69 protein-coding genes (1 of these 69 running past the window's edge) are annotated in these 86691 nt (G+C 62.0%); 29 read left to right on the top strand and 40 right to left on the bottom strand.

Features of this window, described 5'->3' with window-relative positions; all coding sequences use genetic code 11:
- Window positions 1–1049: 1049 nt before the first annotated feature.
- Complete coding sequence (locus PQR67_RS23980) at window positions 1050–3011, bottom strand: YadA family autotransporter adhesin (protein ID WP_408464761.1); 1962 nt, start codon at window positions 3009–3011, stop codon at window positions 1050–1052.
- Here PQR67_RS23980 and PQR67_RS23975 point away from each other — a divergent pair.
- From PQR67_RS23975 to PQR67_RS23965, 3 genes are all read left to right on the top strand, one after another.
- Window positions 2946–3083: a hypothetical protein gene (locus tag PQR67_RS23975; protein WP_408464763.1), complete on the top strand. Its 138-nt coding sequence runs from the start codon at window positions 2946–2948 to the stop codon at window positions 3081–3083. The two genes, PQR67_RS23980 and PQR67_RS23975, sit on opposite strands and share 66 nt — an antisense overlap.
- Before the next feature lie 425 nt (window positions 3084–3508).
- The gene (locus PQR67_RS23970) at window positions 3509–4318 is read left to right on the top strand and encodes a response regulator transcription factor (protein WP_408464747.1); all 810 of its coding nucleotides are present in this window, start codon (window positions 3509–3511) and stop codon (window positions 4316–4318) included.
- Window positions 4308–6635: a sensor histidine kinase gene (locus PQR67_RS23965; RefSeq protein ID WP_408464745.1), complete on the top strand. Its 2328-nt coding sequence runs from the start codon at window positions 4308–4310 to the stop codon at window positions 6633–6635. The genes PQR67_RS23970 and PQR67_RS23965 overlap by 11 nt, the downstream gene beginning before the upstream one ends.
- A gap of 46 nt (window positions 6636–6681) precedes the next feature.
- Here PQR67_RS23965 and PQR67_RS23960 read toward each other — a convergent pair whose 3' ends face one another.
- A complete protein-coding gene (locus PQR67_RS23960) occupies window positions 6682–7608 on the bottom strand; it encodes a LysR family transcriptional regulator (protein WP_408464743.1) in 927 nt (308 codons plus the stop codon).
- Window positions 7605–8507 (bottom strand): LysR substrate-binding domain-containing protein, encoded by a 903-nt coding sequence (locus PQR67_RS23955; RefSeq protein WP_408464741.1) that lies wholly within the window; start codon window positions 8505–8507, stop codon window positions 7605–7607. The genes PQR67_RS23960 and PQR67_RS23955 overlap by 4 nt, the downstream gene beginning before the upstream one ends.
- Window positions 8508–8665: 158 nt before the next feature.
- Here PQR67_RS23955 and PQR67_RS23950 point away from each other — a divergent pair, with 158 nt between their 5' ends.
- From PQR67_RS23950 to PQR67_RS23910, 9 genes are all read left to right on the top strand, one after another.
- The gene (locus PQR67_RS23950) at window positions 8666–10948 is read left to right on the top strand and encodes a N,N-dimethylformamidase beta subunit family domain-containing protein (protein WP_408464739.1); all 2283 of its coding nucleotides are present in this window, start codon (window positions 8666–8668) and stop codon (window positions 10946–10948) included.
- Between the two features lies 1 nt (window position 10949).
- Window positions 10950–12347, top strand: coding sequence for an aminotransferase family protein (locus PQR67_RS23945; RefSeq protein ID WP_408464737.1), 1398 nt, complete (start codon window positions 10950–10952; stop codon window positions 12345–12347).
- A gap of 368 nt (window positions 12348–12715) precedes the next feature.
- Complete coding sequence (locus PQR67_RS23940) at window positions 12716–14089, top strand: MFS transporter (RefSeq protein ID WP_408464735.1); 1374 nt, start codon at window positions 12716–12718, stop codon at window positions 14087–14089.
- A 30-nt stretch (window positions 14090–14119) separates the two neighbouring features.
- Window positions 14120–15235: a porin gene (locus PQR67_RS23935; RefSeq protein WP_408464733.1), complete on the top strand. Its 1116-nt coding sequence runs from the start codon at window positions 14120–14122 to the stop codon at window positions 15233–15235.
- A 207-nt stretch (window positions 15236–15442) separates the two neighbouring features.
- Window positions 15443–16363 carry a LysR family transcriptional regulator gene (locus PQR67_RS23930; protein WP_408464731.1) on the top strand — a complete coding sequence of 307 codons (921 nt, stop codon included), beginning with the start codon at window positions 15443–15445 and terminating at the stop codon, window positions 16361–16363.
- Between the two features lie 353 nt (window positions 16364–16716).
- Window positions 16717–18108, top strand: a complete 1392-nt coding sequence (locus tag PQR67_RS23925; RefSeq protein WP_408464729.1) for an MFS transporter — start codon at window positions 16717–16719, stop codon at window positions 18106–18108.
- A gap of 12 nt (window positions 18109–18120) precedes the next feature.
- Entirely contained in the window at window positions 18121–18561 is a 441-nt protein-coding gene (locus PQR67_RS23920; RefSeq protein WP_408464727.1) for an acyl-CoA thioesterase, read from the top strand.
- Window positions 18562–18654: 93 nt separating this feature from the next.
- Entirely contained in the window at window positions 18655–19578 is a 924-nt protein-coding gene (locus PQR67_RS23915) for a beta-keto acid cleavage family enzyme (RefSeq protein WP_408464725.1), read from the top strand.
- A 47-nt stretch (window positions 19579–19625) separates the two neighbouring features.
- Entirely contained in the window at window positions 19626–20624 is a 999-nt protein-coding gene (locus tag PQR67_RS23910) for a 3-hydroxyacyl-CoA dehydrogenase NAD-binding domain-containing protein (RefSeq protein WP_408464723.1), read from the top strand.
- A 35-nt stretch (window positions 20625–20659) separates the two neighbouring features.
- On the opposite strand, the gene PQR67_RS23905 is transcribed toward PQR67_RS23910, so the two are convergent.
- The 4 genes from PQR67_RS23905 to PQR67_RS23890 all read right to left on the bottom strand — a co-directional run bounded on the left by PQR67_RS23905 (window position 20660) and on the right by PQR67_RS23890 (window position 26209).
- Window positions 20660–22195, bottom strand: coding sequence for an amidase (locus tag PQR67_RS23905; protein WP_408464721.1), 1536 nt, complete (start codon window positions 22193–22195; stop codon window positions 20660–20662).
- Window positions 22196–22235: 40 nt separating this feature from the next.
- Entirely contained in the window at window positions 22236–23615 is a 1380-nt protein-coding gene (locus PQR67_RS23900) for an aspartate aminotransferase family protein (RefSeq protein WP_408464719.1), read from the bottom strand.
- Window positions 23616–23737: 122 nt separating this feature from the next.
- Complete coding sequence (locus tag PQR67_RS23895; RefSeq protein ID WP_408464717.1) at window positions 23738–25039, bottom strand: MFS transporter; 1302 nt, start codon at window positions 25037–25039, stop codon at window positions 23738–23740.
- 84 nt (window positions 25040–25123) lie between these two features.
- Complete coding sequence (locus PQR67_RS23890; RefSeq protein ID WP_408464715.1) at window positions 25124–26209, bottom strand: porin; 1086 nt, start codon at window positions 26207–26209, stop codon at window positions 25124–25126.
- A 265-nt stretch (window positions 26210–26474) separates the two neighbouring features.
- Here PQR67_RS23890 and PQR67_RS23885 point away from each other — a divergent pair, with 265 nt between their 5' ends.
- Entirely contained in the window at window positions 26475–27284 is an 810-nt protein-coding gene (locus tag PQR67_RS23885; protein ID WP_408464713.1) for a TetR/AcrR family transcriptional regulator, read from the top strand.
- An 8-nt stretch (window positions 27285–27292) separates the two neighbouring features.
- On the opposite strand, the gene PQR67_RS23880 is transcribed toward PQR67_RS23885, so the two are convergent.
- The 5 genes from PQR67_RS23880 to PQR67_RS23860 form a co-directional block, all read right to left on the bottom strand.
- Complete coding sequence (locus PQR67_RS23880) at window positions 27293–28336, bottom strand: phosphotriesterase family protein (protein ID WP_408464711.1); 1044 nt, start codon at window positions 28334–28336, stop codon at window positions 27293–27295.
- 279 nt (window positions 28337–28615) lie between these two features.
- Entirely contained in the window at window positions 28616–29734 is a 1119-nt protein-coding gene (gene hisC / locus PQR67_RS23875) for a histidinol-phosphate transaminase (protein ID WP_408464709.1), read from the bottom strand.
- Entirely contained in the window at window positions 29727–31160 is a 1434-nt protein-coding gene (locus PQR67_RS23870; protein ID WP_408464707.1) for an aldehyde dehydrogenase family protein, read from the bottom strand. The genes hisC and PQR67_RS23870 overlap by 8 nt, the downstream gene beginning before the upstream one ends.
- Window positions 31161–31170: 10 nt before the next feature.
- Window positions 31171–32856 carry a thiamine pyrophosphate-dependent enzyme gene (locus PQR67_RS23865; RefSeq protein ID WP_408464705.1) on the bottom strand — a complete coding sequence of 562 codons (1686 nt, stop codon included), beginning with the start codon at window positions 32854–32856 and terminating at the stop codon, window positions 31171–31173.
- Between the two features lie 52 nt (window positions 32857–32908).
- Window positions 32909–34198: an MFS transporter gene (locus PQR67_RS23860; RefSeq protein ID WP_408464703.1), complete on the bottom strand. Its 1290-nt coding sequence runs from the start codon at window positions 34196–34198 to the stop codon at window positions 32909–32911.
- Window positions 34199–34366: 168 nt separating this feature from the next.
- On the opposite strand from PQR67_RS23860, the gene PQR67_RS23855 reads away from it, so the two are divergent.
- Window positions 34367–35287, top strand: a complete 921-nt coding sequence (locus PQR67_RS23855) for a LysR substrate-binding domain-containing protein (protein ID WP_408464701.1) — start codon at window positions 34367–34369, stop codon at window positions 35285–35287.
- A 181-nt stretch (window positions 35288–35468) separates the two neighbouring features.
- Here the strand turns inward: PQR67_RS23855 and PQR67_RS23850 are convergent, their stop codons facing one another.
- Window positions 35469–36761, bottom strand: coding sequence for an NRAMP family divalent metal transporter (locus tag PQR67_RS23850; RefSeq protein WP_408464699.1), 1293 nt, complete (start codon window positions 36759–36761; stop codon window positions 35469–35471).
- Between the two features lie 288 nt (window positions 36762–37049).
- On the opposite strand from PQR67_RS23850, the gene PQR67_RS23845 reads away from it, so the two are divergent.
- Window positions 37050–38258, top strand: a complete 1209-nt coding sequence (locus PQR67_RS23845) for a mechanosensitive ion channel family protein (RefSeq protein WP_408464697.1) — start codon at window positions 37050–37052, stop codon at window positions 38256–38258.
- A gap of 79 nt (window positions 38259–38337) precedes the next feature.
- A complete protein-coding gene (locus PQR67_RS23840) occupies window positions 38338–39381 on the top strand; it encodes a 2-dehydropantoate 2-reductase (protein ID WP_408464695.1) in 1044 nt (347 codons plus the stop codon).
- A 57-nt stretch (window positions 39382–39438) separates the two neighbouring features.
- Here PQR67_RS23840 and PQR67_RS23835 read toward each other — a convergent pair whose 3' ends face one another.
- Together PQR67_RS23835 and PQR67_RS23830 are read right to left on the bottom strand one after the other, a co-directional pair.
- Entirely contained in the window at window positions 39439–39774 is a 336-nt protein-coding gene (locus tag PQR67_RS23835) for a YbjQ family protein (RefSeq protein ID WP_408464693.1), read from the bottom strand.
- 24 nt (window positions 39775–39798) lie between these two features.
- A complete protein-coding gene (locus PQR67_RS23830) occupies window positions 39799–40149 on the bottom strand; it encodes a MarR family winged helix-turn-helix transcriptional regulator (protein ID WP_408464691.1) in 351 nt (116 codons plus the stop codon).
- A gap of 167 nt (window positions 40150–40316) precedes the next feature.
- On the opposite strand from PQR67_RS23830, the gene PQR67_RS23825 reads away from it, so the two are divergent.
- Complete coding sequence (locus PQR67_RS23825) at window positions 40317–41480, top strand: FAD-dependent oxidoreductase (RefSeq protein WP_408464689.1); 1164 nt, start codon at window positions 40317–40319, stop codon at window positions 41478–41480.
- A 114-nt stretch (window positions 41481–41594) separates the two neighbouring features.
- On the top strand, window positions 41595–42914 hold the full coding sequence (locus tag PQR67_RS23820; RefSeq protein WP_408464687.1) for a cation:proton antiporter: 1320 nt from the start codon (window positions 41595–41597) through the stop codon (window positions 42912–42914).
- A 54-nt stretch (window positions 42915–42968) separates the two neighbouring features.
- Here PQR67_RS23820 and PQR67_RS23815 read toward each other — a convergent pair whose 3' ends face one another.
- From PQR67_RS23815 to betC, 5 genes are all read right to left on the bottom strand, one after another.
- Window positions 42969–44642, bottom strand: a complete 1674-nt coding sequence (locus PQR67_RS23815) for a methyl-accepting chemotaxis protein (RefSeq protein WP_408464685.1) — start codon at window positions 44640–44642, stop codon at window positions 42969–42971.
- Between the two features lie 220 nt (window positions 44643–44862).
- Entirely contained in the window at window positions 44863–46260 is a 1398-nt protein-coding gene (locus PQR67_RS23810) for an MFS transporter (RefSeq protein WP_408464683.1), read from the bottom strand.
- A 280-nt stretch (window positions 46261–46540) separates the two neighbouring features.
- A complete protein-coding gene (locus tag PQR67_RS23805) occupies window positions 46541–47689 on the bottom strand; it encodes a porin (RefSeq protein WP_408464681.1) in 1149 nt (382 codons plus the stop codon).
- Window positions 47690–48015: 326 nt separating this feature from the next.
- Window positions 48016–48969 (bottom strand): choline ABC transporter substrate-binding protein, encoded by a 954-nt coding sequence (locus PQR67_RS23800; RefSeq protein WP_408464679.1) that lies wholly within the window; start codon window positions 48967–48969, stop codon window positions 48016–48018.
- 51 nt (window positions 48970–49020) lie between these two features.
- Window positions 49021–50568 carry a choline-sulfatase gene (gene betC, locus PQR67_RS23795; protein WP_408464677.1) on the bottom strand — a complete coding sequence of 516 codons (1548 nt, stop codon included), beginning with the start codon at window positions 50566–50568 and terminating at the stop codon, window positions 49021–49023.
- Between the two features lie 152 nt (window positions 50569–50720).
- Between betC and PQR67_RS23790 the strand changes: the two genes are divergently transcribed.
- From PQR67_RS23790 to purU, 4 genes are all read left to right on the top strand, one after another.
- Window positions 50721–51635, top strand: coding sequence for a choline sulfate utilization transcriptional regulator (locus PQR67_RS23790; protein WP_408464675.1), 915 nt, complete (start codon window positions 50721–50723; stop codon window positions 51633–51635).
- 79 nt (window positions 51636–51714) lie between these two features.
- Complete coding sequence (locus PQR67_RS23785) at window positions 51715–52014, top strand: type II toxin-antitoxin system RelE/ParE family toxin (RefSeq protein ID WP_408464673.1); 300 nt, start codon at window positions 51715–51717, stop codon at window positions 52012–52014.
- Between the two features lie 3 nt (window positions 52015–52017).
- Entirely contained in the window at window positions 52018–52317 is a 300-nt protein-coding gene (locus PQR67_RS23780) for an addiction module antidote protein (RefSeq protein WP_408464671.1), read from the top strand.
- 170 nt (window positions 52318–52487) lie between these two features.
- Window positions 52488–53363 carry a formyltetrahydrofolate deformylase gene (purU, locus tag PQR67_RS23775; RefSeq protein WP_408464669.1) on the top strand — a complete coding sequence of 292 codons (876 nt, stop codon included), beginning with the start codon at window positions 52488–52490 and terminating at the stop codon, window positions 53361–53363.
- A gap of 96 nt (window positions 53364–53459) precedes the next feature.
- Here purU and PQR67_RS23770 read toward each other — a convergent pair whose 3' ends face one another.
- From PQR67_RS23770 to PQR67_RS23725, 10 genes are all read right to left on the bottom strand, one after another.
- On the bottom strand, window positions 53460–54326 hold the full coding sequence (locus PQR67_RS23770; protein ID WP_408464667.1) for a glycine betaine ABC transporter substrate-binding protein: 867 nt from the start codon (window positions 54324–54326) through the stop codon (window positions 53460–53462).
- Between the two features lie 137 nt (window positions 54327–54463).
- On the bottom strand, window positions 54464–55750 hold the full coding sequence (locus tag PQR67_RS23765) for an FAD-binding oxidoreductase (RefSeq protein ID WP_408464759.1): 1287 nt from the start codon (window positions 55748–55750) through the stop codon (window positions 54464–54466).
- A 36-nt stretch (window positions 55751–55786) separates the two neighbouring features.
- The gene (locus PQR67_RS23760) at window positions 55787–57097 is read right to left on the bottom strand and encodes an aromatic ring-hydroxylating oxygenase subunit alpha (RefSeq protein WP_408464665.1); all 1311 of its coding nucleotides are present in this window, start codon (window positions 57095–57097) and stop codon (window positions 55787–55789) included.
- Between the two features lie 73 nt (window positions 57098–57170).
- Window positions 57171–57977, bottom strand: coding sequence for an electron transfer flavoprotein subunit beta/FixA family protein (locus tag PQR67_RS23755; protein WP_408464663.1), 807 nt, complete (start codon window positions 57975–57977; stop codon window positions 57171–57173).
- A complete protein-coding gene (locus tag PQR67_RS23750; RefSeq protein WP_408464661.1) occupies window positions 57974–59152 on the bottom strand; it encodes an electron transfer flavoprotein subunit alpha/FixB family protein in 1179 nt (392 codons plus the stop codon). Before PQR67_RS23750 ends, PQR67_RS23755 begins: the two co-directional genes overlap by 4 nt.
- A 4-nt stretch (window positions 59153–59156) precedes the next feature.
- The gene (locus PQR67_RS23745; RefSeq protein ID WP_408464659.1) at window positions 59157–61070 is read right to left on the bottom strand and encodes a (Fe-S)-binding protein; all 1914 of its coding nucleotides are present in this window, start codon (window positions 61068–61070) and stop codon (window positions 59157–59159) included.
- Window positions 61071–61072: 2 nt separating this feature from the next.
- Window positions 61073–63136: an oxidoreductase gene (locus PQR67_RS23740; protein WP_408464657.1), complete on the bottom strand. Its 2064-nt coding sequence runs from the start codon at window positions 63134–63136 to the stop codon at window positions 61073–61075.
- 51 nt (window positions 63137–63187) lie between these two features.
- Window positions 63188–63724: a DUF5943 domain-containing protein gene (locus PQR67_RS23735; RefSeq protein WP_408464655.1), complete on the bottom strand. Its 537-nt coding sequence runs from the start codon at window positions 63722–63724 to the stop codon at window positions 63188–63190.
- Between the two features lie 44 nt (window positions 63725–63768).
- Window positions 63769–64740 (bottom strand): dipeptidase, encoded by a 972-nt coding sequence (locus PQR67_RS23730; protein WP_408464653.1) that lies wholly within the window; start codon window positions 64738–64740, stop codon window positions 63769–63771.
- A gap of 18 nt (window positions 64741–64758) precedes the next feature.
- The gene (locus PQR67_RS23725) at window positions 64759–66033 is read right to left on the bottom strand and encodes a serine hydroxymethyltransferase (RefSeq protein ID WP_408464651.1); all 1275 of its coding nucleotides are present in this window, start codon (window positions 66031–66033) and stop codon (window positions 64759–64761) included.
- 431 nt (window positions 66034–66464) lie between these two features.
- On the opposite strand from PQR67_RS23725, the gene PQR67_RS23720 reads away from it, so the two are divergent.
- Window positions 66465–67460 carry a GlxA family transcriptional regulator gene (locus tag PQR67_RS23720; RefSeq protein WP_408464649.1) on the top strand — a complete coding sequence of 332 codons (996 nt, stop codon included), beginning with the start codon at window positions 66465–66467 and terminating at the stop codon, window positions 67458–67460.
- A 161-nt stretch (window positions 67461–67621) separates the two neighbouring features.
- Here the strand turns inward: PQR67_RS23720 and fdhA are convergent, their stop codons facing one another.
- Window positions 67622–68821, bottom strand: a complete 1200-nt coding sequence (fdhA, locus tag PQR67_RS23715; protein ID WP_408464647.1) for a formaldehyde dehydrogenase, glutathione-independent — start codon at window positions 68819–68821, stop codon at window positions 67622–67624.
- Between the two features lie 314 nt (window positions 68822–69135).
- Here fdhA and PQR67_RS23710 point away from each other — a divergent pair, with 314 nt between their 5' ends.
- The 5 genes from PQR67_RS23710 to betA all read left to right on the top strand — a co-directional run bounded on the left by PQR67_RS23710 (window position 69136) and on the right by betA (window position 75161).
- Window positions 69136–69951, top strand: a complete 816-nt coding sequence (locus PQR67_RS23710; RefSeq protein WP_408464645.1) for a creatininase family protein — start codon at window positions 69136–69138, stop codon at window positions 69949–69951.
- A 63-nt stretch (window positions 69952–70014) separates the two neighbouring features.
- Window positions 70015–71187, top strand: a complete 1173-nt coding sequence (locus PQR67_RS23705; RefSeq protein ID WP_408464643.1) for a YncE family protein — start codon at window positions 70015–70017, stop codon at window positions 71185–71187.
- A 175-nt stretch (window positions 71188–71362) separates the two neighbouring features.
- Window positions 71363–71950: a transcriptional regulator BetI gene (gene betI, locus PQR67_RS23700; RefSeq protein ID WP_408464638.1), complete on the top strand. Its 588-nt coding sequence runs from the start codon at window positions 71363–71365 to the stop codon at window positions 71948–71950.
- 43 nt (window positions 71951–71993) lie between these two features.
- Window positions 71994–73463 (top strand): betaine-aldehyde dehydrogenase, encoded by a 1470-nt coding sequence (gene betB, locus PQR67_RS23695; protein ID WP_408464636.1) that lies wholly within the window; start codon window positions 71994–71996, stop codon window positions 73461–73463.
- Window positions 73464–73475: 12 nt separating this feature from the next.
- Window positions 73476–75161: a choline dehydrogenase gene (gene betA, locus PQR67_RS23690; RefSeq protein WP_408464634.1), complete on the top strand. Its 1686-nt coding sequence runs from the start codon at window positions 73476–73478 to the stop codon at window positions 75159–75161.
- Between the two features lie 205 nt (window positions 75162–75366).
- Here betA and PQR67_RS23685 read toward each other — a convergent pair whose 3' ends face one another.
- The 7 genes from PQR67_RS23685 to PQR67_RS23655 all read right to left on the bottom strand — a co-directional run bounded on the left by PQR67_RS23685 (window position 75367) and on the right by PQR67_RS23655 (window position 83987).
- Complete coding sequence (locus tag PQR67_RS23685) at window positions 75367–76785, bottom strand: MFS transporter (protein ID WP_408464632.1); 1419 nt, start codon at window positions 76783–76785, stop codon at window positions 75367–75369.
- 184 nt (window positions 76786–76969) lie between these two features.
- Complete coding sequence (locus PQR67_RS23680; RefSeq protein WP_408464630.1) at window positions 76970–77233, bottom strand: hypothetical protein; 264 nt, start codon at window positions 77231–77233, stop codon at window positions 76970–76972.
- A 60-nt stretch (window positions 77234–77293) separates the two neighbouring features.
- A complete protein-coding gene (locus PQR67_RS23675) occupies window positions 77294–77950 on the bottom strand; it encodes a sarcosine oxidase subunit gamma (protein ID WP_408464628.1) in 657 nt (218 codons plus the stop codon).
- Complete coding sequence (locus tag PQR67_RS23670; RefSeq protein ID WP_408464626.1) at window positions 77940–80942, bottom strand: sarcosine oxidase subunit alpha family protein; 3003 nt, start codon at window positions 80940–80942, stop codon at window positions 77940–77942. Before PQR67_RS23670 ends, PQR67_RS23675 begins: the two co-directional genes overlap by 11 nt.
- Complete coding sequence (locus tag PQR67_RS23665; protein WP_408464757.1) at window positions 80939–81265, bottom strand: sarcosine oxidase subunit delta; 327 nt, start codon at window positions 81263–81265, stop codon at window positions 80939–80941. The genes PQR67_RS23670 and PQR67_RS23665 overlap by 4 nt, the downstream gene beginning before the upstream one ends.
- 22 nt (window positions 81266–81287) lie before the next feature.
- Entirely contained in the window at window positions 81288–82532 is a 1245-nt protein-coding gene (locus PQR67_RS23660) for a sarcosine oxidase subunit beta family protein (protein WP_408464624.1), read from the bottom strand.
- 60 nt (window positions 82533–82592) lie between these two features.
- Window positions 82593–83987: an L-serine ammonia-lyase gene (locus PQR67_RS23655; RefSeq protein WP_408464622.1), complete on the bottom strand. Its 1395-nt coding sequence runs from the start codon at window positions 83985–83987 to the stop codon at window positions 82593–82595.
- A 323-nt stretch (window positions 83988–84310) separates the two neighbouring features.
- On the opposite strand from PQR67_RS23655, the gene PQR67_RS23650 reads away from it, so the two are divergent.
- Window positions 84311–85393, top strand: coding sequence for a GlxA family transcriptional regulator (locus PQR67_RS23650; RefSeq protein ID WP_408464620.1), 1083 nt, complete (start codon window positions 84311–84313; stop codon window positions 85391–85393).
- Between the two features lie 103 nt (window positions 85394–85496).
- Here PQR67_RS23650 and PQR67_RS23645 read toward each other — a convergent pair whose 3' ends face one another.
- Complete coding sequence (locus PQR67_RS23645; protein ID WP_408464618.1) at window positions 85497–86432, bottom strand: choline ABC transporter substrate-binding protein; 936 nt, start codon at window positions 86430–86432, stop codon at window positions 85497–85499.
- Between the two features lie 135 nt (window positions 86433–86567).
- Window positions 86568–86691, bottom strand: partial view of a GlxA family transcriptional regulator gene (locus PQR67_RS23640; RefSeq protein ID WP_408464616.1) — the final stretch only. The gene runs 875 nt beyond the window's last position; only the last 124 of its 999 coding nucleotides appear in the window; the start codon falls outside the window, past its right edge; it ends in the stop codon at window positions 86568–86570.

The raw sequence follows: 86691 nt of genomic DNA, 5'->3' as shown, positions 1-86691 counted from the left end.
CCCCCCCCCCCCCCCCCCCCCCCCCCCCCCCCCCCCCCCCCGTTCCGGACTTCGATGAATAACGAATCTTCAGCGCGAACGAATACCCCTTCTGACGAAGGAATTCGCATGACTAATTGAAGAATTAGCGCCGGTTAGATGGCCGGCTATTCAACGAGCGGACCGTCGTGACGATCAAAGGATCCGGGTTATGAAGGTCCGAATGAGCGCGACATAGGAATGGCAATCGCGCGGCAGAGCGCCAATCGTTTGCCTGACTGATGACTTTTTTTCATCGAGCCATGACCCGGCTTTATTTTGTCTGGAATACTCATGGTTACCGATTCCTCAATAGCGCGTTACGTCCATTTCCTCGACGCATGGCCGGCAAGTAGTTCATGCCGCGCGCAGGCGCTTTTATTTTCAACGTTATGAGCACTATGTGGGATGAGGATCGATCTATTTACTTAAGATTCGCTGTCTCAACCGCCAAATCGTGTAACAAAAAGAAAGTTATGTGCTCCCGGGAACTTTCTCATAAGCCTTTTAATTTGTCTACAGAAAGACTAAGCGATATTAGGAGCATTACGATATTTGACAATTGGAATCAGGATGTTATTACCGATTTGTCTTTGGAAGACGGCATGCTCTCCAGGCAAATATTTCTGCTGCGCCAGAAACGCTCATCAACGGGCATACCGATGCTGCTGCGAAACCTGATGATATGTGGCATGCAAGAAAGGGGATCAGATTCGTCTCTTCCAGATCGTCCAAATGTCCAGAAAAATTCCTTACATTTTTGTTAGCTAATTTGTGCGCTTTTTTACGGCATTTCCCGGTTAAACCATTCCCGCCAATCAATACTTTTTTGCTCAGATTTCACAAAAATCGGATAGCAACGATTTTCTATTTACGATATGATTCGCGCCCTCTGGAGGGGGCGCGATTCGCAGTGCGACGGCATTGCCGGTTTCAGTGAAGCCTTATGGATATCGAAACGCTGCTGTTCGAGCGCAGGATCGTTCCCGCTGCAACATAAGTGCGACAGCAGCGGGATACAGACTAATAACTTACCAGCGATAGCCAACGCCCGCGCCTGCGCCGACGGAACCGTGACCCGAAACGGCCGTGGTGATCGAGCCTTTGACCATCCACTTTTGCGTCGCGACCGACAGACCCACAGCCATTGCGGACTGTCCGTCGTAGTTGCCGGCTGCGAGTGCAACGACCTTTTCACCCGGCAACACCGCTTGCGGCAAATTCGCCATGGCGATTGCGGACGCCGTGCCGGCGCTCGCGTCACGGCGATATCTCTGCAGGTCATCGCGAACGCTATTGACCGCACTATTCAACTGTCGGACGTTGACTGCATCAGTCGGAGCCGTACCGTCTGCCACGTTGGTAATCTGACGCTCAGCACCCGGCGCACCAACCGAAACCGTGTTGTCCCGGTCCGCAACTGAATTTGCACCCAGGGCAACCGAATTGTTCGCGCTGACCTGGGAATTCGTGCCGATCGCAGTTCCGTTCGTACCAGTGACGTTAGAACCATCACCGACTGCGGTTCCGTTCGTGGCGGTGACTTTGGAATTCGTGCCAATGGCGGTCGCGCGTGCAGCCGTGACAGTCGTGTTGGTGCCGATTGCTGTGCCGTCCTGGCCCGAAACATTCGAGCCGTTACCGACAGCGGTTCCGTTCAATGCTGACACCGTCGAATTTTTACCCACTGCGGTGTCGGTATTGTCAGTGACCGTGCCATTCGAGCCGCTTGTCGAAATGGTGTTGACGGTCGCGGTAACCGTATTGACTTTGCTCGACAGAGCCGAGACTTGTGAAGCAATGGAGAAAAGCTGCGAGCCGTTCACGGCGTCCGTGCTCGTTGCGCTGATCTGGCCCGCGGCTACATTTTGCAACTGATGTTCCTGACCGACCGCGCCGATACTCACGACCCCGGTCGGTGTCGCACCTGCGAAGCCACCGAAGGTGACGCCGTTCAATGTGACGCTGCTCACATTCGTTGCGGCACGGGTAACAGCGCCGGAACCGAGCGCTGTCGATTCGTTGGTCGAAGCCACAGCCGCGTTGCCAATTGCAATCGAATTTGCGCCTGTGGCCTGTGTGAGCGTGCCCAGTGCAATCGCATTGGCCGATGCGGCATTCGCATTAAATCCGACTGCGATAGAAGTGACTGACGATGCGGTTGTAGACTGACCAATTGCAATGGCCGATCCCCCGCTCGCCACACTCGAATTGCCGATCGCCGTCGAGCTGCCACCGCTTGCTGTCGCCAAGGGGCCAACTGCCGTGGCGCTGTTGCTGCTGGCGTTCGCCCCGGTACCTACGGCCACGGCAGATACGTTGCTTGCCGTTGCATTCTCACCAATAGCGATTGCGTTCTGGGCAGTTGCCTGTGCGCGGGAAACTGCAACGCTACCGATCCCGGATGCAACGGAATCCACACCAACTGCTGTAGCGTCACTCGCGTTCGCGCTCGCCTGAAAACCTAGGGCCGTGCCGCCGGCGGCCGAACTGTTAGTGCCGACCGCCGTTGAGAACTCCGCAGTCGTGTGTGCCTGAGCGCCAATCGCAGTCGAGTTAAGATTCGCCGCGCTCGACCCACCGCCGAAAGCGACTGACTGGTTGCCGGTTGCGACCGAATTCGCACCAACCGCCGTGGCATTCTGGCCGCTTGCAGTTGCCGTATCGCCCAGAGCGGTTGCGGCTCCGCCGTTAGCGACGACCTTGATCCCGACCGCCGTATTCTGACTGGTGTTGCTCGCGTCACCGGCTACAGCGGGATTGGTCCCACCTGTACTCGCGGACGGCGCCGTAGCACCCCCTATCGTTGCAGTCGTCCCGCCGACCTCGCCGCCGACTGCCAGGTTATCTGCATGTGCATATCCAGCCGAGAGCGTGAGCGCCGTGAGTACAGCGAGTGCAACTTTCGACCTCGGGGAACTACCGCCATGGCCCATTTCCGCCTGCCCTACTTCGCCCTGCACGCCGCGCTGCGTTTCGGCTGCCGCTACCAGCGCGCCAATTCGACGATTCCAAACCAACTTATATCGGCTCTTGTTCATTACGTTCCGCTCTCACTTGTCTGATAGTCAATAAAGGGATTCATATCTGGTCTCCGTCACGCTCTACCCGGGGCTTTAGCCCGCCCGTGCCGTCTGGTTTTTCCCGGCGTGCCGTTCGATGGCGCCTGTCGTTACGAGGCGTCGATCGCTGCAGTCGAACCACTGACACCTACAGCTACAAATGTAGGCAGTCGCAACTTTGTGTAAGGACGGCGGAATTATGGGCAGCGTTACCGGCACAACGGTTTTGCCCGAGGGACGGAATGCTTTGCTGGAGGGAAAAATCTTTTGCTAATCCGTAGCGAAACCGCTCGATTTAAATTGAATTAACAATCTGATGCTTTTTGCGGCTTTATGCTGGCGAGCGATCGATACCCCGCAACCCTCAAGTTGCGTAATCAGCCGCCGTTAACTGGGAACGTTAACCGCCAGTTTCTTTCGCCTATACGATGCCGCACCGAAATACCGCCCTCATGGATGCCCATCTTCTTGTGGTAGACGACCAGCCGGACCAGCTTCGATTGTTGATTGACGTCTTGCGCAATGCTGGATGCCGGATCAGCGTCGGTTTCGACGGGTCACAGGCGTATCAACGGGCACTGGCGATTTCACCCGACCTGATCCTGATGGACGTACGGATGCCGCGGATGGATGGATTTGCGGCCTGCCGCCTTCTTGCCGCGGACCCGCGCACGTGGGCGATCCCCGTCATATTTCTTACTGCGGCCGGGGAACTCCACGAGCGCCTCAACGGCCTGGAAATCGGTGGCGTGGACTACGTGCTCAAGCCATTCGAGGCGGACGAGGTGCTTGCACGGATTCGCGTCCACCTCGCCCGGACACGCGGTAATTCGCACGCCGAAGATGAGGCATCCTCTTCAGACTTCACAGGCAACAGTGTCATCGTTCGCGCGGCCGTTCGCCATTTGTCGCAGAGGCTGAACGATGCGCCTACGGTCGAACAACTCGCGCGTCTCGTGGGGACCAATGAAAAACGACTGTCGCGCGCGTTTCGGGAGAACCTTGGTCAGACGGTATTCGAGTATCTCCGGGACGAACGCTTGCGGATTGCACAAAGGTTGTTGGGCCACACGCCATTGAGTATCGCCAACATCGCCGAAGAGATTGGTTTCTCCAGTGCTGCGAATTTCGCCACGGCGTTTCGCGAGCGATTCCAGATGACGCCGTCAACCTACCGGGAGGACCATCGCGGCCAGGAACCGACGGACACTCAGGAGTGCGCCGTCGATGCAGAGTAATGCCATCTTGACAACAGCCAGGTGGCACCGCTTGTTGTTCCTCTGCCTGATCTGGTGGACAACCCAGTCATTGGCCGTCGATGTCGGCACGCCGGGTAACCAGACTCAACGGGCTCCCACCCTGAGCCAGATGCAGGCATTCGAAGATGTCTCGGGCAAGATGGGGTTGGACGACGTTCTCGCGCTGTCCGCCGGAAACCCGCGAGGCTTCCTGCCCGTGCAGCGGGATAAATTAAAGCCGGGTTTCACCCGCTCAGCATGGTGGCTGCGCGTGGTCGTGAGCAACGATAGTTCAACAGCCGCCCCGCTCGTTCTCGCGTTCCTGGACGCACGCCTTCAGAACGTAGACTTTTACACCGGGCGCAGCGGTCACTGGACCCATGAGGGCGTCGATTCCGTCGGCCTGCCATCCCGGTCATCGTCGTCCCGCTATCCCTTGGCGGATTTCACGCTTGTTCCCGGCGAACAGCTTCTTTTCCTCATCCGCGTGGCGAGCGATACCGCGCTCACGCTCGAACCGAAGCTGTATTCGGCGGCGGCATATGACGCGCTGGAAGATCGTGCGGCACTCTGGAACGGAGGATTGATTGGCGGGACGCTGGCACTGGCGTGGTGCGCGTTGCTCATCGCCTATTTTTCCCGCAGCGTCCTGTTTCTCGTCCTGGCGGCTCTATGCGCCATGACCGCGCTATTCGAAGCCGCGGAACGCGGCTATACGAAGATATATCTATGGCCGCTCGCAACCGAATGGAGTGCCAGAAGTGTGACGGTGCTTGGATGTCTTGCCGTCCTGCTGTTCATCGTCTTCGTCTTGCGCATCGCACAAAGCGAAAAGGCCAACGTGCCCGCGCGCTACGTAATGGTTGGGTTCGCGTTGCTGGAGTGCATCGCAGCTGCAGGGGCCGCATTCGGCAATCTGTTCGTTTTCGTGCAGATGGGCCTATATGTCAACGCCCTGTTTGGTGTCGTCACGGTGGTCATTGCTGCACGGCTCTCGCGTCAGTCGACACCCACCGCGCGGATCATGCTGCTCACCATGATCTTCTCGCTGTTCAACTTTGCGCTGCGCATCCTCGAAACGCTTGGGTCCTTGCCGGCGGCGCTCGCATGGTTGAAGTCCGACATTCATCCGAATCCCGTCATTGCAATCATTGGCCTGGCCACCAATCTTATTGTGCTTGCGGCATGGATAAACCACGTCGGCAAGCAGCGAATAGCGGCAAGAACCGAACTCGCAGATTGGCAAAGAACCGAACACGACCGGTTACGCGAACAGGTTGCGCAGCGCACGTTGGACCTGAATGAAGCATTGCTTTACGCCGAAGAGAAAAACCAGCAGCTCATCGAAACGTTGGGCTTCGTCAGTCATGACCTCCGTGCGCCGCTTGCTACGATTACAGGTTATGCCCGGCAGTTGCTTGCTCTGGCGGATTCGAAGCAGGTGAGCCCTATCCAGGCAATCGAGCGCAGCGTGAACTATCAACTCGGCCTGATCGACGAGCTGGTCGGCTACGCGAAAACCGAAATGCAACCGTTGGACATCGTCCCAGTCGCAACGGACTTGCCCGCACTTCTCGACGACATTGCCGAATACGCGCTCGCGCTCTGCTCTCAGTTGAACAACCAGTTCAGCTACCAGGCACTGACTTCGTTGCCCCGTCGATTGACGATCGACGGCCGTCGACTTCAACAGGTTTTGCTCAATCTGCTGTCGAACGCGTCCAAGTTCACCAGAGATGGCGTCGTCATGATGACGGTGCGAGCGCGCCTGCAGGACGATCGATGGCACATGGGTTTTGAAGTCGCGGATACCGGTAGCGGTATCGACATCGAAGATCAGTCGAAACTCGTTACGGCATTTCGCCAGATACAGTCCGTGAACAGCAGCACGGGGCTGGGTCTTTTAATTTCACAGCGTATTGTCACGACAATGGGCGGCGATCTGCGCGTTTCGAGCGCACCGCTTCGCGGTACTTCTTTTTCTTTCGAACTCGTCGTTCCTGTTGCGCAGGGTGTGGAGGCTTCGCCTTCGAACCGCGTGCGGTATTCTTCCTATGGCCCTGCGCCAAGGCACCCACGGAGCCAACACCGCTTCGCGGCAACCGCCCTTCCCGAGAGCGAGCGCCGCAAACTGGCGGTTCTTGCGCAGGACGGACGCCTGACTGACATCGAGGAATGGATCGAAAGCATGATCGGAATTCACCCTTCAGGCGCAGCGTTTCTGGCTGAGATACGGCTTTGCGTCGAAACACTGGATTTCGCGGGTATAGAGGCTCTTGCTTTTCCGCCACGCGAAACGGTCAACCTTCCGCTTTAGACGATCGTGCCAGCCGGGACAATCAAGTTCGGATCGCGTGCCTCACTTAACCCCGCTCACGATCGCCGCCAGAAATCAACTGCGTCACCTGCTCCCAGAACCATTGCGCGCCCGGGTCCCTGGCGCTGCGCCGATGCCGCACCGCACTCAGTGAAAAATTTCGCTCCAACGTGGCGACGCTGCTGGCGCGGTAACGTCCAAGCAATGCGAGCGGTGCAATCAGGCTGCGCGGCAGCCACACCGCGAGATTGCTCGTAGAGAGGATCATTGGGACTGCAAGGTAATGCGCGACCCGCAGTCGAACCTGGCCGGTCAGGCCCTGCTCGGCAATCAGTTGCTCGACGTCCGGAAAGCGGCCCACCAGCACGAACTCAAACTGCGCCAACAGTTCCCGCGTGACGGTTTGACCCGCAAGCGGATGATGCTCGCCCATGACTAGCACATAGTCCTGATCGAACAAATGCGCGCGTTCGAACTCGACGCCCATATCGGGCAATTGCCCTAGCGCGATATGCACTGCGTTGGTTTCAAGCGCGCTCGCGAGTTCACCTAGGGGGATCTTGACTGACCGAAGCCGCAGGTTGGGCGCGATCATTGCCAGATGCCGGTGCAAAGTCGGCAGGAACGAAAGTTCACCGCTGTCGCTCATGCTAATCACAAAGGTGCGATCCGATTTCTCGGGCACGAATGTGCCGGCTTCCTGCAGCGTGTCATGAATTTCGCTTAGCGAGCGATGAATGGCCGGCGCGATCAGATTCACCAGCTCGGTGGGTTCGACACCACCGGGACTGCGCCTGAACAGTTGATCCTTGAGCAGCAGACGCAGACGCGTGAGCGCGCCGCTTACGACCGGCTGCGAAACATCGAGACGCTGCGCCGCACGGCCAATGTTGCGTTCTACGTAGACAGCGTCCAGCACTTCGAGCAGCGCGAGATCGAGGCGTGCCTCGTTGGTCTGTGCGCGCCGGCTCATCGCGCCTCCCGCGAACTGTTCAGCGAAGTGCGCACAAGCTCACTCATCCACATCAACGCCGGATCGAGCGCCGCGCGCGGATGGCGAAACAGGTTGACCGCAACCGCGCGTTGCTGGATCGGCGGCGTGACGATCCTGTATTTGCCGAACGCGACGATCGCACGCGCAACACTGTGCGGCAGCCACACCGCCAGGTCGCCGCCGTGCAGCAGCGCGGGCACCGACAGATAAAACGACGTGCGCACGCTGATCTGTCTCGTCAAGCCAAGGTCCGCCATCAGTTGTTCGACGTCAGGCGATTCACCGGCCACCACGTAGCGCGTCTGCTGCAGCGCTTCGCGCGACGGGTTGCGCGGCAGCGCGTGTGAACGGGCGACGAGCAACACAAACGGGTCGTTGAACAGATGCTCACGCACGATGTCGTCTCCGAGCACACCATAGCTGCCTATCGCGAAGTCGATTTCGCCGGCTTGCAGCGCCTGCGGGATGCGCTGCGTCGGGATCTGCGTCGTTTCGAGCCGCACGCGAGGCGCCAGCGTCTCGACGCGTTGCCGCAGCGACGGCACCGCAACGATCTCGATGCTATCGCTCATATGCAGGCGGAAGGTACGCTGCGCGGCACCCGGATCAAAGCCGGAACGCTGCACGAGGCAGCCTTCGAGCAAGGTCAGCGCCTCGCGGATGCGCGGCGCCAGCACGGTCATCAGTTCAGTGGGCGCCACCCCGCTGCCGGTCCGGACGAACAGGCGGTCCTCCAGCAGCGCACGCAATGTGACCAGCGCGTTGCTGACCCGCGGCTGGGACAGATTGAGCCTGACTGCCGCCCGGCTCACGCTCCGCTCGCTGTACACCGCATCGAGGATCCGCAGCAGGTTCAGGTCGATATCGTTGATATTCATGACACGAATATACGATCAAACGTCTGCGGCGTAGTGGAAAAAATAACCCGGACCTAGACTGCACTTGAAGCCGTTTCATGACGACACGGCAGCCGCCCACTCCGCTCAATCCACCGTGCGTGCGCGTCAGCGTCGCGCCTCGAGGTAACCAGCCAAGCATGATCACGATCACCGGATACAGCGATGTTCTTTCGGCCGGACCCGGCGAAACCGTCGAATTCAAGGTCTCCAGCAAGTTGCCGCACCCTTTCACCGCCGAACTGGTGCGCGTGATTCACGCCGATCCCAATCCCGCTGGCCCCGGCATGCGCTTCGAACCGCTCGGCCGGGTGTTTGCGGGTACTTTCGCGTCGGTCGACAAGCCGTTACTGCCGGGCTCTTTCGCGCGCGTGAGCGGCGTACCGGCGGCAGGTTCCGCCGCCGGGCTCACAGCGGGCGCCCGCGTCCGGCCGACTGCGCTCGCCCGCAGCGACCAGTGCGTGATGTCGCAATGGAACGCGGCACGGCAGGCGGGTTTCTCGCTACTGGTGGGCGAGCGCGGCATCGAGCTGAGGCTCGGTGCGGGCCCGGGCGCACCGCCTGTGCGCGTGCTATGCGCGGCGCGACTCGACGTCCGATGGTACGACGTCTGGTTCGCAATTGATGTCGCATCGAACCTGATCGAGGTGGGCGTCGTCGAAGTCGACGGCAGTGCCACCGAGCCAGTGCGGTGCCGAACGCTGCAAACGCTCGACGCTGGATGGCGTGCGCCGTACCACGATGACGCCGCGGATCTGCTGATCGGTGCCCTCGAAGACGGCACCGACCGGCGCGCGTATTTCAACGGCAAGATCGAATCGCCATTCGTCGCCGACGCACTGCCGTCACTCGCCAGGCATGCAGCCACAGCCGAATACACCGCACCGCGCGCCAGCGACTTCGACGCGGATGCGCTTTACGCCGCTTGGGATTTCACGCACGGCATCGACACGCTGAAGATCACCGATACAACGCCGCATGCACGCCATGGCACGCTGCACAACCTGCCGACACGCGCGGTGCGCGGCAGCGCGTGGAACGGGCGTGAGCGCTGCTGGCGCACGGCGCCGGCCCACTATGCCGCCATCCATTTCCACGACGACGATCTGCACGATGCCGGTTGGTCGACCGATTTTGCGTTCACCGTGCCCGCGACGCTGAAAAGCGGTGCCTACGCAATGCGGCTGAGCGTGGACGGCGCCACTGACTACCTGCCCTTTTACGTTCGCCCCGAACTGGGCCGGCCGGGCGCCCCGCTCGTGTTCGTCGCGGCGACCTACACGTATCAGGCGTACGCGAATTACGCTCGCGGCAACTTCGACGCGGCATTGCGCGACAAGGTTGGACGATGGGGTGCGTATCCGCACAATCCCGACGACCATCCGGAAGTCGGTCTCGCGACCTACAACCTGCATTCGGACGGCAGCGGTGTGATGTTCTCGTCACGCCTGCGCCCGATGCTGACGATGCGCCCGGGCTTCCTGACATTCGACGACTCGCGCGGCTCCGGTTGCCGCCATTACATCGCGGACTCGCACCTGCTCGACTGGCTCGAGCACGAAGGCTTTTCATTCGACGTGGTCACGGACGACGATCTGGAACGCTTCGGCGCCGCGCTCCTCGAACCGTATGCCGCGGTGCTGACGGGCACGCACCCGGAGTACCACACGGCCGCGACCCTCGACGCGTTAGCCGGGTACAAGCGCAGCGGCGGCAACCTTGCCTATCTGGGCGGCAATGGTTTCTACTGGCGCGTCGGCCGCTCGGCTGGCGTGCCGGGCGCGCTCGAAGTGCGACGCACCGAAGGCGGCGTGCGCGCGTGGGCGGCCGAATCGGGCGAGTATTTCCACGCGCTCGATGGCGAATACGGCGGATTGTGGCGCAGCAGCGCGCGAACGCCCCAGCAACTGGTTGGCGTCGGCTTCAGTTCACAGGGGCCGTTCGAAGGATCGCATTACCGCGTGATCGACGCCGCACGCACCCAGCCGGGCGGCGCGCTGCTCAAAGACATCGCGGGTCCGCTATTCGGTGGCTATGGCTTGTCCGGCGGCGGCGCGGCCGGCTTCGAACTGGATTCGACCGAAGCCGCCGACGGCACGCCGGCGAACGTCACCATCCTCGCGCGCTCCGAAGGCCATAGTGCAGCCTTTGGACCAGCGCTCGACGCCCTGCTGTCGCACACGGCGACGCGTGCGCGGAACACGCCTGACACGCTGATTCGATCCGAGATCGTCTATTACGAAACCGGCCATGGGGGCGCAGTGTTCTCGGTCGGTTCGATCACCTTCTGCGGCGCGCTTTCGCACAACGACTACCGCAACGACGTGAGTACGCTGTTGCGAAACGTGCTTATCCGCTTTTCACGCGAGCGCGGCGCACAGGCTCATGCCGCGCCTGCCGTCGCCCACACCGAGGTCAACTGATATGTCTGAACAATTTCCCGCCCGTCTCGTTGGCGATACGCCGCACGGCGGCAGCGTAATGAGCTTCTATTTGCCGAAGGGCGCAGCGCGACCACCACGCGTCGCACGCGGCGAAGGGATCTATCTTTATGACGAGAGGGGCGAGCAGTTTCTCGACGCCACCTCCGGCGCGGTCGTCAGCAACCTCGGCCATTCGAATCCGCGCGTTGTCGCGGCGATGATTGAACAGGCACAGCGCGTCACGTTCGCCTATCCACGCTTCTTCGAAAGCGAACATAACGTGCGTCTCGCCGACCGGCTGACCGGCCTCGCGGGGGAAGGTTTCGAGCGGGCTTTTTTCGTGTCGGGCGGCTCCGAAGCAAACGAATCGGCGCTCAAGCTCGCGCGGCAGTACGCGGTAGCGCGCGGCGAAGCCACGCGCTACAAGGTCATCTCGCGCGACCCGAGTTACCACGGTTCGACGATGGGTGCGATGGCGGTGACCGGCGACTCGTTCACCGAGTCCATCTACTGCCCGATGTACAGGACGATGCCGAAAATCCCCGCGCCGATGATCTACCGGCTGCCGCCGGGCGTGAGCGCCGACGATCACGTGGCGACCTGTGCCCGGGCGCTGGAAGAGAAGATTCTCGAAGAAGGACCACAGACCGTACTGGCTTTCATCATCGAGCCGATCGGCGGCTTATCGAGCGGCGCGCTCGTGTCGCCGGCGTCGTACTACCGGGCGGTGCGGGAAATCTGCGATCGCTACGGCATCCTGCTCATTCACGATGAAATCATGAGTGGCGCGGGGCGCAGCGGCGCATTCCTTTCCTCGCAGAACTGGGAAGGTTCGCGGCCCGATATCGTCACGCTGGCCAAGGGACTCGCGGCGGGGTATACGCCGTTCGGCGCCGTGCTTGCGCCGAACCGCATGGTCGAGACCATCGCCGCGCAAGGCGGCTTCGTGCACGGCCATACGTATTTCTCGAACCCGTTCTCGTGCGCGGTCGCGGCTGCCGTACTCGACGAAGTGGTCGAGCAGCGGCTCGTCGAGCGGGCGGCGCGGATGGGCACATATCTCAATGCAAAGCTACGCGAGTTGCAGCAGCGCTGCCGGTTGATCGGTGACGTGCGCGGCAAGGGACTGTTGATGGCCCTCGAACTCGTCGCCGACCCGGTCACGAAACGGCAGTTGCCGGTGGCCATGAATGCGCCCGCCCGGCTCACGAATTACGGCCTCGCGCACGGCATTGCGCTCTACAACCGGCGCGCCAATCGTGGTCAGTTCGGCGACATCCAGCTAATCGCGCCGCCGCTGATCGTGACGGAGCCACAGATCGATGAACTGATCGAGCGGCTCGAACGCTCGCTTGCCGACTTCGAACGCGATCTCGATCGCGAAGGCCTGCTCGCGTGACATAGAAATCGGAACACCTTCAAGGTACGGTGTTCACGCGAGTCGCGCAGTCCGTATGCGGACTGCGCACTATTCTCTTCCGGCCTCGACATTGAGCCGCGCCGCCTCCGGGCGACGCGGCTTTTTTATTCGGTATGCGATCTATCGGCGGGCGTAAGCGCACGCTACACGCCCACCTCGCGTATGTCCTATCTGCCGTCAAATCCAAGCCGACCAGCGCTTTTCGCGGATATTCGTTTCGCGAATATCAACTAATCGGTAAAGCGCGTCGCGGACGCAATTTTGGCTTTCTACTGTTCGCCCTGTGCCGTGACACGTGGCCTCTTCAAGCACGGCCGGCCTTCACTCTACGACCCAGGGACTCGCCCATGAATTCTTCGCTTCAAGGCACCCATACGCCGGCGGCTCGCCGCCGGCATGCGGTGATCTCCGCCACGATCGGCAACGCACTCGAATGGTTCGACATCATTGTGTTCGGCTTTCTCGCGATCACCATTTCGAAGCTGTTTTTCCCGGCAAGGGACGAACTCACCTCGCTGTTGATGACGGTCGCGACGTTCGGCGTATCGTTCTTCGTCCGGCCGATCGGCGCGGTCGTGCTTGGCATTTATGCCGACCGCGCCGGCCGCAAGGCAGCGCTATCGCTGTCGATGCTGATGATGACGGCCGGCACCCTGGCCATCGCATTCGCGCCGACATATGCGTCGATCGGCCCATGGGCGACCTTCGTGATCGTCGTATCGCGCGTGATTCAGGGCTTCTCGGCAGGCGGCGAGTTCGGCAGCTCAACCACCTTCCTGCTCGAGCACACTCCCGAGAACGAGCGCGGCTTCTATGCGAGCTGGCAAGTCGCGAGCCAGGGTTTGACCGCGGTACTCGCGGCCCTGTTCGGCATGCTCGTCACCCTTCTGCCGGCCGACGCGCAACTGTCCTGGGGCTGGCGCGTGCCGTTCCTGTTCGGCGCGCTGATAGGACCGGTGGGCTTCTACATCCGCCGCAAGGTCGAGGAAACACCGCAGTTCGTCGCCGAGGTGCAAAAGCTTGCCGGTGCGGCGCCGAGATTCACCAGCGGTCTGGGCGGTCTTGTGCCTGCCACCGGTCTGATCGTGCTGTCGACGATCGGCTCGTACGTCCTGCTGCTGTACATGCCGACCTATGCCATTCGCCAGTTGCATCTGACACCGTCGCTCGCCTACTACTCCGTGATGGCCGCCGGGCTTGTGCAGTTCGTATTGGCGCCGTGCTTCGGCGCATTGGCGGACCGCATCGGCGCGGCGCGCGTGATGGCGCCTGGCGGGCTCCTGGTGGGACTCGGCATCTATCCGGCCCTCGTCTTCGTCGACGCCGCGCCCAGCGTAACGCGCCTTGTCGCGATGCAGTTCGTGCTCGGGATCGGTCTCGCCGCCTATTTCGCACCGGTGCCGGCGCTGATGGGGCGCCTCTTTCCAACCGCCTCCCGCACAACCGGCCTGTCCGTCAGCTACAGCCTGGCTGTGACGATCTTCGGCGGCTTCGCGCCGTTCATCGTTACCTGGCTGATCGGGAAGACCGGCGACAACCTGTCGCCTGCGTACTACGTCGCGTTTGGCGCGCTCGTCAGTCTGAGCGCGTTGCGGTACTGCCGCGCGCAGAGCGGCAGGCGTCCGCCTGGCGCAACGGCGCTATCCGCTTCGCCCCTCCTTGCGCCGAAAAGCCGCAACGATGCCGCCGACGCAACCCATGTCAACAATTGCACCCACTAAGCCTTCAATCGACATTTCCCAGGTAACGCCATGAAAATCACGACCATTGCACTGATTCCCGGCATGCTTGCTTGCGGCATTGCAAGCGCCCAATCGTCCGTCACGCTGTACGGCGCGATCGACACGGGCCTGCGCTACACCGCCAACGCCGCCACCGCGAAAAGCGCGACCAGCTGGGGACTGGGATCGGGTGCGCTGATGGGAAGCCGCTTCGGGTTAAAAGGCAGCGAAGACATCGGCGGCGGTACCGCCGTGAAGTTCGTGCTCGAGAACGGCTTCCTTCCGACTACTGGCACATTCGACCAGCAAGGACAGCTATTCGGCCGTCAGGCCTGGGTCGGCATCGATAATCCGACCTACGGCGCCTTGCAGATGGGCCGCATGTACAGCCTGCCGTTCTGGCAGCTTTCCAACTACGACACCTTCAACTTCCCCAACTATCTGCAGGAAGCCTGGGAGACGCGCTTCTTCGGCGTGCGGCTGGACAATTCCATGAAGTATTCGATTTCGCGCGACGGCTTTTCCCTGCAACTGCAGCATTCGTTCGGCGGTCAGGCGGGTGATTTTCAGGCTGGCTCGACTGACGCCGCCGCCCTCTCCTACAACGGCAATGGCTTTGCCGCCGGCGCGGTTGCGCAACGATCGAGCGACGCAGCGGACCGGCACGCGAACGTGTTCGGCGGCGGCGCGAACTATACGCTCGGACCGGTCGCGTTGTACGGCCTCTATATCTACTCCCGGCGCGACGCCGGGTTTACGGTGGGCTCTGCGACGGGGTCGCCGCTCGCCAATACGAGCATGCTGTCCAATGTCAGTACCGCGGCCGGTGCCAATACGCAGACCGCGAGCCGTCGCGATTCCTACGTGGATGTCGGCGTCAACTATCGCGTAACCCCCGCGCTGAGCGCAGGGGTCAGTCTGATGTTCGACAGCGTGGCTGGCGTCGCGGGCAACGAGGGCGGCAAGATCAAGACGCTCGTCGCACTCGTCGACTACCACCTGTCGAAACGAACCGACGTCTACGCCGAACTCGACCGCAACATCCTGAACGGCGCCTCCGTGACCGATCCCAACAATCCCGTGGGCAGCTTCGGTGGACGGGCCAACCAGACAGGCGCCACGCTCGGTCTGCGTACGCTCTTTTGAGCCGTTCGTTGCCGCCGCGCGTGTGCCAGGACGGGCTGATACCGATAGATGCATTGATGCGGTATCGTATTGGGCAGCGCGCGCCTCGGACTAAAGTGCTGGCGCCGGGCAAGCATCATCCGCTCGCTGGCCATACGGTGACGCGCGCGTTGTTCACACGGTTCGAGCGCCGGCTGGTCGGCGGCTTTCAAACGGAAAAGAGCATTGATGACCGACATCGACGTTAGGCTCCTGCAGATTTTCGCCGAGATCCATGCGACGCGGAGTGTCTCCCAGGCCGCCCTGAATCTCGGGCTCTCGCAGCCGACCGTGTCGTCCAATCTCGCGCGGCTTCGTGATCACTATCAGGACCCGCTGTTCGTGCGTGCGTCGCAGGGACTGGAGGCGACCGGTTTCGCCAATGAACTGCACCGGCAAGCAGTGGTCTTGCTCGCATCGTTCGACGCGCTCTCGAAACTGCGTCAAAGCTTCGATCCCCTGACCGCAAAGCGGGTCTTCCGGCTGGCGATGAGCGACCTCAGCCAGATCGTCTTGCTGCCGGCGCTGCTGAACCGCCTGCGCACGGTCGCGCCCGGCGTGCGCATCCGCGTGATTCATATCGACGAGGACACCGCCGGACTGCTGGAAGCCGGTGAGACCGATCTTGCAGTCGGTTTCATGCCACAGCTCGATGCCGGCTTTTACCAGCAGAAACTCTTCAATCAGCATTACGTCGGCATCGCCTCACCCGGTCATCCGCGTCTCGCGCGCGAACCGTCGATCGACGCATTCCTTGGCGAAGGGCATGTCGTCGTCACGACCTCCGGCACCGGGCATTCGGTGATCGACCGCACGTTGCGACAGAAGTCGCTGCAGCGCAACGTGGTGCTCGAAGTACCGAGCTATCTCGGCCTCGCCAACATCGTGGCCCAAACCGATCTGGTCGCTACCGTACCGCGGCATTTCGCCGACATGCTCGAACGCGACGGCACAACCCGCGCCTTCGACCTGCCATTCGACGTGCCGACTTACCAGATCAAACAGCACTGGCACGAACAGTTTCATCAGGATTCGGCGCATCGCTGGATGCGATCCACGCTGACTGAACTCTTCCTTGAATCGCCGTCGGGTACCGGCATCACGGGTTAATTCGCCCGAAAGCTCCGGCCGAGGCCTACTTCGCCCCCTCCTTCTGCGCACTCAGTGTCCGTGTATCGGTAAAACCGATACACCGGACTAAACCCGCTTTATGGACGGATCCGCATCGCCACGACAGACTGGCATGCACAACAACGCATTCCCGGAAACCTTGCGCTCCGGCCTTGCGCCCGGAAACGGCTCGCCCCGAAGCCGATCGTCCTTACGTCGCCACCGTCGCGACGAAGATAGGCAGGAGACACCATGGATCAAGATCACCCACCCGCACGCGAATGCGGCGAACGCCTGCCGCACGACGCAGAAAACGGTGCGACGCGCGCCCAACCCCGCTCGAGGGGCGCACGATGACAACCGGCAATCCCGCTTTTTCCGGCGGCGATCAATCGCGCGCCACGCCAGCGGCAAGCGCGCTCGAGGAGGATCGCGTCTATCGGAAAATCACTCGCCGGCTCGTACCGATTATTTTTGTCGCGTATCTGTTTGCTTTTCTCGACCGTATCAACATCGGCTACGCACAGCTTCAGATGAAGCAGGCGCTCGGCTTCTCCGATGCGGTTTACGGCTTCGGCGCAGGGGTTTTCTTCATCAGCTATCTGCTGCTCGAAGTGCCGAGCAACCTGTTGTTCGAAAGAATCGGCGCGCGCCTGACGTTTCTTCGCATCATGGTGCTCTGGGGGCTGGCTTCCGCAGCGACGATGTTCGTCTCGACGCCCTTGCAGTTCTACGTGCTGCGGTTTCTGCTCGGTGCTTTCGAGGCTGGTTTCTTCCCCGGCATCATTCTGTACCTCACCTGGTGGTATCCGAGCGCACGCCGCGCTCGCGTGACGGGGCAGTTCCTGTTCGCGATGCCGATCGCCGGCGTGCTGGGCGGTCCGCTCTCCGGCTGGATCATGTCGAACCTTGACGGCGTCGCATCGCTGGGCGGATGGCAGTGGTGTTTCCTGCTCGAAGGTCTGCCTACAGTCGCGCTGGGCGTGCTCTGCTATGTGATGCTCGCCAACCGGCCCGGCGAAGCCAGATGGCTGGACACACACGAAAAGAACGTCGTACTGTCGGCGATGGCCGCGGACGAGGCGCAGGATGCCGGCCATGGAAGGCTGCGCGACGCGTTCATCGATCCACGCATCTACGCGATCGCGCTGATCTACTTCAGCGCAGCATGCGGCGCTTACACGTTCAGCTTCTGGCTGCCGACCATGATCAAGGCATTGGGCGTGCAGCAGATCGGACATATCGGCTGGTACTCAATGCTCCCGTATGCGTTCGGCGCAGCCGGCATGCTGCTGTTGCCATGGAGCTCCGACCGGCGTCGCGAGCGCCGCTGGCATCTCGCGCTGGCCTATGTGCTGGGCGCGTGCGCGCTTGCTGCCACCACGCTGACCGGCGCTTCGCTGGCGATCTCGCTCGTGCTGCTGTGTGCGTCGGCGTTCTTCGTGTTCGGTGCCGGCGCCGTGTTCTGGGTCATCCCGCCGACCTATCTGTCGGGAAAGGCCCTGGCGCCGGGTATCGCTGTCGTCAGTTCACTCGGCGTTCTGGGCGGACTGGTCAGCCCGACGCTCATTGGCTTCGTCAAGACAGTGACCGGCAACCTTCATAACGGCCTGTACGTGATGAGCGCCGTGCTGGTGCTCGGTGCGGTGACGTGCGTAGCCGGGCTTTCCGCCCGAGCGGTACGCGTCGGCATGAGTCTGGACGCTGCTGCCTCGCCGCACGGCAAAAACACGACCACCCGATAACGGAGCCCCCACATGCAAACCGGACGGGAATTCGAATCCCGCAAGCTGATCCGCTTCCAGCATTGCGATCCAGCGGGAATCGTCTTCTACCCTCAATACTTTGTGCTGTTTCACGAATTGATCGAAGACTGGTTCGGCGAGGGACTAGGCGTCGATTACGGCGACTTCATCGCGAAACAGCGGCTCGGCGTGCCCACCGTGCGAATCGAATGCGACTTCATTGCATCGAGCAAGATCGGCGAGACGCTTGCGCTGCGCCTCGCCGTGCGCAAGATCGGCAGAAGCTCCATCGCACTCTCGCTTTACGCCTGTGCCGGCGAATCAGTACGCGTGCGCATCGAACAGGTGATCGTGCTGTTCTCGCTTGAAAGCCGCGAGGCGATTCCGATTCCACCCGATCTGCGCAGGCGGATCGAAAACTTCGTCATGGATGAACAGGTCGTCAATCCGTAAGCCGTTGCGGTACGTCTCTGAGTTTCATCCGGCGCGTCCAATGCATCAGGTATTGCCCCAAAGCTGAATCAAACCAATTTCTGGAGACTTCTCATGGCCACGAACAAAGTCATCGTGCTGGTTGCCCCGACGGGCGGCATGGCATTCAAGGAACAAAATCCGCATCTGCCGACACAGCCTCACGAAATCGCCCGCGATGTCTACGATTGCTACAACGCAGGCGCAAGTGTCGTCGCGGTTCATGCGCGTTTGCCAAACGAGCAGGCCACCTGCAACGCGGATATCTATCGCAGCATCAACGAGCAGATCCGTGCGAAATGCGACATCGTCATCAACAACTCGACAGGCGGCGGTGTGCACGGCGACATGATCCAGCCGATCGAAGGCGGCATGTGGGACACGGTCTGGGAAGAACGCCTCAAAGGCATGGAAGCCGGTGCCGAAATGTGCACACTCGATGCCTGCACCTTTGTCGCGAGTTTCGGCGGCAAGGAAGTTCTGCTCAACACATCACCGTCGCGCTGCCGGTTTCTCGCGGAAGAAATGAAGAAGCGCGGCATCAAGCCCGAATGGGAAGTCTTCAGCCCGACGCATATCGTGCAGGACGTGACGTCGCTCATCGAACTGGGACTGGACGAGCCGCCGTACGTGATCAACATGGTGATGAACGCGCATCGCGGGTTCCAGAACGCGATGCCATACAACCCGCGCTCGCTGCAATACATGGTCGATCTGCTTCCGAAGGACAGCATCTTCTGTGTCAGCGGCATCGGCCCGGCGCAATTGCCCGCAAGCGTGAATTCGCTGTTGCTGGGCGGCCAGATCATCCGCGTGGGCCTCGAGGACAACCTGTACTATCGCCATGGCCAACTCGCGCGAAATGTCGAACTGGTCGAGCGTACCGTGCGTATCCTGCGCGAGATGGACTACGAAATCGCCACCCCCGCGGAAGCACGGCAGATGATGGGATTGCCGCGCACCGATACATCCGTGCGCCCGCATTTCTCGGTCGCGTGACAAAGCCACCCTGAGCAACGCGTCCTTTCACGCACGAGGTGTTCCGCATGACGTCAACACACATTAAGCAGGTCGCCGTCGTCGGGACGGGCGTGATCGGTGCGAGCTGGGCCGCTTACTTTCTCGCACACGGCCTCAAGGTGTCGGCCACCGATCCGTCACCGGGCGCACGCGAGCGTCTGATGGCGGCAGTGGAGCGCCATTGGCCGACGCTCGAGCAAAGCGGCCTTGCGTCAGGCGCATCGATTTCGCACCTGACGTTCCATGACGATCTGGAAGACGCCTTGCAAGGTGCCGGATTCGTTCAGGAGAACGGCCCCGAACGCGAAGATCTGAAGCTCGAACTGTTGCGCCGCATCGATGCGGCGGTGGCTCCGGAGGTCGTGATTGCATCCAGTTCGTCCGGTCTTCTGATGAGCCGCGTGCAGGCGGCCTGCCGGCATCCCGAACGCGTCCTGCTCGGCCATCCGTTCAATCCGCCACACCTGATTCCGCTCGTCGAGGTGATCGGTGGCGAGCGAACGTCGGCTGAGTCCGTTGAACGCGCGATGGCGTTCTATCGCGCCATCGGCAAACGCCCGATCCATCCCCGCAAGGAACTGCAAGGTCATATCGCCAACCGTCTGCAGGCGGCGCTATGGCGCGAAGCTTTTCACCTCGTGTCGATTGGCGCGGCAAGCGTTGCGGACATCGACGACGCCATTGCCTTTGGTCCGGGCCTGCGCTGGGCGGTCATGGGGCCGTTCGTCAACCTGCATCTCTCAGGCGGTGAAGGCGGCATCCAGCACACGCTCGATCACCTCGGGCCGCCGATGGAGGCCTGGTGGGGCGATCTGGGTTCGCCGACCCTGACACCCGCACTGATACAACAGGTCGTCGACGGTGTGAAGGCGGAACTCGGCAGCCGTTCTGTCGCGTCCATCGAGGCCACGCGCGATCGCCTTATCCGCGATCTTCTGAACGCGCGGCGCGACGCAGCGGACACACCGCAGACGTGCGATGAGCAGACAAAGCGCACGGGCGACAGCCGGAGCCGGCGGAACTGATCAAGGCGTGTTCCGCCGCCTGATGCGCTGTTTTTCTACACGAGCGACGTTCCCGCGTTGCCAGCCCCTGCTTGAGCTGTCAGCACGGGCGGCGCCGTCACAATCGACTTCAGCGCCGGTTCGATCGCCGTATTCGCCAGTCTCGTCAGATCGGGACGCGGACGGCACAACATCGGCGATGACGCGAATGCCTCCTCCAACGCCTCTGCAATATCGAGCGTCAGGCGGTCACGGCGGAATGGCCCGATCACCTGCAGGCCGAACGGCATGCCGGTCTCATCCCGACCGCAAGGCAACGTGATGGCAGGATTCGTGCACAACGTGACGACATAGGTCAACGCCAGCCACCGGTAGTAATTGGCCTGCGGCTCTCCGCCAACCCGGTTCGCGAACAGCGTCGTCCAGGGGAACGGCGAGACCGGCGTGGTCGGTGCAACGATAACGTCGTAGCGGCTGTACAGTTGCTGGAACCGGCGCATGATCGCGGTCTGTTCGCCCTGTGCCCACGCGGCATCGGCGAGCGTCATGGCGGCGCCGAGTTCGTAGTTCGCCCTCGTATTGGGCCCAAGCGAAGCGGGATCGGATTCGTACGCCGTACGCAATCCGGCCACGAAGCTCTCGGCGCGGATAACGTCGAACGCGCGATGGGCGTCCCCGAAGTCCACCGATATCTCTTCGCATCTGCCGAACAGCGGCGCTATCGCGTCCAGTTTCCCGCGAAACGTGCGCCTGATGTCGTCGTCTACCGCGCAGACACCGAAGTCTTCGGTCCAGCCGACGCGCAAGGTGCTCAAATCGACCGCGCGGGACGCGAGAAATCCGTCGGCTCGCACCGGATAGCTGAGCGGATCGCCGCTATCGAGGCCGGCGGTCGCCGCAAGTTGCAGGCGCGTATCGGCGACGGTACGCCCCATCGGGCCGACCACCGAAATCGGCGCCCAGCCGAGCAGTTTGCGCGGACTCGGAACGAGGCCCGGCGACGGACGAAACCCGACCACGCCGCACAATGCAGCGGGAATCCGCAGCGAACCACCCGTGTCCGAGCCTGTGCAGACCGGCAGCATGTCGCACGCGAGCGCGGCGGCAGAACCTCCCGACGAACCGCCGGCATTCAGATTAGGGTTGAACGGATTGCCCGTCGCGCCCCACACAGGATTGCGCGTGTTCGCACCCGCCCCCAGTTCCGGCACGTTCGTCTTGCCAACGACGATCGCCCCTGCCGCGCGCAAGCGCGCGACAAGCAGGTTGTCGTCCTGCGGAACGGCATCGCGATAGAGCGGCGAGCCCTGTGTGGTCAAAAGCCCCGCCGTGGCCTCGAGATCCTTCACGCCGGTTGGCAAACCATGCAGCAACCCAAGTGGTTCGCCGCGCATGACCGCTTTCTCAGCGGTCCGTGCCGCTGCGCGCGCCGCGTCGAAATCGGTTGCGGCCATCGCATTGACGAACGGATCGAGTGCCTCGATGCGCGCGATACACGCGTCCAGCAGTTCGACCGGTGAAATCTGCCTACTGCCGATCAATCGCCGCAACGTTGTCGCCGGCAATTCCACGATTTCTTCAGGCTCAACCATCGCCACTCTCCAATAAAGAACGCTATCCCGATGGCGAAGTCTACGTTGCTGCGCGCGGACTGCGCGGCAGCAGATAACCATAACGGTCGATAAAGGCGGCCACTGCGGCCTCGAAACGCGCTGTCTGCGCGTCTGTCACCGGCAGGCTCAGTACGACATAGCCCCGTCGCGCGAGATAAATGCCGTTCTCGATCAGATGAAAGAAAAACAGATCCTTGAAGCCGTTCAGCGATGAATCGATGTCGCGCACGGAACGCACGGGCTTGTCCGTGATCTGCAGATTCATCAACGAGCCAATGCCGATGAACCGCAGTGCCACGCCGGCTGCACGGAAACGCGCATTCACAGCTTCACGCAGCGCTTCGCCGCGCGCCGACAGCGCGCGGGCTGCTTCGGGCGTATAGATTTCCGTGAGCCCGGTGAAGCCGGCGGCCATCGTCATCACGTTGTTGTTGAACGTGCCCGCGTGTTGCAGCGCGTGGCTCTTACGCGGATCGAAGAGCTGCATGATGTCCGCGCGACCACCGAAGGCGCCGAACGACATGCCGCCGCCAATGTATTTTCCCAACGACGTGAGATCGGGCTTGATGCCGAGCGTGGCTTGCAGCCCGCCCGGCGCGAGGCGCGACGTCATCACCTCGTCGAACAGCAGGAGCACACCTTGCGCCGTCGCCAGTTCGCGCAGACCAGTAAGAAAGTCCTGGTCGCCGACGATGCAGCCGGACGCGCCCTGCATCGGTTCAACGAGAATCGCAGCAACCTCCGAAGCGTTCTCGGCCAGCAAACGGCGGACGCTGTCGAGATCGTTGTATCCGGCGTACAGAAACTCATGCGGCACATTGACGGCGTTGTGGCCGCGTCCAAACGTCAGCACGCCGCCGTGATAACCGCCGACAAACACAATGATCTTGCTGCGCCCCGTGAACGCCTTCGCCACGGCCAGCATCATCAGATTGGCTTCGGTGCCCGAGTTGGTAAAGCGCACCGATTCGAGCGAAGCGAAGCGCTCGCACAGCGCTTTTGCGAGTCGCGATTCGAGAAGGTTATGTGCGCTCAGATTGAGCCCGCCGTCTAACGCGGTATCGATCGCGCGGCGAATCTGCGGGTGCGAGTGGCCATAGATCCCCGCGCTGAATTCAGCGATGAAATCGAGGTACTCGTGACCATCCGCATCCCACAGGCGGCAGCCTTCGCCCTTCGCCATCGCAAGCGGAAACGGCTCGTAAAACAGCACCGAACGGGTATTACCGCCGGGCATGACCTCAACTGCCTGTTCGTACTGGCGCGCGCTCAATGGATTGCGCGCCGCGAAGGCTGCGGATGCGGCGACGAGCGCATCGTTGAGTGTGGCGGCTTTGTGCTGTGTCCCGGATTGCGTTGCGGAAAAAACCTGCGCTTCGGATCTGATCGGCGTTGTCATTTCAAGGTGCCCTGCATCGTAGAACAGTAACTTTCGTACGGCAGCCCTCGTGCCGCACGGAATCATAAATCGTCAAACAATGATTTTATTGTACACCGAACAATCAATCTTCGGCGCCGGAATCAGATCGTCTGCTGCCGGGCGCGATCCTTCATCAGGATGAGCGCGGGCAACGTGAACAGCGCGCTGCCCGCCAGCAGCCAGCCGGCATTCGCGGCGGCGCCGGTCGAGGAGATCGTCCACGTCGTCAGGAACGGCGAGAAGCCGCCGAGAATGGTGGCCAGCGCGCCGCCGAACGAGACGCCTGTCGAGCGCACACGCGTCGGAAACATTTCTGCCAGCGACGCGGGACCGGCACCCGAGTACATCGTGAATACGATGTTCATCAGCAACTGGGTCCAGAAGAACGTCATGAAGCTGATGCCTGACACGATCAACCCATAGAGCGGATACGACAGCAGCAGGAAGAACACGCAACTGGTGAGCAACACGGGCTTGCGGCCGATGCGATCCGATAGCGCACCCATCAGCGGCGCCCCGATCATGACGGTCGCGAGTGATGCGGTGCTGGTCCACAATGCCTGCGTGCGAGAAATATGCGCATATTTGGTGGCAAAAGTCGGCATGTAGACCGCGACCATGTACGAACTCACCGCCCAGAAAATCACGAACGAAAACGCGTGAAAGACCGATTTCGCAAACTGGCTGCGACTGAGCGACGCCGCATGCGACGCACCGCTTTCGTATGCGGGAGACTCCTGCACGCGCCGTCGCACGTACATGCCGACCGGTCCTAGCAAGGCGCCCAGAAGAAACGGAAGGCGCCAGCCCCACGAGGAAAGCGCATCGTTGCTCAACGCGCTGCTGAGGATCGCGGCGGCAAGCGAGCCAAGCAACAGACCCGCGGAAATGCTGGATTGCTGGAACGCGCCGAAGAATCCGCGCCGGTTCGCGCCGCCCCACTCGACCAGAAACGCCGCTGCCGTACCCCACTCGCCGCCCGCGGCAAAGCCCTGAACCAGTCGTGCCAGAACCAGCAGAACGGGGGCCCAGATGCCAATCCGCTCATAAGTCGGCAGCAGGCCGATCGCGACCGTGCTGACGGCCATCAGGATCATCGTCATCGCAAGCGTGATGTGGCGGCCACGCACATCGGCGATGCGACCCAGCACGAGACTGCCGATGGGTCGCGCGACAAAGCCCACGCCGAACACGGCAAACGACGCCAGCAATGAAGTGAAGTCGTCGGTCGATGGAAAGAAATTCCTGGCAATGATCGCGGCGAGAAAGCCATAAACCCCGAAGTCGAACCACTCGAGGATATAGCCGACCATGCCCGCGCCGATCGCGCGCCGTTGTTCGGCCCTGTTCAGCGCGGGCGGAGCGGTCTCCATTGATCGTGCGTGGTATGAGGTGCTGTTCATAGTCGCTTCCGGCATGTCATGTGAGTTGAGACATGCGGGCGAAACGGGCCGGCATGTCGGTGTGTCAGTCATTGGTGGTGCGAATCAGAACTTGTGGCGCATGCCAATGCGCAGCGCGAGCTGTTTGTCGTTCCCCGAGATCGGCAGCGTGACCAGCGTGGCGCGCGCGCCACCGTTTGCCTTGTCGTAGTTCGCGCTCACGTAGACGTCGGTGCGCTTCGAGAGCAGGTAATCGAGCACGGCATTGAACTCGTTCCATTGATACGAGGACATCTTCGAATAGCCGTAACCGCCGGCCAGCACCAGGTCCGGGCGCAGATTGGCGTGTGCGACCGCGTTGAAGCTCTGCATCGTGACGGCATTCGCGCCCGATTCATAGTGCGTATTGGTGTAAAGCCCCGAGAGGCCGACCGGTCCGAAGTTGTACGAGGTACCGATGCCGGCCGTCCGGTAGCGGTCGACAACAATCGCCTTCGACGAAAAAGCCACATTGGTACCGAGGAAACTGCCCACGCCGAAACTGCTGCCAGGCGTCACGGTGTAGCTGTGAATGCTGGTAGTCGCGGCCCCAATGCTGAACGCGCCGTGCTCGTATGTCGCGCTGAGGCTGTACGCCGCGCCGTAATTGTTGGCCGGTGCGCCAAGCGAATTGAAGCTGTACTGCGCGGCAAAGTGCAGCCCGCGCAGATCCGGGCTGACGTACGTCACGGCGTTGTTCAGCCAGTTCCCGGAGATGCGGTCGTGGTCGCCGGTATCGAACGCGTAGATGCCCGACCAGTAGCCCGAGTGATAGCGGATCAGCGTCGTGGTCATCTGATCGTAGGTGCGGCCGAGCTCCACCGTTCCGTAGCGGTCGTTCTGCAGGCCGACGAATGCCTGACGCCCGAACTCGAGTCCCCCTTGACGCGATGCGCCGGTGTTTGGGTTGAAACCGCCCTCCAGGTTAAAGATCGCCTTGAAGCCGCCGCCGAGATCTTCCGTGCCCTTGAAACCGAAGCGGTCACCCTGGCTGATGCTGTCGTCCATCCGGTACGCCTGATGACCGCCCTGGTTGGACACGAACGTCAAACCATCGTCGATGAGGCCATACAGCGTGACTGTCGATTGCGCGTGTGCGGCGGCGCTCGCTGCCATCAGACCCAGCGCGCCCCCAAAAGCCTTCCATTTCATGAAGATCTCCGATACCCGTCGTGAAGGATGTGCCGGCTGGCCGGCATCAGTGAATTTCAATGTTCCATGAACATTTGTTTATTGTTCAGTGAACAAGTGGACGTTATATGGCGATCAAAATAGAAATGCAACCAGGAAATGAACGAGGGACTGGCGACGTCGCGATGAAGAGACTGTTGTGCGGTATACAATGAAAGTCTTGTGCAACTTGCCCCGTCCGTCCGCCTGCCGGCCGCCCCGGGGTTCCATCCCATACAGGTCCCACGTGACGACAAGAACGACCAGGCAGGAAGCCACCGCCAGAACCGGCAAAGCGGCAACAAAGACAGCAGCAAAGACAACGGCGAAAACGGCTGCGGGCAAGCGCGCGGGGGTCGCGGCAAAGAAAAAAGCCGCGCCGGCGGACAAGGCGTTGACCCGCGACAGGATCGTCGCGGTAGCTATCGAGCAGATCGATCAGAACGGCCTGACGGCATTTAGCCTGCGTGAAGTGGCGCGCCAGCTCGATGTTTATCCCACTGCGGTGTACTGGCACGTGCCGAACCGCGATGCCCTGCTTGCGGCAGTGGTCGAACAGACCATGGCAGGCGTCACACCCGAGTTCGGAAAGCTCAACTGGCAGGACTGGCTTCGCGAACTGTTCCGCCGCTATCGCAAGGCCGTGCAGCAGCATCCGAATGTCGCGCAACTTGTCGGCGCGCAACTTGTCTCCAACGCGAGCCTGAGCCCGTTGCTGATCGACCGGATCCTTGCGGTGCTGCTTGACGCAGGCTGCGACGAGGCGCGGCTCGTCGAGATGTATAACGTGGTGATTGCCAGCATGGTCGGCTTCGCGACGCTCGAATTCGCGCCGCTACCGACCGACGACCTGTCCACCTGGGCGAACCAGTTGCAGGAGAAAGTCCACGCAATCCGGGCGCTCGAATATCCGACGCTCGCGCGTCATCTACCCGCTCTCGCGAACCATGCGTTTATCGTGCGCTGGCAAAGCGGCAGCGACGTGCCGCTTGATTCAAGCTTCGAGGCCTTCGTCGAGGTTGCGATTGCGGGTATCGAGCGGGTGCTTGCGAATTGACCTGAGCATCAGACGAAAGTCAGAAGGCGGCGCGGATTGCACGTGAGGACCGTATCGATCTCGTCCTGCGTAAAATCGCGCCGCAGCATGCGCGGCACGATATTCGCGAAGATATGCTGATAACCGTGCCCGCCATAACGCCCAAGGCGCGTGCGGGTGCAGATGTCGTGGCTGATCAGCACCTGCTCCGCATGGCCGCGATCGAGCAGCGTGCGCACCATGCGCAGCCGCGCGCCGTCGTTAGGCATGTCGATGTCCGACATCGGATACGCGCTTTGTTCCCAGCCAAACAGGTCGAGTTCAATTACGCAGCCTGAATCGGCGAGCCGCAGGAGCCTTGTGTCGTCGAAAATCGTACGGTCGATGTGGCTGATGATGACGCGTTCGACCGGGTAACCGAGGCCCCTGATCGTATCGATCACCTCCTGCGGCTGGTCCGCATGGCGACCGGGGTGAATGTTTAGCGCCGCACCGGTTTCCTGCTGGGCGATCAACGCGCCCCGCACAACGCGCTTCTCCTGCTCCGTCCACGGCGACTGGCAACCTATCTCGCCGATGATGCCTGCGCGCACTTGCGTGCCCCACGCGCCTTCAGTGATCTGGCCGATCATCTCGCTCGCGAAATCGTCGATCGACCGGTGCGCATTGGCCGCGTCCTGATACTCGTGCACATAGTGGCCACACCCCATCACGACGTGCACGCCGGCTTCGCGTGAAATCTGTGCGAGGCCTTGTGGATCGGGCTTTAGCCCGCCGGTCGTCAAGTCGACAATCGCCCTGCCGCCCGCCGCGCGCATTTCCAGCAACTCTTCAACGGCCACGTCCTTCTGGTCAAGCCGGTAGTTCTTCAGCGACGGCACCTGACCATAGTTGATCTTCCAGCAATTGCACAGGTCGATCGAAGTTTGATCGTGGTCGGCGTCTTCGGCCAGTTTTGGCGGCACGAGATCGATCAGCAGATGCTCGTGCATCAATGCCGGCCCAAGGCCGTGCGGGTCGATCAGGCCGAGCACCGTCTGGATGCGGCCCTTCCGTGAGGTGAGCTCATTCATCTTGCAGAAATCCGTATAGGGTCGTTGGTCTACAAAAAAAGTCCCCGGACAGCAGAGCGCTTTCCGGCGCCCGGCACTTCTCCTCCCGGTGTGTGGGTGCGGGATGAAGTGGCGAGGCGCGCGTTATCTCCAGGCTACCGGATAAAATCACTGGACATTCATTTCATTGTACGACGAACAACCACTGGATGTCTTCCGATCAAAAAACGTAATCATTATCCCAACTGCAACGTCCCGCGCGGCCGTGACGATCTCCATACGGCTTCGCCGAAGCCGCGCTCAACCTTGAACCGCGTTTCGCAAAGCATCCAGACACCGCCGGTTTTCAGCTCGCGTGCCGACTGAAATCCGCAGCCACTCCGGCAAGCCATAAACCCCGACCGGTCGAACGATGACACCCTGGCGCAACAGACTGGCATTGACCGCCGCCGCGTCCCCGACCCTAACGAGAACAAAGTTGGCGCGCGATGGCAGGTAGTACAGGCCCAGGGCCTCGAAGCCCGCATAGAGTTGGGCCACCCCCTTCTGGTTTTCAGCGCAACTGCGCGCCAGAAAAATCTCGTCATCGAGCGCGGCGACCGCAGCGCGCTCCGCCAATGCCGTCACCACAAAGGCGGGTCTGATACGGTTCAGCAAGGCGGCCAACGGCGCTTGCGCAACACCGTATCCAACCCGCAGTCCGGCTAATCCATACGCCTTCGAAAACGTTCGGGTCACGATCAGATTGGGAAAGCGCCGCACCCATGCGAGGCTGTCATAGCGGTCGTCAACCGGTAAATACTCGCTATACGCTTCGTCAAGCAGTACCGGGATGTGGCTCGGCACCGCGGCGATAAAGCGCTCCAGCGCCGCGCCTGGGACGAACGAGCCGGTCGGATTGCCCGGATTGGCGAGATAGACAAGTGCGGTATCGTCGTCAAGGGCAGCGAGCATCGCCTCCAGATCGCAGCCGTAGTCAAGCGCCGGCACCACCTTGTGGGCGGCGCCGGTGCGCTGCACGGCATTGACGAAGGCCTGAAACGAGTACTGCGCATAGACCGCATTGCGGCCGGGTTCAAGAAACGCCGTTGCTGCCAGTCCAAGCACACACTCCGAACCATTGCCCGGCACCAGGCAAGCGGCAGGCACATCGAACTTGCGCGACAGCGCATCGAGCAGCGCACGGCAATCGTTGTCGGGATACCTGGCCAGGTCGGCGCCGGTATCGGCATCGGTCAGAACAGCACGGGCGGCGTCGCTCATGCCGAGCGGATTCTCATTCGAGGCCAGTTTGACGATCGCTTCCGGCTGAACGCCTATTTCACGGGCCAACGCTTCAATCGGCTTACCCGGCTGATACGGTTTCGTCGCGCGGATATGGGCCGGTAGCCTCAGTGCCGCTTCGCTGCTCTCACGCATGGATACACCCTCCCTGAATTGCCTTTAGCTCGAAAAATTCTTCGACACCGTAACGCCCGTTTTCGCGTCCAATGCCCGATTGCCGATAGCCGCCGAACGGCGCGGCAAGATTTTGAGGCGCGCCATTGACGACGACCTGGCCGGTGCGCAAGCGCCGGGCGATGCCGAGCGCTCGCTGCGCGTCGTCACTCCATACGCCGCCCGAGAGTCCGTATGGCGTGCTGTTGGCGATCGTCACTGCCTCTTCTTCATCCGCATAGCTCATCAGCGCCAGCACCGGACCAAAGACCTCCTCACGCGCCAGCGTCATATCCGGCGTCACGGCGGAAAACACGGTCGGCCGCACAAAGTGACCGTGGTCGTAACCGGCGGGACGGCCGGCCCCGCCGGCAACGAGCCGGGCCCCCTCGGCCAGCGCGGTGCCGATATGGCGCTGCACAGTCTCGAACTGACGCTGGTTGGCAACCGGTCCGAGGCGCGTCTCCGGACTATCAGGATTGCCTACGATCCAGTCCCGGGTGTGCCGTTCGCATAGCGCTTCGACTTCTCCCAGCAGAGCCTGCGGGACCAGCAGCCGCGTCTGCGCCGCGCAAATCTGGCCGCTGTTCGTGAAGCACTGGCGCAGCACGGCTGGCACCGCGTCGGACAGCGGCGCGTCGTCGAGCAGAATGGTGGCCGACTTTCCACCCAGTTCAAGCGCGACTTTTTTCACGGAATCGGCCGCGATACGCGCCACCGCACGTCCGGCCGCGACCGACCCGGTGAAGCTCACCATGTCGACCTCGGCATGCACCGCCAACACCGCGCCCGTGCCCGCTCCATCGCCCCATACGAGATTGAATACGCCTCGCGGCAGGCCGGCTTCGTGCACGATCGCGGCAAAACGCCGGGCGGCCAGCGGTGCCAGTTCGCTCGGCTTGAGAACAACCGTGCAACCGGCTGCGAGCGCCGCGCCGACCTTGGCGACAATCTGGTGCAACGGGAAATTCCATGGTGTGATGGCGGCCACCACGCCTATCGGTTCATGTACGACGAGCGAGTGCGCGACGCGGGTTTCAAGTGCCATCGACCCCATTGCGTCGATCGCCAGTTCGAGGTTGCGCAACGGCATCGGCACCTGCATTTGCCGCGACACCCAAAGCGGCGCGCCGATTTCTCGCGCGAGATCCGTGGCAAAGCCTTCGAGCTGCCACGCAATGCCATCGCGTACACGGCTCAATGCCGCACAGCGCTGTGCAACCGGCGTCGCGGACCACCCTGCGAACGCGCGCCGCGCCGCGGCAACCGCTGCATTCACGTCGTCCGCGTCACACACGGCAATCGAAGCAAATTGACGCTCCGTGCAGGGGTCAAAGGCCGCAAGCCTGCCACGCCCGGCAACGGGAACCCAATCACCGTCGCAATAGAAAGTATCGAAATTTTCCACACCCTTCCCCTTATGCCGCCTTGGCCGGTTCGCCAAGCGGGTTGGGCGGCGCTTCGCGGCCAGCCAGCTTGAGCGGCGCCTTGAGCCGGAACAGATGCCAGGGGCTCGGCATCTCCCCGACCTGCGCTTCGATCACGACAGGCGCACGTGCGGCAATCGCGTTGCGTACCGCTCCCTCAAGCTGCTGCGGGTTGGTCACGCGTTCGAAATCCAGATCGAAGGCGGAGGCAAGGCGATCGAAATGCGGGTTGCACAGTTCGACCGCGATGTTCTCGCCGAAGGTCTGCTTCTGGATCGTCCGCACGTTGCCGAAGTGCCCGTCGTTGAACACGACCGTGACGAGGCCCACGCCATACTTGCGCGCGGTCGCCAGCTCCTGCATGTTCCAGCCGAACCCGCCGTCGCCGTTGATGCTGACCACCGCACGATCAGGATTGCCGATTGCCGCGCCGAGCGCCGTGGCGAACCCATAGCCGAGGGTGCCCTGATAGCCGGGCGTGACGAAGGTGCCCGGCTGGTAGACCGGATACATCAGCCGCGCGAAATAGCCGACCTGGGTCAGTTCGTTCACGAGGATGCCGTCATCGGGAATCGCGCTGCGCAATGCGCGCGTGTAGGCGCTCTGCGGCTCGATCTCGTCGGCCTGACGCTGGGCCCATGCGCGCACGATGTCGAGGTCGGCCGGCGGCGCGCGGCGCGCACCGCTCAGTTCGTCGCACAGTGCTTCGAGACCGAGCCGTGCGTCTGCGCCAATTCCGAGACCCGGAGCACGCGGCGCCGACCAGTCGGCTGCGTCGGCGTTCAGATAGATGTAACGAATGCCGGCGCCAGGCCACGACGGCGCCGGCGTCATGATGTCGAGAAAACGGCTGCCTACCACCAGCACCACGTCGGCATGCGGGAACACGGCGCGGCCGCCGAGCGTGTTCAACGCGAGCGGATGCCGGCTCGACAGCGCGCCTTGCGCGTTATCGTCGAGCACCACCGGGGCCTGCAATTTTTCCGCACAACGGCGCAGCGCCTCGCTTGCGCCGGCGGCCAGCACACCGCCGCCGGCGTAGATCACGGGAAAACGCGCGCGTTCAAGGAGAGCGGCAGCCTGAGCAATGGCGGCGGGGTCGGGCCGCACACGGCCGGTGTCGTCCTCGTTCGCCGGTGGATCGATGAGCGCGATATCCGCGCTCGCGCTCAATACGTCGTGCGAGATTTCGATGCCGACCGGGCGAGGCCTGCCGCTGCGCAACTGCTTCACCGCTTCGCGCACGAGGCCCGGGATGGCCTGCGGCAAGGCGGCGCTGCCCTGCCATTTCGTCACGCTGGCAAGCACCTGGGTCTGGTTCGGAATTTCATGCAGCAGCCCATAACCCCGGCCGAGCCCGCTCGAGTGGATATTGCCGGTGATGGCCAGCACCCGCGAATTGCAGGCGTAGGCTGTCGACAGTCCCGCCATCGCATTGAGCAGTCCGGGGCCGGGCACCACCATGCTGACGCCGATCCGCCCGGTCGTACGTGCATAGCCGTCGGCCATGTACGCGGTGGCCTGTTCATGACGCGGCACCCAGTAGCGGATCCGGTCGCTTTGCTGACGCAGTGCTTCAACGGCCCAGTCGAGCTGGACACCCGGGATGCCAAAAATGTCGGTGATGCCTTCGCGCACCAGTTGCTGCGCGAGCGCTTGTCCGCCTGTCATATTCATGGAGTCGTTTCCTTGCCAATGGGAGAGGTTTGAGTTCGCTGCCTGAGTTGCATCAGCCATGTTGGGGCGCGTCTTGCGCCGTTGGCTTCGCAGCCGCGCCGGGTAACGCCAGGGTCGCGGCGAGACCGAGCAGGACACCGAAAATCACGTAATACGCGGGAGCCATCCGGTCGCCGGTGGCGACAATCAGACCCGTCACAATGAGTGGCGTAAAGCCGCCGAAAATGGTGGTCGACAGGTTGTAGCTGACCGACAGACCGCTGGAGCGCCCACTCACCGGGAACATCTCCGCCAGCGCGGTCGAGAGCGGGCCGAGCACGGCCGCGCCCAGCACGCCGAACAGCAACTCGATCGCGAGCAGCGTACTCATGGCCGGTTCGGCCTTCAGCCACGCGAAGCATGGCCATACGGCAACCAGGCTGAACACGAAGCCCCACGCCAGCACGCTTTTGCGGCCGACCCGGTCGGACAAGGCGCCAAATGCGGGACAGGCCAGAATGCGCACCACGCCCGACACTGCAATGACGATGAACGGCGTACCCGGCGACATTTGCAGGTACTGCACCGCGTAGGTCGGCATATAAATGTTGAAGACGAACTGCATGATCGTGGTGCCCGCCACCAGCCCGCTCGCGATGACGATCTCACGCCAGTAATCCCGCAGCACGTGCCCGAACGGCAGGCCAGGCTCGCGTTCCCGCGTGACACGAAAGAGCTCGGGTTCATCCACGCGGTTACGGATATACAGCCCGACCGGGCCGATTAGCAGGCCTAACAGGAACGGCAACCGCCAGCCCCATGACTCCAGTTGCGCCGGAGTCAGACCTTGCGTGATCAGCACGCCGACGAGCGACGCCAACACACCGGCCACCGCCTGCGCAAACATCTGAAAACTGCCGAACAGGCCCTTCTGGTGCGCAGGCGCGGATTCGACCAGCATCGAGGTCGCACTGCCAAACTCCCCGCCCGCCGAAATGCCCTGCAGAATCCGGGCGAGCACCATGATGACGGTCGCCACCACGCCGGCCTGCGCATACGTCGGGGCAAGGCCGATCAGGGCGGTCGCCACGGTCATCATCGCAATGACCAGCAACAGGGCTGCCTTGCGTCCTGCGCGATCAGCGTAAATCCCCAGCACAATGCCGCCGACCGGTCGCGCCACGAACGACACGCCAAATGTCGCCGCGATCAGGAGCGTGGCCGACGAACCGGCATTGGCCGGAAAGAAGTGGCGTGAAATCACGCCCATCAGATAACCGAATGCAATGAAGTCGTACCACTCCAGCACGTTGCCGATCGTCGACGCAAAAATCACACGACGGTGTTTGAATAGTTCCTGCATGTCTCCAACCTCCTGAGGGGGTCTGTCCAGTTCGCTCGTGGTTCGGCGGGTCCCGACTGCGCGGGTTTCTGTCTGCCTGAATCGTGTCACTTCGGAGATAACCATGTAAGCCTTTTTTAGCTATCATGTTCGCCTTTAGCGATCACTATCAACCCACGGAGCAGCGACATGACATTGCAGCAATTGCGCGATTTCACGGCGATCGTGAACCAGGGCGGGGTGCGTGCGGCGGCGCGTGCGCTCGGTGTGTCGCAAGCCGGGTTGACCAAGAGCGTGTCGAAACTGGAGGCGTCCGTGCAGGCGTCATTGTTCGTGCGTACGTCGCGCGGCGTCGCGCTCACCGCATTCGGGGAACGCCTGCTCGAGCACGCCGCGATCATCCTGCGGGAATGCGGCCGCGCCGAAGCGGACCTGAACCAGCTACGCGGCGACGAAGCAGGCGAAGTCGATGTCGGGGTGTCACCCGCACCGTCGATCCATCTGGTGCCGGCCGTGTTGCCGGAATTTCGCCGCCGTTATCCCCGCGCGCGGCTTCACGTCACGCACGGCCTCTCACATTCGTTATTGCCCGCGGTACGGTCGGGTCAACTCGATATCGCCATCACGCCCGTACCCGAACCTTTCGACGCCACCGGGCTGCACGTCATCCCGCTCTTTCCGACCGAGCCGTCCATTGTGGGCAGGCGCGATCACCCGCTGGCGAAAAGCCGCTCGATCAGGGATCTGGCCGATTGCGAATGGATTATCACGGGGGTAGCGGACAGCCTCGGCGCGCCCGGCAGCAGCATTGTGGATCTGTTCGCCGAGGCAGGGCTCGGCCGGCCCAATGTCGCCGTGGTGTGCGACTCGCTGTTCGACACGCTGTCGCTGATCGCCCGCACCGATCTGCTTGCACCGCTGCCGCAAGCGGTGCTCACGCACAGTCTGATGCGCGATGGTCTCGCGCGCATTCCGATCCGCGAACAGCAGAAGGTTTACACGATCTGCATCGTTCATCGCGCCAGCCCGCCGTTGTCGCCGATTGCGGCGGCGTTGACGGCAATGCTGGTGTCGTTCGCGAAGATCGGGCGTGGAATCAGAGGGGCCTGAGCGCGGGCCGACAAGACACGCATCAAAGCCCACATTTGCATCCGGAAATCGGGCATCCACGGGACTCTGGCTGTATCCTGCCCTGCTCGACTAGCGTGAATGCTCGCGCCAGCGCATCTGGGGCATCCGGCTGAGGAATGACACGGCTGCGCGGCGTCGCAGCCGACTACGCGGTGTGTCGTCAAACCGCCAGAAGTACGAACATTGCCGCTACCGCAACGCCCATTACACCGGTCGCAAGCCAACCCACAACCCGGAGGCTGCCCGCGATGGTGAATTCCCCCATCACGCCCCGATGCGACGCCATCTTCATCACGAGGACCATGATCGGGACCGAGGTCACGCCGTTGATAACGGCACTCCAGAATAGCGCCTTGATCGGGTCGATCGACGTAAAGCCCAGCGTCAGACCCACAAGCGTCGCCAGCACGATGATCCCGTAGAACCGCTTCGCAAGACGCGGCTCCAGTTCCAGACTGTTTTTCCATCGGAAGGCGCCGGCCATCGCATAAGCGGCCGAACCGGCGAGAACCGGCAAGGCAAGCAGTCCCGTGCCGATAATGCCGAGGCTGAAGAGCAGGAATGCAAACTGTCCCGCGATCGGTTTGAGTGCCGATGCGGCCTGTGCAGAGGTCTGGATATCGGTCAGGTGGTGGGCGTGGAGGGTCGCGGCTGTCGTCAGGATGATGAAGAACGCAATCAGGTTCGAGAAGGCCATGCCGATCCGGGTATCGGATCCAATCCGTTTCAGGTTCGTCAAGGCCAGCCAGGGTGCCCTCTTCAGCGCATGCTGCCCAGCCGCTGCTTCCAGTTCCTCCACCTCCTGGGAGGCCTGCCAGAAAAACAGGTACGGGCTGATGGTCGTGCCGAACACCGCGACGATGATCGTCAGGTAGGCGCTACTCCATGTCAGGTGAGGAAACACGGTTCGGGCCGCGACGGTCGCCCACGGAATCTTCACGGCAAACACGACGCCCACATACGCAAACAGCGCAAGCGTGAGCCATTTGAGCACCTTCACGTAGCTTTTGTAGGGGACGAAAACCTGCAGGACGAGCGAAAACAGGGCGAGCGCGACCGTGTAAAGGCGCGTGGGTCCGCCCACCACCAGATTGACGGCCGCGCCCATGGCGCTCAGGTCGGCGGCAATGTTGATCGTATTGGCAACCAGCAGAAGCACCACGGCGCTATAGAGCAACGACACCGGATAGTGGCGCCGGATATTGGTCGCCAGCCCATGGCCGCTGACCCGCCCGATACGCGCACTGATGATCTGGATGGCAACCATCAGCGGATACGTGAGCGGGATCGTCCACAGAATGTTATAGCCGAATGCCGCGCCGGCCTGCGAGTAGGTGGCAATGCCGCTCGGGTCGTCGTCGGCTGCGCCGGTAATCACGCCGGGGCCGAGTTTCTCATGCCACTGGCTGGCCGGGCTCACCGGTGCTGACGAGGGGGCAAGGTTGGTTGTCATGCAAACTCCACTACCCGGGCCGGGCCACAATGCACATCAATCGGTGTGCCGCCCGCAGCATCGGTGGCGCGGGCGGATCGTCGCGACATTGACCCGCGGTGACGGCGTCCGTGCTGCCAATGGCATTGCGCAACGTTCATGCCCGAGCCGGCGATTGGCGATCTGCGCCAGGCAGGCGGACGGGTACGAGGGGACACGCGGGAGCCACGGGCGAAGCCGCTACAATAGCCGTCGTGCAATGCGCCCGGCAAAATGGGCGAAATGGGTTCGCCGGCAACGGGAGGGGCCATGTTCGACAAGGCGCTGCGTATCGAAGGTGGGCCGGACTGGCATCACTTCCACGTCTACACCGACAGTGCGCCCGTCGCGGTGCTGCTCGTCGCGACCCTGCTGCTCGCGATTCTGTTGGCAAGTGCGATCTGCTACTACGTAACGCGCTCGATCATGCTGATGATCGTCGGCCGCCTAGCTCGCCAGGAGCGGCACAAGTGGTTGCGCGCCGCCGAGCGTCATAAGGTTTTCCATCGGCTTGCGCCGCTCGTGCCCGCCGCGATCATCTATGCGGCCGCCCCGCTGCTTTCCGGACTCACGTTCCCGCTGATTTCAGCACTCGGGCATCCGCTTGCGATCCTTGCAGCCTGCTACATGGTGTACACCGTGCTACGCGCCGCGCTCGCGTTCCTCAATAGCGTCAGCGAGCGCTACAGCCACTTTCCGTCCGCGAGCGAACGGCCGATAAAAAGCTTTTTGCAGGTCGCCACCATCGTGCTCTACGTGATCGCGCTGATCGCCATGATTTCGGTGCTGCTGGAGCGCTCGCCTGCATACTTCCTCACTGGCCTGAGCGCGATGACCGCGCTCCTCATCATTATCTTTCGCGATTCGCTACTCGGCTTCGTGGCCAGCATCCAGCTCGCCGCGTACGACATGCTGCGAGTGGGCGACTGGATCGAAGTGCCCGGTTTCGTCGCGGACGGCACCGTGATCGACATCGCGCTGAACACAATCAAGGTGCGAAACTTCGACAACTCGATCGTCATGCTGCCGAGCTATGTCCTGCTGACGAACAGCGTGAAAAACTGGCGTGGCATGACAGAGTCGGGCGGCAGGCGCGTCAAGCATGCGATTCATTTTGACGCCGACACCGTGTGCTTTCCCGACGAGGCGCTGCTTGCCCGGCTGTACAGCGATATCGATCCGCCACTCGCTGCATTGATGCCCGACGACGCAGGGCGCCGTACAAACCTCGGCCTGTACCGTCTCTACCTGAGTGCGCACTTGCGCGACCACCCCGCGGTTCGCCACGACATGCCGCTCGTGATTCGCCAACTGCAGTCAAGCCAGCCCGTCGTCGCGCTGGAGATATTTCTCTACGTCAACGAGACGCGCTGGGAACAGTACGAAAACCTGCAGTCGGATATGCTCGACCATGCCTATGGGCTCGTGCCGCTGTTCGGCTTACGCTGCTGGCAGGAGCCACGACCGTCAGGCCGGTAGCCATAGCAGCGGGCGCTGCAGTGGGATCTGCTCCGTCAGACGATCCTGTTGTCATTGGATGGACCACCTGAGGAACTGCATGGCAAAAATCTGTGTTTACGGCGCGGGTTCCATTGGCTGCTACGTCGGTGGACGGCTTCGTGCCGGGGGCAACGAGGTCAGTTTTATTGGCCGTGCGCGCATCGCCGACCAGTTGCGCAGCCACGGCCTCACCCTATCGCGACACGACGAAAGCCGCTGGTATGTGCCACCCGAACGGATCGACGTCTCGACGGACGCTGCGTCGGCCGCCGTAGCCGGCCTCGTGCTGGTGACCGTCAAGTCCGCGGCGACACCCACGGCCGCGGCGGAACTGGCCAACGTGCTTCACCCCGGCGCGGTCGTCGTCAGCTTCCAGAACGGCCTCGGCAATGCGGAGGTGCTGCGCGCCGCACTGCCGCATTGCACGGTGCTGGAGGGAATGGTGCCATTCAATGTCGTCGAACGCGGCCCCGGTGCATTTCATCAGGGTTCGGCGGGCGAGCTTGAGATCCGGCAGGCGCCGGCCTTGCAGCCGTTCGTCGACGCCTTCAGCAAAGCGGATCTGCCGCTGATCCAGCACACCGACATGTTGCCGGTGCAGTGGGCGAAGTTGCTGCTTAATCTCAACAACGCGATCAACGCGCTATCGAACCGTCCTTTGAAAGAGGAGCTCTCGCAGCGTGCCTACCGGATCTGCCTTGGCATGGCGCAGAAAGAAGCGCTCGCGCTTCTGAAGCAGGCCAACATACGGCCGGCCAGAGTGACGCCGCTTCCGGCCAACTGGATACCGCGTGTTCTCGGTGTACCCGATGCATTGTTCGAGCGCCTGGGCCGCACGATGCTGACGATCGATCCGCTCGCGCGCTCGTCGATGTCCGACGATCTGGCGGCCGGACGCACCACGGAAATCGACTGGATAAACGGCGAAGTCGTGCGCCTCGCCCATCGCCTTGGGCGAAGTGCGCCGGTGAACGAGCGGCTATGCGAGCTCGTGCGGGAAGCCGAGCGACGCGACGCGCGCCCATCATGGTCGGGCGAAGCACTGCTGGCTCAGATGCGGGCTGCAGCGGGTGCTTCTTCGGCGCGGCATGGCGCGCGCTGAACACGCCCCTGCGTCAGAGCCGTCTGTCTCGCCCGACATGCGCCTGTCATGCGCGTGTCAATCCAGCAACGTTGCGTGGACCGCCGTCCCGTAACACAGCACCTCGGTGATCCCTCTCGATACCTCGGTTGCGTCATATCGCATGCCGATGATGCCGTTTGCGCCCAGATCCGCTGCCTGCGCAATCATGCGCTCGTAAGCATCCTGTCGCGCTCGCTCACACAGCGACGTGTACAGCGTGATGTTGCCGCCGAAAATGGTCTGCAGCGATGCGCCAAGCGAGCCAACGATGGATCGCGACCGAACGATGATCCCGCGAGCAACGCCGAAGGATCGCTCGATCCTGTGCCCCGGCAGCTCAAACGCTGTCGTCACTCTATGCCGTTCTATCATCGCCTTCTCCTGATACGTATGTGATCAGCCATTGTCTCTATCCGCGAGTGCCCGCTCCAGATTGGCATCGACTCTCTGCAACAACCCCAGCAATTGCGTTCGTTCTTCAGACGTAAAACCCGTCAAGGCCGTTTCGCAAACCTCGTCCATCACCCGTTTTCCGTTGGGCATCTGCTTCGCGGCACGGGGAGTCAGCGAAATGAGCCGACTGCGCCCATCGGCGGGATCGGGCACACGTTTGACCAGACCGTCGCGCTCCATACGGCTCAAGAGTTGAGCCATGCTGGACTGCTCCACCTGCGCCACGCGCGCCAATTCCGCCTGGGACAAGACACCTGCCTTTTTCAGCGTCACCAGAACGGGCAACTGGCCCATTGCAAATCCTAACTGACGCAGCGGCGCGTCAGCCAGCCTCGCAAAGGTTCGGTACACCTGGCCGATCAACCTCATTGGACGGCCGGAATCTTCGGTGTGCGATTCGCTTGACATATCAATAGGCACCTATATATATTGCATAGGCACCTATCTTAATGGATTCTCCCATGAAAGCAAACCCAAGGATTGCCATTGTCGGCGGTGGCCCCGCAGGACTCACGCTGGCACGTCTGCTCCACCTTCAAGGGATTGTCGCCACGGTATTCGAGCGCGACACGCATCCGCTCGAACGGCCTCAGGGCGGCACCCTGGATCTGCACGAAGAGTCCGGCCTGCTGGCGCTGCAACGCGCCGGACTGACCGATGCGTTCCAGGCAATCGCCCGCTATGACGATCAGGGCACGCGTCTGCTGAACGCACGCGGCGAGGTCCTGTTCGAGGAACCGGACACCGCGAGCGGGAATCGCCCCGAGGTCGACCGCACGGCTTTGCGCGCCATGCTGCTCGATGCGCTGCCTGACGGCATGGTCCAATGGAACCGGCCGCTGCGCGAGGTGCGGGACAACGGCGACGGACGCTGGAACCTGCTGTTTGAAGGCGGTCCCGAAGGCCCGTTCGATCTGGTGATCGGCGCCGACGGCACTTGGTCGCGCATCCGGCCGCTCCTGTCGCCCTACAAACCGCAATACAGCGGTCTGTGTTTCGTCGAATTCGGTATCGACGACGCCGACCGCTCTCATCCGGCCCTGGCGCGCCTGGTCGGTCGCGGCAAGATGGGCGTGGAAAGCGACGGCAAGGGGCTCATCCTTCAGCGCAATGGCAACGCGCACCTGCGTGGCTACGCGATCTTCCGCGTGCCGCCCGGCTGGGTGGAACGGCGCTTCGATTTCACGTCGCCGAAAGCTGTCCGCGAAGAGTTGATACGTGAATACGCCGGTTTCGCCGACACCCTCCTGGATCTGTTTCGCGCCAGCAACGATCAATTTGCCATACGACCGATCCATGCACTGCCCGTAGGACATTGCTGGAACCATCGAACAGGCCTCACGCTGATCGGTGATGCGGCGCATGTCATGTCGCCGTTCGGCGGCGAAGGCGTAAACAACGCGATGCTCGACGCGGCCGAGCTTGCACGATTGCTAGGCGCGCGCGACTCATGGGACGAAGCCGTGTCGGAGTTTGAGACCTTGATGTTCGCGCGCGTGGTCGAGTCCGCCGAGGGTTCGGCTGAAGGCGCCGCGACCTTTCTGTCACACGATGCCGAGGCGCTGACGCTCGACATGGTTCGGCGTCACCAGGCTGAATCCCGGATGTCCACCAGTGGCGCTTGACCCGCTGTAGCGCTCCTCGCCCCGCCGAGGCTTTGCGACGCTACGATTCATCGAATAAAACCTAGGCATAGGCATTGCGCGCACCTCTGACAAGACCACCCTTGTTCAGCCCGCATGCACGAAACCGCGTCGTTTCTGATCGCCGGCGGCATCTTCGTCGCAATGGGCATTGCGACTTCGATGTTCGAGCGGCTGCCTTGCAGCACGGCGATGTTCTATCTGGCCGCGGGCTTCGTGCTGGGTCCCGCCGGTGTCGGACTGCTTGCGCTCTCTCTGCCCCACGACGCCGTCCTGCTGCGCATCCTCACGCAGGTCGCACTGCTGGTGTCGCTGTTCGCGATCGGTCTGAAACTGAGAGTGCCGGTGCTCGACGCGTTATGGAGCCTGCCGCTGCGGCTCGGATTCCTCGCGATGATCGTCACGGTGCCGCTACTGACGCTAGCGGGTGTCGGCATCCTGCATCTTGGCTGGGGACCGGCGCTGCTGCTTGCGGCGATACTCGCGCCGACCGACCCGGTACTCGCCCACGAGGTGCAAGTGCGCCACTCCAGCGATCTGGATCGCGTGCGCTTCGCGCTCTCCGGCGAAGGGGGCCTGAACGACGGCGTTGCTCTGCCGTTTGTGCTCGCCGGACTCGCGCTATGTTCAGACCCGAGCGCGGGTGCCGGACAGGTGTTGTCGGCTGCTTTTCTGGGCATGACGGCATGGGGCATCGCCGGCGCACTTGCCGTGGGCGCCCTGTTGAGCTGGACCACCACGCACGCGGTGGCCTGGCTGCGCACCCGTCACGCCCAGGCTCTCGGTCTTGAAGGTTTCTTTGCGCTCGGCTTGATCGCGCTCTCGTTCGGCGCGGCGCAACTGCTCCACACGTTCGGATTTCTCGCCGTGTTCGCCGCGGGTGTGGCGATGCGCCGGGCCGAACACCAGGCGAGCGGCAAGCAGTCCGCGCCTGACGCGATAGGCGCCGTCGATCCAGGAGATACCGAGGCAACTGCCGTTCATCCGCAGAAAGCGCATGCGTATATGGCCGAATCGGTGCTGGGCTTCACAATCGAACTCGAGCGGATCGCCGAAATGGCCGCGATGATGATCATCGGCAACGTCCTCTCGGCACTGCCTGTACCGCTCTTCACCTGGTCGAGCGCGGCGCTCATCGTCGCATTGTTTGTGCTTGTGCGGCCGCTCGCCGTCGAAGTGTCGCTGATTGGATCACAGGCTTCACCCGCGCAGCGGCGCTTGATGAGCTGGTTCGGGATTCGCGGAATTGGTTCGTTTTACTACCTGGCTTACGCACTCGAATATGGCCCGCGCACTGACGTGATGCCTCTCGTGCCACTAGCACTGGCGGTGGTGACCACCTCAGTGGTCGTGCACGGCATCTCCGCGACGCCGCTGATGAACTGGTATCAGCGCCTGCGTGGTGTGGCGCGTTGAGCGGGCATGGACAATGAATTTCAGCGGAAAACCTTACATCGCGCCGCGCATCATTTACAACCGCTGACGTGCTGCGGGCATCTGCTCCGCAGTGAATGGCACTGCCGCCAGCCCGCGTGACGCCCGGCTCTCCACGCGAGTCATCGTCGCCGGCCGAGCTTCTCCTCCAGCCCCCTCCCGCAGTTGAAACTTGTCGGTCGCGACGTGCAGCAACTGCGCGAGGTTAGTCAAGGAATGAGTCGCAGCCGCTGCCTGCTCGACGAGCGCTGCGTTTTGCTGCGTCATGCTATCCATCTGCGTAACAGCAATGTTGACCTGATTGATGCCGGCACTCTGCTCTGCAGTGGCCGCCGTGATCTCGCGCATAACCCCTGACACTCTTGCAATGGCATCGCGCGCGGCCTCGATCGTCAGGCCGGTTTTATCGACCAGCTCAACACCGTTCTGCACCTTTCCCGCTGCGCGGCTGATCAGAACCCGGATCTCCTTTGCCGCGCCCGCACTGCGCTGCGCGAGCGTGCGCACCTCACCGGCCACCACAGCAAAACCGCGCCCTTCGTCCCCTGCCCGCGCAGCTTCCACCGCCGCGTTCAGCGCGAGGATATTGGTCTGAAAGGCAATCCCTTCGATGACCGAAATGATCTCCACCATCTTGTGAGATTCGCTCGACACCTCTTGCATGGTTGACGCCGCTTCCGTTGCCATCTCCCCACCGCGATTGACGATCTGCTCCGCATTCGCCGTCAGTTCACTCGCCGTTTGAGCATTTTCAGCCGTCTGCCTGACCATCGCGGTCATTTGCTCCATGCTGGCAGCGGTCTCTTCGAGCGAGGCTGCCTGATTCTCCGTGCGCGCGGACAGATCGGCATTGCCCTCGGCAATCTCGCCCGCGCCCATGGCCACCTTGCTGGCGGCGTCCTTGATCTGTCCGATCGTATCGGCAAGCCCGTCGCGCATGCGTCGCATGACATGCAGCAGACTTGAATCGTCGGCCCGACGGGTTTTGATTGAGATGGCAAGGTTACCCAACGTGATCTCGCCGGCCACCTGGGCTGCATAGGCCGGATCGCCGCCGATCGCGCGTTGAATACTGCGGTTGGTAAACGAGACGAGGGTGGACAGCAACACCGCAAGTCCGGCAAATATCCCACCGACGATATAAAGCGACTCTTTGAAGGCCGCGTCGATATCGTCCACATAAGCGCCCGTAGCGATAATCCAGTCCCACGGTGCATATCGCACGACATAGCCGATCTTGTCGACTGCCGTATTCGCCGGGTCGTGGGGATGCGCAAACACGTAATCGACAAAGCCGCCATTCGGCGCCTGCGCGACCGAAGCGAACGTCACGTAGTGATGCCGGCCATCGGCATCGGCGGTTCCAGCGAGGTCTTTGCCATTCAACGCGGGTTTCATCGCATGCATGATCATTCGCGGCTTGGAGTCGATCACCAGAAAGTAACCGTCTTCCCCGTAGCGGATATTGCGCAGCCGCTCAAGTGCCTGCTTGCGGGCCTCCGCCTCGGTGAGCGTGCCGCTCTGTGCGAGTGTTGCGTATTCCTTCACAATGCTCAGCCCGACATGAGCGACGTTCACGAGATCGTTCTTGCGCTCATCGATGCGAGTCTGACGGGACAACCATGCCGCCGACACCGACACCACAAGCAGTGCCACCAGACTGACGACCAGTGGCAGCCAGAGCTTTTGCGTGAAACTGAATCGGTGCATGCACGCTCCATATCGCTATCGAGGGCTCGCCCCAGGTCTCGTTATGGCCGTGCCGCCGCGATCCAGGGACCGGCGAGCCGTTGCCTGAACACGGCTACCCGATCTGTTTAACGACACTAGCGGTGCCAATATGTCTAGAGACAAACCCTCCCCGGCCGCCGCGAGCCGATTGCCGATTGCCGATTGCCGATTGCCGACCATTGGAGGAAGGCACCGCCAATCAGTGGCTGATCGCCTCCAGAGCCAGCCCGCGAGTGGGTGGCCCGAGCAGAATCATGCAAATAGCGATGATCATCGAAATGCCGATAAAGACCGCGACGCCCGGTACGCCATAGCCGTGCAGCAGAATCCCGATCGCAAGACCGGCGAAAGCAGCGGAAATCCGGCTCCATGAGTAAACGAATCCGATTGCCCGCGCCCGGACGCGGGTGGGATAGAGCTCGGCCTGGTAGCCGTGATAGGCGTAGGACATGATGTTCGACGACAGCGTGAATAGCACGCCCAGCGCAATCAGCAGCCACGGTTCGGAGGCTTGCGAGAACACCGCGATCACAACCGCCATGATGACCAGACCGCCAATGATCTGAACCTTGCGCTCCACCCGGTCCGCGAACCAGGTGCCGAGCAGCGGACCAAACGGGTTGGCAATAGCGATGACGAATGCATAGCCGAGGCTGGCAGTCACGTGAATGCCGCGGTGAATCAACAGCGTCGGCACCCAGGCCGCGAACCCGTAGAAACCGATCACCTGGGCCATGTTGAAAATCGACAGGATGATCGTGCGGCGGCGATACCGGGACGTGAAAATCTCTCCCAATGTGCCCGCCCCTTCGCTCTCCGGCATGACGGCCTGCGGCGTGGCCAGTTGAATGCCCTTCTCCGCGACGACGCGGCGCTCGATATCCGCGACGATACGCTCGGCTTCGTCGATCCTTCCATGCCGCGCCAGCCACCGCGGGCTTTCCGGAATGTGGCGCCGCAGAATCCAGACCACGATGGCGCCCACGGAGCCAATCAGGATCACGACCCGCCAGTAGTCGAGCCCGAGCGGCCGGGTCCCTTTCAGCGCAAAGGCCAGGAATGCCACCACCGGCACAACGGAGAACGTGATGAATTGATTGACCGCATAGGCGCGGCCTCGCTGCCCATTTGAAATCAGTTCAGAAATGTAAGTGTCGATTGTCACCAGCTCGACCCCGATGCCAATCCCGGCAATGAAGCGCCAGATATCGAGGCCCAAGCCCGAAGACTGGAATGCCATGATGATCGTGCACACCATGTACCAGATCAGCGACCACGTGAAGATCAGCCGGCGGCCAAATCGATCAGCGACATAACCGAATACCAGTGTGCCGACCCAGAGACCGGCGAACGTGGAAAAAACGAAGGTTCCGAACCCGGCGACGGCCAGTGGTTGAAGCGCCGCGAGAAATCCGAGTGATTCGGGCTTGAAGAGTCCGGACTCGACCATCCCCGGCGCAACGTAACCCGTAAAGAAAAGGTCGTAGAACTCGAAAACGCCGCCGAGCGAAATCAGGATCACCATCGTCCAGATGGTGCGCGACGGCGGCAAACGGTCGAGCCGTGCCGCAATTTCGGCTGCTTTCTGCTGGGACATAAAACCTCTCGCTTTGCGTGATCAGCACAATCGGCGTCGTTACCCCAGCAGTTTCGTATAAGGTTGCGGCGACAGCTCCGCAACTCGATTGATCGCCGGGATCTGGACCGCAATCTCGCACATATTCACAAGCGAACGCAATGCGTGTCAGTACCGACATGCACTTAAGGCAGCCGGATCGCACGCCCAGGCTCAGTGTGCACGCATCGATCGACGCCATAACGACAGCGGGCGGCTCCCGTGTTCCGGGAAGCCGCCCGCGTCAATACGCTGAAAACCCTTAGAACGAATGCCGCATCCCGATCCGTACATCGGACTGCGTATTCGACGACGACGGCGCGAAGCTATAGCCGATCACCGCATTCACGCCATTCGATGCTCGCAGATAGTCGCCGGAAACATAGACGTCGGTCCGTTTGGACAACAGGTAGTGCAATCCGAGCGAGCCCTGGTTCCAGTGATTGCCCTCGAAGGCCGTGTGCTGATAGCCACCGTACAGCGACAACGCGGGCGTGAAGTTATACGACGCGCCGGCTTCGTAAACCTGCATATGCGAGGTCTGCCCGAAACCCTTGATCGTCGTATAGGTGAAATCGCCGGAAAGCATCAGGTTGCCGATCGTATAGGCGGCGCCGACCGCCAATGCACCTTGCTTATCCACTGGGAATGCCGACGAGCTATACAGATCGGTCACCGCGCCGGTGGCCGGATCGACGGAAACAGTCGGCTGGCCGAGGAAAGTCCGCGTGCCGATCATCGCGTACGGGTCGAAAGCATAGATGCCGAACGGATTGTTCAACTGCGTATACGCCACGCCCATGTTGAACGGGCCGTGGTCATAGTGCGCGCCCACGCTCCATGCGCTCTTCTGATGGAAGTCGCCCGCGGTGTTGCCGAACGAGTACATGCCGCCGAAGGTAAAGCCGGCAAAATCATTCGACAGGAACTTCACCGAGTTCGGCAGGCGGTCGCCGTTCATCCGGTCGAAGTCGCCCTGGTGAATCGCGTAGCCGCTCGCCCATGCGGAAATGTTGTAGAGGAAGACAAACTCTTCGGTCATATCAAGCTGATTGCCGAACGAGAAAGTGCCCCACGAGTTCTTGATACCGACATAAGCCTGGCGTCCGAATTCGGCACCGCCGAATCCATATTGCCCATTACCCAGGTGAAAACCCGATTCGAGCACGAAGACCGCTTGCAGACCGCCGCCGAGATCTTCCACCCCTTTGAAGCCGATCCGGTTGCCGTACGAAACGCCGTCGTCGAATTTGTACTGGTGTGCGCCCCCGGCATTGTTCACGTAGGTGATGCCGGCGTCCAGAATCCCGTACAAGGTGACGCTGCTTTGCGCATGGGCCACCGTCGGTGCACATACCGCGCTTGCCGCGAGAGCAAGTCCCGAAAGGCTAACGGCATTTCTCTTTTTCATCTAATTATCCCCTGCTCTTTGCCTGCGTATTTCGTTGGATAAAGCGATCCCCGCCACGCGTTGTCTTGCAACACGCGGCGTTTCTCGCATGACGGGCAGTTCGAAATCGGCTGAGACTCGTTGAAACGGATTGAAGCTCGCCTAAGCCGGCCAGGCCGGCTCAAGCGATTCAAGCTAATCGGACTGATTGAAGCTATCGGCAATGCATGCAAACCTCTGTCATGCCTGCATCGACGGATCAAGAATACGAGTCCAGATTTATGAGGATTCGACCGGATGCGACATGAATCTGTCGAGTAGCGACTTCGTGCTCTGAAATGCCAGGGTTATTTCACGCCGAGTGCGGTTTGCACCGCTTGCAGGCCATTAGCTCCGCTGACGGTGTTCACGCCGTCGAGCCAGGACTTCAGCAATTCGGGGTGACGTTTGAGTGCTTCGGCGGCGGCCACATCGACACCGGTCTTCTTCTCGAGTACCTCGGTGATCACGCCGTTCTCCAGATCGACATTGAACGTGAGCTGCCTGAACAGACGGCCAACATTCGGACACTGCTCGGCGTACCCGCTACGCGCGACGGTATTGACCGTGGCACCGCCGTAGTTCGGCCCAAAGTACCTGTCACCGCCGTCGAGATAAGTCAGCTTGAACTTCGTGTTCATCAGATGCGGCTCCCATGCAAGGAACACGATCCATTTCTTTTCCCGCACGGCGCGCTCGACCTGCGTAAGCATGCCGGTCTCACTCGATTCGACGATCTTCCAGCTACCGAGCCCATACGCCTTGTCGTCGACCATCTTCTTGATGTTCTGATTGGCCGGCGCGCCCGGTTCGATGCCATAGATCTTGCTGTCGAACTTGTCGGCGTTCTTCGCGAGGTCCGCGAATGAATGCACACCCGCGGCCGCGACGTAATCGGGCACCGCGAGTGTGAACTTCGCGTTGCTCAGATTCGGATGCACAACCTCAATTGATTTTTCATCTTCGAACGGCTTGACGACCGGTGCCTGGGCCGGCATCCAGTTGCCGAGAAACACATCGATCTGCCCTTTTTTAAGGCCTTGATAGGTAATCGGCACCGACAGGTTCGCCACGTTCTGACGGTAGCCGAGCGCCTTCAGCAACACGCCTGACATCGCATTGGTGGCGTCGATGTCGGTCCAGCCGGGCCCCGCCATGTTCACCTGCGTACAGGACTGCGGCTCGGCGGCCGCGGCGAAGGTGGCCGCCGCGCACAGCAGCGCAACGCCGGATATGGCCTGTTTGAAGAGCTTTTTCATCATGTCGGCTTCCTGGAACTGGGATGGTAGGTGGGATAAATCGCAAGGGGAGAATCAACGCTTCACAGCGGGAAAACGCGCCATCGCTTCGAGCGTGTCGAGGTCGATGTGATTGCGCATATAACGCTGGCTCGCATCGACATGCGGCTGCCAGTCCCATGACGCGACCGTGCCTTGCGTCGTCGCCTCGAAATGAAAACGGCGGCGGCGCTGGCTGCTCAGTACTTCTTTGTGCAGTGCGGCGAGGTCCCAGCGTCGTGCGATCTCCTCACGCAATGCCGCGACCTGTGAGGTATAGCCGGCATGCGCTGCGAGGTTCTCCCGTTCGAGCGGGTCCGCTGTCAGATCGTAGAGCTGGTCAGGATCGGCTGGCGTGTGAATGAACTTGAAGCGCCCGCGCCGCAGCATCACGATCGGCGCAATAGCGCCTTCCGCCAGATATTCGCCGATCGCTTCGTCGTGGCCGTCGTGGATATCCTGGGTACCTCGCAGATGCGGTACGAGGCTCTGACCGTCGAGCGAATCGGGCCAGTGCGCCGGCTGTTCGCCACGCGCCATTTCAACCAGCGTGGGCAGCAGATCGAGATGAGAGACCGATTCGCGCACCCGATGCGCGTCGAACTGCTGCGGCGCATGCACGATCAGCGGGACACGGCAGCCGCCTTCGAAGAAGGTCATCTTGTACCAGAGCCCGCGCTCGCCGAGCATCTCACCGTGGTCCGACGTCACCACGATGACGGTATTTTCTGCAAGACCGGACTGTTCGAGCGCGTCGAGAATCGCACCGAACTGGTCGTCGACGTAGGAAATCGCGCCGTAATAAGCACGCCGTGCGTTGCGGATCTGCCGGTCGGTCGGAGGCGTGCGGTCGGTTTCGCACACATGTCGCAAACGCTTCGAATGCGGATCGGCTTCATCGAGCGAATCGCGATGCGTGGGCAGCGCGATGTCTTCATCCGCGTACAGGTCCCAGTACTTCTTCGGAATCGCGTACGGGTCGTGCGGATGCGTCAGCGAAGCGACCAGGCAGAACGGCCGTGCATCTTTTCCGGCATGCTGCTCACGCGCGATATCGAAGAGCTTCTGGCGCGTGGTGAAAGTGACTTCATCGTCGAAATCGAGTTGGTTCGTACGCACGCAAGGTCCCGCATCAATGACCGAACTCATGTTGTGGTACCACGTGGGGCGCGTTTCGAAATCGTCCCAGTTCGGTGTCCAGCCGAAATCGGCGGGATAGATGTCGGTTGTGAGCCGCTCTTCGAAACCATGCAACTGATCGGCGCCGCAGAAATGCATTTTGCCGGACAGGATCGTGCGATACCCTTCGGCACGAAGATAGTGCGCGAATGTCAGCGTTTGCGACGGAAATTCTGCTGCATTGTCATAGGCGCCGATCGCGGACGGCAGCTTGCCCGATAGAAAAGAGAAGCGTGACGGCGCACACAGCGGACTCGCGCAATACGCCGAGTCGAATACCACGCCCTGTCTGGCGAGGCGATCGAGGTTGGGAGTCTTCGTCAGGCCATGTCCGTATGCAGCCAGTGCGAACGGGGTCATCTGATCGGCCATCAAAATAAGGATATTCTGTTTCGTGTCAAGCATTGGAGCGCGCCTCGAATAGAATCGCAAATGCGGATACAGGTGTCGTTGCAAGCGGAATAACCGGCAGGCCGGCCCCCGCATGAACACCACTATTGCCGTCCAATTCGAAGCTGTGAAGACGGCAAATCGTTATGTGCCTATAAGGGGGTCTTATGTCGAGGCAGGATCGCTTGCCGCCAATGCAGGCATTGACGATGTTCGAATCGGCAGCGCGTCTTGCGAGTTTCACGGCGGCCGCGCGCGAACTGGGTTCGACGCAGCCGGCCGTCAGTCAGCGCGTGGTGCAACTCGAAGAAGCCCTTGGCGCCCCGCTTTTCGAACGTGGCCATCGCGGCGTCACGCTGACGGAAGACGGCGTGCGCCTCTTCGAAGCGGTGCGCAACGCGCTCGACACCATCCGCCTCGCCACCGCCGAAATCCGCGCGCGGCGCACGCCGCAAACCCTCACGCTCGCCACCGACTTTGGCTTCGCAACCTACTGGCTGATGCCGCGCCTGTCGCAGTTCAAGGCATTGATGCCGGACGTCGACGTCAAGATCATCACGTCGCAGAGCGTATTCGATCCATCGCACGATCAGGCGGACGTTGTGATCGCGTTCGGCGACGAAGATGCGGACTGGACCGCGCGAGGTGCGCTCAAGTTATTTCCGGAGCGTGTCACGCCGGTCTGCAGTCCGGCGTTTCTGGCGGCGCACCCGCAGTTGCGTACACCGTCGGACCTGACGAGCTTGCCGCTGCTGCATCTCGAACCCACCCAGCCGGCACGCTGGCTGTCGTGGGCCGACTGGTTCACGGCGCACGGTCTGGATGCGCCTGCCGCGCATCGCGGCATCACGTTCAACAGTTTTACGCTCGTGGCCCACGCAGCGATCATGGGTCAGGGCGTCGCACTAGGCTGGGCGCCACTGGTCGACGAACTGCTCGCCACCGGGCAGCTCGTCGAACCGTTCGATATACCCGTGGTCACCGAGCGCGGCTATCTGCTCGTCACGCAGCGCGCGGCGACACCGGCTGTCAGTGCGTTTCGCCAATGGCTGCTGGGCGAATGTGGGCTCGACGCTGAATGAGGGATCTCGCCCCGGAAAAGTGAGGACGGACTGTGAACCACAGTTGACATTAATGTAATCCATAGATTACACTTCCGGGATGTTGAATATCCGCACCACCGAGACATTTGACGCCTGGTTCGACGGCTTGAAAGACCGGATCGCCAGGCGCCGCATTCAGGCCCGCATCGATCGTCTGGCATTGGGCAACCCCGGAGACACGAACTCCGCAGGTGCGCCAATTACCGAACTGCGGATCGATCACGGCCCCGGCTATCGCGTCTACTACGTGCAGCGCGGTGCAGTGCTGGTGATCCTTTTGTGTGGTGGCGACAAGTCGACTCAACCCGCAGATATCAAAGCCGCACACAAGATGCTGGCGAACCTTGAATCGGAGTGAAAGATGGGAAAGATCAAAACCCGGCCGTGGGATTCGGCCGAACACCTGAAAACCGAAACGGACATGGCTGAATATTTCGAGGCCTGTCTGCTTGAAGGCGGCGATGACCCTGCATTTCTCGCGCATGCATTGGGCGTGATCGCGCGTGCGCGTGGTATGGCGCAGCTCGCCCGCGATACTGGAATCTCGCGCGAGGGTCTGTACAAAGCGCTGTCTGAAGATGGCAACCCCAGCTTCGCGACGATCATCAAGGTGATCCGCGCCCTCGGTATGGAACTGCACGCGGCACCTGCCCACGCCTGAGATAGATTTATGCCGTGGCGCGCCGCCCCTGCGCCGCCTCAATCTCGTCTGACGCTCCCATTCCAGCGCGACGGCGGTTAGCTTCTATCCCCGTGCCCCGCTGATTTGCTCTACTGCGATGATGCATGCCGCGCCCCGCGGCGTTGCCCTATTGCCTAAGTGGAGTTCGCATGTCCGTCGATTCCCGTCCCGATCAACTGGTTCTCACGGTCGCCTGTCCGAGCGCGGCGGGCCAGGTTGCCGCCGTCGTCGGTTTTCTCGACCGGCATCATTGCTATATCGACGAACTCACCGTTTTCGATGACGACCTGAGCGAGCGCTTCTTCGTACGTTGCGTGTTTCATGGCGTCGACACCAACGAGACCCTGCACATCGCGGCGCTCAAGCGCGAATTCGAAGCGATCGCCGAGCGCTTCCGGATGACGTGGGCCATGCACGACGTCGGCACGCGCCCGAAGGTGCTGATCATGGTGTCGAAACTCGAGCACTGTCTAGCAGATCTGCTGTTCCGCTGGCGGATGGGCGAGTTGAAGATGGATATTGTCGGCATCGGCTCGAACCATCGCGATCTCGAACCGCTCGCGCAACAGCACGGCCTGCCGTTCCATCATCTGCCGATCAGTGCGGACACCAAGCCACAACAGGAGGCGCGTTTGCTCGACCTGTTCGAAACGTCAGGCGCCGAGTTGATGATCCTTGCCCGTTACATGCAGATTCTCTCCGGCGAGACGAGCCGTGCGCTCGCGGCCCGCGCGATCAACATCCACCATTCGTTTCTGCCTGGTTTCAAAGGGGCGAAGCCTTATCACCAGGCCCATACGCGCGGCGTGAAACTGATCGGCGCAACCGCGCACTTCGTCACCGACGATCTCGACGAAGGTCCGATCATCGAGCAGGTAGTGGAGCGCGTCGATCACTCATACAGCCCGGAGCGCCTGCTTGCGACCGGACGCGACGTGGAATGCATCACGCTTGCGCGGGCTGTCAAGGCGTTTATCGAGCGACGCGTGTTCATTAACGGCGATCGGACTGTCGTGCTGCAATAACGAAATGCAATAACAAAACGCCGCTGAAGAGCGGCGTTTCTTTGTGGAAGGCGCCGCACAAACCAAGGCGGCGCCTCATTCACACCAGGCACAAATTCACTTCACCCAGCTATCCACTCGATCCCCGTGCGCGCTGATCCATGCGTCCGCAGCGGCCGTCGGCTTCTCGCCGTTTTGCGTGGCCAGCATCACGCTGTCGATCTCACCCGGCTTCCATTGAAACTTCTTGAGGAAGGCGACAACTGTCGGCGCCTTCGTCTCAAGGGCAGGATTGACGACGCTATCCACATGCTCCGCTTCACCGAACACTTTCTTCGGATCCTCGAGGAATTTGAGCTTGTACTTGGCGAACATCCAGTGCGGCTTCCAACCCGTCACAATGATCGGCTTGCTCGCGGCTTCCGAGCGGGCCAGTTCCGCGGTCATCGCGCTGCCCGAGCTCGGCATCAGTTGATAATCGAGCCCGTAGGCCTTGATTGCTTCGCTGGTTTTCTGCATCACACCCGCGCCGGCATCGATACCGACGATACGCGAACCGAACTCCGTTTTCTTCGCCTCGAGGTCGCCTACGCTCTTCACGTCGGCGTTGTCCGGCACGATCAGACCAATTTTCGCATCGTTGAAGTTGGGACCGAGATCGACGACCTTATCCTTGAAGTTGTTCCAGTACGCGCCATGCGTGACCGGCAGCCACGCGGACAGCGTCGCGTCGAGGTCGCCGCGCGCCACGCCTTGCCACATCACACCGGCCGCGACCGGCACCAGTTGCACCTGATAGCCGAGGCGTTTCTCGATCACGCGCGCGGCCACGTTCGAGGTCGCGACGCTGTCGTCCCAACCTTCCACATAGCCGATCTTGATGGTCGGTTTGGTATCAGCCGACACGCTCACGCTGCTTGCCGCCAGCGCCGCACCCAGCACACTTGCCGCGCTCAACATCAGCATCTTTTTAACCAGTCTCATCGCCACTCTCCCGTTCACCGTCCAAACTACCCATTGAGCATTTAGAATCGCTAACCAGAATTACCTGGTAGTGGTGTTTTACGACATCGAGTTGTCCGCAGACGACCTCCTCCACGCGTCCGGGTCCGGCTCTTGTCTTACTTATCGACGACGAGATCGCTCAATGGCTTGCTGCAACACAACAGCACCATGCCCTGATCGATTTCACGCTGACGAATGCCGCCGGCGTGTTTCATCGCGACTTCGCCAGACACCAGCTTGACCTTGCAGGTGCCGCACATGCCCTGGGTGCACGAGGCCGCGAGCCGCACGCCGGCCTTCTTCGCCGCGTCGAGTACATGCTGGCCGCTGCCGCATTCGATCTCGCGATTGCTTTTGACAAAGCTCACCTTGAACTTCGTTTCTGTTTCGAGCGGCACCTCCGCGGGCGTGAACCCCGCAGCGTGTTCACGCGTTTCGACAAAGCGCTCCGCAGCGGTTGTCGGCGCCTGCAAGGCATCAGCGACGTGCGCGGTCGTCAATTGCGCGGCCACCTCGCTGATCGTCTCGAACGAAAAGCTTTCCTCGTGATAATGGTTGCGATCGAAACCGCCTTCCGCCAGCAGGTTCCGGACGGCCTGCATATAAGGCGCGGGGCCGCAGGTGAAAATCTCGCGGTCCAGAAAATCCGGCGCGATGAGTTTAAGCAAGGGCAAGGTCAGAAAGCCGGTCACGCCGGGCCAGTTGGTCCGTGCACCGAGCCGTTCACAAACGAATGCAGTGCGGAAATTGGCCTGATTCGACGCAATCAGGTCGAGCTCACGCGCGAAGATGATGTCGTCCGGCGTGCGGGCGCTATGCAGGAAGACGATGTCGCTATCCTCGCCGAGTTCATGATGCGCCCGGCTCATCGACATCAGCGGCGTCACGCCCGACCCTGCCGACAGAAACAGAAATTTACGCGCGGGATGCCGCGCGCAGGTGAACTCGCCTGACGGCCCCAGCACACGAACCTGCATGCCAGCGTGCAGATTGTCGTGCAACCAGTTCGACACCTTGCCACCCGGCACGCGCTTCACGGTGATGGAAATGGTGTGCGGACGCGTGGGTGGCGACGAGATCGTGTAGCAGCGATTCACCGCCTCGCCGTCGATCTCCAGCTCCAGCGTGATGAATTGCCCAGGCTCGAACACGAACGCCCGCTCGGACGGCGCGCGAAAGAAAAAGCTCTTGACGTCGTGCGTTTCCTGACGAACCTGGCAGCATACGAGTGTGTCTTCGGTATCGCTGTTCCAGCGCGCCGGCAAGCTCTCCCAGAACCGCGGCTGCGTAACACGGTTTGAAGTCACCGGGCTTAAAGTCAGCGGACTTGAAACGTCACCGCCTGAAACCTCGCGGCTAGGAGCCGGCTCGGGACTGAGCTGAAGCGTCGCCTGATCGCGCATCATTATTTTCTCCCGCTCCTGGTTGCGGTATTGCGCTCAGCGCATGAACGACACGACTTTTTCGCCGTGCGAAACCGGCGCATCGCCGGCATCATGGGTTTGAGGCGCATTGCTGAACTCCGCAATGCGGCCGATGTACCACTCGCAGAATTTCTCGACGAGGCCTTCGGTGAACGGCGAGTACGGACCCGGTTCGTAGGCGCTGCTGGTCGCGCCGCGTTGCGAGTACTCCACGAGCGCGCGGTCCTGGTCATTGGTGGCGCGCCACACGGCCGTGAGATTGTTCACGTCGTAATCGATGCCTTCGCGAGCATCCTTGTGGACGAGCCACTTGGTGCGCACCAGCGTCTTACCCGCCGATAACGGAATCACCGAGAAGCTGACGATATGGTCGCTCATGAAGTGATGCCACGAATTCGGCTGGGTCCAGAACGACAGGCCGCCGAGATCGGCCTGCTCGAAACCACCGAGCAGTTTCTTCGACGCCACCTTCGCGTCCATGGTCTGCGATTCGCCATCGCGATCGAGCGGCAGGCGTTGCGTACGGAAGCCCGTGACCAGATCGGCCAGACGGTCGATTTCCGCCGACGGCAGTTTCATCGCTTCCCATTGCGCGGTACGGCGCGCCACGGTTGCTTCGAACGCGGCCATGCCTTCTTCGTTGGCAGGCGTACGTTGATAGCCGAAGCCGTATTCGTACAGCGAAATCGTCAGCTCGGGATGGTTCGCGACGCAGTGGTAGCACTCGCGATTGTTCTCCATCGTGAGCTTCCAGTTGCCCTCTTCGATGATGTCGATCGACGCCGCGACCTTGCAGCCCGCGAGTTCGTGCGGCAGCAGATACGGTTCCATCGCGGCGCGCATCACGGCAAAGTCCGCCGGCGGTTCTTCGGCGAGACAGATGAAAATCAGCCCGGCGAGATTCTGCAGATGCACCGCTTTCAGGCTGTGCTTGCAGCGGTCGAACTGATCGCCCATATGCTCGGCGAACATCAGATCGCCGTTCAGGTTGTAGGTCCAGCTGTGATACGGGCAGACGATATTGCCGAGCGAACCCTTGTCCGTATTGCACAAACGCGCGCCGCGGTGACGGCAAACGTTATGGAACGCCCGCACCTGCATGTCGTCGTCGCGCACGATCAGAATCGAATCGTTGCCGATTTCCACCGTGATGTAGTCGCCCGGCTCCGGCACGTCCGGTTCCACCGCGACCTGAATCCAGTGCTTGCGGAAAATCACCTCCATATCGAGCGCGAAAATGTCCTCGCCCGTATAGAACGGCGCTTCCAGTGTGTGATTCTTTTTGCGGCGTTCGATCATTGCGCGAACGTCTGCCGAAACTTTCATTGTGTGCTCCGTTGCATGTCACGTCTGGCGCTGCGCCAGGCCCTCCTGGTCGCATGCTGGCCCGAACCGGAAATCAGTAATCCACGAGTTGATGCTCGCGCAAATACGCAAGGATCACTTGTGCTTTTTCGACGGAACTCCCTTCAATTACGACGCTTCCGCCGCGGCTTTCCGTGGTCGTCGCCGAGAGCATGCGGGCATGGCCCGAGCGCTTCTCGGCGGCGGCGAAGCGCACCGGTTTGGCGCTCGCGGGACGAATCGTCCAGGCGAGGTTGTCCGGCCCTCCGGGGGCGGACCCGCCGGCGTCCGGGCTCCTAACCATGGTTGCCACAACCGGGCGGATCGTGCCTTCGCGCAACCTCGCATAGGCGTAGCTCGGCGCGGCATTGGCCATCGGATGCACCGCGATCAAAGCCGGCAGCCGCACCTCGACGCGCCGGCGCAAACCCTTCGGCATGAATTGCCGGATCTCCGCGCAGCCATCGCGTAGCGTCAGATCGACTGCCGCACCCACCAGCGGCATCTCCAGCGCACTGGCGACGCGATACGGCAGCATGCCGCTATCGAATGCGCCTTCGGCGCGGGTGCCGGTGAATACGAGGTCGTAACCGCGCAGACGGGTGGCGAGCGGCGCTGTCACGTCGGTTTGCCCATCAAGCGTGGCCGCCATTTCAAGCACCTCGACCGTGCGTGCGCCGAGCGCGAGATATTCCTTGAGCGCCGGGTTCGACGGATCGCCCGCATGCAACACGTCGAGCGTCGCGCCATGCGTTTTGGCGAGTGAAAGCGCGATTGTCAGCGCGGCGGCGTCGTTACGGCTGTAGCGCGCGGTGCCGCTAATCGGGTGCCGCCCCACGGAAACCAGTACGGCGATCTTCATGCAAGCGCTCCTTCCGCAACAGCCGTTGAATTCAAAAGCGCCGCACCGGTGCCGCGTGCCGTGCGCGCAGCCGCCGCGGCTTCGTTCAGCGCGGCGATGGTCTCCTGCGCGTCGGCAATGACGGTCAGATTCGCGCGTTTGGCGATCGGTGCGCTGGCGTCGAGGTTCACGGCGATCACGTGCCGGCAATCCTTGATGCCCTGCAAATGCTGAACCGCGCCGGAAATACCGAACGCGATATAGACGCTCGCCTCGACGGTCTTGCCGGTGGCGCCGATCTGCTTGTCACGGGTGAACTTGCCGTCGTCCACCGCGACGCGGCTTGCGCCGATCGCGGCGCCCAACGTTGCCGCCAGGCGCTCGAACGCGGGAACGTCACTCACGCCGTTGCCCGCCGAAACGATGAAATCCGCCTCTTCGAGCGCAAGCTGGGCAGCATCCATTTCTTCGATGCCAAGATCGCGCACGATGCCTTGCGACGATGCCGTTTCGCCGTCGAAACGCCACACCACGCGCTCACCCGCGCCGACAAACGGCAGCTTCGGATCGACCGCATTCGGTGCGAGCAACACGACCTCGGGCAGTGCACGGCTGGCGAACGCCGTATTCGTCTGGACATAAGCCGCGACATGCGCCGCATCGATTTCGACGACGTGCGTGGCGACGCTCGCATTCGCCGCTGCCGCATAGCGACGGCCGAGATCGCCGTCGCCGGTGGCGTTATCGGGCAGGAAAATGTGCGCCGGCGCATAAGCCGCGACGCACGCGGCGAGTGCGTTCAATTCGTCCAGAGGCGCAAAAACGCGCCGGTCGAACATCGGCAACTCGATCAGTTTGTCGGCGCCGAGCGCGGCCGCATCGCCGGCGAACTCGCCGAATACGAGCAGTACGACCTCAGTGGTCGCGTCCGCGATCAGTGCCGCGGCGGCCAGAGTCTGGCGCGCGTGGTCGTCCAGCGCGCCACGGTCCGCATGAGCGGCCACCAGCAGCACCCGCCGCGCCGAGGCCGCCGTGCGGCGCGGTTTCGCATGCTCGCGATGCGCTGACCCTGTGGCGCCGTGCGCCGCGAATTCGGTCGAGCCGGAAACGCTCGTCATGCCGAGCGTGATGCGCTTGAGTCCGTCGGCCGTGATCGTGAACGGACGGCGCGGGTCGATTCGTTTGAGCGTGTTCATCGCCTTACTCCAACGCTGCTGCAACCAGTTCAGCGACGTCCAGTACTTCCGGACGCTGGCCGACCACGCCTTCGAGCATCGCCGTGCAATTCGGGCAACCCACCGCCACGATCTCGGCGCCGATCGTACGAGCGTCGTCGATACGGATGTCTGGAATGCGTTTTTTCCCGGGAATGTCAGTCAATGGCGCACCGCCGCCACCGCCGCAGCATCGTCCGCGCAATCCGTTGCGTTCCATTTCGACCACCTTGATGCCGATGGATTTCAGCAACCGTCTCGGCGCTTCCGTCTCGCCGTTATAGCGGCCCAGATAGCACGGGTCGTGATATGTGATCTTGCGGTCCGCGAACGCGGCGACCGCCTTCGGCGACAGCTTGCCGCTCGCCACCAGTTCTTCGATCAGGGCCGTATGATGCTGCACCTCGTAGAAACCGCCGAGCGCGCGATACTCGTTGCGCAGGCTGTGCAGCACGTGCGGATCGGCGGTCACGATCTTGCCGAACGTGTACTGCGAAAGCGTGCCGATCAGTTTGGCCGCAAGTTGCTGGAAGGTCGCTTCGTCGCCCAAACGCCGTGCCGTATCACCGGTGTCGGTTTCGACGCCACCGAGCACCGCGTAGTCGATTCCCGCCCGATTCAGCACCTTGACCAATGCACGCAGCGTGCGTTGGTAGCGCATGTCGAACGCGCCTTCGCCGGCGATCAACAGCACATCCACCGGACGTCCCGGCTGCGCGACCTGCACTTGCAGATCGACCGCCCAGTCGTAACGCGCGCCGATGTCATAACCGTTCGAACTGCCCGTCTCGCGCAGATTCGCGAGCGTGATCGGCCCTTTGCCGGGTACGCTGCCTTCCACCAGGGTCTGGTTGCGGCGCATATCGACGATCGCGTCGACGTGCTCGATCAGCATCGGGCATTCCTGCACGCAGGCGCGGCAGGTGGTGCACGACCACAGCGTGTCCGCTTCGATCAGGCTCGACACGAGCGGCTTGCCCGGCGCGCCGCCGTGCTTGCCGACCGGAATGCCAGGCGTCGGGCTGCCCGCATACGCCTCGTCCGTGCCGCCGACCATGCCCGTGACCAGATCCTGAATCAGCTTCTTCGGATTGAGCGGCTGCCCGGCCGCAAACGCGGGGCACGCCGCTTCGCACTTACCGCACTGCACGCAGGCGTCGAAGCTCAGCAACTGGTTCCAGCGGAATTCGACCGGTTTGCCGACGCCGTATTCCTTCGCGTCGAGCAACGGCACCTTCAATGCGGTCGGCGGTACGACGTCGTTGTCGTTGCGCTCCGCAAAGCGCTCCTGACGCGGATGAAACGCGAGGTGCAGCAGACCGGCGAGCGCATGCTTCATCGGGCCGCCACGCGCCGCGCCGAAGGTCATCGTGAACGCGCCTGCCGCGATCAGCAGCGCGACGATGATCGCCAGCGCACCCGACATCGCAGCGGCCGGCAGCGCGATGAACAGCGCCAAACCGAGCGCGAACGACCCGAGCAGCAAGGGCAGATGATCCCAGGGCCCGCGCGAGAGCCGCGCCGGCACCGCCTTCGCACCATGGCGCCGGCGCCAGACGAACACCGCGCCGACCAGCATCACCAGCGCGGCCAGAAAGATCAGCTTGTCGAGCCACGGCGAGTAAATCGCCAGACCGTAGTTGACGAATACCAGCGCCATCGCGAGGATCGCGCCGCCCGCGGTCGCCATGTGCGTTTTCGCGATGTACGGGTCGCGTGCAACCACGTGATGCAGATCGACGAAATAGCGCTTCGGAATCGCCAGCAGATTGGTCCAGCCGTACGCGCCCACCGCCGTGGCGCGGCCTTCGCGCCAGTACGCGGCGCGCTTGACGAGCGCGAACGCCAGACCCGCCACCGACAACCACAGCAGGACAGTGATGACAAACACGGGGCTCATCGTCAGAAATCCTTGCAAAGGCGCAGCGCGTCGTAAATCGCGCCGTGAATGTTGTGCATGGAAATGCAGTCGCCGACGCGGAACAGCAGGAAGCGGCCGTTACCGAGTTCTTCGCTGAGCGACGGTTGCGGCTCGGACGCGAAGAGCTTGTGTACGTCCACCTGGCCGCGATTCACGGACTCGGGCTTGAGGGTCCAGTAGAGCTGGTCGTTCGGCGTGCTGCCGTTCTCGATCACCACCTGATCGACCACGCGCTCTTCCTGTTCTTCCGTGTACTCGTTGCGGATCACGGCGATCTTCTTGCCGTCTTCCTCGTACACTTTGTCGAGCCAGTAGTTCGGCGTATGAATCACGCCTTGCGCGTAGAGGCGGCGATAAAAAATCGGGAACGTGGTGCCGCCAACGTCGTCGGCGACCTTCACATCAGGCGTCACGATCTCGACGTTCGAGCCGCGGCTCGACATGAAATCCGCAACGCCCGCGCCGGCGTGCGTGCTGACGCCGTCATAAACCAGCACGTTCTTGCCCGGCTCGACCTTGCCCGACAGGACATCCCATGAACTGACCGCGAGCCCTTCCTCGACGCCCCACGCCGCGACTTGCGACGTGAACGACGAACCGCCCGTGGCCAGCACCACAATGTCCGGCTTCTCGGCCATGATGGTTGTTTCGTCAGCAGCAACGCCGAGACGGCGATCGACACCGAGGCGCTTCGTTTCCATATCGAACCAGCGCACAATGCCCGCCATCTGCTCACGCTGCGGCGCTTTCGCGGCCAGCATGATCTGACCGCCAACCGTTTCGTTCTTCTCGAACAGCACCACGTCGTGACCGCGCGACTTCGCCACGCGCGCCGCTTCCAGTCCAGCGGGGCCCGCGCCGACCACGACTACCTTGCGTTTCGGCCCACGCGTCTTCGCGATCACGTGCGGCATGGTTTCTTCGCGTGACGTCGCGGCGTTCTGCACGCACAGCACGTCCAGCCCGTTGTACTGGCGGTCGATGCAATAGTTCGCGCCGACACATTGCTTGATCTCGTCTTCGCGGCCGTCGCGAATCTTGATGACCATATGCGGGTCGGCAATCTGCGCACGCGTCATGCCGACCAGATCGACCATGCCGCTCGCCAGCAACCGTTCCGCCTGACCCGCGTCGCGAATGCTTTGCGCATGCATCACCGGCAACTTCACCACGGATTTGATCCCCGCCGCGAGATGCACGAACGGTTCGGGCGGCAGCGCCATCGGCGGCATGCAGTTCGCCAGCGTGTTGTGCGTGTCCGCGCCGGAACCAATCACGCCGAGGTAATCGATCAGGCCGGTTTCGCTCATCGCCTGGGCGATCTCTTTCAGTTGTTCGTGATCGAGACCGTCTTCGTGGAATTCGTCGCCACACATCCGCAGACCGACGCAGAAATCCGCGCCCACCGCTTCGCGCACGGCCTTCAACACTTCGGTGCCGAAACGCAGACGGTTTTCGAGCGAGCCGCCCCATTCGTCGGTGCGGAAATTCGTGCGCGGACTCCAGAACTGATCGATCAGATGCTGGTGGGCCGCCGAGATCTCGATGCCGTCCATGCCGGCATCTTTCACGCGCTTCGCGGCCGCGGCAAAGTCCGAGATGATGCGGCGAATCTCTTCCACTTCGATGATCTTGGCATTGCCGCGGTGCACCGGCTCACGCACGCCCGAAGGCGACATCAGATGCGGCCAATGCTCGCCATGAAATGCCGAGCGCCGGCCCATGTGGGTAGCCTGAATCATGATCTTCGCGCCGTGCCGGTGCATCGCCTCGGCGAGCCGCGCGAGCGGATCGATGATCTTGTCGGTCGAGAGATTCACCGACTTCCACCAGCCTTGCGGGCTATCGATCGACGCCGGGCTCGAGCCGCCGCACACGGCGAGGCCGACGCCGCCCTTGGCCTTCTCTTCGTAGTAACGGATATAACGGTCGCCGGGCAGACCACCCGGCTCCGCATACACCTCCGCGTGCGCGGTGCTGACAATGCGGTTGCGCAACGTCAACTGGTTCAGCGTGAGAGGTTTGAAAAGGTTCGGGTAACGCATTGCGATCGACCTCGGAATGGATAGGCTGTGTGCTGCTTGTGTGCGTTGTCGTTACGACGCGAGCGGCGACACTTCGAACACGCAGTGGTCGTGGCCCTCAGCCGCACAGCGCGCTTCCTTCGAATGGGACGGCGGACCTTTGCGCTGTCCGTGCGGCGCGGTATCGTTGACCCAATCCATCGCGCCGGCGAACCAGCCAGCGAACATGTAGCAAAGCTTGCCTTCCTTGCCGGGCTGGGCGAGCACGAACGACGAGTGGTGCAATTCGATGCGGGCACGCGAACTGGATGGGTCGGCTTCCGTAATCGAGAAGAGACCCCAGCCGCGTTGCGACAGGCGATTCAGGTAATGCTCGAACACCGCCATGCCGGCAATGCCATGCTGTTTCGCTTCCTTGTCGCACCAGAAATACGCTGACTTGTAGCCGGCTTTGTAGAGAATCTCGGCATACGCGTCGATGCCGAGCGCTTCTTCGACCGCCGTATGATTGTTCGTGAAGAAGTGACGCGGCACGTAAAGCATCGGCAGCGCGTCGGTCGTCCAGACGCCGGTGTTCGGATCGACGTCGATAGGCAGTTGGGGTTGCATGTGGGGCTCCGTTTTTTATAGGTTCAGGTTCGGTGAATGGCGAATCAGACCGTCCACACTTCGCCGAATACCCGTACCCAGTTTTCGCCCATGATCTTCCTGATGCGCGTCTCGCTCCAGCCGGCGCGTTCCATCGCGGCCGTCAGGTTCGGAAACTCGCCGATCGTGCGAATGCCTTCCGGATTCACCACCTTGCCGAAGTTCGTCAACTGGCGATAACGGCCCTTGTCATGCGTGATCCAGTCGAAGAACTCGGTGCTGTAGCCTTGCGTGAAGTCCGTGCCAATCCCGACCTGGTCTTCGCCGATCAGATTCACTACGTATTCGATTGCCTCGATATAGTCGTCGACAGTCGCGTCCGGGCCGCGCTTGAGGAACGGCGCGAACATCGTGACGCCGACGAAGCCGCCCGCGTCGGCGATCTCTTTCAGTTGCTCGTCGCTCTTGTTGCGCGGATGCTCTTTCAGCCCCGACGGGCAGCAGTGCGAGTAGCACACCGGCTTGTTCGACGCGGCGATCGCTTCGGACGACGTCTTGCCGCCCACATGCGAGAGATCGACCATGATGCCGACGCGGTTCATTTCCTGAATCACTTCACGGCCATAACCCGACAGCCCGCCGTCGCGCTCATAGCAACCCGTGCCGACCAGATTCTGCGTGTTGTAGCAAAGCTGCACCACGTTCACGCCGAGGTCCTTGAAAGCCTCGATATAGCCGAGGTTGTCTTCGAACGCATGGGCGTTCTGGAAGCCGAAAATGATGCCTGTCTTGTTCTCTTTCTTCGCACGCAGGATGTCGGCGGTGGTGCGCACGAGCGTCAGGATCTCGCCGTATTCGCGGATCTGCTGCTTCATCTCGGCGATGTTGTCGACCGTCTTCTGGAAGCTTTCCCAGACCGACACCGTGCAGTTCACCGCGGTCACGCCGCCCTTACGCATATCTTCGAACACCGAGCGCTCGAACTTCGAAATGTTCAGACCGTCGATGATGATGCTGTTGTCGTGAAGAGTACTCATCGTTTGCTCCAGGCGTGCTCAGTAGATGGGAAAGCGTTCGCACAGCGCAAAAATCTCGCGGCGCACGCGTTGTTCGGTTGCGGCATGGCCTTCCGGGTGTTCGCGCAGCGCATCGAACACGTCGACGATCAAGCGCCCGACTTCGTGGAATTCGCTCACGCCGAAGCCGCGTGTCGTGGCCGCCGGCGTGCCGAGGCGAACCCCGGACGTGACAGTCGGCTTCTCGCTGTCGAAAGGAATGCCGTTCTTGTTGCAGGTGATGCCCGCGCGTTCCAGCGCCTGCTCGACCTGATTGCCCTTGAGGCCTTTGGGGCGAAGATCGACCAGCAGCAGATGGTTGTCGGTGCCGCCCGTCACCAGATCGACGCCGCCCGCTTTCAGCACCTCGCCGAGTGCCTTTGCATTGGCCAGCACGTTGTCGATGTAGGTCTTGAAGCCCGGTTGCAGTGCCTCGCCAAACGCCACCGCCTTGCCGGCGATCACATGCATCAGCGGGCCGCCTTGCAAACCTGGAAACACGGCAGAGTTGATTTTCTTGGCAATGTCTTCGTCATTCGTCAGAACAAAGCCGCCGCGCGGTCCACGCAACGTCTTATGCGTGGTCGAGGTGACGACGTGCGCGTGCTCGACCGGATTCTGATGACGCCCGGCCGCGATAATCCCGGCGATGTGCGCCATATCCACCATCAGCTTCGCCCCCACGCCATCGGCGATCTTGCGCAGCCGTGCGAAATCCAGCGCACGCGGATAAGCCGAAAAGCCCGCGATCAGCAGCGCCGGTTTATGCTGCTGCGCGAGTTCCTCGATCTGCTCGTAGTCGATCAGCATGGTGTCGCGATTCACGCCGTACTGGACCGCGTTGAACCACTTGCCCGACATCGCCGGCTTGGCGCCGTGGGTCAGGTGGCCGCCCGCGTCGAGCGACATGCCGAGCACCGTGTCGCCCGGCTTCACTAGCGCGAGCATCACCGCGCCGTTGGCCTGGGCGCCGGAATGCGGCTGCACGTTGGCGAATTTCGCGTTGAACAGTTGCTTGATGCGGTCCAGAGCCAGCGTTTCGATCACGTCGGCGTATTCGCAACCGCCGTAATAGCGCTTGCCCGGATAGCCTTCCGCGTACTTGTTGGTCAGCACCGAGCCCTGTGCTTCGAGCACCGCGCGCGACACGATGTTTTCCGACGCGATCAATTCGACTTGCGACTGCTGGCGCTCCAGCTCTTTCAAAACGGCGCCGCGCACCGCCGCGTCACGCGTAGCGAGCGATTCTTCGAAGAAAGGATTCGGGTTCGACATGGAAGGTCCGTGGGGTGGTTGGCGGAGGACCGGAAGCGGCTGCCAGTCTGGCTAAAACGCCCTGCTGCCACCGGTCTGCATTGCGTCTATTCTTGACTTTCGTCTCGCCCGCCAATTTACGAATTCAGACGCGTTCTTTGCCTTTTCCGCCATCCGCGTCCTTTTTCGACAAGTCGCAACAACAGGTTTCGAACGATCGTTAGCGATTCACGCCCATGCTGCACTGCAGCTGATCGTGGTGCGCGGTTCGGGTGCGCGTGCGGGCGCCGCTCGCTCCGTTGTGGTGCCGTTTGTCTGGCGATCTCTCGTTACTGACGGGCATCCGAGGGTTTAGCCTGATGGCACGTTAGTTGCCCTAGTACTCAAAATTGCAGGAGTCGCCGCTCCCCACGGCGGCGCGACATTACAGATTCGAAGGAATCATTTCCCCCATGTCCACCGATCGCACGGCGTCGCTGTCGCATTTCGCATTCATGCCGCTTCCGAACTTCACGATGATCGCGTTCACCAACGCAATCGAAGTTCTCCGCATGGCGAACTACCTGACAGGACAAACGCTTTACCGCTGGTCGATCGTGAGCCCCACAGGCGGGCCGGTGACGGCGAGCAACGGCCTCGCGGTCGATACCGGGCCAGTCGAATGCGTCGGTCAGCCGGATATCGTGTTCGTGGTCGGCGGCATCGACGTGCAGCGCGCCACCACTGCCGACCACCTCATCGCGCTGCGCCGCTTCGCCCGCACGGGCAGCGTGCTCGGCAGCCTGTGCACCGGCACCTATGCGCTGGCCCGTGCCGGTTTGCTGGCCGGCTATGCGTGTGCGATTCACTGGGAGAACATGTCGGCGCTCAAGGAAGAGTTTCCCGACACGCGCTTTCTGAAAGAACTGTTCGTGATCGATCGGGATCGCGTGACGTGCACGGGCGGCGTCGCGCCGCTCGACATGATGCTCAACCTGATCGCACCGCGTGTCGGCACGGCACGGGTCACGCAGATCGCCGAGCAGTTCATTGTCGAACATGTGCGCGATACCAGCGCGCAACAGAAAATGCCGCTGGTGGCGCGGCTTGGATCGGCCAACAAGTCGCTCTTCGAAGTGATCTCGCTGATGGAGAACAACATCGAAGAGCCGCTGTCGCGCGAAGAGCTCGCACGGCTCGCCGGCATGTCGCAACGGCAATTGCAGCGCCTGTTCCGCGAGCATCTGGGCATGACGCCCACACATTACTATCTGACGCTGCGCCTGCGGCGCGCCCGTGAATTGCTGCTGCAGACCGACATGTCGATCATGCATATCACCATGGCTTGCGGCTTCCAGTCGGCTTGCCACTTCTCGAAGAGCTATCGCGACGCGTTCGGCACCGCGCCGACCCGCGAGCGGCGCAGGCAGGTACCTTCCCTCGCCGCTGTGCCCGTCATGGCGGCGTGATTTCCGGCCTGCACTTCAGTTCTTCGCACCTGTCCAGCTAGCCGGCGCGGTATGGCCGGCGGCGTCATTCGCGCGTCGTTCACGCGTCGTTCGCAATGGCCCCGTGAACCATCGTCGTGCATGCGTTGAAGAACAAACAACGCATGCACCGTGTGCCGAGGTCAGGCCGCTTTCAACAGCCCGTGCGGATCGATCACAAACTTCTTCGGCGCGCCGCCATCGAACTGACGGTAACCGTCCGGCGCCTGGTCGAGCGAGACAACCGTCACATTCACGATGTCAGCGATCGGCAAGCGGTCCCACAAGATCGCTTGCATCAGATTGTGGTTGTACTTCATCACCGGGGTCTGTCCCGTATGGAAGGAGTGCGACTTGGCCCAGCCGAGACCGAAGCGGATGCTCAAACTGCCCCTGCGAGCAGCGGGGTCGGTAGCGCCCGGATCGTCCGTCACGTATAGGCCCGGAATGCCGATTGCGCCCGCGGCGCGGGTGATTTCCATCAGCGAGTTGAGCACCGTGGCCGGCGCTTCCTCATGCGAGCCGCTGCTGCCGTGGCCGTGTGCCTCGAAGCCGACGCAGTCCACCGCGCAATCCACTTCAGGCTTGCCGAGAATCTGCTCGATCTGTTCACCGAGCGTGGCGTCCTTCGACAGATCGATGGTCTGAAAACCCATCTTGCGCGCATGCGCGAGACGCGCCTCGTTCATGTCGCCGACGATCGTGCAGGCCGCGCCCAGCAAGCGCGCGGAAGCGGCCGCCGCCATCCCCACCGGCCCCGCGCCCGCAATGTAGACCGTGGCGCCAGGCTTCACGCCCGCCATCACCGCGCCGTGATAACCGGTCGGCAGAATGTCGGACAGGCATGTCAGGTCGCGGATTTTCGACATCGCCTGGGCGTGGTCAGGGAATTTCAGCAGATTGAAGTCGGCGTACGGCACCAGCACGTACTCGGCCTGGCCGCCGATCCAGCCGCCCATATCGACGTAACCATACGCCCCGCCGGCCCGTGACGGATTTACGTTCAGGCACACGCCGGTGTGCTGCGCCTTGCAGGTCGGACAGCGTCCACAAGCCACGTTGAAAGGCACCGACACCAGATCGCCGATCTTCAACGTTTCAACGTCGCGACCCACTTCGATCACCTCGCCCGTGATCTCGTGGCCGAGCACGAGGCCGACTTCGGCGGTCGTGCGGCCGCGCACCATGTGCTGATCGGAGCCGCAAATATTCGTGCTGACCACCTTGAGGATCACGCCGTGGCCGATTGACCGGCCACGCGGATCGACCATCTTCGGAAAGTCGATCGACTGCACTTCCACCTTGCCCTGCCCTAGATACACGACACCGCGATTGCTGCTCATTTGCCTGTCTCCATGTTCTGTGAGCGGCGCGCGCGATTCGATGTGGCACGCCGTTCAACGAGCGTAGCGCCCGCTGAAACAAAGGACATGCACCCAACGCGACACGGGTTTGGCTGGAACCGACACACAAGGTGCTGCCGAATGATCTGCTATTCTCGCTTTCACCCCCTGGCAACGCGTTTCGAGAATGCCACTGGCCCCGCGCGCGAACCCCACATCGCCATCGTGGCCGCGGCCTCAATTGCCGGAGCACGAACATCGCGCTGGTGGGTTAAGCGCGCGTCTCAACACGCATTTCCCACAAGGATCCCTTCATGCGTTTTCCGCTAAGACGAGCGTTCGCATCCGTCGTTTTGCTCATCACCACGCAGACTGTTTTTGCTCAAACCCCAAAAACCGTATTCCTTGAGGACCTGACCTGGACCGAACTGCGCGACCAGATTCAGGGGGGCAAGACCACCATCATCATCCCCATCGGCGGAACCGAGCAAAGCGGCCCCGACGTCGCGCTCGGCAAACACAATGCACGCGTCAAGGTGCTCTCGCAGCGCATCGCCGAGGGCCTCGGCAATGCGATCGTCGCGCCGGTCATCGCCTACGTGCCGGAGGGCGGCTACGCTCCGCCGACCTCGCACATGCGCTTTCCCGGCACGATCACCGTGCCGGACGACGTGTTCGAAAAGACCCTGGAATCCGCCGCGAACAGCTTCAAGGTCCACGGCTTCACCAACGTCGTCTTTCTCGGCGACCACGGCGGCTACCAGAACGACGTCAGGCACGCTGTAGCCCGGCTCAACAAGAGCTGGGCCGGCTCGAGCGCCCGCGCATTCGTGCCGCCTGAGTACTACGGCACCAGTTCAGACGGCTACGCGCAGATCCTGCGGCAGCACGGTGTCAGCGATGCCGAGATCGGCACGCACGCGGGACTCGCGGATACCTCGCTGCTGCTGGCGGTCGCGCCGCAGATGGTGCGGCTCGAGCGCCTGCGAAGCGGTCCGAAACTGGGACCGGCCGACGGCGTCTATGGCGGCGACCCGCGGCGCTCGAGCGTTGAGCTCGGTCAACTGGGCGTTAACGCGATCGTGTCGCGAACCATCGATGACATCAGGAAAGAGACCGCAAGCCGTTGAAGCATTCAACGGCTTGCCTGCTTGCGCCCCCGCTCACCCATTCACTCGATAACGGAATTCACCATGCAATTGTGTTCTCCCCACTTTTCGCGTGTTGCAACGGCTGCCGCCATCGCGCTGGCCGGTTTCTGCGCCGCCGGCGCTGCGTCGGCTGCGGCGGCTGTCGCCACGGTGGCCGGCATGCCGCCCGTAGTGAACCCCGATAATCTGTACAGCGAAGCGGGCGCAGGCCATATGAGCGCCGCAGTCGCCGGCGCGTTGCCGCGCGTCTATGTGCCGAACCTGCGTTCGAACGACGTCTACGTGATCGATCCGGCCACGCTGAAAGTGGTCGACAGGTTTCACGTCGGCTTCAGTCCACAGCACGTCGTTCCTGCATGGGATCTGCAGACGCTGTGGGTAGCCAACAACGCCGAAGGCCGCCCCGACGGCAGCCTGACCCCAATCGATCCGAAGACCGGCAAACCCGGCAAGCAGATCATGGTCGACGATCCCTACAACATGTACTTCACGCCGGACGGCAAAGAAGCGATCGTGGTGGCCGAAGCGCACGCGCGGCTGGACTTTCGCGATGCGCACACGATGGCGCTGAAATCGAGTCTAGAAGCGCCGCAGTGCAAGGGCATCAATCACGCCGATTTCTCGATCGACGGCAAGTACGCGCTCTTCACCTGCGAATTCGGCGGCAAGCTGGCCAAGATCGATCTCGTCAACCGCAAGGTCGTGGGCTACCTCGAACTCGATAAGAAGGGCATGCCGCAGGACATCCGCATCTCGCCGGACGGCAAGGTGTTCTATGTCGCCGACATGATGGCCGACGGCGTCCATGTGGTCGACGGCGACAGCTTCACGAAGATCGGCTTCATCAAGACCGGCGTCGGTACGCACGGCCTGTACCCGAGCCGCGACGGCACCCGGCTCTATGTGTCCAATCGCGGCTCCAATCTCGTGCACGGACCGAGACATGGCAAAGGCAGCATATCGGTGATCGATTTCGCCACGCGCAAGGTCGTCGCGAACTGGCCGATTCCGGGTGGCGGCAGTCCCGACATGGGTAATGTCAGCGCGGATGGCAAGATGCTGTGGCTGTCCGGGCGCTTCGACGACGTTGTCTACGCGATCGATACGACGACCGGCTCCGTCAAATCCATTCCGGTTGGCGCGGAACCGCATGGGCTCACCGTCTGGCCACAGCCTGGGCGCTATTCACTTGGCCACACGGGGAATATGCGTTGACCGGCGACTGGAAACCGGACTGCGCTCTCTAGAGAACAATGTGTTCCCTCGATGCATAGAGGGAACACGATTGCATCGCCGCACCGTTTTTATTGATTGACCGTTCAATATAAAAAAACTAATATGGCCCATCGAACACTTGGGTGGCCGGCCTGCGCCTGCCGCCTCCAGCACCATGCCCAAACTTGGAATGCGCGAAATCCGCCGCGCCCAACTGATCGACGCCACCCTGCTGACCATTGACCAGACGGGTCTAGCCGGTGCAACACTCGCCTCGGTCGCCCAGCGGGCGAGCATTTCCACCGGCATCGTCAGTCACTATTTCGGCGACAAGGACGGTTTGCTCGAAGCCACCATGCGCCACGTGCTGCGCGATCTGTGGCAAGCCACGTCGAGACGGCGCCGTGCGGCGAAAGCGGATCCTCGCTCGAAACTGCGCGCGGTCGTCGCGGCGAATTTCGACGCCGAGCAGACCAGCAGCCCGGTCATGAAAACCTGGCTCGCGTTCTGGTCCGAAAGCATGCACAAGCCGCAATTGCGGCGGCTTCAATACGTGAACACGCGGCGCCTGAACTCGAATCTGTGCGCGGATTTTTCCAAAGCGCTGCCGCGTGTGGCGGCGCGCCGTGCGGCGAGCGGTCTCGCGGCGCTGATCGACGGACTATGGCTGCGCGGCGCGTTGTCCGGCGAGCCTTTCGATACGAAGGCCGCACTGCGTGTGGCGAACGACTACATCGATCTGCTGCTGGAAGCACGCAACTAGCACGCGTCCCGAGCGGCGATATTTTCAGAAAAAGGAGCAAGTCATGGCGGTATTCGCAACGCAACGTCTCTATATAGGCGGCGCCTACGTCGACGCCACCAGTGGCGAGACTTTCGACACGCTCGACCCCGCCACCGGCGAAACGCTCGCGACCGTGCAACAAGCCTCGGCGGCCGACGTGGATCGCGCGGTGCAATCCGCTCGCGACGGCCAACGCGAGTGGGCCGCACTGACGGCCATGCAGCGCTCGCGCATCCTGCGCCGTGCGGTCGAGATCCTGCGTGAGCGCAATGACGAACTCGCCGCGCTCGAAACACGCGACACCGGCAAGGCGATCGCTGAGACCCGCGCTGTCGATATCGTCACGGGCGCGGACGTGATCGAGTATTACGCGGGATTGGCAACCGCTATCGAAGGTCAGCAGATTCCGCTGCGGCCGTCGTCGTTCGTTTATACGCGGCGTGAACCGCTGGGCGTATGCGCAGGTATCGGCGCGTGGAATTACCCGATCCAGATTGCGTGCTGGAAATCGGCGCCCGCGTTGGCGGCCGGCAACGCAATGATCTTCAAGCCGAGTGAAGTCACGCCCCTGTCCGCGTTGAAACTCGCTGAGATTTATACCGAAGCCGGTGTGCCGGCCGGCGTGTTCAACGTCGTCCAAGGCGACGGACGCGTGGGGGCCATGCTCGCCGCGCATCCCGACATCGAAAAGATTTCGTTCACCGGCGGCGTTGAAACAGGCAAGAAAGTCATGTCGCTGGCGGGCGCCTCGTCGCTGAAAGAAGTGACGATGGAACTGGGCGGAAAATCCCCCCTGCTCGTCTTCGACGACGCCAACCTCGAACGCGCCGCCGACATCGCCATGAGCGCCAACTTTTTCAGCTCGGGTCAGGTCTGCACGAACGGCACACGGGTATTCGTGCAGCGCAGTGTGCTGGAACGATTCGAGGCGCTGGTGCTGGAACGTGTCAAGCGGATTCGCGTCGGCTCACCCACTAACGCCGACACCAACTTCGGCCCGCTGGTCAGCGCCGCGCAATTGCACAAAGTGCTCGGCTACATTGAAAGCGGCGTGCAGGAAGGCGCACGGTTGATTGCCGGTGGCAAGCGGCTGACAGAAGGCCACTTCGGCAACGGCCAGTACGTCGAGCCGACGGTTTTCACCGGCTGCCATGACGCGATGCGGATCGTGCGCGAAGAAATCTTCGGCCCGGTGATGAGCATCCTTGTTTTCGACGACGAAGAAGAAGCAGTCTCGCGTGCGAACAGCACCGCGTTCGGTCTCGCCGCGGGCGTTGTCACGGAGAACCTGGCGCGCGCGCATCGCGTGATTCATCGTCTCGAAGCGGGTATTTGCTGGATCAATACGTGGGGTGAGTCGCCTGCGGAAATGCCGGTGGGTGGCTACAAGCAATCGGGCGTCGGCCGTGAGAACGGCATTACCACGCTCGAACACTACACCCGTATCAAATCCGTGCAGGTCGAACTCGGCCCGTATCAGCCCGTGTTCTAAGGAGGAGTGGCGATGGCTTCGAACGAATACGACTACATCATCGTCGGCGCGGGTTCGGCGGGCAACGTGCTCGCCTCGCGTCTGACCGAAGACGCGGGCGTGACCGTGCTGCTGCTCGAAGCAGGCGGTCCCGACTACCGTTTCGATTTCCGCACGCAGATGCCCGCGGCCCTCGCCTATCCGTTGCAGGGGCGGCGCTACAACTGGGCGTACGAAACCGACCCCGAGCCGCATATGAACAATCGCCGCATGGAGTGTGGGCGCGGCAAGGGGCTCGGTGGTTCGTCGCTGATCAACGGCATGTGCTATATCCGCGGCAATGCGCTCGATTACGACGGCTGGGCTGAGCGCCCCGGGCTGGAAAACTGGACCTATCTGGATTGCCTGCCGTACTTCCGCAAAGCCGAAACTCGCGATGTCGGCGCGAACGCGTATCACGGCGGCGACGGCCCGGTGCATGTGACAACGAGCAAGCCCGGCAACAACCCCTTGTTCGCCGCGATGGTCGAGGCCGGCGTGCAGGCGGGTTTTCCGCGCACCGACGATCTGAACGGCTATCAGCAGGAAGGCTTTGGCCCGATGGATCGCACGGTTACGGCGAACGGCCGACGCGCCAGCACCGCGCGCGGCTATCTGGATCGCGCGAAGACACGTCCGAATCTGACCATCGTGACGCATGCCATGACCGACCGTGTGCTGTTCTCGGGCAAGCGCGCGATCGGCGTCGCGTATCTGCATGATGGCAACGCAGTGACCGCGCATGCACGCCGCGAAGTGCTGGTGTGCAGCGGTGCGATTGCCTCGCCGCAGTTGCTGCAACGCTCAGGTGTCGGCCGCTCGACGTGGCTGCGCGAACTCGACGTGCCGCTCGTGCACGATCTGCCGGGCGTTGGCGAAAACCTGCAGGACCATCTGGAGATGTATATCCAGTACGAGTGCAAGGAACCCGTTTCGCTGTATCCGGCGTTGCAATGGTGGAATCAGCCTGCAATCGGGCTCGAGTGGATGCTCAACGGCACAGGTATTGGTGCGAGCAACCAGTTCGAAGCCGGCGGCTTCATCCGTACTCGCGACGATGATCTGTGGCCGAACATCCAGTATCACTTCCTGCCCGTCGCGATCAACTACAACGGTTCCAACGCGATCAAAATGCACGGCTTCCAGGCGCATGTCGGCTCGATGCGTTCGCCAAGCCGTGGCCGTGTGAAGCTCACGTCACGCGATCCTGCCGCGCATCCGAGCATCCTGTTCAATTACATGGCCGATCCGCTCGACTGGCGCGAATTCCGCGACGGTATCCGCATTACGCGCGAGATCATGCGACAGCCCGCGCTCGATCGCTATCGCGGCCGCGAGTTGAATCCGGGCGCGGAGTTGACCACGGACGAGCAACTCGACACGTTCGTGCGGATGCGCGCGGAGACGGCATTTCATCCGTCGTGCTCGTGCAAGATGGGTTATGACGATATGGCGGTGGTGGATAACGAAGGCCGCGTGCATGGCATGGAAGCATTGCGCGTCGTCGACGCGTCCATCATGCCGCTGATCACGACGGGCAATCTGAACGCTCCGACGATCATGCTGGCGGAGAAGATCGCGGATCGGATTCGTGGGCGGGAAGCGCTGGCGCGGGTGGAGACGCCGTACTTCGTGGCCCGCGGGGTGGCGTCGAGGAAACGCGAAGCAGCGGCGGTTTAATACCCGCCGGGCCGAACCAGGCGCCAACGAAAAAGCCGCGATCGATTTGAACTGCCCCCCAAAATCGTTGGACAGGTGTCCAACTTTTAGCGGGTAGTTCACTTCACGGCTTTTCTATATCCTGGTTAGCGGATAAGTGATCAATCCGGGGGGCTTAACGGCTCACAAGCGTCACCCCTTGCACGATCCCACGTCCCCGAAACATTCACTCACGCGCAGGACTCAACACCCCATGCGCATCCGGCTCAACCGCTTCCGACACCAAAGTCTCCAGTGCCAGCCCACGCGTCTCGATCCCCATGATCCACACTGCCGCCGCCGCGATCACAAAACACATCGCGCCGAGTGAGAACACGCCGCCTTGCCCGAACACCGGCAGCACGACACCGACCACATAAGGTCCGATCAACGAGCCCACGCGGCCAATCGCCGACGCAAAGCCAGATCCTGTCGCCCGCGCTCCGGTGCCGTAGAGCTCAGGGGTGTAGGTGTAAAGCACCGCCCACATGGCAAACATAAAGAACTGCATTGCCAGTCCGGCGCAGATCAGCAAGGTCGGCGTTTGTGCGTGCAGCGCGGTTTGTCCGTAGACATAAGCCATCACCGCGCTGCCGGCCAGCGACGCGATACAGGTCGGCTTGCGGCCCCAGCGTTCGACCAGCCACGCCGCGCAGATAAAGCCCGGAATCCCGCCGAGCGAAATCAGCACCGTGTACAGCACCGACTTCGTCACCGCAAAGCCCGCTTGCTGCATCAACGCGCCGAGCCACGACGTCAGTCCATAAAACCCAAGCAACGCGAAGAACCACAGCGTCCACACCATGATCGTGCGGCGCCGGTAGGCCGTGCTCCAGATCTCGCGAAACGCACTCGTGCCCTTCGCGGCCGGTGGTTCCTGCAACATCACCGGCGCGCGCAACTGGCTCAGACCGGCCGCTTTCATCACCTTCACTTCGACTTCGGTGAGAATCTTGTCCGCTTCGGCGAGGCGTCCGCGATGTTCCAGCCAGCGCGGCGATTCCGGCACGACGCGGCGCACGATCAAAACGAACACGGCCGGAATCGCCAGTAACGCGAACTCCGTGCGCCAGCCGAACGTCGGCAAGACGAAATACGACACCACGCCCGCCGTGATGAAACCGAGCGGCCAGAAACCGTCCATCAGCGCGATCAGTCGTCCACGTGACCTGGCAGGCACGAATTCGGACAAGAGTGTCTGCGCAATGGGAAACTCCATGCCCATGCCGACACCCAGCAGCACCCGATAGAAAATCAACGCCTCGACGCTCTGCGCGGTCGAGCACAGATACGACGCGAGGCCCCACAACACCATGCTCCACTGAAACACGGGGCGCCGTCCGAAGCGATCGGCCAGTAGGCCGGCAACCGCCGCGCCGATCACCATGCCGAAGAAGCTCGCGCTCGCGACCAGCCCCGCCGTCGCGCTCGACAGATGGAATTCGCTCTTGATCGAACCGAGCACGAAGGTCATGGTGCCGAGATCGACCGAGTCGAAAAAGAAGGCGACTGCGATGATGATGAAGATGGTCCGGTGATATCCGGAGAACGGCAGTCGCTCGAGTCTGGCGGCAGCGCTCGCGCGAGGCTGAAAAGCGGTAGACATGTCATCCCCTCGTTGATGCGGCGGCTGCCGCGTGGACGTTCCGATCAGTGGATTTCAGTAGACGCCGACATAATTCGGCCACATAGAAGAAATACGTCATCGGGATGGAATGGGGGCGTCGCTCCGCTCATGCGCGCGCTGGAGAACGTCCGGGTGGGATATGCCTTGACGGCGAAGAGGCGCTTTACGCTCGCAGCCGCGCACGCGCAGCGCCGGCAATGCGCGCGAGCGCATCCGCACTCAAGCGCGCGGCGATTTTCTCGACGTATTCGTGATGCCGCGACTGCAGCGGTGCGCCCAGTTGCTGCGCGAGGAGATAGCGGATCAAGGCGATGCGCCCGTGCCGTAACGCAATGCTCTGATCGAGCAAAGCGAGCGCGGCGTGGGCGTCGCCCTGCTGGCACGCGCGCTCGGTGAGACGCGCGGTGGCTAGACGTGTCGACGTCATGTCAGTGGCTGCCTGCGAGAGCCGCGAGCGGTGCCTCAGCAAGACACCGCCCGGCGCGCCTCACGACATGAGCGGCTCGGCCGCGTCGAGCATCATCTTGACGAAGTAGTCCGCGAAGCTGCGGCGCACGACGATATCGAAACTGTCCGCGCCGGTGGGCAACAGCGTCATCGATGCCTTGAAATAATGGCTCTGCGCGCACTGCCCCTCCCCAAACAGTTTGGGATGCAGATCGAGTGGGCAACCACGCGCCAGCACGTCGCGCGTGCGCGTGCCGCTGATCTCGAGCACCGTATAGCCGCTGCCGATATCCACCGCCGACGCGAACACACCCGCGAAGGCCGCGCCGAGCTTCGCCTGCAACGGTGCGGTGCGGGTCGCCTCGTGCGCCGTCGCCGAGCGCACCAGCCACTCGTCGGGACCGAGCCACAGCAGGTCGTAGCCATTGCCGTGCGCAATGGTATTGGCCTTCTCGGGCGGCCGGCAGCCGATCACGCTTTCCACCGCGCTCACGAACGCCGCGTCGCGCGTGTCGCCACGCACATTCACCAGTTCCAGAAACGGCCGCTCGCTCAAGCGGAATGCCGCCGACACCGTGGCCTGATGTTTCTTCAGCAGCGCATCCGTCCCGACCAGCGGCGACTCCTGCCACACACCCGTCTGATTGCCGACGGCGCGATTGACCGCCGACACCGTCCCTCTTGTTTCATTCCACATGTTGTCGTGCTCCTTCGCTGTCGTAGAACACCGAACTGGTAACCTTGGCTGCGATCTGCTTGCCGCTCGCGAGCGGAATCGTGACCGTTTCGCCGATCTTGTCAAGGCCGCCCTTTAACACCGCCATGGCAATCGAGCGCTTCAGGATCGGGCTGTAATAGCTCGACGTGACGTGACCGAGCATGGGTGCGGTATCGCCCTGGAAGGGGCCCGCGACGATCTGCGAGCCTTCGGGAATCACGAACGAGGGATCCTCCGGCAGCAGCCCGACCAGTTGCTTGCGCCCCGCCTTTGCGGTATCCGTTCGCGTCAATGAACGCTTGCCGAGAAAGTCCTTCGACTTCGCGATCAGGCCGCCCATGCCCAGATCGTACGGCGTCATCGAACCGTCCGTATCCTGGCCGACGATGATGTAACCCTTCTCCGCCCGCAGCACGTGCATGGTTTCCGTGCCATACGGCGTGATGTCGAATTCCGCACCGGCGGCCATCAGCGCTTCCCACACCGCGCGACCCACATTCGCCGGCACGTTCACTTCATAAGCCAGTTCGCCCGAGAAACTGATCCGCATCACGCGCGACGCCGCGCCCGCCACCGTGCCTTCGCGATAGCTCATGAACGGAAATGCCGCGTTCGCAAAGTCGATGTCGTGGCACACCTTCTGCAAGACCTTGCGGCTGTTCGGGCCGACCACGGCGAAGGTTGCCCAGTGATCCGTCACGGAAGCGAGCCGCACGCGCATGTCCGGCCATTCGGTTTGCAGCCAGCGTTCGAGCCACGTGAGCACGCGTGCCGCGCCGCCCGTGGTGGTGGTCATCATGTAGTGCTGGTCGGCGAGCCGCACCGTCACGCCATCATCGAAGATCATGCCGTTTTCATCGAGCATCAGGCCGTAACGGCACTTGCCGACTTCCAGCTTGCTCCACGGATTCGTGTAGACCCAGTTCAGCAGTTTCGCGGAGTCGGGACCCTGAATGTCGATCTTGCCGAGCGTCGAGGCATCGAGAATGCCGACGCTCGTGCGCACCGCCAGCGATTCGCGCGCGACAGCGGCGTGCATATCCTCGCCCGGCTTCGCGAAGTACCAGGGGCGCTTCCAGTTGCCGACATCCTCAAACGCCGCGCCATTTTCCACATGCCATTCGTGCACCGCCGTCTTGCGCACCGGATCGAGAAACTCGCCCAGCTCGCGGCCTGCAAACGTGCCGAACGTGACCGGCGTGTAGTTCGGACGGAACGTCGTGGTGCCCGTTTCAGGAATCGTTTTGCCGAGTGCCTGCGCGAGAATCGCCATGCCGTTGATGTTGCCGAGCTTGCCCTGATCGGTGCCGAAGCCCATCGCGGTATAGCGCTTCACGTGTTCGACCGATTCGAAACCTTCACGCGCCGCGAGAAAAATATCGGCTGCTGACACGTCGTTCTGAAAATCGACGAACTGCTTGGGACCGCGCGTCGCGAGTTCGCGGCCGCCCACGAGCCACAGCGGTTGCATCTTCGCCTCGGTAATCTCGGCCACCTGCACCGCATTCGGCCTAACGACGATATGGCCGGCTGCTCGCGCCGCCTCGGCACCGGCGTCGAGCGCAAAGCGAATGCCTTGTCCGAGCGTGAAGTCGCCGGCACACGCGCCGACACTCGTCTCCGCCTGCATTGCCTTGCCCGGCACGAAGCAGGCTTTGCCGTCATGCCAGTGCGCCTTGCCGCCCGACTGGGCGAACAGATGCAGCACCGGGCTCCAGCCGCCGGACATCGCGAGCAGATCGCAGGGCAGTTCGCCCTGCTTCGCCCCGACCTGTCCGTTCGCATACGACGCCACCTCGACCGAGGCGACCCGCAGCTTGCCGTGCGCCGCTGTCACTACCACGCCGTTCATCACCTTGACGCCGTAGCGACGTGCAAGCGCGGGCAACGAGCCCTTCGATTCGCTCGCGCGGGGATCGACGACCGTGACCTGGGCGCCGGCCGCTTTCAGATCGAGCGCGCATTGATAACCGTCGTCGTTGTTCGTGAACACGACGGCATTGCGGCCCGGCAATACCGCATAGCGATGCAGATACGTGGACACCGCCGACGCCAGCATCACGCCCGGCAGATCGTTATTGCCGAACACGATCGGCCGCTCATGCGCGCCGGTTGCGAGAATCACGCGTTTCGCGCGGATCTTCCACATCAGCTCGCGCGTGCCCGTTCTCTGCGACACCGGCAGATGTTCCGTGAGGCGCTGCGTGACGGTAATGAGGTTATGGTCCTGATAACCGAACGCCGTGCTGCGGCACAGGATTTTCACGTCGGGCATCTGCCGCAGTTCGTCCTCGATCTTGTGGACCCATTGCAGCGCCGGTTTGCCGTCGATCTCCGCGCGGCACGACAGCAGCGAGCCGCCGAGTTCCGGCTGATCGTCGATCAACGTCACGCGTGCGCCGGACAGTGCCGCCGCATGCGCGGCCGCCAGACCCGTCGGGCCACCGCCGACCACCAGCACGTCGCAATGCGCAAAGCACTTGTCGTAGCGATCCGCATCGGTTTGCTCGGGCGCCTTGCCGAGACCGGCCGCATCGCGGATCACTTCTTCATACTTCGGCCAGAACTTGCGCGGCCACATGAAGGTCTTGTAGTAGAAGCCCGCCGGAATGAAGCGCGCGAACTTCTGGTTGATCGCCATGCGGTCTTTCTCGATGCTCGGCTTCGCGTTCACGCTGGTCGCAACGAGCCCCTGATACAGCTCCACTTCGGTTGCACGCGCGTTCGGCACCGTGTACGCGCCGGTTTCGAGCTGGACGATTGCATTCGGCTCTTCCACACCCGCCGTCACGATGCCGCGCGGCCGGTGATACTTCCAGCTACGCGCCACAAAGTGTTCGCCGTTCGCGAGCAGCGCGGACGCGAGCGTGTCGCCCTGATAGCCCTGATACTTGCGCCCGTTGAACGTGAAGTTCAGTACGATCGCGCGGTTGATGCGCCCGCCAGCGGGGAGTCGGTCTTTCTGGCTCATGGTGCCTTACCCTCGTTTGCCTTGCCTTGTGCGTTCGCCTCATTGCCGTCCAGCGTGAGCAGTGGACGCTCGAACGTTTCGTAGCCCTGAATCTCGTAGCTCACCGTGTCGCGCTGCGCCTTGAACCAGCGGCGGCATCCTTGCGTGTGCATCCATTGCTCGCGATGCACGCCGCGCGGATTCTTGCGCATGAACAGGTAGTCGCCCCATTCCTTGTCGGTGAGTTTCTCGGTATCCAGCGGACGGGCAATGTCCGCTTCGCCCCCGCACGAGAATTCGGTTTCGGCGCGTGGCCCGCACCACGGGCATTCGATCAGCAGCATCTGGTTTTCCTCCGTGTCGGCGTTAGTGGGCAACAGCGGCAGCGCCGTGTTCATCGATCAGGTGACCGGTATAAAAACGATCCAGCGAGAACGGCGCGTTCAACGGATGCGGCTCGTCTCTCGCAATCGTGTGCGCATAGGCCCAACCCGACCCGGGCGTCGCCTTGAAGCCACCCGTACCCCAGCCGCAGTTGAAGTAAAGTCCCTTGACGTCGGTCTTGCTGATGATCGGGCACGCATCCGGCGACACGTCGACGATGCCGCCCCACTGGCGATTCATCCGCACGCGCGAGAACACCGGGAACATTTCGACGATCGCTTCGAGCGTGCCTTCGATGATCTGGAAACTGCCGCGTTGACCGAAGCCCGTGTATTGATCGACGCCCGCGCCGATCACCAGATCGCCCTTGTCGGACTGGCTGATGTAGGCATGCACCGCATTCGACATCACGACCGTATTGACCACCGGTTTGATCGGTTCCGACACCAGCGCCTGCAGCGGATGACTCTCCAGAGGCAAGCGGATACCGGCCATGTCGGCGAGCGTGGACGTATTACCCGCCGCGACCACCGCGACCTTCTTCGCCTTGATGAAACCCTTGGTGGTATCCACGCCGACCACCTGGCTGCCGTCGCGGCGAATCCCGGTGACCTGACAGTTCTGCACGATATCGACACCCGCCTGATCCGCCCCGCGAGCAAAGCCCCACGCCACCGCGTCATGCCGCGCCACGCCGCCGCGACGCTGAATCGACGCGCCGAGCACCGGATAGCGGCTATTCAGATTGATGGTCGGCTCGATTTCCTTGATCTGCGCCGGCGTGAGGAATTCGGCGTCCACCCCGTTCAGCCGGTTTGCATTCACCCGGCGCTCGGTATCACGCACGTCCTGCAACGTGTGCGCGAGGTTCATCACACCGCGCTGGCTGAACATCACGTTGTAGTTCAGGTCTTGCGAAAGCCCTTCCCACAGCTTCATCGCCTTCTCGTAGAGCGCGGCGGATTCGTCCCACAGATAATTCGAGCGCACGATGGTCGTATTGCGCGCCGTATTGCCACCGCCAATCCAGCCCTTCTCCAGCACGGCGATATTGCGTACGCCATGCTCCTTGGCGAGGTAGTAGGCCGTGGCGAGACCATGCCCGCCGCCGCCCACGATCACGACGTCGTATTCGCGCTTAGGCTCCGGGCTCTTCCACTGACGCTCCCAGTTCTCGTGATACGACATCCCGTTGCGCAACAGGCTGAATATCGAATAGCGGCTCATTGTTGGTCCTTTGGGTCCTTTTGATCCTGTTGTTACGCTTTGCTGCCTGACTGGTTCAGCTCAACACTCGATGACGTTCACGGCGAGTCCGCCGCGCGACGTCTCCTTGTATTTGGTCTTCATGTCCGCGCCGGTTTCGCGCATGGTCTTGATCACGTTATCGAGCGACACGTAGTGCTGGCCGTCGCCTTTCATCGCCATGCGCGCGGCGTTCAGCGCCTTGATCGCGCCCATGGCGTTACGTTCGATGCAGGGAATCTGCACGAGCCCGCCAACCGGGTCGCAGGTCATGCCTAGGTTGTGTTCCATGCCGATTTCCGCGGCGTTTTCCACTTGTGTCGGCGTGCCGCCCATCACGGCGGCGAGCGCGGCCGCGGCCATCGAACAGGCCACGCCCACCTCGCCCTGGCAGCCCACCTCCGCACCCGAGATCGACGCGGTTTCCTTGTAGATGATGCCGATCGCCGCGGCCGTCAGCAGGAACGTGACGATGCCCTCGTCGTTCGACGCATGCATGAATTTCACGTAGTAATGCAGCACGGCGGGAATCACGCCGGCCGCGCCGTTGGTCGGCGCCGTGACGACGCGCCCGCCCGCAGCATTCTCTTCGTTGACGGCCATCGCGTAGAGATTGACCCAGTCGAGCATCGAGAGTGGATCGCGCAACGACTCTTCCGAGTGCGAGCGCAGTTGCGCGCACAGATCGGCGGCGCGGCGCTTCACGTGCATCGGACCGGGTAGCTCGCCGCGCACCTTGCAGCCACGTTCTACGCAAGCGGACATGACGCGCCAGATCGCCAGCAGCCCTTCGCGTACCTCCTGCTCAGTGCGCGACGCGCATTCGTTGCGCAGCGTCACCTGGGCGATCGACAGACCGGTTTCACGGCACACGCGCATCAGATCATCGCCGGTGCGAAACGGATACGGCACCTCCGCGCCGGCGCGCAGACCGTTGACGCGGTCGCCTTCGCGGTTGATCACGAAGCCGCCGCCGATCGAGTAATACTCTTTTTCCACCAGCAGTTGGCCGTTTTCGTCGAAAGCCTGAAAACGCATGCCGTTCGGATGCACGATGCTCGAACCTGGCGCGCCCGGCATCAGCTTGCGGAAGAAGCCGAGTTGTTCGCGCTCGTCGAATTTGACCGGGTGCGTGCCAAGCAGCATCAGTTGCTTTGTTTCGCGAATCGCCCGCAGACGCGGCTCGATCAAGTCCGGGTCGATCAGGTCGGGCAGATTGCCTTCGAGACCCAGCAGTACCGCCTTGTCGGTGCCGTGGCCCTTGCCGGTCGCGCCGAGCGAGCCGAACAGTTCGACCTTGACGCGACGCACGAAGCCCAACAGATTGGCGTCTTCGATATGCGAGGCGAAGCGGCACGCAGCGATCATCGGCCCGACGGTGTGCGAGCTGGAGGGACCGATGCCGATCTTGAACAGATCGAAAACGCTGACGTTCATGGCGTGCCTTATGCGTTGCGATACCAGGATTAGCTGGGTGGCCGGGTTTGGCCTGAATTAGCCCCTATTGCACCGCACGTCAATTTGGACCGATAGAATAAAAACGGCATGACAGTGGGATAGTGGCGTCAAGCGGGCCGCGCCCCAAGCCCCGCGACGGATTTGCGATGACTTCTGACGCATTTGCGACAGGCGCACGGCTTGCGGCTGGCGATGCTGAGGACCGCGCTGAATGTGCCGCGAATGGGTCGCGATTGGACTGCGAATGGCTCGCTATCCCCGGTGCTATGCTTGATCAACTCCTTCCCTTGCTGGCTGCATGCATGAATTCCGCTGAACCGCGTCCCCTTCAATCAATCGACGGCCCCACGAGGCAACGCATCCGCTTTGGCATCATCCTGCTGCCGAACTTCACGTTGACGGCGTTCTCCGGGTTCGTCGACCTGTTGCGCCTGTCCGCGGACGAAGGCGACTTCAGCAAGCCCGTGCGCTGTTCGTGGAGCGTGATAGGGGAAACCCTCGCCCCGGTGCGCGCGAGTTGCGGGATTCAGATCACGCCGTGGGAAACCTTCGACAACGCCGAGCCGTTCGATTACGTCGTCGTGGTGGGTGGTCTGCTGCATTCCGGGCCGGCCGCGAACGACGCGACGCTGGCCTTCATCCGCCGCGCCGCCGCTACCGATGCAACGCTGGTCGGCATGTGCACCGGCGTGTTTTCGCTGATGCGCGCGGGCGTGCTGGACGGCCACCGCATCTGCGTGAGCTGGTTTCACTACTGGGATTTCATCGAACGCTTTCCGACGGTCAATGAGGAGACACTGGTGGCGGACAGGCTGTTCGTGATCGACCGCCGGCGCATTACGTGTTCGGGCGGACGCGCGTCGATCGACGTGGCCGCCGCGATTCTGTTGCGCCACTTTGAAACGGCCACGGTGCAAAAAGCGCTGCGGATTCTGCTGGTCGACGACATGCAGAAAGGCAATGCACCGCAGCCGCATCCGCCTGGCCTTGCGCCCGCCGCGCACCCCAAGGTGAAGCGCGCGATTCTGCTGATGGAACAGCACGTGGGCCGCTCGTTGTCGCTCGATGAACTGGCGGGCAAGCTCGATCTGTCACCGCGTCAGCTCGAGCGGCTCTTCAAGGCGGAAACCGGCAAGGCGCCGCAGGCCTACGCGAAGCAGGTACGTCTACGCACCGCCGCGTGGCTGCTGACGAGTTCCGATAAAACCGTGGCGGACATCGCCTCGAGTTGCGGTTTTTCCGATGCCTCGCATCTGGGCCGCGAATTCCGCAAGCAGTTCGGCCTGCCGCCGATGATGTACCGCGAGCAACGTGGCACGGCGGCGGAAGTAGATGACGGTTCGGGATATGACGAAACGTTCCCAGGGCGTGCGCAGGCGATCTGAGCGCGGCGTTTGTCGGTTTGTCGTCCGGGGTTTGCAGCCCCGCTTTCACGCCGCCGGAACGGCGCGAAAGCGAAACCCAACCCCAACTTCAAACCCTCAAACCTCACTGACCCGCTACGTAGGCCTTCACCGCCGGCAACCCATCCTTCCCATCAAAGGTCTTGACGCCCGCCAGCCACTTGTCCAGCACCGCCGGGTTCGCCTTCAGCCAATCCTTTGCCGCCTTGTTCGGATCGATTTTGTTCATGATCGGCAGCATCACGTGGTTCTCGATATCGGTCGTGAAGTGCAGGTTCGACACGAGTTTCGCGACGTTCGGGCAACGCGTCGAATAATCGGTCGGCACGACTGTCATCACTTTGGCTTCGCCGTAGTTCGGACCGAACACGTCGTCACCACCTGACAGATAATCGATCTTCATCTGCACGTTCATCGGATGCGGTTCCCAGCCGAGAAACACGATTGCCTTCTTGTCGCGAATCGCGCGATTCACTTCGACCAGCATGCCTGCCTCGCTCGACTCCACCAGCTTGAACTTGCCAAGTCCGTACTGGTTGCTGTCGATCATCTTCTTGATCAGCGCGTTGCCGTCGTTGCCCGGTTCGATGCCGTAGATCTTGCCGTCAAGCTTGTCGTAGTTCTTCGCGATGTCGGCGAAGCTTTTGATGCCCGCCTGGTACGCATAGTCCGGCACGGCCAGCGTGTATTTCGCGCCGGTCAGGTTCGGCGCGGGGAGCACGATGAGCTGACCGGCCTTCCTGAACGGATCGATCATCGGATCCATGGTCGGCGACCAGTAACCGAGGAACACGTCGATCTGCTTGCTCTTCACACCCGCGAAGGTGATCGGCACCGAGGCAATGGTTTTGGTCGGCTTATAGCCCAACCCTTCGAGCACGGTCGAGGCGAGACCGGTCGTTGCCGCGATATCGGTCCAGCCGACGTCGGCGAACCGGACGTCCCGGCAGGTGGAAGGTTCCACGGCAAAGGCAGATGACACCGACAGCGCGCACAACGACGCAGCCCACAGACGTTTCATGGCGTTCCCTCAGGGTGATTGAAGCTAGACTGGTTTTAACAACCGGATTTTTCAGGCGCGACTCATTGCGCCGACTTCCTTGATGCCAACTCATTTACGCCGACTTGTTCACGTCGGCTCGCTTACGTCAATGGCTCACGCCGACAATCGCCGCTCGACGCTAGGCGCATGACCAAACTGCGCGCGATAGGCCTTGCTGAAATGACACGGCGAATGAAAACCGCACACGGCCGTGACCCGCGCAATCGACGCATCTGTA

It is taken from the genome of Paraburkholderia fungorum, assembly GCF_046026025.1.
GTDB lineage: Bacteria > Pseudomonadota > Gammaproteobacteria > Burkholderiales > Burkholderiaceae > Paraburkholderia > Paraburkholderia fungorum_E.
This window is presented reverse-complemented; position numbering and strand designations above follow the sequence as displayed.

Bases quoted from the DNA above. Each gene is read 5' to 3' on its own strand.
- PQR67_RS23975 (WP_408464763.1), top strand. From the start codon at position 2,946: ATGGCCCATTTCCGCCTGCCCTACTTCGCCCTGCACGCCGCGCTGCGT.
- PQR67_RS23970 (WP_408464747.1), top strand. From the start codon at position 3,509: ATGCCGCACCGAAATACCGCCCTCATGGATGCCCATCTTCTTGTGGTA.
- PQR67_RS23965 (WP_408464745.1), top strand. From the start codon at position 4,308: ATGCAGAGTAATGCCATCTTGACAACAGCCAGGTGGCACCGCTTGTTG.
- PQR67_RS23960 (WP_408464743.1), bottom strand. From the start codon at position 7,608: ATGAGCCGGCGCGCACAGACCAACGAGGCACGCCTCGATCTCGCGCTG.
- PQR67_RS23955 (WP_408464741.1), bottom strand. From the start codon at position 8,507: ATGAATATCAACGATATCGACCTGAACCTGCTGCGGATCCTCGATGCG.
- PQR67_RS23950 (WP_408464739.1), top strand. From the start codon at position 8,666: ATGATCACGATCACCGGATACAGCGATGTTCTTTCGGCCGGACCCGGC.
- PQR67_RS23945 (WP_408464737.1), top strand. From the start codon at position 10,950: ATGTCTGAACAATTTCCCGCCCGTCTCGTTGGCGATACGCCGCACGGC.
- PQR67_RS23940 (WP_408464735.1), top strand. From the start codon at position 12,716: ATGAATTCTTCGCTTCAAGGCACCCATACGCCGGCGGCTCGCCGCCGG.
- PQR67_RS23935 (WP_408464733.1), top strand. From the start codon at position 14,120: ATGAAAATCACGACCATTGCACTGATTCCCGGCATGCTTGCTTGCGGC.
- PQR67_RS23930 (WP_408464731.1), top strand. From the start codon at position 15,443: ATGACCGACATCGACGTTAGGCTCCTGCAGATTTTCGCCGAGATCCAT.
- PQR67_RS23925 (WP_408464729.1), top strand. From the start codon at position 16,717: ATGACAACCGGCAATCCCGCTTTTTCCGGCGGCGATCAATCGCGCGCC.
- PQR67_RS23920 (WP_408464727.1), top strand. From the start codon at position 18,121: ATGCAAACCGGACGGGAATTCGAATCCCGCAAGCTGATCCGCTTCCAG.
- PQR67_RS23915 (WP_408464725.1), top strand. From the start codon at position 18,655: ATGGCCACGAACAAAGTCATCGTGCTGGTTGCCCCGACGGGCGGCATG.
- PQR67_RS23910 (WP_408464723.1), top strand. From the start codon at position 19,626: ATGACGTCAACACACATTAAGCAGGTCGCCGTCGTCGGGACGGGCGTG.
- PQR67_RS23905 (WP_408464721.1), bottom strand. From the start codon at position 22,195: ATGGTTGAGCCTGAAGAAATCGTGGAATTGCCGGCGACAACGTTGCGG.
- PQR67_RS23900 (WP_408464719.1), bottom strand. From the start codon at position 23,615: ATGACAACGCCGATCAGATCCGAAGCGCAGGTTTTTTCCGCAACGCAA.
- PQR67_RS23895 (WP_408464717.1), bottom strand. From the start codon at position 25,039: ATGAACAGCACCTCATACCACGCACGATCAATGGAGACCGCTCCGCCC.
- PQR67_RS23890 (WP_408464715.1), bottom strand. From the start codon at position 26,209: ATGAAATGGAAGGCTTTTGGGGGCGCGCTGGGTCTGATGGCAGCGAGC.
- PQR67_RS23880 (WP_408464711.1), bottom strand. From the start codon at position 28,336: ATGAATGAGCTCACCTCACGGAAGGGCCGCATCCAGACGGTGCTCGGC.
- hisC (WP_408464709.1), bottom strand. From the start codon at position 29,734: ATGCGTGAGAGCAGCGAAGCGGCACTGAGGCTACCGGCCCATATCCGC.
- PQR67_RS23865 (WP_408464705.1), bottom strand. From the start codon at position 32,856: ATGAATATGACAGGCGGACAAGCGCTCGCGCAGCAACTGGTGCGCGAA.
- PQR67_RS23860 (WP_408464703.1), bottom strand. From the start codon at position 34,198: ATGCAGGAACTATTCAAACACCGTCGTGTGATTTTTGCGTCGACGATC.
- PQR67_RS23855 (WP_408464701.1), top strand. From the start codon at position 34,367: ATGACATTGCAGCAATTGCGCGATTTCACGGCGATCGTGAACCAGGGC.
- PQR67_RS23850 (WP_408464699.1), bottom strand. From the start codon at position 36,761: ATGACAACCAACCTTGCCCCCTCGTCAGCACCGGTGAGCCCGGCCAGC.
- PQR67_RS23845 (WP_408464697.1), top strand. From the start codon at position 37,050: ATGTTCGACAAGGCGCTGCGTATCGAAGGTGGGCCGGACTGGCATCAC.
- PQR67_RS23840 (WP_408464695.1), top strand. From the start codon at position 38,338: ATGGCAAAAATCTGTGTTTACGGCGCGGGTTCCATTGGCTGCTACGTC.
- PQR67_RS23835 (WP_408464693.1), bottom strand. From the start codon at position 39,774: ATGATAGAACGGCATAGAGTGACGACAGCGTTTGAGCTGCCGGGGCAC.
- PQR67_RS23830 (WP_408464691.1), bottom strand. From the start codon at position 40,149: ATGGGCCAGTTGCCCGTTCTGGTGACGCTGAAAAAGGCAGGTGTCTTG.
- PQR67_RS23825 (WP_408464689.1), top strand. From the start codon at position 40,317: ATGAAAGCAAACCCAAGGATTGCCATTGTCGGCGGTGGCCCCGCAGGA.
- PQR67_RS23820 (WP_408464687.1), top strand. From the start codon at position 41,595: ATGCACGAAACCGCGTCGTTTCTGATCGCCGGCGGCATCTTCGTCGCA.
- PQR67_RS23815 (WP_408464685.1), bottom strand. From the start codon at position 44,642: ATGCACCGATTCAGTTTCACGCAAAAGCTCTGGCTGCCACTGGTCGTC.
- PQR67_RS23810 (WP_408464683.1), bottom strand. From the start codon at position 46,260: ATGTCCCAGCAGAAAGCAGCCGAAATTGCGGCACGGCTCGACCGTTTG.
- PQR67_RS23805 (WP_408464681.1), bottom strand. From the start codon at position 47,689: ATGAAAAAGAGAAATGCCGTTAGCCTTTCGGGACTTGCTCTCGCGGCA.
- PQR67_RS23800 (WP_408464679.1), bottom strand. From the start codon at position 48,969: ATGATGAAAAAGCTCTTCAAACAGGCCATATCCGGCGTTGCGCTGCTG.
- betC (WP_408464677.1), bottom strand. From the start codon at position 50,568: ATGCTTGACACGAAACAGAATATCCTTATTTTGATGGCCGATCAGATG.
- PQR67_RS23790 (WP_408464675.1), top strand. From the start codon at position 50,721: ATGTCGAGGCAGGATCGCTTGCCGCCAATGCAGGCATTGACGATGTTC.
- PQR67_RS23785 (WP_408464673.1), top strand. From the start codon at position 51,715: ATGTTGAATATCCGCACCACCGAGACATTTGACGCCTGGTTCGACGGC.
- PQR67_RS23780 (WP_408464671.1), top strand. From the start codon at position 52,018: ATGGGAAAGATCAAAACCCGGCCGTGGGATTCGGCCGAACACCTGAAA.
- purU (WP_408464669.1), top strand. From the start codon at position 52,488: ATGTCCGTCGATTCCCGTCCCGATCAACTGGTTCTCACGGTCGCCTGT.
- PQR67_RS23770 (WP_408464667.1), bottom strand. From the start codon at position 54,326: ATGAGACTGGTTAAAAAGATGCTGATGTTGAGCGCGGCAAGTGTGCTG.
- PQR67_RS23765 (WP_408464759.1), bottom strand. From the start codon at position 55,750: ATGCGCGATCAGGCGACGCTTCAGCTCAGTCCCGAGCCGGCTCCTAGC.
- PQR67_RS23760 (WP_408464665.1), bottom strand. From the start codon at position 57,097: ATGAAAGTTTCGGCAGACGTTCGCGCAATGATCGAACGCCGCAAAAAG.
- PQR67_RS23755 (WP_408464663.1), bottom strand. From the start codon at position 57,977: ATGAAGATCGCCGTACTGGTTTCCGTGGGGCGGCACCCGATTAGCGGC.
- PQR67_RS23750 (WP_408464661.1), bottom strand. From the start codon at position 59,152: ATGAACACGCTCAAACGAATCGACCCGCGCCGTCCGTTCACGATCACG.
- PQR67_RS23745 (WP_408464659.1), bottom strand. From the start codon at position 61,070: ATGAGCCCCGTGTTTGTCATCACTGTCCTGCTGTGGTTGTCGGTGGCG.
- PQR67_RS23740 (WP_408464657.1), bottom strand. From the start codon at position 63,136: ATGCGTTACCCGAACCTTTTCAAACCTCTCACGCTGAACCAGTTGACG.
- PQR67_RS23735 (WP_408464655.1), bottom strand. From the start codon at position 63,724: ATGCAACCCCAACTGCCTATCGACGTCGATCCGAACACCGGCGTCTGG.
- PQR67_RS23730 (WP_408464653.1), bottom strand. From the start codon at position 64,740: ATGAGTACTCTTCACGACAACAGCATCATCATCGACGGTCTGAACATT.
- PQR67_RS23725 (WP_408464651.1), bottom strand. From the start codon at position 66,033: ATGTCGAACCCGAATCCTTTCTTCGAAGAATCGCTCGCTACGCGTGAC.
- PQR67_RS23720 (WP_408464649.1), top strand. From the start codon at position 66,465: ATGTCCACCGATCGCACGGCGTCGCTGTCGCATTTCGCATTCATGCCG.
- fdhA (WP_408464647.1), bottom strand. From the start codon at position 68,821: ATGAGCAGCAATCGCGGTGTCGTGTATCTAGGGCAGGGCAAGGTGGAA.
- PQR67_RS23710 (WP_408464645.1), top strand. From the start codon at position 69,136: ATGCGTTTTCCGCTAAGACGAGCGTTCGCATCCGTCGTTTTGCTCATC.
- PQR67_RS23705 (WP_408464643.1), top strand. From the start codon at position 70,015: ATGCAATTGTGTTCTCCCCACTTTTCGCGTGTTGCAACGGCTGCCGCC.
- betI (WP_408464638.1), top strand. From the start codon at position 71,363: ATGCCCAAACTTGGAATGCGCGAAATCCGCCGCGCCCAACTGATCGAC.
- betB (WP_408464636.1), top strand. From the start codon at position 71,994: ATGGCGGTATTCGCAACGCAACGTCTCTATATAGGCGGCGCCTACGTC.
- betA (WP_408464634.1), top strand. From the start codon at position 73,476: ATGGCTTCGAACGAATACGACTACATCATCGTCGGCGCGGGTTCGGCG.
- PQR67_RS23685 (WP_408464632.1), bottom strand. From the start codon at position 76,785: ATGTCTACCGCTTTTCAGCCTCGCGCGAGCGCTGCCGCCAGACTCGAG.
- PQR67_RS23680 (WP_408464630.1), bottom strand. From the start codon at position 77,233: ATGACGTCGACACGTCTAGCCACCGCGCGTCTCACCGAGCGCGCGTGC.
- PQR67_RS23675 (WP_408464628.1), bottom strand. From the start codon at position 77,950: ATGTGGAATGAAACAAGAGGGACGGTGTCGGCGGTCAATCGCGCCGTC.
- PQR67_RS23670 (WP_408464626.1), bottom strand. From the start codon at position 80,942: ATGAGCCAGAAAGACCGACTCCCCGCTGGCGGGCGCATCAACCGCGCG.
- PQR67_RS23665 (WP_408464757.1), bottom strand. From the start codon at position 81,265: ATGCTGCTGATCGAATGCCCGTGGTGCGGGCCACGCGCCGAAACCGAA.
- PQR67_RS23660 (WP_408464624.1), bottom strand. From the start codon at position 82,532: ATGAGCCGCTATTCGATATTCAGCCTGTTGCGCAACGGGATGTCGTAT.
- PQR67_RS23655 (WP_408464622.1), bottom strand. From the start codon at position 83,987: ATGAACGTCAGCGTTTTCGATCTGTTCAAGATCGGCATCGGTCCCTCC.
- PQR67_RS23650 (WP_408464620.1), top strand. From the start codon at position 84,311: ATGAATTCCGCTGAACCGCGTCCCCTTCAATCAATCGACGGCCCCACG.
- PQR67_RS23645 (WP_408464618.1), bottom strand. From the start codon at position 86,432: ATGAAACGTCTGTGGGCTGCGTCGTTGTGCGCGCTGTCGGTGTCATCT.